Origin of the sequence: Ruegeria sediminis, assembly GCF_005938215.1 — a bacterium.
Lineage (GTDB): Bacteria > Pseudomonadota > Alphaproteobacteria > Rhodobacterales > Rhodobacteraceae > Ruegeria > Ruegeria sediminis.
In genome coordinates, this window is sequence record NZ_VCPD01000006.1 from 112266 (window position 1) to 227608 (window position 115343).

Annotated in this window: 97 protein-coding genes and 1 tRNA gene (1 of these 98 only partly in view); 43 read left to right on the forward strand and 55 right to left on the reverse strand. The window is 63.6% G+C overall.

Annotated elements, in window-relative coordinates; genetic code table 11:
• The 9 genes from FGK63_RS16195 to FGK63_RS16235 form a co-directional block, all read right to left on the reverse strand.
• On the reverse strand, window positions 1-328 hold the 5' end (the start) of the coding sequence (locus FGK63_RS16195) for an FHA domain-containing protein (RefSeq protein WP_138844157.1). 662 nt of this gene lie to the left of the window's left edge; only the first 328 of its 990 coding nucleotides appear in the window; its start codon is at window positions 326-328; the stop codon falls past the left edge of the window.
• 215 nt (window positions 329-543) lie between these two features.
• Window positions 544-2793 carry a serine/threonine-protein kinase gene (locus tag FGK63_RS16200; protein WP_138844159.1) on the reverse strand — a complete coding sequence of 750 codons (2250 nt, stop codon included), beginning with the start codon at window positions 2791-2793 and terminating at the stop codon, window positions 544-546.
• Between the two features lie 338 nt (window positions 2794-3131).
• A complete protein-coding gene (locus FGK63_RS16205; protein ID WP_138844161.1) occupies window positions 3132-4436 on the reverse strand; it encodes a dynamin family protein in 1305 nt (434 codons plus the stop codon).
• Window positions 4433-6475 carry a dynamin family protein gene (locus tag FGK63_RS16210; RefSeq protein WP_138844163.1) on the reverse strand — a complete coding sequence of 681 codons (2043 nt, stop codon included), beginning with the start codon at window positions 6473-6475 and terminating at the stop codon, window positions 4433-4435. Before FGK63_RS16210 ends, FGK63_RS16205 begins: the two co-directional genes overlap by 4 nt.
• Before the next feature lie 69 nt (window positions 6476-6544).
• Window positions 6545-7399: a hypothetical protein gene (locus FGK63_RS16215; protein WP_138844165.1), complete on the reverse strand. Its 855-nt coding sequence runs from the start codon at window positions 7397-7399 to the stop codon at window positions 6545-6547.
• 21 nt (window positions 7400-7420) lie between these two features.
• Window positions 7421-7822 carry a hypothetical protein gene (locus tag FGK63_RS16220; protein ID WP_138844167.1) on the reverse strand — a complete coding sequence of 134 codons (402 nt, stop codon included), beginning with the start codon at window positions 7820-7822 and terminating at the stop codon, window positions 7421-7423.
• Window positions 7823-7953: 131 nt separating this feature from the next.
• Window positions 7954-9600 (reverse strand): dynamin family protein, encoded by a 1647-nt coding sequence (locus FGK63_RS16225; protein ID WP_138844169.1) that lies wholly within the window; start codon window positions 9598-9600, stop codon window positions 7954-7956.
• Window positions 9601-9609: 9 nt separating this feature from the next.
• Window positions 9610-11622, reverse strand: coding sequence for a dynamin family protein (locus FGK63_RS16230; RefSeq protein WP_138844171.1), 2013 nt, complete (start codon window positions 11620-11622; stop codon window positions 9610-9612).
• A 4-nt stretch (window positions 11623-11626) separates the two neighbouring features.
• Window positions 11627-12055 carry a hypothetical protein gene (locus tag FGK63_RS16235; protein WP_246044059.1) on the reverse strand — a complete coding sequence of 143 codons (429 nt, stop codon included), beginning with the start codon at window positions 12053-12055 and terminating at the stop codon, window positions 11627-11629.
• 792 nt (window positions 12056-12847) lie between these two features.
• Between FGK63_RS16235 and FGK63_RS16240 the strand changes: the two genes are divergently transcribed.
• From FGK63_RS16240 to FGK63_RS16250, 3 genes are all read left to right on the forward strand, one after another.
• Window positions 12848-12932: transfer RNA gene (locus FGK63_RS16240), tRNA-Leu, on the forward strand.
• Between the two features lie 344 nt (window positions 12933-13276).
• The gene (locus FGK63_RS16245; protein WP_218961149.1) at window positions 13277-14596 is read left to right on the forward strand and encodes an NfeD family protein; all 1320 of its coding nucleotides are present in this window, start codon (window positions 13277-13279) and stop codon (window positions 14594-14596) included.
• A gap of 2 nt (window positions 14597-14598) precedes the next feature.
• The gene (locus FGK63_RS16250) at window positions 14599-15363 is read left to right on the forward strand and encodes a slipin family protein (protein ID WP_138844175.1); all 765 of its coding nucleotides are present in this window, start codon (window positions 14599-14601) and stop codon (window positions 15361-15363) included.
• Window positions 15364-15388: 25 nt separating this feature from the next.
• Here the strand turns inward: FGK63_RS16250 and FGK63_RS16255 are convergent, their stop codons facing one another.
• A complete protein-coding gene (locus FGK63_RS16255) occupies window positions 15389-16294 on the reverse strand; it encodes a LysR family transcriptional regulator (RefSeq protein WP_171052676.1) in 906 nt (301 codons plus the stop codon).
• Between the two features lie 117 nt (window positions 16295-16411).
• Between FGK63_RS16255 and FGK63_RS20815 the strand changes: the two genes are divergently transcribed.
• The 4 genes from FGK63_RS20815 (at window position 16412) to FGK63_RS16275 (ending at window position 19443) form a co-directional block, all read left to right on the forward strand.
• Window positions 16412-17071 carry a hemerythrin domain-containing protein gene (locus FGK63_RS20815; protein ID WP_171052677.1) on the forward strand — a complete coding sequence of 220 codons (660 nt, stop codon included), beginning with the start codon at window positions 16412-16414 and terminating at the stop codon, window positions 17069-17071.
• Between the two features lie 349 nt (window positions 17072-17420).
• Entirely contained in the window at window positions 17421-17723 is a 303-nt protein-coding gene (locus FGK63_RS16265) for a hypothetical protein (protein WP_138844180.1), read from the forward strand.
• Between the two features lie 104 nt (window positions 17724-17827).
• Window positions 17828-18097, forward strand: a complete 270-nt coding sequence (locus tag FGK63_RS16270) for a spike base protein, RCAP_Rcc01079 family (protein WP_138844182.1) — start codon at window positions 17828-17830, stop codon at window positions 18095-18097.
• Window positions 18097-19443, forward strand: a complete 1347-nt coding sequence (locus FGK63_RS16275) for a hypothetical protein (RefSeq protein ID WP_138844184.1) — start codon at window positions 18097-18099, stop codon at window positions 19441-19443. The genes FGK63_RS16270 and FGK63_RS16275 overlap by 1 nt, the downstream gene beginning before the upstream one ends.
• Here the strand turns inward: FGK63_RS16275 and FGK63_RS16280 are convergent.
• From FGK63_RS16280 to FGK63_RS16300, 5 genes are read right to left on the reverse strand one after another with little or no spacing between them, the layout of a single operon-like run.
• Window positions 19383-20501, reverse strand: coding sequence for a GumK N-terminal domain-containing glycosyltransferase (locus FGK63_RS16280; RefSeq protein ID WP_138844186.1), 1119 nt, complete (start codon window positions 20499-20501; stop codon window positions 19383-19385). The two genes, FGK63_RS16275 and FGK63_RS16280, sit on opposite strands and share 61 nt — an antisense overlap.
• Entirely contained in the window at window positions 20498-21688 is a 1191-nt protein-coding gene (locus tag FGK63_RS16285) for an oligosaccharide flippase family protein (RefSeq protein ID WP_171052678.1), read from the reverse strand. The genes FGK63_RS16280 and FGK63_RS16285 overlap by 4 nt, the downstream gene beginning before the upstream one ends.
• Window positions 21685-22689 carry an acyltransferase family protein gene (locus FGK63_RS16290; protein ID WP_138844190.1) on the reverse strand — a complete coding sequence of 335 codons (1005 nt, stop codon included), beginning with the start codon at window positions 22687-22689 and terminating at the stop codon, window positions 21685-21687. Before FGK63_RS16290 ends, FGK63_RS16285 begins: the two co-directional genes overlap by 4 nt.
• Window positions 22682-23962: a hypothetical protein gene (locus tag FGK63_RS16295; protein WP_138844192.1), complete on the reverse strand. Its 1281-nt coding sequence runs from the start codon at window positions 23960-23962 to the stop codon at window positions 22682-22684. The genes FGK63_RS16290 and FGK63_RS16295 overlap by 8 nt, the downstream gene beginning before the upstream one ends.
• On the reverse strand, window positions 23959-24675 hold the full coding sequence (locus FGK63_RS16300) for a sulfotransferase family 2 domain-containing protein (RefSeq protein WP_171052679.1): 717 nt from the start codon (window positions 24673-24675) through the stop codon (window positions 23959-23961). The genes FGK63_RS16295 and FGK63_RS16300 overlap by 4 nt, the downstream gene beginning before the upstream one ends.
• Window positions 24676-24798: 123 nt before the next feature.
• Here FGK63_RS16300 and FGK63_RS16305 point away from each other — a divergent pair, with 123 nt between their 5' ends.
• Together FGK63_RS16305 and FGK63_RS16310 are read left to right on the forward strand one after the other, a co-directional pair.
• Window positions 24799-25944, forward strand: coding sequence for a glycosyltransferase (locus FGK63_RS16305; protein WP_138844197.1), 1146 nt, complete (start codon window positions 24799-24801; stop codon window positions 25942-25944).
• Window positions 25941-27098 carry a glycosyltransferase family 4 protein gene (locus tag FGK63_RS16310; RefSeq protein WP_138844199.1) on the forward strand — a complete coding sequence of 386 codons (1158 nt, stop codon included), beginning with the start codon at window positions 25941-25943 and terminating at the stop codon, window positions 27096-27098. The genes FGK63_RS16305 and FGK63_RS16310 overlap by 4 nt, the downstream gene beginning before the upstream one ends.
• On the opposite strand, the gene FGK63_RS16315 is transcribed toward FGK63_RS16310, so the two are convergent.
• Both FGK63_RS16315 and FGK63_RS16320 read right to left on the reverse strand, forming a co-directional pair.
• On the reverse strand, window positions 27014-27673 hold the full coding sequence (locus tag FGK63_RS16315; RefSeq protein WP_246044060.1) for a sugar transferase: 660 nt from the start codon (window positions 27671-27673) through the stop codon (window positions 27014-27016). The two genes, FGK63_RS16310 and FGK63_RS16315, sit on opposite strands and share 85 nt — an antisense overlap.
• Before the next feature lie 312 nt (window positions 27674-27985).
• Window positions 27986-28717, reverse strand: coding sequence for a metallophosphoesterase family protein (locus FGK63_RS16320; RefSeq protein WP_138844203.1), 732 nt, complete (start codon window positions 28715-28717; stop codon window positions 27986-27988).
• Between the two features lie 150 nt (window positions 28718-28867).
• On the opposite strand from FGK63_RS16320, the gene FGK63_RS16325 reads away from it, so the two are divergent.
• Both FGK63_RS16325 and FGK63_RS16330 read left to right on the forward strand, forming a co-directional pair.
• Entirely contained in the window at window positions 28868-30967 is a 2100-nt protein-coding gene (locus FGK63_RS16325) for a YjbH domain-containing protein (protein WP_138844205.1), read from the forward strand.
• Window positions 30964-31596 (forward strand): YjbF family lipoprotein, encoded by a 633-nt coding sequence (locus tag FGK63_RS16330; protein WP_171052680.1) that lies wholly within the window; start codon window positions 30964-30966, stop codon window positions 31594-31596. The genes FGK63_RS16325 and FGK63_RS16330 overlap by 4 nt, the downstream gene beginning before the upstream one ends.
• Window positions 31597-31669: 73 nt before the next feature.
• Here FGK63_RS16330 and FGK63_RS16335 read toward each other — a convergent pair whose 3' ends face one another.
• Together FGK63_RS16335 and FGK63_RS16340 are read right to left on the reverse strand one after the other, a co-directional pair.
• A complete protein-coding gene (locus tag FGK63_RS16335) occupies window positions 31670-34975 on the reverse strand; it encodes an AAA family ATPase (RefSeq protein WP_171052681.1) in 3306 nt (1101 codons plus the stop codon).
• A 153-nt stretch (window positions 34976-35128) separates the two neighbouring features.
• A complete protein-coding gene (locus tag FGK63_RS16340; protein ID WP_138844210.1) occupies window positions 35129-35578 on the reverse strand; it encodes a hypothetical protein in 450 nt (149 codons plus the stop codon).
• A 400-nt stretch (window positions 35579-35978) separates the two neighbouring features.
• On the opposite strand from FGK63_RS16340, the gene napF reads away from it, so the two are divergent.
• The 8 genes from napF to FGK63_RS16380 are packed head-to-tail and all read left to right on the forward strand — an operon-like array spanning window position 35979 to window position 42478.
• A complete protein-coding gene (gene napF / locus FGK63_RS16345; RefSeq protein ID WP_138844212.1) occupies window positions 35979-36491 on the forward strand; it encodes a ferredoxin-type protein NapF in 513 nt (170 codons plus the stop codon).
• Window positions 36488-36790 (forward strand): chaperone NapD, encoded by a 303-nt coding sequence (locus tag FGK63_RS16350; RefSeq protein WP_138844214.1) that lies wholly within the window; start codon window positions 36488-36490, stop codon window positions 36788-36790. Before napF ends, FGK63_RS16350 begins: the two co-directional genes overlap by 4 nt.
• Window positions 36777-39269 carry a nitrate reductase catalytic subunit NapA gene (gene napA / locus FGK63_RS16355; protein ID WP_138844216.1) on the forward strand — a complete coding sequence of 831 codons (2493 nt, stop codon included), beginning with the start codon at window positions 36777-36779 and terminating at the stop codon, window positions 39267-39269. The genes FGK63_RS16350 and napA overlap by 14 nt, the downstream gene beginning before the upstream one ends.
• A 25-nt stretch (window positions 39270-39294) precedes the next feature.
• Entirely contained in the window at window positions 39295-40107 is an 813-nt protein-coding gene (gene napG, locus FGK63_RS16360) for a ferredoxin-type protein NapG (protein ID WP_138844218.1), read from the forward strand.
• The gene (gene napH / locus FGK63_RS16365) at window positions 40104-41006 is read left to right on the forward strand and encodes a quinol dehydrogenase ferredoxin subunit NapH (protein ID WP_138844220.1); all 903 of its coding nucleotides are present in this window, start codon (window positions 40104-40106) and stop codon (window positions 41004-41006) included. Before napG ends, napH begins: the two co-directional genes overlap by 4 nt.
• Window positions 41007-41029: 23 nt before the next feature.
• Window positions 41030-41467 carry a nitrate reductase cytochrome c-type subunit gene (locus tag FGK63_RS16370; protein WP_138844222.1) on the forward strand — a complete coding sequence of 146 codons (438 nt, stop codon included), beginning with the start codon at window positions 41030-41032 and terminating at the stop codon, window positions 41465-41467.
• A gap of 32 nt (window positions 41468-41499) precedes the next feature.
• On the forward strand, window positions 41500-42216 hold the full coding sequence (locus tag FGK63_RS16375) for a NapC/NirT family cytochrome c (RefSeq protein ID WP_138844224.1): 717 nt from the start codon (window positions 41500-41502) through the stop codon (window positions 42214-42216).
• Between the two features lie 4 nt (window positions 42217-42220).
• The gene (locus FGK63_RS16380) at window positions 42221-42478 is read left to right on the forward strand and encodes a hypothetical protein (RefSeq protein ID WP_138844226.1); all 258 of its coding nucleotides are present in this window, start codon (window positions 42221-42223) and stop codon (window positions 42476-42478) included.
• A 57-nt stretch (window positions 42479-42535) separates the two neighbouring features.
• Here the strand turns inward: FGK63_RS16380 and FGK63_RS16385 are convergent, their stop codons facing one another.
• The 4 genes from FGK63_RS16385 to FGK63_RS16400 form a co-directional block, all read right to left on the reverse strand.
• The gene (locus tag FGK63_RS16385) at window positions 42536-43645 is read right to left on the reverse strand and encodes an adenylate/guanylate cyclase domain-containing protein (RefSeq protein WP_138844228.1); all 1110 of its coding nucleotides are present in this window, start codon (window positions 43643-43645) and stop codon (window positions 42536-42538) included.
• Between the two features lie 6 nt (window positions 43646-43651).
• Window positions 43652-44026, reverse strand: coding sequence for a response regulator (locus FGK63_RS16390; RefSeq protein ID WP_138844230.1), 375 nt, complete (start codon window positions 44024-44026; stop codon window positions 43652-43654).
• Window positions 44023-45618, reverse strand: a complete 1596-nt coding sequence (locus FGK63_RS16395; protein ID WP_171052682.1) for a sensor histidine kinase — start codon at window positions 45616-45618, stop codon at window positions 44023-44025. The genes FGK63_RS16390 and FGK63_RS16395 overlap by 4 nt, the downstream gene beginning before the upstream one ends.
• Window positions 45619-45905: 287 nt before the next feature.
• Window positions 45906-46133, reverse strand: coding sequence for a hypothetical protein (locus FGK63_RS16400; protein ID WP_138844234.1), 228 nt, complete (start codon window positions 46131-46133; stop codon window positions 45906-45908).
• Between the two features lie 117 nt (window positions 46134-46250).
• Between FGK63_RS16400 and FGK63_RS16405 the strand changes: the two genes are divergently transcribed.
• The 6 genes from FGK63_RS16405 (at window position 46251) to FGK63_RS16430 (ending at window position 56299) form a co-directional block, all read left to right on the forward strand.
• Window positions 46251-47438 (forward strand): KamA family radical SAM protein, encoded by a 1188-nt coding sequence (locus tag FGK63_RS16405; protein ID WP_246044062.1) that lies wholly within the window; start codon window positions 46251-46253, stop codon window positions 47436-47438.
• Complete coding sequence (locus tag FGK63_RS16410; RefSeq protein ID WP_138844238.1) at window positions 47432-48436, forward strand: D-alanine--D-alanine ligase family protein; 1005 nt, start codon at window positions 47432-47434, stop codon at window positions 48434-48436. The genes FGK63_RS16405 and FGK63_RS16410 overlap by 7 nt, the downstream gene beginning before the upstream one ends.
• The gene (locus FGK63_RS16415) at window positions 48433-49413 is read left to right on the forward strand and encodes a D-alanine--D-alanine ligase family protein (protein WP_138844240.1); all 981 of its coding nucleotides are present in this window, start codon (window positions 48433-48435) and stop codon (window positions 49411-49413) included. Before FGK63_RS16410 ends, FGK63_RS16415 begins: the two co-directional genes overlap by 4 nt.
• Window position 49414: 1 nt before the next feature.
• Window positions 49415-51673 carry a GNAT family N-acetyltransferase gene (locus FGK63_RS16420; RefSeq protein WP_138844242.1) on the forward strand — a complete coding sequence of 753 codons (2259 nt, stop codon included), beginning with the start codon at window positions 49415-49417 and terminating at the stop codon, window positions 51671-51673.
• Between the two features lie 136 nt (window positions 51674-51809).
• Window positions 51810-55097, forward strand: a complete 3288-nt coding sequence (locus tag FGK63_RS16425; RefSeq protein WP_138844245.1) for an adenylate/guanylate cyclase domain-containing protein — start codon at window positions 51810-51812, stop codon at window positions 55095-55097.
• 62 nt (window positions 55098-55159) lie between these two features.
• Window positions 55160-56299 carry a hypothetical protein gene (locus FGK63_RS16430; RefSeq protein WP_138844247.1) on the forward strand — a complete coding sequence of 380 codons (1140 nt, stop codon included), beginning with the start codon at window positions 55160-55162 and terminating at the stop codon, window positions 56297-56299.
• Window positions 56300-56358: 59 nt separating this feature from the next.
• Here the strand turns inward: FGK63_RS16430 and FGK63_RS16435 are convergent, their stop codons facing one another.
• Window positions 56359-59952, reverse strand: a complete 3594-nt coding sequence (locus FGK63_RS16435; RefSeq protein ID WP_138844249.1) for a flavoprotein — start codon at window positions 59950-59952, stop codon at window positions 56359-56361.
• 343 nt (window positions 59953-60295) lie between these two features.
• Between FGK63_RS16435 and FGK63_RS16440 the strand changes: the two genes are divergently transcribed.
• Window positions 60296-62218, forward strand: coding sequence for an FAD-binding monooxygenase (locus FGK63_RS16440; RefSeq protein ID WP_138844251.1), 1923 nt, complete (start codon window positions 60296-60298; stop codon window positions 62216-62218).
• 5 nt (window positions 62219-62223) lie between these two features.
• On the opposite strand, the gene FGK63_RS16445 is transcribed toward FGK63_RS16440, so the two are convergent.
• Complete coding sequence (locus FGK63_RS16445; protein ID WP_138844253.1) at window positions 62224-63084, reverse strand: LysR family transcriptional regulator; 861 nt, start codon at window positions 63082-63084, stop codon at window positions 62224-62226.
• 91 nt (window positions 63085-63175) lie between these two features.
• Here FGK63_RS16445 and FGK63_RS16450 point away from each other — a divergent pair, with 91 nt between their 5' ends.
• The 7 genes from FGK63_RS16450 (at window position 63176) to FGK63_RS16480 (ending at window position 71088) form a co-directional block, all read left to right on the forward strand.
• The gene (locus FGK63_RS16450) at window positions 63176-64627 is read left to right on the forward strand and encodes an aldehyde dehydrogenase family protein (RefSeq protein ID WP_138844255.1); all 1452 of its coding nucleotides are present in this window, start codon (window positions 63176-63178) and stop codon (window positions 64625-64627) included.
• On the forward strand, window positions 64624-65637 hold the full coding sequence (locus tag FGK63_RS16455; protein ID WP_138844257.1) for a membrane dipeptidase: 1014 nt from the start codon (window positions 64624-64626) through the stop codon (window positions 65635-65637). Before FGK63_RS16450 ends, FGK63_RS16455 begins: the two co-directional genes overlap by 4 nt.
• Window positions 65638-65684: 47 nt before the next feature.
• The gene (locus tag FGK63_RS16460; RefSeq protein WP_138844259.1) at window positions 65685-67232 is read left to right on the forward strand and encodes a BCCT family transporter; all 1548 of its coding nucleotides are present in this window, start codon (window positions 65685-65687) and stop codon (window positions 67230-67232) included.
• A gap of 50 nt (window positions 67233-67282) precedes the next feature.
• The gene (locus FGK63_RS16465; protein WP_138844261.1) at window positions 67283-68953 is read left to right on the forward strand and encodes a hypothetical protein; all 1671 of its coding nucleotides are present in this window, start codon (window positions 67283-67285) and stop codon (window positions 68951-68953) included.
• The gene (locus FGK63_RS16470; RefSeq protein ID WP_171052683.1) at window positions 68947-69651 is read left to right on the forward strand and encodes a DUF3726 domain-containing protein; all 705 of its coding nucleotides are present in this window, start codon (window positions 68947-68949) and stop codon (window positions 69649-69651) included. Before FGK63_RS16465 ends, FGK63_RS16470 begins: the two co-directional genes overlap by 7 nt.
• 12 nt (window positions 69652-69663) lie before the next feature.
• The gene (locus tag FGK63_RS16475; RefSeq protein WP_138844265.1) at window positions 69664-70026 is read left to right on the forward strand and encodes a RidA family protein; all 363 of its coding nucleotides are present in this window, start codon (window positions 69664-69666) and stop codon (window positions 70024-70026) included.
• Window positions 70027-70098: 72 nt separating this feature from the next.
• Complete coding sequence (locus FGK63_RS16480; protein WP_171052684.1) at window positions 70099-71088, forward strand: Ldh family oxidoreductase; 990 nt, start codon at window positions 70099-70101, stop codon at window positions 71086-71088.
• A 5-nt stretch (window positions 71089-71093) separates the two neighbouring features.
• Here the strand turns inward: FGK63_RS16480 and FGK63_RS16485 are convergent, their stop codons facing one another.
• On the reverse strand, window positions 71094-72473 hold the full coding sequence (locus FGK63_RS16485) for an aspartate aminotransferase family protein (protein WP_138844269.1): 1380 nt from the start codon (window positions 72471-72473) through the stop codon (window positions 71094-71096).
• Window positions 72474-72619: 146 nt separating this feature from the next.
• On the opposite strand from FGK63_RS16485, the gene FGK63_RS16490 reads away from it, so the two are divergent.
• The 3 genes from FGK63_RS16490 to FGK63_RS16500 are packed head-to-tail and all read left to right on the forward strand — an operon-like array spanning window position 72620 to window position 75647.
• Window positions 72620-73804, forward strand: a complete 1185-nt coding sequence (locus tag FGK63_RS16490) for a M24 family metallopeptidase (protein ID WP_138844271.1) — start codon at window positions 72620-72622, stop codon at window positions 73802-73804.
• A 3-nt stretch (window positions 73805-73807) separates the two neighbouring features.
• Window positions 73808-74968 carry an acetylornithine deacetylase gene (argE, locus tag FGK63_RS16495; protein WP_138844274.1) on the forward strand — a complete coding sequence of 387 codons (1161 nt, stop codon included), beginning with the start codon at window positions 73808-73810 and terminating at the stop codon, window positions 74966-74968.
• Window positions 74961-75647, forward strand: coding sequence for a GntR family transcriptional regulator (locus tag FGK63_RS16500; protein WP_138844276.1), 687 nt, complete (start codon window positions 74961-74963; stop codon window positions 75645-75647). Before argE ends, FGK63_RS16500 begins: the two co-directional genes overlap by 8 nt.
• 69 nt (window positions 75648-75716) lie before the next feature.
• Here FGK63_RS16500 and FGK63_RS16505 read toward each other — a convergent pair whose 3' ends face one another.
• The 4 genes from FGK63_RS16505 to FGK63_RS16520 form a co-directional block, all read right to left on the reverse strand.
• Complete coding sequence (locus FGK63_RS16505) at window positions 75717-77894, reverse strand: polysaccharide biosynthesis tyrosine autokinase (protein WP_246044064.1); 2178 nt, start codon at window positions 77892-77894, stop codon at window positions 75717-75719.
• 55 nt (window positions 77895-77949) lie between these two features.
• Window positions 77950-79314 (reverse strand): polysaccharide biosynthesis/export family protein, encoded by a 1365-nt coding sequence (locus FGK63_RS16510; RefSeq protein ID WP_246044065.1) that lies wholly within the window; start codon window positions 79312-79314, stop codon window positions 77950-77952.
• A 122-nt stretch (window positions 79315-79436) separates the two neighbouring features.
• Complete coding sequence (gene nusG / locus FGK63_RS16515) at window positions 79437-79979, reverse strand: transcription termination/antitermination protein NusG (protein ID WP_138844278.1); 543 nt, start codon at window positions 79977-79979, stop codon at window positions 79437-79439.
• A 111-nt stretch (window positions 79980-80090) separates the two neighbouring features.
• A complete protein-coding gene (locus tag FGK63_RS16520) occupies window positions 80091-81194 on the reverse strand; it encodes an MraY family glycosyltransferase (RefSeq protein WP_138844280.1) in 1104 nt (367 codons plus the stop codon).
• 331 nt (window positions 81195-81525) lie between these two features.
• On the opposite strand from FGK63_RS16520, the gene FGK63_RS16525 reads away from it, so the two are divergent.
• The gene (locus FGK63_RS16525) at window positions 81526-81810 is read left to right on the forward strand and encodes a hypothetical protein (RefSeq protein ID WP_138844282.1); all 285 of its coding nucleotides are present in this window, start codon (window positions 81526-81528) and stop codon (window positions 81808-81810) included.
• Window positions 81811-82028: 218 nt separating this feature from the next.
• Window positions 82029-82553, forward strand: coding sequence for a hypothetical protein (locus FGK63_RS16530; protein WP_138844290.1), 525 nt, complete (start codon window positions 82029-82031; stop codon window positions 82551-82553).
• A gap of 74 nt (window positions 82554-82627) precedes the next feature.
• On the opposite strand, the gene gcvP is transcribed toward FGK63_RS16530, so the two are convergent.
• The 3 genes from gcvP to gcvT all read right to left on the reverse strand — a co-directional run bounded on the left by gcvP (window position 82628) and on the right by gcvT (window position 87046).
• Window positions 82628-85486, reverse strand: a complete 2859-nt coding sequence (gcvP, locus tag FGK63_RS16535) for an aminomethyl-transferring glycine dehydrogenase (protein ID WP_138844292.1) — start codon at window positions 85484-85486, stop codon at window positions 82628-82630.
• 82 nt (window positions 85487-85568) lie between these two features.
• Window positions 85569-85934 carry a glycine cleavage system protein GcvH gene (gcvH, locus tag FGK63_RS16540; protein ID WP_138844294.1) on the reverse strand — a complete coding sequence of 122 codons (366 nt, stop codon included), beginning with the start codon at window positions 85932-85934 and terminating at the stop codon, window positions 85569-85571.
• A gap of 14 nt (window positions 85935-85948) precedes the next feature.
• Window positions 85949-87046: a glycine cleavage system aminomethyltransferase GcvT gene (gene gcvT / locus FGK63_RS16545; RefSeq protein WP_138844296.1), complete on the reverse strand. Its 1098-nt coding sequence runs from the start codon at window positions 87044-87046 to the stop codon at window positions 85949-85951.
• Between the two features lie 328 nt (window positions 87047-87374).
• Here gcvT and FGK63_RS16550 point away from each other — a divergent pair, with 328 nt between their 5' ends.
• A complete protein-coding gene (locus tag FGK63_RS16550; RefSeq protein WP_138844298.1) occupies window positions 87375-87989 on the forward strand; it encodes a helix-turn-helix domain-containing protein in 615 nt (204 codons plus the stop codon).
• An 11-nt stretch (window positions 87990-88000) separates the two neighbouring features.
• Here FGK63_RS16550 and FGK63_RS16555 read toward each other — a convergent pair whose 3' ends face one another.
• The 4 genes from FGK63_RS16555 to FGK63_RS16570 form a co-directional block, all read right to left on the reverse strand.
• A complete protein-coding gene (locus FGK63_RS16555) occupies window positions 88001-89674 on the reverse strand; it encodes a sulfatase-like hydrolase/transferase (RefSeq protein ID WP_138844300.1) in 1674 nt (557 codons plus the stop codon).
• A 117-nt stretch (window positions 89675-89791) separates the two neighbouring features.
• The gene (nqrM, locus tag FGK63_RS16560; RefSeq protein WP_138844302.1) at window positions 89792-90034 is read right to left on the reverse strand and encodes a (Na+)-NQR maturation NqrM; all 243 of its coding nucleotides are present in this window, start codon (window positions 90032-90034) and stop codon (window positions 89792-89794) included.
• A 16-nt stretch (window positions 90035-90050) separates the two neighbouring features.
• Window positions 90051-91076, reverse strand: coding sequence for an FAD:protein FMN transferase (locus FGK63_RS16565; RefSeq protein WP_138844304.1), 1026 nt, complete (start codon window positions 91074-91076; stop codon window positions 90051-90053).
• Between the two features lie 65 nt (window positions 91077-91141).
• Complete coding sequence (locus FGK63_RS16570; RefSeq protein ID WP_138844306.1) at window positions 91142-91327, reverse strand: hypothetical protein; 186 nt, start codon at window positions 91325-91327, stop codon at window positions 91142-91144.
• 124 nt (window positions 91328-91451) lie between these two features.
• Here FGK63_RS16570 and FGK63_RS16575 point away from each other — a divergent pair, with 124 nt between their 5' ends.
• Window positions 91452-91976 carry a CBS domain-containing protein gene (locus FGK63_RS16575; RefSeq protein WP_138844308.1) on the forward strand — a complete coding sequence of 175 codons (525 nt, stop codon included), beginning with the start codon at window positions 91452-91454 and terminating at the stop codon, window positions 91974-91976.
• A gap of 28 nt (window positions 91977-92004) precedes the next feature.
• On the opposite strand, the gene FGK63_RS16580 is transcribed toward FGK63_RS16575, so the two are convergent.
• The 13 genes from FGK63_RS16580 to ectA all read right to left on the reverse strand — a co-directional run bounded on the left by FGK63_RS16580 (window position 92005) and on the right by ectA (window position 104935).
• Window positions 92005-92670 (reverse strand): ABC-type transport auxiliary lipoprotein family protein, encoded by a 666-nt coding sequence (locus FGK63_RS16580; protein WP_246044066.1) that lies wholly within the window; start codon window positions 92668-92670, stop codon window positions 92005-92007.
• Window positions 92667-94382, reverse strand: a complete 1716-nt coding sequence (locus FGK63_RS16585) for an MlaD family protein (protein WP_138844311.1) — start codon at window positions 94380-94382, stop codon at window positions 92667-92669. Before FGK63_RS16585 ends, FGK63_RS16580 begins: the two co-directional genes overlap by 4 nt.
• An 8-nt stretch (window positions 94383-94390) precedes the next feature.
• Window positions 94391-95206 (reverse strand): ABC transporter ATP-binding protein, encoded by an 816-nt coding sequence (locus FGK63_RS16590; RefSeq protein ID WP_138844313.1) that lies wholly within the window; start codon window positions 95204-95206, stop codon window positions 94391-94393.
• Between the two features lies 1 nt (window position 95207).
• Window positions 95208-96332 carry an ABC transporter permease gene (locus tag FGK63_RS16595; RefSeq protein ID WP_138844315.1) on the reverse strand — a complete coding sequence of 375 codons (1125 nt, stop codon included), beginning with the start codon at window positions 96330-96332 and terminating at the stop codon, window positions 95208-95210.
• 160 nt (window positions 96333-96492) lie between these two features.
• Entirely contained in the window at window positions 96493-96687 is a 195-nt protein-coding gene (locus FGK63_RS16600) for an argininosuccinate lyase (protein ID WP_138844317.1), read from the reverse strand.
• Window positions 96688-96815: 128 nt separating this feature from the next.
• The gene (locus FGK63_RS16605; RefSeq protein WP_138844320.1) at window positions 96816-98594 is read right to left on the reverse strand and encodes an ABC transporter ATP-binding protein; all 1779 of its coding nucleotides are present in this window, start codon (window positions 98592-98594) and stop codon (window positions 96816-96818) included.
• 126 nt (window positions 98595-98720) lie between these two features.
• Window positions 98721-99620, reverse strand: a complete 900-nt coding sequence (locus tag FGK63_RS16610; protein ID WP_138844322.1) for a hypothetical protein — start codon at window positions 99618-99620, stop codon at window positions 98721-98723.
• 19 nt (window positions 99621-99639) lie between these two features.
• Window positions 99640-100410 carry a glycosyltransferase family 25 protein gene (locus FGK63_RS16615; RefSeq protein WP_138844323.1) on the reverse strand — a complete coding sequence of 257 codons (771 nt, stop codon included), beginning with the start codon at window positions 100408-100410 and terminating at the stop codon, window positions 99640-99642.
• A 333-nt stretch (window positions 100411-100743) separates the two neighbouring features.
• Window positions 100744-101130, reverse strand: a complete 387-nt coding sequence (locus FGK63_RS16620) for a metallopeptidase family protein (RefSeq protein WP_138844446.1) — start codon at window positions 101128-101130, stop codon at window positions 100744-100746.
• Between the two features lie 101 nt (window positions 101131-101231).
• A complete protein-coding gene (locus FGK63_RS16625) occupies window positions 101232-102650 on the reverse strand; it encodes an aspartate kinase (RefSeq protein WP_138844325.1) in 1419 nt (472 codons plus the stop codon).
• Window positions 102651-102653: 3 nt separating this feature from the next.
• Window positions 102654-103055, reverse strand: coding sequence for an ectoine synthase (locus FGK63_RS16630; protein ID WP_138844327.1), 402 nt, complete (start codon window positions 103053-103055; stop codon window positions 102654-102656).
• Between the two features lie 5 nt (window positions 103056-103060).
• Window positions 103061-104347: a diaminobutyrate--2-oxoglutarate transaminase gene (gene ectB, locus FGK63_RS16635; RefSeq protein WP_138844329.1), complete on the reverse strand. Its 1287-nt coding sequence runs from the start codon at window positions 104345-104347 to the stop codon at window positions 103061-103063.
• A 57-nt stretch (window positions 104348-104404) separates the two neighbouring features.
• The gene (gene ectA / locus FGK63_RS16640; protein WP_138844331.1) at window positions 104405-104935 is read right to left on the reverse strand and encodes a diaminobutyrate acetyltransferase; all 531 of its coding nucleotides are present in this window, start codon (window positions 104933-104935) and stop codon (window positions 104405-104407) included.
• A 209-nt stretch (window positions 104936-105144) separates the two neighbouring features.
• Between ectA and FGK63_RS16645 the strand changes: the two genes are divergently transcribed.
• Window positions 105145-105627 (forward strand): MarR family winged helix-turn-helix transcriptional regulator, encoded by a 483-nt coding sequence (locus FGK63_RS16645; protein ID WP_138844332.1) that lies wholly within the window; start codon window positions 105145-105147, stop codon window positions 105625-105627.
• A gap of 90 nt (window positions 105628-105717) precedes the next feature.
• Here FGK63_RS16645 and FGK63_RS20820 read toward each other — a convergent pair whose 3' ends face one another.
• On the reverse strand, window positions 105718-105864 hold the full coding sequence (locus FGK63_RS20820; protein WP_171052686.1) for a hypothetical protein: 147 nt from the start codon (window positions 105862-105864) through the stop codon (window positions 105718-105720).
• Between the two features lie 494 nt (window positions 105865-106358).
• Between FGK63_RS20820 and FGK63_RS16650 the strand changes: the two genes are divergently transcribed.
• Window positions 106359-108272, forward strand: a complete 1914-nt coding sequence (locus FGK63_RS16650; protein ID WP_138844335.1) for a DUF3604 domain-containing protein — start codon at window positions 106359-106361, stop codon at window positions 108270-108272.
• 525 nt (window positions 108273-108797) lie between these two features.
• Here the strand turns inward: FGK63_RS16650 and FGK63_RS16655 are convergent.
• The 4 genes from FGK63_RS16655 to FGK63_RS16670 are packed head-to-tail and all read right to left on the reverse strand — an operon-like array spanning window position 108798 to window position 114100.
• Entirely contained in the window at window positions 108798-110615 is a 1818-nt protein-coding gene (locus tag FGK63_RS16655; protein ID WP_171052687.1) for a TniQ family protein, read from the reverse strand.
• On the reverse strand, window positions 110612-111598 hold the full coding sequence (locus tag FGK63_RS16660) for a TniB family NTP-binding protein (protein ID WP_138844339.1): 987 nt from the start codon (window positions 111596-111598) through the stop codon (window positions 110612-110614). Before FGK63_RS16660 ends, FGK63_RS16655 begins: the two co-directional genes overlap by 4 nt.
• A 4-nt stretch (window positions 111599-111602) precedes the next feature.
• Window positions 111603-113585 (reverse strand): Mu transposase C-terminal domain-containing protein, encoded by a 1983-nt coding sequence (locus FGK63_RS16665; RefSeq protein WP_138844341.1) that lies wholly within the window; start codon window positions 113583-113585, stop codon window positions 111603-111605.
• Window positions 113582-114100, reverse strand: coding sequence for a hypothetical protein (locus tag FGK63_RS16670; protein WP_218961151.1), 519 nt, complete (start codon window positions 114098-114100; stop codon window positions 113582-113584). Before FGK63_RS16670 ends, FGK63_RS16665 begins: the two co-directional genes overlap by 4 nt.
• 276 nt (window positions 114101-114376) lie before the next feature.
• Between FGK63_RS16670 and FGK63_RS16675 the strand changes: the two genes are divergently transcribed.
• Window positions 114377-115195 (forward strand): hypothetical protein, encoded by an 819-nt coding sequence (locus tag FGK63_RS16675; RefSeq protein ID WP_138844344.1) that lies wholly within the window; start codon window positions 114377-114379, stop codon window positions 115193-115195.
• Window positions 115196-115343: the final 148 nt, after the last annotated feature.

The window sequence follows — 115343 nt, forward strand, 5'->3', positions numbered from 1 at the left end:
CTTCCTCGGCCTCGTCCGTTTCGGCCGTTTCGGGTTCTTCCGCCTCGGGCTCTTCCGTCTCGGACGTTTCCGAAATCTCTTCGCCCTCAAGTTCGTCGGCCTCGTCCTCGGCGAATTCGGGCATGCTGTCCTCGGGGATCAGCTCGTCGGTATCGTCATAGGCGTCCTGCGAGGTGTTTCCGCCGGACAGGGCCTGCCGCAGCGCGTTGAAATCGGCGATCGGCTCGGGCTTGTCGGCCTCGGGCGCGGCGGAGGTTGCGTCCGCGGTTTCCCTGGATTTCCCGGCACCTTCGAGAAGCCGGCTGAGAGGGCTTTTGTATTTGAACATGGTGTCGATACCTTCCGATTTCTGGCCACGAAACTTGCGTCGCGTGGGACTGCTACCTGTCCGCCGAGCCTTGTCGCACACACGGATACGAACCTGTTACGGGATACCCAACGAACCTTTACTCTCCGCGCCGGGGCCGGCTCCCCGTCCGGGTGGCGCCTTTGGCGCGACCCGCAGCAACAACACGCTGGCGGCTTTCGTTCACACCGGTCTGTTCACTCCTCGGCCAGCCGCATCGTCGCTTCGACTGCGGAGCCATTGCGCCTGACGGTCAGCCGGGCCTCGGGCTGGCCGTCGGCGACAAGGGTTTCCAGGATCTTGTCGAGGCTGTCCGTGCCGTCGATCGGTTGTCCCGTCACGCTTTCGCTGACCAGCACGTCGCCCTGTCTGAGCGAGCCCGCCGCCTTGGCCCCGACCCGCGTGACCTGGGTGTTCCAGCCGCCGTCGCCATCGCTGCGGGCGGTGAAGTCGAAGCCGTTCGCCAGCCCGAAGACGCGAACCGCCGGCAGCGCCATCAGGCCGTTGACGACCCGCGTCTCGCCCATCGGGCGGTAGCGGGCGACCACGCGGATGAACCCGTCGGGATCCACCTCGAGGTTGCTGAGAACCTGGGTCGCGAAGGTGGCGCCGTCCTGGATCGGTTCGCCGTTCAGCGTGTAGATGAGCGCGCCGCGCTCGATCCAGTCGCCGGTCACCGACATGTCGCGGGTCTGGTCGACGGCGGTGATGGCCACGACGTTGGCCGTGGACATGCGGCGGATGGTGGTCGAGAACGGCACGTCCACGTCCCAATGGGCGAAGGCCACCTGTTTCTCGCGCAGGATGACGGGCTCGGACGTTGCCGGTGCCGCTTCGGTCGCCTGTGCGGCGGTTTCCTCGGTGGCCGGCTCTTCGACGGCCTTGGGCGCGGTGGAGGTCTGCTCGACGGTTTCCTGCCCGGTTTCCGTTTCTGCGACGGCTGCTGTCTGGGTTTCTGCCTGTGGTTCTGCCTCACCGAGGGTTGGTGCCGGTTCCGGCTCGGTCACGACCGGATCCGGTTCGGATTCTGCGACGGCTGGCGCGGGGGGTTCCGCGACGGCTGGTTCGGGGGTCTCCGCGACAACCGGCTCGACCGGGGCCGTCGCGATATCCAGGGCGACCGGCGCCGCCAGCGGATCGGTTGCCGCGACCAGGTCGGGGGATTTTTCCGCGTCGCCGCCGGACAGGGCGAAGATGCCGCCGGCCGCAAAGGCGACCGCCACGGCGGCGAGACCGGCAAAGACCTTGCCGCTGCCGCGCGAACTGCTCTGGACCACCTTGTCCACGGCGACCGGCGCTTCCTGTTTCGCGGTGAATTCCGTGCGGCCCAGCGCGGTCTTCGCCTCGGCCTTGGTGGCGATGTCGGGATTGCCCGCCAGCAGCGCCGTCACCACGGCCTCGGCGTTTTCGGTCTCGGCGCGAATACGCTGCTTTTCCGTTTCGCTCAGTTCCTCCGGCACCTCGCGGTCCACCCCGACGATCACTGAAACGGGGCGGTAGCCGAAGGTCTCGAACACCACGCCGGGGCCGCGGAACATGCGCAGCCAGTCCAGCGCCGTTTGCAGCCGGTCGGTGGCGTGCACCTCCATGGCCTTGTCGATCGCCTCGAGGAACCCCTTGGGATAGCCCTTGAAGCGGCCAGCGAGAGGTTCGTAGGGATCGGGCTGGCTGTTGTTGAAGGCGGTCAGGCGCGACTGGCCATCGACCGGGCGCTCGCCGCTGATGGCGTGATAGAGCGTGGCGGCCAGGACGTAGAGATCGCTGCTGGGCCCCTGTTCCGAACCGCGGACGTAGAATTCGTGAGGCGAATAGCCGTCCTTGATCACCCGCAGCGTCAGCAGGGCGGCGTTCTTGTTCGCCGCCTGTTCGCGCGCCGCGCCGAAATCGATCAGGATCGGTTCGCCGTTTTCGTCGATCAGGATGTTGTCCGGCGATATGTCGCGATGCAGCATCCCGCTTTCGTGGATGAAGGACACCGCCGAAAGCATCTTTTCCGTCACCTGGACGATGAAGTCCGGCGACGTCTTTTTCATCGGGTCCTGCACGTAATCCAGCAGGTCGCAGCCGCGGATCAGGTCCATCGCGATATAGGCGGTCTGGTTGTCCTCGAAGACCTGGTGCACGTCCACGATGTTGGGATGCACCAGGCGCGCATGGTTGCGGGCTTCCTGGATGAACAGGTCGATGATCGCGCGCAGGTCGTCCTGATGGGCCGGGTCTATCGCCTGGACCGTGTCGCCGTCGCGGCAGCACAGCGCGCCCGGATAGCATTCCTTGATGACCACGTCGCGGTCCAGGCTGTCGCGCGCCAGATAGGTGATGCCGAAGCCGCCATTGCTGAGATAGCGGAGGATTTCATACTGACCCCGCAGGAGCTTTGCCCCCGGTCGCAGCCCTTCGATCTGGTGTGCGTCGTGCGTTTGTCCGACCGCTTGGTTGTGGCTCATCGCTTTCTGCCCATAGTGATCTTTTCCGCGGTCAGGATAACGGGGCAAATGGCCCGGAACTCACAACCAAACTCAACCGCAGTGCTTCCGAGACTCGGTTAGACTGTTCAAATGCGTCGTAAATTGGGCCGCCTCATGGCGTCAGTAAGGATCACCATATTGGCGACGCAATATATGGTGCGATTGTGCTGATGACGCCCTAAATATTGACTTCTTTGTGTAAAAAAATGGGGGGCAGGCGCGTTGATGCGGAGATTGGTGGGCGATTTCGAAACAATGAAACGGCGATTCTTGCAGCCTCGAATCAACGTCGCCCAGCTCAATCTTAACGGGAAGTTTCAGGTTCCCGTCTTCGTCTGGGGACCGGCGACGGTCGTGCCCGCCCAGGCGAGGTTGTCGCTGAGCTGCGCAAGGATGCTGACGGCGTCCCTGAGCGGCGCCTTGCCGCTTTCGAATTGCAGCAGCAGCAGCAGGTCGGTCGCCTTTTCGAACTCGACCGGAATCCAGTCCGCTTCGGGGTCGATTTCGGAGCCGTCATTCAGGCGTTCGGCAAAGTCCTCGACGATTTCCTGGCAGCTGCGCAGAAAATCCGCCGGGGCGATGTCCGAGGATTGACGCAGATCCTCGTAGATGCCGGTGATCGCCTCGAGCCAGTCCTCGAGGATCGGGTTCGACAGGGGCGGCAGGGCCGCGGACAGGCTGTCCTTGAGGGCGTTTCCGGGTTTCGCCGGAGCCGGATCCGCCAGTTTGACCGGCAAGTCCGCTTCTTCGAGTTTTGCCAATGCGGGCAGGAACAGGGCGTCCAGATCCGCGCGGGCGGCGTCGATGTCCTTCTGGCGGCGGTTCGACGCGGCCTGCAGGACCTCTTCGGCCAGGCGCTGGCCGCCGCAGGTTTCCCACAGGGCGAAATCGGGCTCGGGTTCCTGCGACATGGCCCGGACGGCGACGGGGGTGCCGATCGGAACGATCGAGCGGAACATGCCGGCCTTTTCCTTTTCCAGGCGCCCCAGAACCCGGTCCAGCGCGTCCCGCACCGGGGGCAGGTCGGTATGGGTGACCGCCAGCACGCTGTTGGCGCGCAGCTCTTCGGGCACTTGCGACCACAGGCGGCGCTCGGTTTCGCGCCAGGCGCTGGTGCCGTTGGTGCACCAGATGGCGCAATCGACGAACTTCAGCAGATCGAGGGTCTGCTTGTACGAATCGTCCAGGGCGCCGGAACCGGGCAGGTCGAACAGCGAAATTTCGCGCAGCGCCGGCGTGTTCAATCCGACCGAGATGAAATCGGGCTTGTCGGCGGCGGCCTTTTCAAGGGCGATCCCGGCATAGGTCCGGGTCCGCTGGTCCCACCACCCCACCGTGGTCTCTGGTTCCTCCGCATAGGCCACGATGACCAGCGGCAAGGCCAGGTGCTGAGGCCCGGTCGGCAGGATGTCGGCGCCCGCGAGCATGTTCGCCAGGCTCGATTTCCCCGCCCCGAATTCACCGGCGAAGCCGATCGATACGGCGCTCGACAGGCGCTCGGCATGTGCCGCGGCCCGTTCGCGCAGCGAATCGAGTTCGTCCGTTGCTGGCGCCTTTTCGGTTGCGGACAGAAACCGTTCCAGTTGCCGCACTTCCTGATCCGTCCGGGGGAATTCGATCACTCCGCCGCCTCCGTCTGTCTGTGTTCCGCGGGCATGGGCCCGAGTGCGGAACCGATTTCCTCAACGATCCTGCGGGCCTGGTCGAAGGCGGATTGCGCTTCGGTCCGGGCGCAGGTCTGGCCTTGTTCCGGCCGGTTCTCGAGATGCCCCGCCAGCAGGGCGACATGGTGGTCGAGAACCGTCTCCATCCGTTCCAGCAGGTCGGTGCGCGCGGTGTCCACCAGGTCGTCGCCGATCATCTCGAATTCCTGGATGATCATCCTTTCGGCGCGGGTCACCACGCTTTTGCGCGAGATCAGGCGGGACAGCCACGAGACGCGCAGTTCGACGGTGATGCCGCGGGTCAGGGCCGTGGTGTCGGGCCGGAACCAGCGCACGGCGCTGGTGTTCATCCGGTTGTCCGAAGTGTCCTTCCAGCCGGGAATGGTGCGCAGCATCGCGTTGCTCTGCATGTCGATGGCGTAAAACTCGCTGAGCATCCGCTGGCGCACGACCTGAGTGGCGTTCTGGACCAGTTCGCGCATCCTTTCGCGCAGGCCGGTGAAGTTCAGCTCGGTCGCGCCGCTCTTGGCGAGCAGGGGCGAATTGCCGTCGGGTCCGCGCACGACCGCGCTTACGGATTCGGTGACGGTGTCGTCCATCACGCCGCGCAGGTTGGCGAAGATGTCGTCCATGCTGTTGGTCAGTTCGGCGGATTTCGTGGCCACCAGGTTGCGCAGATTGGCAAGCGTCTGGTTGTTGCCGTCGCGCGCGGCGACGGTGTCGCCGGATTGGGTCTTGAGGGCGCGCAGCCGCGCCTCGCTGCGCTCGAGCTCGCCCTGGGCAAAGCTGTTCAGGTGCTGCCAGGCCATCTGCAACTGTTCCCCGCGCGGCCCGGCGGCAAGGGCCTGGGTCACGTGGGCGCGCAGATCCGGAAGGCCCGAGGCGGTCATGGCGGCCAGTCGCAGAACCGCTTCGCGGCTGACCGGGCCGGCGCCCTGTTTCAGCTCTTGCACGCCGTCCAGATATTGCCGCATCTGCGCCGGATGCGCCTGCAGCCAGGCGAGGACCTGGTTGTGATTGACGCCGGCATCGTCGCCGGTCAGCGCGTAATGCGCCCATTGCGCGCTGCCCATCAGAACGTCGATATCCGACTTGCCCAGCGCCTTTTCCAGCCCCGCTTCGACGCCCGCGCGCACCTTGGCCGCGTCCTCGGGTCCGCCGCCCAGCTCGTCCACGCGGTTGATGAACACGACGATCTGGCCAAGCTCCAGCGCCTGCATCAGGCGGAACAGTTTCAGATCCGCCTGCGACAGCGCCTGGTGCGCCGACAGGACGACGACGAAGAAATCCGCCTCTTTCAGGTATTGGCGCGAGATCTCCTCGCGGATCAGCAGCGGGTCGTTGACGCCGGGCGTGTCGGTCACGGTCAGCGGGAACGGGAAATGACCGAGGTCGAAATAGACCTCGGCCTTGCGGGTGATGTCGCTGTAGAGCCCGCGATCCGATCCGGGGTCGTGCTCGTCGGTTTCGTCGGGGTCGTCTCCGGCGCAGACATAGCGGGCGAGATCGTCCGAGGTCACGGCGTCGAAATCGTGGGTCTGGCCCAGCAGGTCCTCGTACTGGTCGCCCAGACGCAGGCGGGCGCGGGTCTTCATCGCCTCGACCTGCTCCTCGATCATCTCGCGCTTGTAGCTATCCTCGTCATCCGGGAACATGTTGCGCAGCTCTTCACCCTCGGCGATCAGCGCCTGCCACTGGCGGTTGTCGAAGAAATGGAACTCGGCCCCGTTGGTGCGCCCGGAGGGGTGGCCGAAATGCATGTCGGTGATGACGGTCGTCCACGGGTTGACGTCCGAGGGAAGGTATTCCGCCTGGCCGGTAAAGCCGTTGATCAGGCGTGATTTTCCGGCCTTGATTTGACCGACGAAGGCGATGCCCGGCTTCAGGTCGGACAGGTCCCTGATGATGCGCGATATGAACTGACGGGTTTCACTGTTGGCCGTCTGGTTCATCTCCTCGGCTATCCGGATCAACTCCCGGCGACTGGTCTCACTCATGTCACTACCTTTTTCACTGGTATCTACGGGTTACTCTTGAAGAACAAATTTTAACGATCGGGGAGAGGCTCATTGTCCTTCCCCTGCAAGTGACTTCCACAGGTTGACGACGGCCCCCAGCTTACGGGCCTCGTGCACCGCGGCGGCGGTGAGGTCGCCGTCGCGCAGGACGGCCAGGGCGGTGGCCTTGCCGCCGGACGGGCGCAGCACGATCAGCTGAGGCTGCGACAGGGTCGCGGCGCTGTCGGCATCCCAACCGGCAAGGTCGCGGGCGAATTGCGCCAGCACGCCGGCGTCGGGGCAAAGCGGCTGTCCCTGGGCGCAGAGGCCGTCGGCCTCGACCCGGTCCAATGTCCTGGCGTCGATCAGAACCCGGCCGGTCGCAAAGCGGTCGGCGCCGTCGAAGAACGCCCGCGCCAGCGTGTCGGACGCTGGCTCTTCGGCGGCTTCGGGTTCGGCATTGTCGGCGACCACGGCCACGTGCGGTTCCGCGGGCAGGGGAAGGGCCGCGCAGGCCCTTTCGATCTCGCCCAGCGTGATGCCGACGTCGTCGGCGTCGGGGCTGGCGTCGGGGTGCTGCGAAACCAGCTGCAGCGGCGCCGGAGCGGCGCTGATCGCGGACACGAGTTCGGCAAGTTTCACGATGATGTCTTCGCGCGCTTCGGTCTCGAAGTCGGGCAAGGCGCCCACGCTGGCCTCGAACACGTCCGTCACCCGGGAACTGCCGACCTCGAGCGCGAGGACGTCGCCGTTGCCGGCGGTGAATTCCAGCCTGCGGGGCAGAACGGTGCCGCGGATCGCGCGCAGGATGCCGCGACGGCGGATTTCGGCGGACTCGCCCGGCAGCGTCACGACCGGCGACAGCCGCGCCGTTGCCGACTGGCTGATCTCGGCAAGCATGTCGAGAATGTCCGTTTCCACCATCCCTTTACCCCTCAACCCCCTCTAGACCGCCGCTGCGACCGGCCCGAGGCTCAAATGTGATTTTGTCAGGGCAAGCCCGACATTCGCGCTGTCCCGGCAGATGTAGCAGATGACATGGTCCGGATACTTCGCGGTGCGCAGGAACACGTGCAGGCGTCCGCCGGAAAACACCGCGATCTCGCCGAAGCCCGGCGCGTCCGGATCCTGGACACCGGCGTCGCGCAGCATGTCCTCGAAGGCCCGCACGCCCTTGCCCTGAAACAGGTTGCTCACCGCGACCGCGAGGTTTTCCAGCGCCTCGGCGCTGTCCGGGTCTTCGCCTTGAACGCTCAGCAACATGCCGGTTCCCATGTCGATATACCCGGCCGCGAAGCAGTCGGGGATCGTTTCCATCGCGGATTTCAAAGCGGTTTCAATGGACATGCGAAGGCGCGGCTTTCCGGTCTGGTCGTTTCCGAACGCGGCGGGCCACAGGCGCGCCGCATCCGATCGTTAACATGGCCGGACTCGGGGCGGAACGGCCATTCGGTCCGCCGCCGTCTTTTGTTGTCCGGTCACAGCACATGCCATTCGGCCCCTTTCGGCCTGTCCGCGTGCGGCAGGTTCCGCGGGGCGTCTTCGGACTGGCGGGCGTGATGCTCGGCGGCGATCTGGTCGAATTCCTCGAGAAACACGCGGAACACGTCCAGAAGCTGATCCGGCGTTTCCGGCAGTTCCTCGGACTCGAGGATCGCGGTCCACATCGTCGCGGCACTCAGGAGCGCCCCGTCCGGCACGTCCAGGGCTTCGTCCAGCGCGGTCCTCTGGCCCTCCGGGGATTCCGGAGCGGCGTTTCGGATCAGGCTCGAAATCGAAAGGATCTCGGCCCCGGCCTGCGGCTGCGGTTCTTCCTCGACCCCGGCCTCGGGCGGGGTGTCCGCCATGACCGACGTGATCGACGAGAGCGTGTCCGCGTCGGCGCCGTCCTCGGCGCCCTCCAGCTCGTCGTCGTACGGATCCGCATCGTCTTCGGCCAGTTCGAGGTCCTCGTCCGTTCCGTGAGTGGGGGCTACGGACAATTCGGCCAGGTCGAGCGGATCATTCGCGGAGTCGCGGAAGAAGGCGCGCAGGCTGTCCTCGGTCACGCCGGCATTGTCGGCCACGATCGGTTCGGGGACGATGCTTGCGCGCAGTTTTTCGGCCTCGTCCGCGTCGATCCGGGCGCGGGCCGCGCGCTCGGTTTCATCCTCGTCGCGCCGGGAAACCCGCGAGGGGCGTACCGGAAAGCTGGCGACGGATCCCGGCTCTGGCGGGGCGGCCTCGTCCCCCAAGAGCGGGTTCATCAGCTTGAGCGGCGCGGCCGCGCGTTCGGCCATTTCCTCGTCCGCAGTTTGCGCGAAGGTGGCCTCCAGGTTCTCGGATGCAGCGGCGGCCTGCGGGGTCGAAAGGCTGCGGTCCACCTGGTAGCGGGCCAACTGGTCCGCCCGCCTGTCCATGATGCTTTCGGTGATCTCGAGGAAGCTGTCGATCATCTTGCCGCCACCGCTGCGCACCCAGAGGTCGGCATCGCCGGTCTTGTCGCGGGCGGTGATCGCGTCGCGCGCCGAAAACAGGATCGACCGGTTGAACAGCGGCCCGGTTTCGCGGTTGACGCGCCGCAGAACCTTTTGCCGGTCCTTCACGCTGAGCGCGTCGGCGCGGGTGACCAGCAGCAGCGAGTTCTGGTGCAGGCGGTCCGGCAGGGAGACCCACATGGCGCGTTCGGTTTCCCGCCACGCCTGCGTCGCGTGGGTACACCACAGAACTCCGTTGGCCTGGCCGACCGCGCGCTGCCACACATTCGACGAGATGTTCGGGTCCGAGATGCCGGGCGTGTCGATCAGGTCGACCGCTTCGAGAATGTCGGCCTCGAGGTAGATGCGGATGAACTGCGCGTCGTTGACGCCGACCACGTTCAGATCAGAGATTTCGATCGGCTGCCGGCTGCCGTCATGGCGCTGCACATAGGCCGGCTGGTCCCCCCAGGTGAACCAGACCGGCGGCAGTTGCGTCGCCGTGACCTGGGTCGGCAGGGCGTGTTTCCTCAGCAGGAAGTTCATCAGCGTCGATTTGCCGGCGCTGAATTCTCCCATCAGGGCAAACACGGGTTTGCGGCGGGACCACTGCTCGATACGTTCCCATTGCCGAGGAGAGACGAAGCGGATGTTGTGTTCTTTTGCCATTGGTTCTTCTTACGCTGCTTCGGTGCTTAGATCTTTGAGGATGTCGCCGAGGATTTCTTCCCGGGACTTTTCGGATTGTTTTGTGGCCGCCAGCGCCGCGCTCTGCCCCGAGCCCTGACCGGCGGATTGCGAGATGTTCAGCAGGGTTTCCTTCTGCTCGCGCATGAATTCGGTCAGCGTCGCCCGCACGTTCTCGAGAACCGCGGCCACCTGGTTCTCTTCGAGATCCTTGGTGATCGAGTTGGCCTCGGAGGCGATCAGGCGCGTGTAGTCGGCGGCATAGGCCTCGAAGCCCTTGCGCCGCTGCCACCATCGCCGCCACCAGGTGCTTTGCAGGTCAAGCGCGATGGTGCGCCCGATGCCGAGCGGCGGCGGCACGCGCGGCACGATCGGCGCTTCGATGCTGAATTCGCCAAGATGGTTGCCGAGCAGCTGGTGGTAGACCGCCTCGATATCGGCGGCCGCTGCTGCGTAGAGCGCGCTCACGTCCTTGCGCATGTTGCGGGCAAAACTGAAATACGCCGCCTTCTGCAGCGTCCGCAGGCCCGCCGGGTCATATTGCCAGGTGCCCTGTTCTCCGTTCTCCTCGAGATGCGCGATCAGCGAATCCGTCGCGCGCTTGACAAAGTTGGCCTCGGCTCCGGCCAGGCGTTCTGTGACTTTTTTCCGCAGCGAAGCGGTCAGGTCCGACGCCTTTTTCTCGTAGCCGGAGAGGATGGTCGAAATCGCCTCTTCCGGGGACACGCCGTCGAGATCGCGCAGGATGCTGTCGGAGCCGGACAGGTTCTTCGCCACGCTGGTGGCGCGGATCTGGCTGGCGACGTTGCGCGCCCGGTGGCGGATGCGTTCGACCATGCGCGAACCGGCGCCTTCGGCGATCCGCTCGTTGATCGCCAGCAGCAGGTCCGGGAAACCGGACAGGGCCCAGATCTTGTCCAGCGACGCGCTTTCCGAGCCGAATCCGGCGGCAAGGTAGAACTTGTTCAGCACCTTGCGCGATTCGTCGGTCAGGATGTCCGGATTGCCGGTCAGGGCCGCCTCGGCCCAGATGGCGCTGCCGAAGACGATGCTGGTGTCGGTCGCGATGTTGTTCTGCTTGAGGGTTTCGGTGATTCGGTCGCGGATTTCGGGGACCTGGGTGTTCGGGTCCTCGAGCTCGTCGATGCGGTTCACGAACAGGATGATCTGGCGGTTCTCGAACTGGGCGATGATCCGCATCAGTGCCATGTCCATCGTGGTCAGGGCCTGGCTGGCGGCCAGGACCACCACGCAGACCTCGGAGCCGCGCAGGCTGCGCAGGGTGATCTGCTCGCGCACCATGAAGGTGTCGTTGACCCCGGGCGTGTCGCAGAGCTTCATCGCGATCGGGTATTGCGGAATGTCCATGTAGAGCTCGGCGGCCTTGGTCACGTCGGCAAAGCGGCCGGTCTTGGGATTGATGTCGGGATCGTCCTCGTCGCCAAGGCAGACGTAACGCTGGACCAGTTCCTCGTCGAAATAGTCGTATTGGTGGCTTTGGCCCAGGATCAGGTCGAAGTGCTTGCCCAGCCTTTCCTCGGACTTGGCCTTCATGTCGGCGATCTGGCGGCGGATGTCCTCCATCTCGTCATCGGCCCCGGCGCGGTTGGCCAGTTCGCCGAGCCGGCCGCCCCCGACCATCAGGTTGTCCCATTCTTCCTGCTCGAAAAAGGTGAAGCGCGATTTCACGCCGCCCGGCGGTTTCGCGTTGATGTTGAGCGTGGTCACGACGGAGGTCCACGGGTTCACGTCCGAGGGCAGCAGGCCCGGACGCCCGGCCATGATGTTCACGACCGAGGATTTCCCGGCCTTGACCTGGCCGACGAAAGTGACGCTGGCGACGAAATTCTCCATCCGGGTCTTGAGCGTTGCAAGCCGCGCGGAAGAGCGCGCATCGGCCACCTCGGTCAGTTGGTCGATCTGCGAGGTCAACGCAGACATGGCGGTGGTCATCGGCGCAAGCGCCTCGTTCCCGACCGACAGCAGATGGTCATTGCGCGCCATTTATTCAGCCTCCGGTTCCTGTAGCGATTTGGGTGCGATCGACCCGGGCGCCCGCCAATCTTGCCGGCTGGCAGGACGGGGTTTCGATCTTGGCGATCAGATCGAGCACGTCGCACAGGATCGCCGCTTCGGTCTGAGGGTTGAGAGTGTCGTAGGTGCGGGCGTCGGCCAGAACCTCGATCGAGCTGAACCGCTCGCCGTTTTCCAGGCAGGCGACGCGGCGACCGGTAGGGAAACCCTGCGACTTGTCGGTCGGCAGCGGCATCCGCGAATTGGCCAGCAGATAGTGTTCACCGGAATGGGTGCGCAGCGACAGGCCGAAGCCGGTGCTGGGGTATTGCCGGTTGAGGGTCTTCAACTCTCCGATGAAGCTCTCGCGGGCGAGAAGAATCGTTTCGTGCTCTCGTTCGGCGTCTATGAGTTGGTCGTTCACGGCAGGAGCCCCTTGTTTGGGAGTGTGAGTGAAAACTGGCAACTTCGCTGATCCGGCGAGAAAAGACTCATTAACTCCTTGTGATAAGAAGCCCCCCTCAAGGCGGTGTTATTTTGACCCGAATCGGATATTTTGGCGTCTGGAATGCGGCGGAAATGTGATTGGCAGTCTGTTCTTTGAATGCAACCTATGGATGTTGATGGGCGGATCTCCATCCTTGTCTCGCCGCGCGCCGCAAGGGGTCTGACGGGCTGTCGGGAGGAGGTGCGCCTGGCGCCGGGCGCGGGATGGTTGGGATGGTGTGCCTTGGGGTGCTTTGCAGTTTTGTCATTATAAAATAATGTTTTGATGCGGTATCGTCAGCCCCCGCTCCGGTTTCCGGGCGTTTCGCCGGAGTGCCGTCTTGACCGCCTGAAGGCGTGTATTCGTACCGGCGCAGCCGTGCCGATCTGACGGCCGCCTTCGAGGGCTGGCGTCGATGCGCAATCGGCGATCAACGTTCGCGGGAGTAAATATTCGAAATTGATTGCAACAGATTGTTTCCATATCCGACCTAATTGAAATATTGGCCGCGCGCCGGGAAAATGGAAATTCCCGGGCAATTCGATCTTCCATAGTCGCAAAGCCGTCATATTCAGGTCGGGGCGGATTCGGGCGGTTGCCGGCAAGCCCGCCGCACTTAGAACTGGCCGGCAACCGGTTGCAGCATTCCCCGGCCAGCCGAGATTCCCCCTCGCACTCCACGGAAAGCTTTGATATTGAGCGCGCCATGCAGGGCCGTGCCCTCGCAGTGCGGGTGTGGCGGAATTGGTAGACGCACCAGATTTAGGTTCTGGCGCCGCAAGGCGTGGGGGTTCAAGTCCCTTCACCCGCACCAGCGATACATCGGAATATTCTGGCGTCAGGCCGGTTTTCTGGTGACGCGAAATGCCAAACTTCCTTTTTCGTGACCGTGTTCCCGCTCTGCCGGTGTGTGGGGCGGTCAGGTTCTCCCGAGCGGAGTCGCCTCCGTCAAACCAGGCAACGCGGTCCGTGTGATCCGACTAGCGCGGTGCGCCGCGATTTGAGGAACAGGCCTGGCGTGCTAAGTTGTTCATCAGGGAAGAAAACATGCAGATTGCGAAACTGGGGTTGCAACTCCTCTGTCTCGTCAGCTTGTGTTTCTTGTCCGCGGACCGGTTGGACGGCCAGGTTGACAGGACGGAAGGAAGCGGAAAGCGGGTGCTGCTTACGGTACTCGAGGGTCCGATTGGGCCTGCAACCGTGCATCATGTCGAACGCGTGCTGCGGTATTCCAAGGACCAACCCACCGAAGCCGTGGTTCTGAAGCTCAACACGCCGGGCGGTCTGGCGGATGCGATGCGCGAGATCATCTCGGAGATCCTGGTGTCGCCGGTCCCGGTGATCACCTATGTCGCGCCGCCCGGCGCCCATGCCGCCAGCGCGGGAACCTATATCCTTTATGCCAGCCATGTCGCGGCGATGGCGCCGGGAACGAATCTGGGTGCGGCCACTCCGGTCGCGATCGGCGGTTTGCCCGAGGGATTCCCCGGCCAGCCGCCCAAGGACCCCGAAAAAGACGGGGAGGAAGCCGCCGAGGAAACGCCCGCCGATCCGCTGGCGCCGAAGGATGCGATGACCGCCAAGGCGACCAATGACGCGGTGGCGCTGATCCGCAGCCTGGCCGAGATCCACGGCCGCAACGCCGACTGGGCCGAAAGCGCGGTGCGGCAGGCCAAGAGCCTGTCGGCGGTGCAGGCGCTGGAACTGGACGTCATCGACCTGATCGCCGCGGATCTCGATGCCCTGATGCGCGACGTGGACGGGCGCAGCGTGGTGATGGGAGAGACCACCGAGCGGCTTGCCACCAAGGGGCTTCCTGTCGAATTGGTCGAGATGGACGTGGTGACGCGAATCCTCAGTGTGCTCTCGAACCCGAACGTGGCCCTGGTTCTGATGATGATGGGCATTTACGGGCTGATCTTCGAGTTCTGGAACCCGGGTGCGGTGGTGCCCGGCGTTGTCGGCGCGATCTGCCTGACGCTGGGGCTTTATGCCCTGAACCAGTTGCCGCTGAACTATGCCGGGCTGGCGCTGCTGGGGCTAGGGGTCGCCTTCATGGTGGCCGAGGCCTTTTCGCCCAGTTTCGGGGTGCTGGGCGTGGGCGGGATCGTCGCCTTTTCGATCGGCGCGGCGATGCTGGTGGACACCGATGTTCCGGCCTACCGCATCTCGTGGTGGCTGATCGCGACCATGGCGCTGCTCAGCGCCTCGGTGCTGGCGGTGCTGCTGGGCTACACGATCCGCACCTACCGGCGGCAGCCGGTTTCGGGGTCGGCGCGGATGCTCGGGGCCGAGGCCAGGGTGCTCGATTGGTCCGGCGGTGCCGGCTTCGTCTGGGTCGAGGGCGAACGCTGGCAGGCGCAGGGTCCGCCGGGCCTGCAGCCGGGTGGAAACGTGCGGGTCCGGGGGATCGACGGTCTCACGCTGATTGTCGAGGCCGATGTTCGGGATGGTCCGGAGCCAACCGGAGGAGGATGACGATGGATGTCTTCATATTCGACTGGATTGCCTATCTTGTGGTGCTGGCGCTGCTGATCCTGTTCCTGCAGGCGGCGATCTACATCTTCCGGGAATACGAGCGCGGCGTTCTGTTCACGCTGGGGCGGTTCACGCGCGTGTCGGGGCCGGGGTTCGTTCTGATCATCCCGGTGGTGCAACAGCTTGTGCGCACGGATCTGCGGATGTTCGTCGAAGACGTGCCGAGCCAGGACGTGATCAGCCGGGACAACGTCTCGGTCAAGGTCAACGCGGTGATCTATTTCCGCATCGTGGATCCGCAGCGCGCCATCATCAACGTGGCCGATTTCCGCGCCGCGGTCAGCCAGCTGGCGCAGACCACCCTGCGCTCGGTCCTGGGCAAGCACGAGTTGGACGAGATGCTGGCCGAGCGGGACAAGCTGAACGCGGATATTCAGGAAATACTGGACCGGCAGACCGATGCCTGGGGTATCAAGGTGGCGAATGTCGAGATCAAACACGTGGATATCGACGAGAGCATGGTCCGCGCAATCGCCAAGCAGGCCGAGGCCGAACGGCTGCGCCGCGCCCGGGTCATCAACGCGCAGGGCGAGTTCCAGGCGGCGTCCAAGCTGGTCGAGGCGGGCAAGCTGCTGGCGACGCAGCCCAATGCCATGCAACTGCGCTATTTCAATGCGCTCAGCGACATCGCGACGGATGGCACGTCGACGGTGGTTTTCCCGTTGCCCATCGACCTGTTGCCCAAGCCGAAACCGAAGGACGAATGACGCGAGTGGCCGGAACGGTTCCCGGTCACGGCGTCTGCGCCGCCTCGCGGAAACAAGTGACGACAAAACTCTCCAGCACGCGGAGCCGGCGCGGTCTGCGCGTGTGGCGTGGATGGATGAAAGCGATCTCGGCGCCGGGATAAAGCCAGTCGTTCAGGATCGGGACCAGCCGGCCGGACAGGATTTCCGGCGCAACAAGGTAGTTGATCATCTGCAGGATCCCGCCCCCGGAGGCGGCCATTTCCACGGCGGGCTCGCTGGCTTCGAAGGTGGCGCGGCATTGCATCGGCATTCGCGACACCTCTCCGCCCCTTGAGAAACGCCAGTCCAGTGACGCGCCGGTTTCAGAGGACCGGATGCCGATGGTGTGATGCGACGCGAGGTCCTGTGGCGTCGCCGGAGTGCCGTGCCGGGCGAGATAGTCGGGCGCGGCGCAGGTCACGAACGGGCTGCGGCCCATCACGCGGGCCACGAGATCCCGTTCGGGGATTTCGCCGATGAACACGGCCGCATCCAGTGACTCGCCGACGAAATCGGGCAGGCCGTTGCGCGCCAGCAGTTCGATGCTGAGGCCCGGGTATTCGCCGAGCAGCGCGGGCAGCCGCGGGGCGACGATCTGATGCGCGAACCCCACCGGCGTTTGCAGCCGCATGAGGCCGGCGACCTTGCGGCCGGCATCCTTGACCTCTTCCTCGATGTCGTCGATCTCCGACAGGATCACCCGGATCCGTTCGAGGTAGCGGTTTCCTTCGCCGGTCACCTTGACGCTGCGGGTGGTGCGGCGCAGCAGCTGCACGCCCAGATGCGCCTCGAGATCCTTGATCGCGTTGCTCGCGACGCTGCTGGAAATGCCGAGCTCCTGACCGGCCCGGGAGAAGCTGCCGATCTCGGCCACCCGCTGAAACAGCTGCATCGCACGCAATCGGTCCATCGTAATTATCCTGAAATTCGGGATATGGAATTGCATTATTCTGTAATGATCATCAATTTCAAGCGGTCCATCTTGCCTCTGCCGGGAGACACCGGCAGACACTCGATGGAGACACACATGAACAATCCTACCCGGCACGATCCTTACGCGCCTGTCCACAAGGGGATCCGCGCGGCGCACATGCGATGCCTGACGGCGATCGGCGCCATTGACGTCGAAAGCGATCCGGCGGTCGCGGCCCTTGCAGCGGATCTGACGGACCACCTTGCGATGTGCGCAGCGCATCTTGCGCATGAGAACGCGGTGATCCACGCCGCACTGCAAGCGCGACGCCCCGGCGCCGCCGCTGATGCGGAGGAGGACCACGACGACCATCTAGGGAGTTTCCAGGAGTTGCGCCGACTGGTCGAGCGCCTGGTTGCCGCGCCCGCCGGGCGGCGGGGCGAACCGGTTGCGGCGCTTTATCGGCGCTTCGCCAGGTTCGTCGCGGACGACCTGATTCACATGGACCATGAAGAACACGACCTGCTTCGCGACTTGCAGGCGGTGTTCACGGATGCCGAGTTGCAGGAGATGGAAGGGTGCATCGTGGCGTCGATTCCACCGGCCGAGATGGTGCTGTTCATGGATGCCATCCTGGGCGCGTTGCCGCCTGCCGACCGCGATGGGCTGCTGGCCGCGATGCGCGCGGCGATGCCGCAGGACGCCTATTCCGAGCTGATGGCCGGCATCGAGCGGCGCCGGGCGTCGCGGCAGATCCTGCAGAACGGGGCCTGACGGGGACCGGACCTGAGCGGCTGGTTTTTGCGTCAACCGAACATATCCAATTTCAAAGAGAGGATCAGATGCTGATTTTCGATTCAAACTTGATGCGGTCGGTCTCGAGAATCGAGCCGCGCGACCCGGCGCCGCGTCCCGCATTTCGCGATACCGCGGGCGAGCGGAGGGAAGGCATGACGACCCCATGCCCGAAGGGGCCGTGCCCGGCCGGTTCCTGCGCGACGCGATGCCTTGCGCCCGTGCCGGCTGATCGATGACCGGCGTGATTTGACCGGCGGCGGGCGGTGGCGTTAGCCTGACGGGGACAAGATCACGGATTCGCGCATGTCCGGAACAGGAGGTACTGATGCACCCCGATCTTCGTATCCGCCGCTCGGTGATCGTCCGTGCGCGGCTGGCCTATGACGAAGCCGACGCGGCGTTCCGCGCCGAGGTGCAGCGGGCCGCCGAACTGGTGCCCGAGGCGCGCCGCCGGTCCTATTGGAGCATCGGCAATCCCGGCTCGCCGATCCGCCGCCTGTATGAACGGCGAGACCGCGCGCTGCAGCGGCTGACGGTGGCGCTGGTCAAGTTCGACACCGCGCGCGACCGATTGTCGGCGCGTCGCAGGCCCGAGAGGGCGACGCGGATCCTGCTGCTGCCGCGCTGAGGAAATACGGCTGTCCGCGGCCGCAACGCGTGCGTGCGCCCCGTTCCGAATTTGGAAACCCGTCTGTCTGATCCTTCGGTCGAAAATTGACCGGAGAATCGACCATGCCCATCGCTGATGCGTATCGCAGCTTTGCCCCCAACCTGACCGGCCCGGCCGTTGGCGGGTTCGACATCGTGCCGGATGACGGCACCGATCTGCCTGCGCTGCCGCGCGCGTTGATGGTGACGGTCGGCGGCGACGTTGCGGTGCAGTTCCGGGACGGCGCAACCCTGACCCTGCCGGGGCTGACGCCCGGCGTCATCTACCCGCTGCGCCCGGTTCGCGTTCTGGCGACCGGGACGACGGCAACCGGTCTCAAGGGGCTGGTCTGATGCTTGGCCTGTCTCTGGGCCTGAAGCCGGGGGGCGGTGCTGCGGCCTTGGTGCCGATGCCCGCGGGCATCGGCTGGGACCTTGCCCGGTTCCCGCTCGAGATCGTGAAGGCGGGCGGAAAATACCGGGCGCAGGTCGCGCCGCGCGATCTGGTCGATCCCGGTATCTGGACCGGCGCGGCGATCCACGTGGACGGCGTTTCGGGCGACGATGCGCGTTCGGGACTGGGGGCGGCGGATGGCGATTTCACCCAGGCCAAGCGCAGCATCCATGCGGCGTTCGTCGCCGGCAACGCAACCGGCGCAGCTTACCGGGTGATCGTGAAGGCGGGCCAGTACGAGGAGAGCGCCTTCAGCCGCAACGGCAACGAGGAACCCACGCAACCGGTCGCGATCCTTGGCTGGGGCGGTTCGGTGCGCTATCGCACGGGGCCGTTCTCGGTCAGCTGGAGCGATGCGGGGGCCACCCATTCCGCGGGCATAGGTTCGGTGCGGCGGGTGTTTCGCACCGATCAGAGAACGGCGCAGGGGCTTTATGTGGAACTGGCGCAGGCCGCCGATCTGGCCGCCTGTCAGGGGACGGGCAACTGCTGGTTTGCCGATGGCGGTACCCTGCATGTCAACATCGGCCGCGCCCCGGGGAGCGGGGGCATCGCGGTGATCCGCAGTTTTCACGGCGCGCGGTTTCTGACCCATGCCCGTGACCTTTACCTTGAGGACATCCATTGCGAAGGCGGCATCACCGGGGCGCTGCATCTGGACGCGGTGGCGGATCGCAACGTGGTGGGCGTGAATTGCAGTTTCCGCTATTCTGCGCCGTCGAACGTCAACAGCCCGCTCGACGCGGTGCAGATCAGGCGGACCAACGGGCTGGTCGCGTTCTTCGGCTGCGACGGCTCGGGCGGGGCCGATGACGGCTGGTCCTTTCACGAGGACGGGCATGCGGGGATGCATGTGGTGATGCAGGGCTGCATCGGGTTCGGCAACGGCGCCTTTGCCGCCAGCAGCTGCAACGGCCTGACCACGCATGACGGCGTGCGGTTGATCGACCTGAACGGCGCCTATGGCTGGTCGCGCAACGGAACCGAAGTGCATTGCATCCAGACGACCCGGAGCTGGCTTGCCGGCACCCAGGCGACGGCGCGGGACATCGACGGTACCTGCGTGGCGTTCAAATGCTCGAACCAGGCGCGGATGTGGCTGCAGGACACGGTGGCGGATGCGGCGGGCGGCGCCGTGCAGAACTTTGCCATCGAGGCAAACGGCGGCTCGGTCTTCACGCGCGGTCACGTGGCGCTGGGCGGGGATGTCGGACTGAGTTCCGGCGGGACGGTCTCGTCGTTCTGAGCCAGGCTGCGGGCGAGGTCCGACCAGTCCGGCAGGATCTCGGGCTGGCGGATCCAGGTTTCGCAGCGGCCTAGGGCGTCACGTTGGCCGTAACCGATGATCGCGGGCACCGACGGATGGCACAACCGGTCCGGCCCGAGGATCGGCAACCCGAAATGGCGGTAGAGCAGGATCCGGTTCGAGTTCGTGGTCTGGTACTCGATGCCCGGCCGATCGACATAGGGCGCGAGGCCGATATCGGCATGGGCGACATGGGCCAGCGTGGTCTCGAAGCCCTGTTCGCCGTGAAAGATCAGGTTGGGGCGGTGGGGCGGGCTGGCCTTGAGCCGCCCCAGCACGTGGAGCCGCCAGTTGGGCCGCGCCTCGGCAATCCGCGCCAGCGCGGCGAGGTCGATCTGGGTGGTGCCGGCGCAGACCGCCTGGAACTCCGCCCGGTCGGGGAACGGATCGGGCCGGGACTGCGACAGCGCGGCGCGGGGAATGCCCATCGGGTCGAGCGTCACGTTCGGATGGCGGAATCGCTGGGCCAGGTGCGGCGAGGGCGTGCTGATGCGGTCGAAGACCCGGGCGTTTCGCGCTTCGGCCCGGAGCAGGACGCCGGGCGGGTTGAGCAGGCGGATGTCGTCGTTGACCCGGTAGATCAGCCGCGCCCGTGGTGCGAGGCGGCGGGCCAGCGGGGCCAGCATCACCGGCGCGCCGCTTTCGACCAGGACCAGATCGGCCGCGGCCAGCGGCACTTTCAGGCGTGGCGCCCAATAGGCCGGGAACAGGCCGTGCAACGGGTCGAGCAGCGGGTCGAGCGGGCTGCGCACCGGGTGGATCGGCGCATAGCCGAAAACCGTGGTGAGGCTTTTGCCGACATGGCGGGTGCCGGTTTCCGCCGGGGAATCCAGCGCCGCCAACCGCCTGTCCCCGGTCAGACGCGACAGCCAGCTGTAGCCCACGGTGACGAAGGTCACGTGCAAGCCCATCGCCTGCAGAGCGTCCGAGACCCATAGCAGGCTTGGCCGGCGTTTCTGCTGCGGAAAATGGCCGGTAAGCAGGACGGCGCGTTTCATTCCGCTGCAAGCTCTCTCGGGTCGGGTCGCAGCAGGCGGTGGGCGGTTTTCAGATACCAGATCAGAACCAGAGAAGACGCGCCGGGCAGCGCCCAGACGGTTGCGGTCAGCGAATGGCTCAGACCGGGCAAGGCGAGGGTCAGCGTCAGAACCAAGGTAGCGAGGTTGCGGTTGAGCGTCAGGCGGATGTGGCCGGAGGCGCTGAGCGCCTGGTTGAGCGGCATCGCAAGTGCGGCGAGCAGACCGGCAAGGCAAAAGGCCGGCATCAGCGGCGCGGCGGCTTCGGCATGTTCGGATCCAACCGCAACAACGAGGAGGTCCGGCGCGGCGACTGCAACGGCCGGGTAGACGATGCAGGCAATCCCGGCGCTCTGGCGCAAGTTTCGCGCCAGAGCGCCTCGCAGGGCGCGGGGCTGCAGGCCGGTGAAACGCGGAAGCGCCACGTAGCGCAGCGGCGCGATGGCGAGCGCATCGATCAGGCCCAGCACCCGCGAAGCGATCTGGAAAGCCCCCGCGGCAGGCAGACCGAGACAGGCGCCGACCGCGAGTTGCAGAAGCGGCAACGTGGCATTTCCGGCCAGATCCCGCAGCGACAGGCGCAACGCGTCGGGAAGGAGGGCGCGGATTTCGCCCCGCTTGGGACAGGTGCCCAGGCGGATCGGCGCCAGCCAGAGCGACAGCGCCGCCGTCAGGGCGGTATTGGCCAGCGCAAATACCGCAAGGCTCCACGGTCCGGCCCCTTGGGCGAGGGCCAGCAAGGCCACGGCAGCAGCCGCGGTTTGCGCGGCCAGCGTGCGCAGGGCCAGCGCGCGCAGGCGCAGGGTGCGGCGGAGATGTGCCTCGGACGGTTGCGCCAGCCCCTGGATCAACGGGATCGGAGACAGCACGGCCATCATGGTGCCGACGGAGGGCGGCAGCATCAGCCCCGTCACAGCAAGAGCAAGCCCGGCGATCAGTCCAACCGCCGCTGACAGGGCGATGAGCGCGTCCTGCGGCTCGGCCCGCAGGATGGCTATGTCCCCGAGGCCTGCGCGGAGCGTGCCCTGCACCAGGCGCACGGGCGCGAACGCGGTGGCGAAGGCGCCGATTTCGGCCAGCGAGAGATAGCGTGCGGCGACCAGGAAGAGGCCCGCATTCACGCCGAGGCGCGACCATTGCAATACGGCTGACCAGAAGGTTGTGCTCATGCCGGTAGGCCCCGCCGTGCCGGGCGATCGAAGGCGCGCATCAGCGGCGCTTCGACGGCGATGTGGGTGATCAGGGCGACGGCGATCGAGGCGGTACAAGCCAGTGCGACGTAGATCCATGCCGCTCCGGGCGGGAGGGCCGGCAGCAGGATCAGGGTCAGCAGCCGCAGGGCAAAGCGGTGCGAAAGGTATAGCGCATAGCTGGCATCGCCGATCCGCTGCAGCGGCAGACGCCCCGGTGGGCAGAACAGGGTGCCGGCAGCAACGAGCAGCGCGGCGGGCAGACCTGCGGCGACGAAGCGCGGTAGCGGCGTGCTGTCGAGCGCCGCCAGAAGAACGAGGCCGAGTGCGCCGGAAGCGAGCGCGAGCATGACCGAGGGGCGGCGATACCCGCGCTGCCAGAGGCGCGCCAGCGCGATGCCGAAAAGAAATTCCAGGATCAACGGGTTGGTCCAGAATACCAGGGCCGGATTGCCTGGACGCAGCAGCGACAGGGCGCTGAGAGTGACGAGCGCTGCCGCGAGCACCCGGAACGGCCGCGGCAGTGTCAGCGCGAGGGCGGCGAGCGCGTAGAAGAAGACCTCGTAATTCAGGGTCCAGCCCGGCGACAGCACCGGCGCGATGCGGCCATCGTGACGTTCGTAGGGCAGAAACAGATAGGAACTCAGAATCTGGACCGGATCGAGCTCGGTCTCCTTGGCGGCGGAGGGCGCAAGGACCAGCACGGCCACCATCAAAGTCGTGAACAGGTAGTAGAGCGGCGCCACCCGCAGCAGGCGCCGCCACAGAAATGCGCCGGGTCGGTCGGCGTGCCGGGCAGCCGACAGGGTGATTATGAAGCCCGAGATGACGAAGAAGATGTCGACGCCGCGGGTCCAGGGGATGCGGTCCCCTGCAAGATCGACCGTAAAGTAGTGCTCGGCCTCGGCAATGACATGGCCGGTCAGGACCATCAACGCCGCCAGAGCGCGCAGCAGTTGCAGACCGGCCAGCCTAGGCATGGGCGCGCCTTCCTTTCGACTCGTGACAAAGCGGAACCGCGGACTTTCGGGGCGAGGTCGCGCTACGGCGGCTGCGCGCCATCCGGCTGATCACGGCGATCACCAGCAGCGAAAACAGGCAGTTCTGGTGCGTCACGTAGAGCCCATGCGACGAGATCAGCAGCGCCACGCCGATCTGGGCATAGAGCGCCGCCCAGGGCAGACCTGCTTGCGCCCGGTGAAACACGAGCCGCAGGACGAAGCCCGCAATCAGCAGGACAAGCACGCCGCCCAACAGGCCGAAATCCACGTAAGGCGCGGCCAGCAGGGAGAATTCTCCGCCGCCGCGCAGGGCCTGCGCGGCCTGAACCCGGCTGGCCAGCATCGGTGCAAAGACGCCATCCGAAAAGGTCAGCACCATCAGCCCGTGCAGCGAATGTGCGCCAAGCGTTAGCGGCACCTCGGCCCCGAGCGGCGCGAAGGAATTCCACAGGTCGTTGACGAAGTAGAAGGCCAGCTTCTGCGCCGCGATCTCGAAGGCCGGCCGGTCGAAATGCGGGTTGGTGAGGCTTTCGCGCAGCGTCCAGACCGACAGGAACACGATCGTTCCCAACGCCAGCCAGCGAAGCCCGACGATGCGCCGGCGGATCAGGCAGGTGACGAGGTAGGCCGAGAGCACGAATTGCAGCAAGAGCAGCCGCTGGCTCATCACGACCGGCAGCAGGAACAGGGCGACGCTGTTCAGCAGCAGAACCATGGTGCAGCGCCGGCGGGCGCGGCGGGGCAGCGCGTGGCCGCCGGCGGCGAGGATGGCGGCGGCAAGGCAGCCGGTGGCGGGCAGCGCGGCATAGAACAGGCGCATGCCGGTAAAGAGCTTGTTGTCCAGCAGCAGATCGCGCGCGCCGAGGGTGTCCTGCGCGGCCAGAACCACGAGATTCGCCAGCCCTCCGAAACGCGCCGCGGTCAGCGCCACCCAGGCCAGCGTGGTGCCAAGGAACAGCGTGTTGGCGCGGGCGGTCAGACGGGCGGCGCGGGACAGGTCCAGCGAAGGCCTGACGGGGCGTGCGGGCGGCAGGGCGACGCGGGCGGCAAGATCCCCGGTCAGCAGCGCCGCCAGCGCGGTGATCAGCCAGAGCCCGCCCAGCCAGGAAAAGGCGTCGGGGGTCAGGCCCTCGCGCCAAAGGAAAACCGGCACCAGGTCGAAGGTTTCGGGCAGCGCGAGCGCAAGCCCGGCGACGGCGAAGGTCAACCCCCAGCAAATCGCGAGCAGGGAAGGCGGCGACAGCCAGCTCATGCCGCGGCGCGGTCCAGCCCGAGCGCGGCGCGGTAGATGGCGATGTCCGGCGCGCAAAGCTGCGTGATCCGCGGGCGCAGAGCGTCGGGTATCACCGTCGGGCTCGGCGCGCGGTTGCGCCTGAGCCGGGGCAGCGGGCCGGCGATTCGGCGCAGCCCTCGGGCAAAGGCGGCGGGGTCCGACAGGTCGCCCACCAGGGTGAAGCGAGCGAGCGAGGCGATGGCGGTTTCGATGGCGCGGGGCAGGTCGCAGCACCGGTTCTGAGAGCGGCCGCTGAAGTAGAAAAGGTATTGCGAGGCCAGGCGTGGTGCGTCCGGCGTGTCGAGAAAGCCCTCCAGCGTCGGCGCCCGGGCCGGATCAGGGTGATGCCGCTGCAGGTAGCGGTAGTGCGAGACGAAACGCTCCACCGGGTCTCGCAGCAGGGTTACGTGCGCATGGTCGCACGCGGCGGTGGCGTGCAGGCCGGGGTTGTAGCGCACATGGGCCGCGATGCAGCGAGTGCCGCGCGCCACCAGCCGGGCCAGCTCTGCGTCGCGCTGGGCGTAATCGGCCTCGATCCGGTCCTCGCCGGTCAGCGCGCCAAAGGTCCGGGGCAGATCGGGGCGCGGTCCGGGCCGGATCGTGGCCTGGCTGGTCAGATACCGCAGCCGCAGCGCCGCGCCAAAGCTCGACCCGCCGCATTTCGGCACATGGATGTAGATGATGCCCTGCATCTTGCGTTCCGTCCGCAAGGGCCGGCGAATTCTCCAGCCCGTTTCCGATTTGTTAAGGATCGCCGCTCAAGGTTAACGGGGCCTTAACCGACAAGGCCGGAGTGCGATGACCGGAGGGCAATCATGCACATCCTGCACCTGGTGACCCGGCTGCTGCGGGCGGGATCCGAGGAAAACACCGTGGCGACCTGCCGCTGGCAGGCGCGGGCCGGGCATCGCGTGACCCTGCTGCACGGCGCCGATTTCGACCGCGGGTGGTACGACGATCCGTCGCCGGGGCTGAAGCTTGTTCGGCTGCCGTCGCTGGTGCATCCGCTGGACCCGCTTTCGGACTGGCGGGCGCTGACGGCGCTGCGGCGGCTCTACCGCGACCTGCGCCCGGACGTGATCCACACGCATCAGAGCAAGGCCGGTATTCTCGGGCGCTGGGCGGCGGAGGGTGCCCCGTGGGCGCTGGTCGTGCATGGGATCCACATCGTGCCGTTCCACGGGGTCGATGCGGCGCGGCGGGCGCTTTACCTGGCGGCGGAGCGGCGGGCCGCGCCGCGGACGGATCTGTTCATGGCGGTCTCGAAGGCGGTCGGATCCGCCTATGTCGATGCCGGAATCGCGCGTCCCGATCAGGTTCACTGCGTGCGTTCGGGCATGGATCTGGACCGGTTCCGGAACGCCGCCTGGCCCGCGGACTGGCGCGCCTTGCTCGGCCTGCGGCCGGGCGAGGCCAAGCCGCCGGTTGCAGTGATGCTGGCGGCGTTCGAGCCGCGCAAGCGCCATCTGCAGTTCCTGCGCAGCTTCGCGCGGGTGGCGCGGGGCGACATGCGGTTGCTGCTGGCCGGGCACGGGCCGCTGCTGGAACCCGTGCGCGCCGAGGTGCGGGCGCTTGGCCTGCACGGACGGGTCATCCTGTGCGGCCACCGCCCGGACCCCGAGGCGCTGCTGGCGCTGGCGGATCTGTCGGTGCTGGCCTCGGAGCGCGAGGGGCTGCCGCGGGTCGTGGTGCAGTCGCTGGCGGTGGGGCGGCCGGTGGCGGTGAACGATCTGCCGGGGATCGACGAGCTTGTCCGCGACGGCGTCAACGGCGCGGTTCTGCCCCCTGGTGATCTGGACGGCTTGGCCGCGCGGACGGCTGCCTTGCTGACGGACCGGCCGGCGCTTGACCGGCTGCGGCAAGGCGCCCGAGGGACGGATATCAGCGACTGGACGCTGGAGACGCTGGGACGGCGGACGACCGAGCTTTATGATCTGCCTTCCGCGCGGCGGGCCGCATGACGATCTACGTCAACGCCCGCTTTCTGGCCCAGCCTCTGTCGGGGGTTCAGCGCTATGCGCGCGAACTGCTGACGGCGCTGGATCGCGGCCTGGCCGCCGATTCCGGTCTTCGGCGCAAGTTGGGGCCGGTGGTGGCGCTGCATCCGCTTGGGCCGGTTGCCGATCCCGGCTGGCAGGTGATCGAGCGACGGGCGTTGCGCGGCGGCCAGGGTCATTTCTGGGAACAGGTCGCGCTGGCGCGTGCGGCGCGGGGCGGCGTGCTGCTGAGCCTCGGCAACAGCGGGCCGTTGCTGCATCCGCGGCAGATCATCTGTTTCCACGACGTCAACGTCTGGGCGCTGCCCGAGGCGTTTTCGGGCCGTTACCGGGCGTGGCACCGGGCCTTGCGGCCGCTATTGGCGCGGCGGGCCGCGGCGTTGATCACGGTGAGCCGGTTTTCGGCCGGTGAACTGGCGGCGCGGCTGGGCGTCGGGGCCGAGCGCTTTGCGGTGATTGCCAACAGCGCGGGCCATATCCGGTCGGTGAAGCCGGATGCGACGGTGCTGCGGCGGCATGGGTTGGCTGCAGGGGAATACCTGCTGACTGTGGGCAACCGCAGCCCGAACAAGAACCTTGCCCGGCTGGTCGACGCGCATCGGTTGGCCGGTGCGGCCGTGCCGCCGCTTGTGGTCGTTGGCGGCGCGGTTCCCGGCTTGGCGCAGGATACCGGCGGCGCCGGCGCGAGGCTGCTGGGGCGCGTCACGGACGGCGAATTGCGTGCGCTCTACGAGGGGGCGGCGGGGTTCGTGTTCCCGTCGCTCTACGAAGGGTTCGGCATTCCGCCGCTGGAGGCGATGGAACTGGGCGTGCCGGTTCTGGCGGCGCGCGGCTCGGCCCTGCCCGAAGTGTTGGGCGAGGCGCCGGCCTGGTTCGATCCGCGTGACGTGGCCGACATGGCGCGGGCGCTGCGCGGTTTCGCCGGTTCAACCGCGGCAGAACGCGCGGCGATGGTTGACGCCGGACGGGCGCGGGCGGCGTCGTTCACGTGGGAGGCGAGCGCGGAACGCTTGGCCGCCCTGCTGGCGCGGGTTCAGCAGCCCGAAGGCCGGACCAGCGCCAGCGCCGTGCGCCCGATCAGGCCGAGATCGGTGGCAAGGCTCATTTCGCGCCGGTAGGCCCGGTCCAGGCGGACGCGGGTGCGGTAGCAGCCGTCGCGCCGCCCGCGCACCTGCCACAGCCCGGTGACGCCGGGCAATTGGTCAAGATAGGTCGAGGGCATCGGGGCATAGTATCCAAGTTCATCCTCGGTGACCGGTCGCGGGCCGACCAGCGACATCTCTCCACGCAGGACGTTGAGGATCTGCGGCAGTTCGTCCAGCGAGGTGCGCCGCAGGATGCGGCCCAGCGGGGTCACGCGCGGATCGTGCCGAAGCTTGCGGTTGCGCGCCCATTCCTCGGCCGCCAGCGGGTGGGTGCGCAGGTGTTCACGCAGAAGGCGGTCGGCGTCCGGATGCATGGTGCGGATCTTGTGGCAACGGAAGCTGCGGCCGTGGCGCCCGACGCGGACATGCGAATAGAAGCCGGGACCGCCCTGCGCCTTGGCCGCCGCCCAGGTCAGGGCAATGACCGGCGCCAGCAGGGGCAGCAGCAGCAGCGCCAGCCCCAGGTCGAGCAGTCGCTTGCCGGACCGGGCATAGAAGCCGGGCCGGATCGGCTTGGCGCGGGTTTCGATCAGGTCGAAATGCGTCATGGGGGCGAACTCCGTCGTGTTTCCCACCCACGCCATCGTTCACCCGCCATTAACCAAGGACGTGGTTAACGGGCTGTTAATGGGGGCGATGTTGAAGGGGCTCGGGCCGGGCGAGACAGCGGTGTGTCACGAAGGACGGGGGACGGGCTTCAAGTGCCGTTTTTCAGCGCAACATCCGTTTTTTTGGGGGAATTTAGAGAGAAGCGACTGCAAAGGTGACGGGATGCACATCGGCAACAGCCTCCGGATCCGGCGATATAGTTTCAAATCTGGAAACAATAATGGCTTATTGTTCTTGCCTGCGAGGCATCCTTACCGGATGTCCAGGAACTCCACCCCGCCTTCGCGGATTGCGGCGACGGAAAGTCGCCCGGTCGCGTAGGCGCCGGTGTCGACCGAAATGATGCCCCGTTCCGCCACGGGCTCGTCGACGATGGTGTGGCCGTGCGCGATCCAGAGGCCGTCCCGGCGCGGCACCCTGCCGAAGTCCTTGTGCCCCCAGATGAGGTTGCCGGAATCCTGACTGTCGGGGTCCAGCCGCGGGTCGGCGCCGGCATGAACGACGGCCACGTTGCCGCTGCGATAGGTCAGCGGCAGGGTACGCAGCCAGAATATCTGTTCGGGGCCCATCGCGCGCGTCAGCGCATCGCGCACGGCCTCGAGTTCCGGACCCTTGCTGGTCTCGGTCACGCCGGCGACTCCGTAGCTGGCCAGCGTCTGCAGCCCGCCATAGCGCAGCCAGCGGGGACCGTGGGTGATCGGATCCCCGAGGAACGACAGCAGCATTTCTTCGTGGTTGCCCTTCAGAAAATGGGCGTTGGGCCGGTCGATGAGGGCGCGCAGGACCCCGGCGCTGTCCTCGCCGCGGTCGATGTAGTCGCCCACGAAGACGACGGGATGGTCGGCTTCCAGCCGTTTCAGGGCGCGGTCCAGCAGGTCGGCCCTGCCGTGGATGTCGCCGATCAGGTAGAAAGGATGCTCGGGGGCCACCGGCGGAAAGGCCGGAGATCTGCCGGAAAGTCTGGCGAGCCAGGATTTCAGCATTTTGAGGCTCCGTTCCCCGTTTGTCGGGGTTGTGACATGTCCAACCCGGTTGTACAAGCGCCGGCGCGCGCAACTCCACGACATGTGCGGCGGCGCGGCCGGTTCTTCAGGACCGAAAAAAAACAACAAACTTTTTGGGTAGGCAGGTTCATGCGTCTTGCGCTGTGCACGGTTCTGGGGATCGGCTGCGTCCTGTTGGCCGAAGGCTCGGCCAAGGCGCAGAACCTTTCCACCTACGGCACCCCCGGCCTCGTCGACATGCCGACCGCCGAGATGCTGCCGGACGGCGATCTGGCAATGACGGGCGCGGTGTTCCGCGACACGGCCCGGGGAACGGTGACGTTCCAGATGCTGCCCTGGGTCTACGGCTCGTTCCGCTATTCCTATCTCAGGGGGTTCGACGGTGGCGGAACGGGCAGCCGGTATGACCGCAGCTTCGACATTCATTTCCGCCTTCGGGAAGAGACCAGGCACGGCCCCGCCATCGGCGTCGGGCTGCGCGATTTCGGCGGTACAGGTGTCTACAGCGGCGAATATGTCGTTCTGACCAAGACCTTCGCCGAACGCTGGAAACTGACCGGCGGCATGGGATGGGGGAGGCTGGGCGAGCGCAACAGTTTCAGGAACCCGCTGTCATACATTGATTCCCGGTTCGAGACGCGCCCACCGAACGATTTCGGCACCGGCGGCAAGTTTTCGACGGATCAGTGGTTCCGTGGACCGGCGGCGCTGTTCGGCGGCGTGGAATACAAGGTCAACGACCAGTTGTCGCTGCTGGCCGAGTATTCCTCGGACACCTATTCCACGGAAACCGCCCGCATGGGGTTCGACGCCGATTTTCCCGTGAATCTGGGCCTGACCTACCGGTTCGAGAACGGCGCCAACATCAACGCCTACTACATGTACGGCTCGACCCTCGGCCTGCAGTTCAGCTATGTGCTCGACCCGCGCAAGCCTGCCGTTCCCGGCGGACTCGACAAGGCGCCGCCGATGCTGCAACCGGTGGACCGGGTGGCGCTGGCCAGCTGGAACCTGCCTGGACGGGATGCCCGCGATCCGACCCTGCGGGAGGTGCTGCGGGCGCGGCTGGAGCAGCAGGGCCTGCGCATGGTGGGCTATGACATCGAAGGCGGCCGCGCCACGGTCGAAATCGAGAACGGCCGTTACAACGCCGCCGCCCAGGCCGTCGGCCGAACGGCGCGGATCATGGCGAACACGCTGCCGCCCGAAGTCGAGGCATTCGGGATCACGCTGCTGCGCAACGGCCTGCCGATCACGTCGGTCGAGACCCATCGCGATGCGCTCTACGAACTGGAGAACGACCTTGACGGCAGCTGGCGCACGCTGGCGCGGTCCGAGATCCGCGACGCGGACGAGCGTCCGGTCGGCATCATCGAGGACGCCTATCCCTACACCACCTACCGGTTCGGGCCCTATGCGCGGCTGTCCTTCTTCGACCCGGATGATCCGGTGCGCTACGAGATCGGCGCGGCCTTCGTGGGCGACTTGATCCTGCGTCCCGGGGTCCTGCTGTCGGGCCTCACACGACTGCCGTTCGTCAGCACCCTCGACGACACCACGCGGGTGTCGGATTCGGTGCTGCCGCACGTTCGGTCGGACTGGGCGCTGTATGCCCAGCAGTCGGATCTGCAGGTCAACTACCTGACCGCCAACTATCTGTGGAGGCCGGGTCCGGACCTGTTCGCGCGATTCACCGCCGGCTATCTGGAAGAGATGTATGGTGGGCTTTCGGCCGAACTGCTGTGGTATCCGGGGGACGAACGCCTCGCGCTTGGCGCCGAGGTCAACTATGCCAGACAGCGTGATTTCGACATGCTGTTCGGATTTCAGGACTACGACATCGTGACGGGCCATGCCTCGATGTACTACGACTTCGACGGCGATTATCACCTGCGGGTCGATGCGGGCCGCTACCTGGCCGGGGATTGGGGAGCGACGTTCACCATCGACCGCGAGTTCAACAACGGCTTCAAGGTCGGTGCATTCGCGACCTTCACGAATGTCTCTTCGGAGGAATTCGGCGAGGGCTCCTTCGACAAGGGCATCCGGTTCGAGATCCCGGTGGCCTGGCTGACCGGCCGCTCGACGCTGCCGAAGATCCGGCAGACGATCCGTCCGGTTTTGCGCGACGGCGGCGCCCGCCTGCAGGTCGAGAACAGGCTTTACGACTACGTGCGCGACGAACGCGCAGGCCGGCTGGTCGGACAATGGGGACGATTCTACAGATGAGACGGATTGCCGTTGCCGCCGCCCTGCTGACCCTGCTGGCCGCCTGTACCAAGACCAACTACGAATTCGACGTGGTGCGGAGCACGTTGCAGCCCGGAAAGGCGCCGCCCGACCCGCGGGTGCAGGCGTTGATCGCGGCGAACGCGCCGCGGTTGCAGATCGCGTTCCTGGAGAGCGGTCTCGCCGGAGCGATGGTGCTGGAGGGCGAGCGCGAGGGGGTGCGGACATGGCTGTCGGTCGATGGCGCGTCGCTGCTGACCCGCCAGGGCCTGATCGTCGGCGAGCGCGGTTTCGGCGGCGGCATGATGGCCTCGGACGTGTCGCAGCCGCTGGAGGCGCTGTTCGACGGGCGCGAGGGCCAGGTGTTGCGTTTCCACAGCTTCCTGAACGGCGACGACCGTATCGTGACGCGCAGCTACAAGTGCCACATCGAAGACCGCGGCACGCAGGAGATCCCGGTCCGGGGCCAGCCCGTCGCCACCCGCCTGATGCGCGAGACCTGCCGCAGCGCCGACCAGGAATTCCTGAACGTCTACTGGTTCAGCCAGGCTGACGGGCAACTGGTCCAGTCGCGCCAGTGGCTGGGCGATTTCCTGGGGGTCGTGACGCTTCGCGAAATCGCCGGGTAAGGCGTCTGGCCTTGAGCCGGTCCCGAACCGCGCGGTCACTCGCGACGAAGCATCGACGAGCTTGGCGCTTGCTTCATCGCAGGATTGCCCTGGCCGCGGCGATGTCTTCGGTCTCGAGTTCGGAGCTGATCGTGCCGAGAACGCGCGACACGGATCCTTCTGCATCGGCTGGCTGGCCAGCGGACGGGGACCGCAAGATCGAGACCGTAGCCCGGAGTTCCAGCAGATGCGCGCCCTGCTCGCGCGCCCGGGCCAGCGAGGCGCGGAAGGATTTTGCCGCCTTTTCTGGCTGCCCCATGGCGGCTTCGCCTTCGCCGCGCAGCCGCAGGGCTTCGGCGACCATGACGCCTGCCCGATATTGCCGCATGGTGTCCAGCGCCCGTTCGGCCGCCGAAATCGACAGGTCGAATTCGCCGTGGCGACCATGCAGTTCCGCCAGCATCATCTCGAAGAACGGGATGCGCATGACCGCACTGCGATCCTTGGATGTCCTGATGAGGTCGCGGAGAATTTCCACGCCGTCCCGATGCTCGCCGAGCATCTCGCCTGCCCAGGCTGAAATGCATCCCGCCAGAATCTTGAAATGCCAGGGGCCGTATTTCTCGGCCAGTTCCTCCGCGCTTTGGGCCAACTCGTTGGCGCCGGCAGCGTCACGCACCAGGTAGCGGCCGAGTGCGGCGAACGCGTGGGCTATCGTCAGGCTGTTTTCGTGGCCCAGCTTTTCGGCGAGACCGATCGCATCCTTCCCGCATCGGCCGGCGGCATCCAGGTTTCCGGTCAGCGACTGGACGAGGTTGCAATGGCTGTGGCCGCAGACTCCGGGATCATGGCCGCCGTAGTGGTACGCGCATTGATGAAACCGCTCGGGCGTGTAAAGCGGAAGCCCCGTTTCCAGGAAAGCCTGAGCGGCCCTGAGATCGCCTTCGGAGAATTTCGTGGTCCAGCCTGCATGGCTGAACTGCAACTGGTGTTCGTCGGACGGGTCGATCCGGGTGATCGGTTTCATCGCGTCGATCATCCGGCTTGCTTCGGGCAGGTTGGCGGACATCTGGTTGTTGAGCCAGAGGTTCCAGTAGATCTTGAAGCGCGTGTCGACGTCGGTGTCGTCCGGACAGATGGACAGCGCCTCTTGAAACACGTCGCCGGCCTCGCTGTCGGCATAGCCGCGCAGGGCCATGATGGCGGACCCCAGCGCGGTCAGATAGGGCAGACGCCAGGCCTGCACGGACTCTTCGGCGGTTCGGTCCCGAATGATCTCCAGCCCGGTACGGAGATGCGCGATCGCCTCTTTGTATGCGCAGTTGGTGCTGGCGCGGCGGGCGGCGGCGTGGAAATGGTGCAGCGCCTGTTCGGCGTCTCCCGCACGATGGAAGTGATGCGCCAACACCTCGGGTTCCGCGGCGGCGCGATCCGGTTCGTTTTCCGTCAACCAGTCGGCGACGCGGCGGTGACGCGCGGCCCGCGTTGACAGAAGCTGGGACTGATAGGCGGCCTCTTCGATCAACGCGTGTCGGAACACGATTTCGGCCCGATCGAACCGGCCGCGCTGCGTGAACAGGCCGGACGCTTCCAGTTCGGCGATCGCGGCATCCTCGACTTCCGCCGGCAACTCGCTCAGGGCGCGGATGATCCGCAGCGGGCATTCGCGGCCAAGGATCGAACCGATCTGGGCCATGCTGCGCGCAGAGGGCGAGAGTTGGTCGAGGCGGGATGCCAGAAGGGCCTGCAGGGTTGGCGGAAGTGCGAATTCGCCCGCCCGGGATGGCCCGCCTTCGATGGCCCGCGCCAGTTCCTCGGCAAAAAGGGGAATTCCGTCCGCCCTTTCGACGAACCGCTCGAGGATCGCATCGTCGACCCAGCGTTCGCCGAGCAGGCTGTGGATAAGTTCGCCGCACTGTTTCCTGGGCAACCGGGTCAACGACAACTCGGACACATGACCGCCGACCGGCCACGGAATCCTGAACTCAGGGCGCGAGGTGACGGGCAGCAGGATGGGTAGGCTCTCCGCGATCGCGACGATACGGCCAAAGGCCTCCAGGCTGGTCGGGTCGATCCAGTGCGCGTCCTCCAGCACCATGATCACCGGCGCCGTCGCGGCGAGGCCGGTCAACTGTTCGACCAGCGCGTCGAACACGGCTTCTTTCTGCCGTTGCGGCGACAGGGATGTCGCATCGTAACGCTCGGTGGGCAGCGACATCATCTCGGCCAGCAAGGGCGCGGTCTGCGAGACGTTTTCCGTGCTTTTCCGCAGCGCCCGCTCGAGCTTGTCCAGTTTCTGTTCGGCCGTGTCCGAAGGTTTGATCCCGGCCGCGAACGACAGTTGCCGGATGATGGGGTAGAGCGCCGAATGCACGTGATGCGGAGAACATTGATAGCGCAGCCTGACATGCGGCTGTGGCGAGATTTCCTCCAGAAGCCGCAGGCTCAGCCGGCTTTTGCCTATGCCGGGCTCACCGGAAAGATGGACGACCTGGCCTTCGCCGCCGGCTGCGACCGACCATCGGTCCTTGAGCAGGGCGAGTTCGTTTCGTCGCCCCAAGAATGGCGCCAGTCGTTTCGGATGCTGCGCGAAGAACCTGCTTTCCGACGGTCTTTCGCCGGCGACCTGAAACAGCATCACCGGCTTGGGCACTCCTTTCAGCTGCCTCCGCCCCAGCTCGACAAGGTCGAACTCTCCCTCGACCATCGACCGCGTCGCCGGGTCGATGACCACGCTGCCCGGTTCGGCCTCGGCCTGCAGGCGGGCTGCGAGGTTGGGGGTTTCACCGCTGATCGCCGCGACCTGTTTGGCGGTTTTGCCGACGATGTCGCCGACGACAACCTGGCCGGTCGCGATGCCGATCCTGGCGGACAGGCCGGAGCCGTCGGGCAGACTGATGCGCGCGACGGCGTCGACGGCGGTCGATGCGGCGCGAAGCGCCTGCGCCGTCTGATCCTCGGAGGCGCGCGGCCACCCGAAATAGGCGAGAACGCCATCGCCCAGGTAATTCGCCACGTAGCCGCCAAATCGCACGACGGTTGCCGCGACGGTATCCTGGTACCGGGTCAGCAAATCGCGCATCTCCTCGGGATCGTGCTCTGCGGATAGTTGGGTCGATCCGACCAGGTCGCAGAACAGGACCGTCAGCTGACGCCGTTCGGTATTGTCTGACCGGATCGGTTCCGGCTGGTCGGGTGCTTCTGCCGAGGTCGCGCCCTCGGACAGCGCCTTGATCGCGCGAAGCAGTTTCTTGCGCGGGCCGACCGGCAGCCCGATTTCCCGAAGATCATCGTCCGTCAGGTCGCGCGCCGCATCCAAGTCTATCTCATGCCTGGCAAAGACCTCGTCATATTTGCCGAGGCCAAGGGATTTCAGCCATTCCGATACTCTGTCGGCCACACCTCGCCTCCCCGCCTTTGGCAACAATAGCAGAGAGAGCGGATACAAGCACCACCGGGCCTTCCCGCCGGTTCGGCCTGGCGAGTCTAGTGTTCAGCCGAAAGACTTGCGGACCAGAGCGACCGGCCGGCTTCGCGTTTTGAACGCCCGGGCTCAGACGGGTTCGGACTTGGCCGACTTGGTTGATTTCTTAGCCAATTCCGCGGCTTCTTCGATGGTCTCTCCGACCGCCTCGGCTTCCGTTCTGGTCACGTAACTGGCGCAGCGCGACATGGTGTCGAGCCATTCCTGCGCGTCTTCGACCATCCGCTCCATCGACCGGCGCTGCCAGTCGAGCATGGTTTGCGTTGCCCTGGCCGGGTCCGACTGGTTGACCGCGGTCGCGGCGCGGGCCGCGTCCAACGCGGTGCGAATGGCCTCGTGGCGGCGTTCGAACCAGTGCCGCGTATAGAGTTCGGCCTCGTCCAGCATCTTTTCCTGCGCGTCCCAGAACTGTGCGATCTGCGGCTTCATCACCGGATTCATCGAGGCAGCGGTTTGAATTGATTTCAGAACATCCGAGAACGACTTGGGCGTTTCGGCCTTGGTTGATTTCGTGGTCATGAGAAGATCTCCTCGAAACAGGGTCGGCCTGCGGCCCTTTTATCGCAATTTTGGAGAGGCAAACTTAATCGAGATCAAATTCCGCACGATGTTATTCCGGTAAGACTGCGTCAAAGCAGATTCGTCGAATCTGCCCTGCGCCGTTTCGCCCTCCGGGGCGGGCGGAGTCATCAACCCGGTCGCACCTGTGAAACAAGCTGGAAAGCTGTTCCTGGGGCGGCATCAACGAACGTGGAGTGTAGCCTTTTGCAGTCTGACCGGTCCCGCTCAAGCGTCCCCGTTCCGCCGGCATCGGATCGGCGCGAAGAACTCGTCGGGCGCGAGGCGATGGACCGTTTGACAACTCGATTGGCGGCGTTAACCTGACATGGCGATGCGGAATGGCATGACGGATAGCCGGATGACGGGCGAAACCAGCCGTCGCGATTTTCTGCGCGGGCGTTATGGCCGGGCTGCACCCGAAGCGGTCCGTCCGCCGGGCGCCGATCCAGACGTTTTCACCAAAGCCTGCACCGATTGCCGGGCCTGCCTTGACGCCTGTCCGGAAGGCATCATCGTCGCCGACGGCAAGGGCAAGGCTTCGGTCGATTTCGCGCTCGGCGCCTGCACCTTCTGCGGCGACTGCGCCGAAGCCTGCCCGACAGGCGCGCTCAAGACGGATCTGATGTCGGACTGGCCCTGGCGTGCGCGGGTCGCGGAAACCTGTCTTTCCATGAACGGCGTGGTGTGCCGGTCGTGCCAGGATGCCTGCGATGCGCAAGCCATCCGGTTCCGGCTGCAGACCAGCGGACGGTCGACCCCCGAAATCGACATCGAATCCTGCACCGGATGCGGGGCCTGCGCAGGCAGTTGCCCGGCCGGCGCCGTCAGTTTCCGGAAAATCCCACCCCGTCAGATGGAGGCGGCCGAATGAACATTTGCGGATGTCTTGTCCACGTCCTGCCCGAAAGAACCGAGGCCGCAGCCGCCGAAATGGCGGCGATGGACGGTGTCGAAATCCATGCCAGATCCGAGGATGGCCGCTTTGTCGTCGTCGTCGAGGACACCGAGGCGCACCTGGCCTCGGACACGATCATGGCGCTGCACCAGGTCGCGGGCGTCGTGTCGCTGACCCTGACCTATCACCATTTCGAAGACCTCGCGGAGGCAGGCAAGCGGCCCGCCTCTCTCAGCCCCAGTCAAGCCGGAGCACAGACCAATGACCATTTCTGAATCCCGTCGGACGTTCCTCAAGGCCACGGCAGCCACGGCAACCGCCTCGGCGGCCGGCATTCCCCTTGCAACCGGCCTCGCGCAGGCGCAGGTGCAGACACCCGACATCCGCTGGGACAAGGCGGCCTGCCGGTTCTGCGGCACCGGCTGCTCGGTGCTGGTCGGCACCAAGGAGGGCCGCGTGGTCGCCACACAGGGCGACCCGGATGCGCCCGTCAATCGCGGGCTGAACTGCATCAAGGGCTATTTCCTGTCCAAGATCATGTACGGGCAGGACCGGCTGACCCAGCCGCTGCTGCGCAAGTCGAACGGCGTCTACGACAAGAACGGCGAATTCGAGCCGGTCTCGTGGGACGAGGCCTTCGACGTGATGGCGGAGAAGTGGAAAGAGGCGCTGGCCAAGAAAGGGCCGACCAGCGTGGGCATGTTCGGCTCGGGCCAGTGGACGGTCTGGGAGGGTTACGCGGCGGCCAAGCTGATGAAGGCCGGCCTGCGCTCGAACAACATCGACCCCAACGCGCGGCACTGCATGGCCTCGGCCGTGGTCGGCTTCATGCGCGCCTTCGGCATCGACGAGCCGATGGGTTGCTACGACGACTTCGAACACGCGGATACCTTCGTGCTCTGGGGCTCGAACATGGCCGAGATGCACCCGATCCTGTGGTCGCGCCTGACCGACACCCGCCTGACCAAGCCGGGTTCCGAGGTGCATGTGCTGTCCACCTTCGAGCACCGGTCGTTCGAGCTGGCCGACAACGGCATGATCTTTGCGCCGCAGACCGACCTGGCGATCCTCAACTACATCGCGAACTACATCATCCAGAATGGCGCGGTGAACGAGGACTTCATGTCCAAGCACGTCAACATCACCAAGACGGCGACGGACATCGGCTATGGCCTGCGCGAAACCAACCCGCTGCAGCAGGAAGCCGCAAACCCGGATTCCGGCAAGCTGGAACCGATGAGCTTTGACGAATACGCCGCCGCGGTGTCCGAATACACGCTGGACAAGGTTTCCGAAATGTCGGGCGTTCCGGCGGAGCAGCTTGAACGGCTGGCTGCGCAATACGCCGATCCGAACCGCAAGGTGATGTCGCTCTGGACCATGGGGTTCAACCAGCACACCCGCGGATCCTGGGTGAACGGCCTGATGTACAACGTGCACCTGCTGACCGGAAAGATCTCGGAGCCGGGCAACTCGCCCTTCTCGCTCACCGGGCAGCCTTCGGCCTGCGGCACCGCGCGCGAGGTGGGCACTTTCGCCCACCGCCTGCCCGCCGACATGGTTGTCGCGAATGACGAGCACCGGGCGATCTGCGAAAAGGCGTGGAACATCCCCGAGGGCACGATCCCGCCGAAACCCGGCTTCCATGCCGTGCTGCAGCACCGCAAGCTGAAGGACGGCGAACTCAACGCCTATTGGGTGCAGTGCACCAACAACATGCAGGCGGCGCCCAACATGAACGAGGAAGGGTTCCCGGGCTACCGGAACCCCGAGAACTTCATCACCGTGTCCGACCCCTATCCCACGGTCACCGCGATGTCGGCGGACCTGATCCTGCCCACCGCGATGTGGGTCGAGAAAGAAGGCGCCTATGGCAACGCCGAGCGGCGCACCCAGTTCTGGCGCCAGCAGGTGAAAGCGCCGGGCGAGGCCAAGTCGGATCTCTGGCAGTTGATGGAATTCTCCAAACGCTTCACGGTCGAAGAGGCCTGGGGCGACGAGTTGATCGCCAAGAAGCCGGAACTGGCGGGCAAGACGCTTTATGAGGTGCTTTTCGCCAACGGCGTCGTCGACATGTACCCGCTGTCGGATACGGCGGAAGGGTTCGACAACGATGACGCCCAGCATTTCGGCTACTACGTCCAGAAGGGCCTGTTCGAGGAATATGCCGCCTTCGGCCGCGGACATGCCCACGACCTGGCGCCCTTCGACATGTATCACCAGACGCGCGGCATGCGCTGGCCGGTCGTGGACGGCAAAGAGACGCTGTACCGCTTCCGCGAGGGCTACGACCCCTATGTCGGTGAAGGCGAAGAGGTGAAGTTCTATGGCCACAAGGACGGCAAGGCCAAAATCATCTTCGCGCCCTATGAAGCGCCGCCGGAGGTGCCGGACGCGGAATTCGACCTGTGGCTCTGCACCGGCCGGGTTCTGGAACACTGGCATTCGGGCTCGATGACCCGCCGCGTGCCGGAACTGCACCGCGCATTCCCGATCGCCGTCGTCTACATGCACCCCGAGGACGCCAAGGCGCGTGGTCTGCGCCGCGGGCAGGAGATCGTGATCTCCACCCGCCGGGGCGAGGTCCGCAGCCGACTCGAGACGCGCGGACGCAACAAGGTCCCGCAAGGGCTGGTGTTCATGCCGTGGTTCGACGAAGGCCAGTTGACCAACAAGCTGACGCTGGACGCGACCTGCCCGCTGTCGAAGGAAACCGACTTCAAGAAATGTGCCTGCAAGGTGGAGCGCGCCTGAGCGCTCCCGAAACCCGAGTAACGCCATGCCGGTCTCTTCCATATCTCCTGACCGCCGCCGGTTCCTAAAGGACACCGCGCGCATGGCGGGCGGCTGCGTGGTGGCCGGATCGGCATTGGCGTATCTCGTGCGCGACGCCCGCGCCCTGCCGGCAGAGGCGCTGCGCCCGCCCGGCGCGCTGGCGGAAGACGATTTCCTCGGGGCCTGCATCCGCTGCGGCCTGTGCGTCCGCGACTGCCCCTATGACACGCTGAAGCTGGCGGAACTTGGCGAGGACGGGCCGGCCACCGGCACGCCCTATTTCACGGCGCGCGACGTGCCCTGCGAGATGTGCGACGACATCCCCTGCGTCGCCGCCTGTCCCACCGGCGCGCTGGACCCGGCGCTGCAGAACATCGACGACGCGAGGATGGGCACCGCGGTGCTGGTCGATCAGGAGAACTGTCTGAATTTTCTCGGGCTGCGCTGCGACGTCTGTTATCGCGTCTGCCCGGTCATCGACGAGGCGATCACGCTGGAAACCTCGCACAACGCCCGCTCCGGCCATCACGCGATCTTTGCGCCGACCGTGCATGCCGATCACTGCACCGGTTGCGGCGTGTGCGAAAAAAGCTGTGTCCTGCCCGAAGCGGCGATCAAGGTGCTGCCGGTGCGGCTGGCGCGCGGCGAGGCCGCGGACCACTATCGCAAGGGCTGGGAGGAAAAGGCCGCCAAGGGGGCGCCTGTCGTCGAGGGGATCATCGATCTGCCGGACAGGTTGCCGGGACCAGGAACCGACAACCTCGCCGCGCCCGGCGGGTTCGAACCGTCGTTCAAGCCGATGGGGGGCAATCCATGAGCGCGCGGACCCATCTTCCGGTCGGCCAGGAGGCGCGCATGGCCAAGGGCTGGATCGGCGCGCACCGGTATCTGCTGCTGCGCCGCGCAAGCCAGGTCTTCTTTCTGGCCCTGTTCCTGATCGGCCCCTGGTTCTCGGTCTGGATCGTTCAGGGCACGATCGCCGGATCGCTGACGTTCGGGGTGCTGCCGCTCACCGATCCGTTCATCGCCCTGCAAAGCATCGTCGCGGGCCACTGGCCCGCCGCGACCGCGCTTGTCGGCGCATTGATCGTGCTTGCGATCTATGCCGTTGTCGGCGGGCGGGTCTATTGCTCGTGGGTCTGTCCGATCAACCCGGTGACAGATGCGGCGCACTGGCTTCATGCCCGGCTCGGGCTGCACAAGGGCTGGCAGCCGAAACGCTCGGCGCGGCTGTGGATTCTCGGAACGGTCCTGGTGGTCTCGGCCCTGACGGGCACCATCGCATGGGAGGTCGTGAACCCGATCACGATGCTTCACCGTGGCCTGATCTTCGGCATGGGCGCGGTCTGGGCCATGGTGGCCGCGATCTTCCTGTTCGACCTGCTTGTCGCGCGCCGGGGCTGGTGCGGGCATGCCTGCCCGGTCGGGGCGTTCTATGGTCTGTTGGGACGCACCAGTCTCATCCGCATCAGCGCGGCGAACCGGTCCGCCTGCGACGATTGCATGGACTGCTACGCCGTCTGCCCCGAACAACAGGTGATTTCACCGGCGCTGAAAGGCAAGGCGGGGTCCACACCGCTCATCCTCGCGCCGGATTGCACCAATTGCGGCCGTTGCATCGACGTCTGCGCCCAGGACGTTTTCAACTTCACCCACCGGTTCGACGATCACCTCGCCGAACCTTCATCCTCCGCCTCCGAACGGAGCGCCGCCTGAATGAGCCATAAGGAGAGCCTTTTATGAACAAGTCGGTCCTAGCGGGCATCCTTGCCCTCGTCACATCCTTCACCCTGGGCGGCCTGGCCATCGCGCAACAGGTCGATGCCCTGCGCGGCGCGCCTGTCGACGCGCCCACGCCGATAACCAAGGAGTTCCAGTGGAAGGAGAACGAGAAACGCGTGCAGCGCAACTATCGTCAGCAGCCGCCGCTGATCCCGCACTCGGTCGCACAGTACCAGATCGATCTGCGCACCAACCAGTGCCTGTCCTGCCACGACTGGTCCAACGCGGGCGAGCGCGGAGCGCCGACCCTGTCGATGACCCACTACCTCGACCGCGAAGGCAATGAACTCGACCACATCGCGGGCACCCGGTATTTCTGCAACCAATGCCACGTACCCCAGGCGGACACGCCTGCCCTGGTCGAGAACGAGTTCGTTCCCTCGTTTTCGAAGTAGAATTTCAATCCGCTTTCAGGAGTTTCCAAAAAATGTCCGACTCCAAAGACAATAGGGGCCGTCTCCGTCGCCTCTGGGACTGGTTCTGGAGGCCGACGGCGGTGCTCAGCGTCGGGTTCACGCTCATCGTGGGTTTCCTTGCCGGGATCCTGTTCTGGGGGGGCTTCCACTGGTCCCTCGAGGCGACCAACACCGAAGAGTTCTGCGTCTCGTGCCACACGATGGAGACCAATCTCGGGGAATACCGGGAAACCGTCCATTACAACAACCACTCCGGCGTGCGCGCGATCTGCTCGGACTGCCACGTGCCGAAGGAATGGTCGCACAAGGTGAAGGCCAAGATCATGGCCGTCAAGGACGTCTATCACGAGATGCTGGGCAGTATCGACACCGCCGAGAAGTACGAGGAACGCCGCCTGCACATGGCCGCGACGACCTGGAAGAAGATGAAACAGTCCGACAGCCGCGAATGCCGGAACTGCCACAACTTCGACTACATGGACTTCACCATCCAGGAGACCCGTGCCGCCGATGCGCATCAGAAGGCGATCGACACCGGCATGACCTGCATCGACTGCCATCAGGGCATCGCGCACAATCTCCCGTCCGGGTATCTCGAAGAATATGAGAAGGTCGTGAAGTCGCTCGGCGAGGAACCGGCCCCCGAACCCAAGCAAAGTTCAATTTTCGGCGTTTCGGCGCTCCGCGCATACATTGCCGGAAACCCCGACGCGGCCCCGGAGAGGTAATTCCATGCTCGAACTACTCGGTACCATCGGCGGCAACATCCTGAGCCTGCCGGGCATCCTCGGTCTCGCGCTGGGCATGATGACCAGGAACTTTGCCTTGGCCGGCGCGCTTGGGGGGCTGGTCGGCGTCCTCGAGACCCTGCTGTTCGCGAAGTTCAACTTCGGGAATATCGAGATGCTCGAACTGACCGTCGCGATCCTGGTCGGTATTGCCGCCGGAACCTTGGGTTGCGCCATCCGCATCAAGGGCACGACGGTCTGACGGAGCGATCCGAAAGGGGTCGTCTGTCCCGGCAAGTCGCCCAAGACCGGCTGGAGATCAGAGCACGAGTTCAAAGACCGCCGCCGGCTCGGCGATGCCTTTCAGGCTGCGCTCGCCAAGGTCTTTCAGCGCGTGGGATTGTCCCGCGCGCTGGGCGGTGGCGGCGCTTACAAGCACCTGGTTCTGTCCGGCGATGTCGGACAGACGCGCCGCCAGATTGGGAACCGAGCCGATGGCCGCATAGTCCTGCCGGCCGTGAAATCCGATCTGACCCACAGTCGCCGTTCCGTAGGCGATCCCGATCCCGAGACCCAGACCGAAGTCGGCGGTCTGGTGCCTGCCGATGGCTGGCCCGAAGCCTTGCTGCATGTCGCGGGCCAAGTTCAAGGCCCGGTCGACCGGGTCCGGGCAGGGGATCGGCGCGTTGAACAGAACCACGAGGCCATCCCCGAGATAGCGTTCCAAGGTGCCCCCGTGGCGGTCGATCAGCGGACCGGCAAACCGATGAAACGCATTCAGGGCCGCCATCACCGTCTCGGGCGGGTACTGGTCGGAATAGGCCGTGTAGCCGCGCAGATCCGCGAACAGGACCGCAACCTCGGTTTGCCTGCCGCCGAGAATGTCTTCGCCGTCGCCCGCCGCCAGGATCTGTTCGGCGACCTGGCGGGGCAGGTACCGGCGCAGGCGGCCGGCGCGTTCGATTTCCCGCATCTGATCCGCGACCTTCGTTTCGAGCGCTGCATTCCAGCCCGCCAACTCGGCGCGCTGTTCCTCGACCGTGTCGTGCAACGCCTTGACGCGCAACGCGGACCGGACCCTTGCGGTAAGGGCGGCATGGTCCACGGGTTTCACCAGATAGTCATTCGCGCCCGCATCGAGCCCGGTGACCAGGTCCTCCAGGTCGGTACGCGCGGTGACCAGCACGATCGGGATGTAGGGCAGACCGGCATCGGCACGTATCCGGCGGCAAACCTCGAAACCGTCGAGTTCCGGCATCATGACGTCGAGCAGGATCAGATCCGGAAGAAGCTCGCGCGTTTTCCGCAGGGCCTCTGCGCCGTCGGCGGCTTCCGCCGTGGCGTAGCCCTGGCTTTCCAGGCGCGCCACAAGGATGCGCCGGTTGTCGGTCTGATCGTCGACCACGAGGATGAGGGGTTCGTCGCGCATCTCGGATCAATCGTCTTTCGGCAGTCTTTGCCGCACAAGTTCCAGCAGAAGGCGTGGGCTGAACGGTTTCGTCACGTAGTCGTCGCACCCGGCCTGCCGCGCCAGCGCCTCGTCACCGGACAGGGCATAGGAGGTGACCGCGATGATCGGAATGTCCCGGCCTTCGGCTGAGGACTTGATCCTCCGCGTAGCTTCGTACCCGTCCATTCGCGGCATCTGAATGTCCATCAGGATCAGGTCCGGCCGTTCGCGCAAGGCCGTCGCGACCCCGGTGACGCCATCCCTGGCTTCCAGAACCTCGATCCCGGCGCTGCCCAGCATGTCGCGCAGGATGCGTCGGTTGTCCTCTTGATCCTCGATGACCAGAACGCGATGCGTCATGGCGTTTCCACCTGGTCGGGAACGTGAACCGGCAACCGGATCACGAATTCGGCCCCCTTTCCCGGGGCGCTGTGAACGGCGATGGTTCCGCCGTGCAGTTCGGCCAGGCGGCGGGCGATCGCCAGACCCAGCCCCGTGCCGCCCGCGGCGCGGGTTGAGGTCGAATCCGCCTGATGAAATTCCTCGAAAATGGTTTCCTGATCCGCGGCCGGAATACCGGGTCCGGTATCCGTGACGGCGATCTCGAAGACACCTCCGGTTTCGCCGACCGACAGGGTGACGTTTCCCTTTTCGGTGAATTTCACCGCATTGCCGAGTACATTGAGGACGATCTGGCGGATGCGGCCCGCATCGCCGCGGGCGGCGGGCAGGTGATCGGGAATCCTGCTGGCCAGAATCAGACCCTTGTCGGACGCCATTGGTTCAACCGCCGATATGGTCGACTGCAGGACGTCGGCGAGGTCATAGGTGTCCAGTTGCAGATTGATGCGCCCGGCTTCGATCTTGGAAATGTCCAGAACGTCGTTGATCAGGTCGAGCAGGGCGCGGCCGTTGGCGTCGATCCTGTCCAGCGGCTCGGCGATCGTTTCGGGCACCTCGCCATAGATGCCGTCGCGGATCAGTTCGGTGTATCCCAGCACCGAGTTCATCGGGGTGCGGAATTCGTGGCTCATGTTCGCAAGGAACTGCGATTTGTGCCGGTTCGCGGCTTCCAGATCGTCATAGAGGACGCCTAAGCGGCGCGTGGTCTTGTTCACGCTTTCAGCCAGTTCCTGGAATTCGTCGCGGTTGGGTACCTCGAGGTTGACCGAGAAATCGCCCCTGGCGATGACCCGCAAGGTTTCCCTGATGCGGTCGATCGGCGCAACGATGGACCCCGAAAGCGAATACCCCAGAACCAGCGCAAGGCCGATCGCCGCGACCGAAACGGTGACGACCAGCCGTTGCGAGGCTAGGTAGGCTTGTGCGTTCGTGCCGGCCAATTGCCGCATGTGGGATTGAAGCGCGCTCTTGATGGTGACGACCTCGCGGTCCAGCGCCTGCGCTTTCTTCAGGAACTGGCTTTCGAAATAGGCTTTCGTGGCCGCGGTGTTGCCCTGCTCAGCAAGGTCGAGAAAGGTCTGACCTGCATCGTAGAGCTCGGCCACCGCCTGTCGCAACGCCAGCACCCGCTCGGGCGTAACCTCGCCTTCGGGCCAGTTCCTTTCTAGACCGCGCGTGGCGTTGGCCACTACGGTTTTCATCCACACCAGTTCGTCCTTCATCTGGGTAGCTGGGAATGTGGAGGTGGCGGTCAACGACGTGTCGGACAGGGTTCCCATGCCGGTCGTCATAACCTCCTGAACGCTTCTTTCGAATGCGTTCAGCGCCGAGATCCTGGTCTGGAAGGCAATGAGTTCATCGGTCCGCTCGTTCGCCTGCTGCAATGCCCGGACGCCGGTGAACGACAGGCCGACCATCAGCATGGCGATCAGCAGGAAGGCGAACAGCAGCTTCAGCCGGATCGGGGCCCGGATGCGCGCAATGGCGTCCGACACCCAGCGCCGACGGAGGCGCGGGGCGGACGGGATATCGGCTGTTTTCGTGACCATTTCTGCGCTCCGATTGGGGCGCAGGGTTCCGGCGGACATGCACCTTTCACGCGGGACACCGGCAAGTCTATCACAAAAGGGAGGAAATGGCAGAAACCACGGTTTTTTGAAGGATATTTGAACTGGCTAGGAAGGGCTTCGCGCCTCGTGCGCTTCACGCGCCCCTCGGCGCCAAACGGGCCCCGCGTGCGCCAACCGGAGCAGGTCGCCCGTGGCGGTGAATCGCGGGCGCTGTGCACTCGGCGGATCCCGCCAGCGCCCGGGCTGCGATCCGTGGCACGTGTATGTCACGAATTGGCAAGGGCGCGTGGGTGTTCTGGTTGACCGAAGGGGAAATATTTTCTTGTCATTTCAAGTGATTGCCGCGGTCGCGCGGAAATTCGCCCTCGCTTTTTTCCTGATTGACCAATATGCATTTCTTCCGCATAAATTCGATCGTCCGAGGACAGCGACAGCAACGACGATTGGCGCGCGACGGCTCCCTCGGCATTGGACCAAACGCGACGATGGACCATGAAATCGCTCCTGATATGGAGCCTCCCGAATACGGGTTTCTCACTTCCTCAATTCCCTCGATTTCTCCCATTTCCATACCAAATGCGCCCCCGCCGAGACCGGACTTCCGCAAGCCCGTGCGGCGCAGACCGGCTTTTCCGATCGGTCAGGACGCCGCAGCGTTCCGCAAGCGGTTTTTTCCGGACGCCGGCAAGGATGACTGGAACGACTGGCGCTGGCAGATGCGGGCGCGTATCCGATCCCTCTCCGAGCTTGAGCGTGTGTTTCGACTTAGCGACGATGAGCGTACCGCCGTGGGCCGTCATACGGGCGGGCTTCCGGTCGGCATAACGCCCTATTACGCAAGCGTGATGGGTCTCGACGATCCGTCCGAGCCGCTGCGCCGGACGCATATTCCCGTCAACGAGGAATATCTGCGGATGCCGGGCGAGGCCGACGATCCCCTTGGCGAGGATCACGACACCTCGGTTCCCGGCCTCGTGCATCGCTATCCCGACCGTGTGCTGTTCCTCACCACCGGCACCTGTTCGACCTATTGCCGCTATTGCACGCGGTCGAGGATGGTTGGGCAGGCAGGCGGCGAATACAATCTCTCGACCCGGCAGTGGGATCAGGCGCTGTCCTATATCGAGGCGCATCCGGAAATCCGGGACGTCCTGCTGTCAGGCGGCGACCCGCTGACGATCGCCGATGAAAAACTGGACTATCTTCTTGGGCGGCTCCGCCGGATCCCCCATGTCGAATTCATCCGGCTCGGCACCAAGGTTCCGACGGTTCTGCCGATGCGCATTACCCGCGACCTGACCAGGATCCTGAAAAAGCACCATCCGATCTGGATGTCGATACACGTGACGCATCCAAGCGAGCTGACCCCCGAAGCGACCGAGGCCTATTCCCGGCTTGCGGATGCCGGTGTTCCGCTCGGTTCGCAGACCGTGCTGCTGAAAGGGATCAACGACAGCGTCGACACGATGAAGGCGATGTATCACGGGCTGCTGAAGCGGCGCGTGAAGCCATATTACCTGTATCAGTGCGATCCGATCACGGGATCGGCCCATTTCCGGACGCCGGTTTCGAAAGGGATCGAGATCATCGAGGGCCTGCGCGGTCACACGACCGGCTACGCCATCCCCCAGTTCGTGATCGACGCGCCGGGCGGCGGCGGCAAGATCCCGCTTCTGCCGGATTATGTGGTCGGGCGCGACGGCGACGACCTGGTCCTCAGGAATTTCGAGGGCGGCCACTACCGCTACCCGGATCCGGGCGAGAGCTTTGGCGCGCGGCCCGAGGTTTCGCCATGCTGATCGGGCTGACCTACGATCTGCGCGACGATTACCGCGACCTCGGCCTGCCGGAAGAGGCGCTGGCCGAATTCGACAGCCCGGAAACGGTCGCGGCGCTGCAAGCCGCGCTCGAACGGGCCGGCCATGCCACCGACCGCATCGGCAACATCCGGGCGCTGGCCGAGCGGCTGGTCGCGGGCCACCGCTGGGATCTGGTCTTCAACATCGCCGAGGGTTTGTCCGGGCGCTCGCGCGAGGCGCAGGTGCCGGCCCTGCTCGAAGCCTTCGGCGTACCCTACACCTTTTCCGATCCGCTGACGCAGGCGCTGGGCCTCGACAAGGCGATGGCCAAGCAGGTGGTCCGGGATGCCGGCGTTCCGACTGCGCCCTTCGCCGTTTTCGAAACCGCGTCCGACGCGCTTGACTGCGGGCTGACGTTCCCGCTGTTTCTCAAGCCCGTCGCCGAGGGAACCGGCAAGGGATGCGAGCGCGCATCGAAGGTCATGGATCACGACGAGGCCGTGACCGCGACACTCGATCTGGTCGCCCGATTCCGTCAACCGGTTCTGGCCGAGGCTTTCCTGCCCGGACGCGAGTTCACGGTCGGGATTCTGGGCAACGGCAAAGGGGCATCGGTGATCGGCGTAGTGGAGATCACGCTGCTGGCGACGGCCGAAGCCGAAATCTACAGTTTCGAAAACAAGGAACTGTGCGAGGACCGCGTTCTTTACCAGATGGCCGCGGATGCCGAGGCGCAGGAAGCCGGACGGATCGCGCTTGCGGCATACCGTGCGCTGGGCTGCCGCGACGCCGCCCGGATCGACATTCGTTCTGACGCCCACGGCAATCCGCATTTCCTCGAAGTGAACACGCTTGCCGGGATGCATCCGAGCCATTCGGATCTGCCGATCCTCGCGGCCAAGACCGGGATGACCTACGACGCCCTGGTCGCGGGCATCGTCGAAGCGGCGGTGCTGCGGCAAGGTCTGGCCGAGGACGTCCGGCGCGCGGCATCATGACGGGCCTGTTCATCCCGGTCCTGCACGGCGCCACGGCCGAGCGCCCGGACGAGATCGACACGCTGCAGACCGCCGGGGTGATTTGCGACACGCTGCGCCAGCTTGGCCACCGGTCCGATCTTGTTCACATCGGTTCGGATTTCGCGGCAATCTCGAAGCTGTGCGCGACGCGTCCGGACCTGATCTTCAACCTGGTCGAAGCAATCGACGGCGACTGCGGCCTTGCCGCCGAAATTCCCGTCGAACTGGAGCGCCTGGGCATTCCCTTCACGGGTTGCGGCGCATTGGCCAGCGAGCTTTGCCTGACCAAGCCCGGCATGAAGCGCGCGCTGGAGGCGGCGGGGCTGCCGACGCCGGCCTGGTCGCTGACGGGCGCCGGTCTGATCGACGTGCCGCGGGTGATCGTGAAATCGGTCGACGAGCATGCCTCGTTCGGCATCGATGCGGACTCGGTCGTTGCCGGAGATCAGGCGGGCCGCGAGATTTCCTGGCGCCAATCCCGGTTCGGCGGAACTTTCTTTGCGGAAACCTTTGTCGAAGGCCGCGAGTTCAACATTTCGGTTCTCGAACAGGCGTCGGGTCCCGCGGTTCTTCCGCCGGCCGAGATCATGTTTGTGGGTTACGGCGAGGGCCGGCCGACGATCGTCGATTACGAGGCCAAGTGGGTCGCCGGCACGCATGGCTTCGAGAACACGCCGCGCAGGTTCGATTTCCCGGTTGAGGATACGGATCTGCTCGGGCGTTTGACCGACCTGACGCTGGATGCATGGCGGCTGTTCGGCCTTGCCGGTTATGCGCGGGTCGATTTCCGGGTGGATGCCCACGGCCGGCCTTGGATTCTGGAGGTCAACACCAACCCTTGCCTCGCCCCGGACGCGGGTTTCGTGGCGGCTGCAGCCAGGCAGGGGATCGGGTTCGGCGATCTGATCGCGCGCATCGTGGCCTGCGCCCTCGACCGCGTGAGAGAGGTGGCCTGAAGTGTTCCGCATCAGGAAAGTCCCGGATGCGCGGGCCCCGGCAAACAGGGTGGCCGTGGCCGAAGCACAAGAGATCCTGCGCGCCCAGTTCCCGGGCATGAACCCGGGCGAGATCGACGATCTGCCGGTCAAGCTCGAAGACCCGTTCGCACAGCGTTTCGTCGCCGAACTGTTCGTCGCCGAGGACGCGCGGGCCCATGTCCGCGCCGCGGCGGTTCTGCTCTACGATCCGGAACTGGCCTTCGCGTTCCTCGACATGCTGTCCGTCTCGCCCAAGGTGAAGGCCGGATCGGGCATCGGCGGCGCGGTCTACGAACGGCTGCGGCTGGAGGCATCGGAACTTGGCGCGCAGGGTCTGTATTTCGAGTGTCTGCCGGACGACCCGGAGCAGAGTCCGGACGACGACATCCGAAAGCAGAACATCGACCGCCTGCGGTTCTACGAGCAGTTCGGCGCGCGGCCCATCACGGGCACGGCCTATGAAACGCCGCTGAAACCCGGCGACACCGACGTGCCGCATCTGGTGTTTGACGGGCTCGACCGGCATGATCTGCCGGATGCCGGGCGGCTGGCCGCCATCGTGCGGGCGATACTGGAACGGAAGTACGGGGACCTGTGTCCGCCCGACTATGTCGAGGCGGTCGTGGCGTCGGTCCGGGATGGCGGCTATGCCCTGCGCCCGCCGCGATACCGCAAGGCGGGCGCTCCGAAGGCGCCCCTGGGCGGTCCGCGGCTGATCCCGCTGGTCGTCAACGATCGTCATGACATCCACCACGTGCGCGAGCGCGGATATGTCGAAAGTCCGGTGCGCATATCCGCCATCCTCGGCGAGCTTGACGCCTCGGGCCTGTTCGCGCGCCAGGAACCGCAGCATTACCCCGACCACTGGATCCGCGAGGTGCATGATCCCCGCCTGGTCGACTATCTCAAGACCGCCTGCGCCGAGGCGCCCGAGAACACCTCGGTCTATCCTTATGTCTTTCCGGTTCGCAACGCCACGCGGCGGCCAAAGGAGCGTTCGGTGCTGGCGGGGTACTGGTGCATCGACACGTTCACCCCCATCAACCGGAACGCCTGGCCCGCCGCCCGCCGGGCCGTCGATTGCGTGCTGACCGCCGCCGATGCGGTGATCGCGGGCGCATCCGGGGCCTATGCGCTTGTGCGACCGCCGGGGCATCACGCCGAATACCGGACGTTCGGCGGTTTCTGCTATGTCTGCAACTGCGCCGTTGCGGCCAATTACCTGTCGCGTTACGGCAGGGTCGCCATCCTCGACATCGACTATCACCACGGCAACGGGCAGCAGGACATCTTCTACGAGCGCCCGGACGTGCTGACCGTGTCGATCCACGGGCACCCGAGCTTTGCCTATCCCTACTTCACCGGGTTCAAGGACGAAACCGGCCGCGGGGCGGGCGCCGGGTTCAACCTGAACCTGCCGCTGCCCGAAAGCGTGACCCCGGACAAGTATCGCGACACGCTGGAAGTGGCGTTGAAGCGCATCGACGAGTTTGCGCCCGATTTCCTGGTCCTGTCGCTGGGCTTCGATACAGGACGCGGCGACCCGACCGGAACATGGTCGAACCGCGCCGAGGATTTCCGCAAGATCGGCGCGCGGATCGCAGAGGTCGGGTTGCCCACGGTCGTCGTTCAGGAAGGCGGCTACCGCATCCGCACGCTCGGAACCAACGCCCGCAATTTCTTCACCGGGTTCGCAGGCGCCGCCGGCCCCGTCCGCGACAAACGCAGGACGACGTCCGCCGCGCCGGCGCGGCGTGTCTGGCGCACGACCCTGCAGCCCGAAGACCCGGCGCAGATCCGCGCCCTGGTGGCGGCGACCGATCGGTTTTCGGCGGAAGAGATCGCCATCGCCGAGGAACTGGCGGTCGAGCGGATCGAGCGGGGACGCGCCTCGGGCTACGAGTTCGTCCTGGTTTCGGACGGCAATCGCCTTGCCGGGTACACCTGCTATGGCCGGATTCCGGGCTCCGAGACGAGCTGGGACCTGTATTGGATCGCTGTCGCACCCGCCCTGCAGGGCAAGGGGCTGGGCGCGCAACTGATGGCCAGGACCGAAGACGCGATAAGGCGCGCGGGCGGCATGAAGGTCTATATCGACACGTCGACGGGGCCGGCCTATGCCGCGACGCGGGTCTTCTATGCTAGACAGGGCTATCACCTTGCAGCCGAGTTTCCGAATTTCTACCGGGCCGGAGATGGCAAGGCGGTCTACACGAAGAACGTGACCGCGCCGGAATAAACCCCTCCGGGACGACCAAATTCCAGGCATTTCCACGCGTTGCCGTTCCCATTCCACCGCAACTCGGCACAATTCAGGCATTTTTCGTGTCATTGTGCTAGACTTTGACGCTGGTGGGGAAGCCCGGAGGATTCCGATGTCAGAAGACCTACGGGAGTGGTTGCGCGCGCTTGGATTGGCCGACTACACGGATGCGTTCCTGGAGAACCGAATTGACCTCGCGATCCTGCCGGATCTGAGCGACGAGGATCTGCGCGAAATCGGCGTGACGGCCCTGGGCGACCGCCGCAGGCTGATGCGGGCCATTGCTCAGCTCGAAGTCGTCGAAACGGTGCAGCCTTTCGAGCCTGGATCCCCGCATGAACCGGCACGGCGTCAGGTGACGGTGATGTTTGCCGACCTGTCCGGGTTCACCCAACTGTCGAGCGGGCTGGATGCCGAAGATACCCACGCCATCCTGAACGGATTCTTCGAAAAGGCGGACGTCATCGTCGAAAAATTCGGCGGCCGGATCGACAAGCACATCGGCGACGCTGTGATGGCGGTGTTCGGAGCGCCGGTTTCGCACACGAACGACTCGGAACGTGCCGCCCGCGCCGCTTTGGAAATCCAGTCGACCTTGCCGACACTGGATCCGCCCCTGTCCTGCCATATCGGCATCGCATCCGGGCAGGTCATCGCCAGCAATACCGGCAGCGAAGCGCATACCGAATACACGATCACGGGTGACGGCGTGAACCTGGCATCCCGTCTGACGGAAATCGCGTCGCCCGGCGAAACGCTGGTGTCGCACGATATCCAGCGGGCTTTGGGGCCGCTGTTTGTTGGCGAGTCGATCGGCGTTCAATCGATCAAGGGCCTGCACGACCGCGTCGAGGTCTGGCGCCTGTCCCGGCTGGCGCAGAACATGCGCACCCGGCGCCATCGTTTCATTGGAAGGGAACGGGAAATGTCCCTGTTCTCGGCCGCGTTCGAGAGGTGCCGGCAGCACGGCAAGGGCGAAGTCCACGTGTTGCTGGGCGAACCGGGCATCGGCAAGACCCACCTGTCGGAGGAAGTGGCTGAACTGGCCAAAAGCCTCACCTATTCGGTTCACAACGGCGTGGTGATGGACTTCGGCACGCGGGAGGGCCAGTCCGCGATCCAATCCGTCGTGCGGAGCTTGCTGGACCTAGACCACTCGGCCGATACCTCGGCCCGCGCAGTTGGGATCGAAGGCGCCCTGGACAAAGGCTGGATCAGCCCGGCAAACGGCGCGCATCTGAAGGCGCTGCTGGAAGTCGAGCAGGACGCCGGCATCTCGGAAGTCTATGCGGTGATGGACAATGAGACCCGCCTGCGCGGCCGCAGGATGGTCATCGACGAACTGATCCGGGCGCGTTGCCGCGAAACTCCGCTGCTAATCCAGATCGAGGACATACATTGGGCGCCTCCGGACGTTCTGACCGCCTGCGCCCATATGGCCGCGGCGACAAGGGACCTGCCTTGCGTGTTGATGATGACCAGCCGCGTGGATGGAGACCCGATATCGATGGACTGGCAGGCCGGGACGGACGGGGCGATGCTGTCCAAGCTCGAACTGTCCGCGCTGAAGGAGGACGACGCGCGTCAACTGATCAAGGAATTCACCGCCGTCGATACCGAGCTTCTTGAGACGTGCATCGAACGCGCCGGCGGCAACCCGCTGTTTCTGGAGCAATTGCTGAGAAACATGGACGTTCTGAAGCAGGATACCGTGCCCGGCAGCATTCAGGGCATCGTGCAATCCAGGCTGGATGCTCTGGACCACGCCAGCCGTACGGCCATTCAGGCGGCTTCGGTGCTGGGGCAACGGTTTTCGCCGGAGGCGCTGAAGTTCCTCTTGAACGAACAGCACCTGGATACGTCCCACCTGATCCGGTCCGCATTGGTCCGCGAAACCGGCGCCGACCTGATCTTTGCGCACGCGCTGATCAGGGACGGGTCCTACGAGACCCTCATCAAGTCCGAACGCAACCGCCTGCACGCCAGGGCGGCCGAGTGGTTCCAGGACCGCGACGCCACGCTTAGGGCGCGGCACCTGGACCGGGCCGGCGCGCCGGTCGCGGCCAAGGCCTATCTCGATGCGGCGGAGAACCTGATCCAGGCCTATCAGTTCGACGAGGCCGGCCCCCTGATCGAACGTGGGCTGGAACTGGCCACCACTCCTGATGTCCGGTTCGACCTGCTTTGCGCCCGGAGCGAGACCCTACGCCTGCAAGGGTTTTCGGCCGATGCCCTGAAGGAATTCGGCGCTGCCGCGGCATTGGCGGAAACCGACGAACAGCTGTGCCGCGCCCATATCGGCCTCGCCCAGGCGGCGCGCCAGGCGAGCCTGTACCAGGAGGCGCTGCAAAGCCTCGAACTGGCCGAGACCGCGGCGCAAAGAAGCGGTTCGGAACGCGATGTCGCGCAGATCAACTATGTCAGGGGCAACATCTATTTTCCGCTGGGGCGCTTCAAAGAGGCGCTGGACAGCAACGAGAACGCGCTGTCGATCGCCCGCAAGCTGGGATCGGCCCGTCTCGAGGTCGGCGCTCTGAGCGGGTTCGGGGATGCCAACTTCATGAACGGCACGATGCAGACGGCTGCCGAGTATTATACGCAGGCCGTCGAGCGCGCCCGGGAAAAGGGTTTGGTCCGGGATCTGGCGGCGAACCTGCACAACCTGAGCGTCGCCCGCAGCTATTCCGGTAACGTGGCGCAAGGCAAAAGCGACGCGCGCGAGGCGGTCGAGATCTCGCAGAAATACTTTGCCTTCGTGCCGGAATGCGTCGCCCAGACATGCCTTGGCGTCGCCTGCACGTTCCTGGGAGAACTGGACGAGGCGCTGGACGTGTTCGCGAAATCCGCCGAAATCGCCCGGCGGGTGGGGGCCAAGCGGCTGGAAGCGCAGGCGCTCGAACATCTGGCCCGCACGCAGGTCTATGCGGGTCTGAACGGAGAGGCCGAGAAAACCGGTCAGGAAGCCGTGCAGGTCGCCCTCGAGCATGGCCGGAATTTCGTCGGGCCCAAGGCCGTTTCGGCGCTGGCGATGGCGTTGGACGATCCGGGCGAGCAGGATCGGCTTTTGCAACTGGGTTCGGAAATCATCGCCGAAGGCTGCGTGGGGCACAGCCACCTGCATTTCTACGCCGACGGGATCGCCGTCAAACTGGATCGCGGGGAATGGGATGCCGCGCTTGAATTCGCCGCCGCGCTGGAAAATTTCACCGCGAAGGAGCCGCTGCCGATGGTGGATCTTTCCATCCGCCATGCCCGGTACATGGCGGAACGCGGCCGCAATGGGTCGGACCCGAATTCAGAATCCGAGTACAATTCGCTGCGGGACCAATTTCAGTCGATGGGCATAACTCAATCCTTGGTCGGGCGTCTGGAACCGGCGCCAACCGGGGCTGCGGCGTAGGAAGACGCGAAATAGCGACGGGCGAAAGAGGCGGGTTCGCACCGCCGGGAACAGGGGGCGGGATGAGCGTGGAAAAGGTGATCTGGAGTGTGTCGGGTGCGATCTCGCTGGTTCTGATGTTCATACTCTACATGCTTTGGGTCAAGATGAACCACTTCGAGGGCGATCCGACGCAACTGCCGGACGAGGCGGCCGTAGAAAACTACCTGCAATCCAATGGGCTCGATCCGGAATACCGGGTCCGGACGGGCATCTTCATCCAGTCGCTGAACTTCCTGGGCGCCAGCGATGTTCAGATCAGCGGGTATATCTGGCAGCACTACGAACACGGCAAGCACGACGCGATCAAGCCCGCGCCGGGCGAGATCGGTTTCCTGCTGCCCGAAGCCGTGGACGTGGCGGACGCGATACTGGAAGAAGCTTACCGGATCCAACAGTCCAGCGGTGAATTGATCGGGTGGTATTTCGAGCAGAGGCTGCGCCAGTCGTTCGACTACACCAACTACCCTTTCGACCACAAAACCGTTTGGGTCCGGTTCTGGCCCAAGGAATTCGACGCGGAAATCGTTCTGGTGCCCGATTTTTCGGCCTATCCCCATACCGGTCTCGGAGACATATTCGGCATCGACGAGCGTATCGTCATGGGAACCTGGGAGCGCGAGAACACCTTTTTCGACTACAAGCTGTCGGATCTCGACACGAACCTTGGGATCGAAAAGAACCGGGTTCGCGAGGAACTGCCGGAACTGCACTACAATTTCGTCATCAAGCGGAAGTTCGAGAACGCCTTCATCGTTCACATGGTGCCGCTATTCGTGGTCACGACACTGTTGTTCGGCGCGGTCATGACCGTGACGCGCAGGCAGACGCTGGTCGACCGGCACGATTTCAGCACGTCCACGGTCATCGGAACCTGCTCGGTCCTGTTCTTCGTCGTCCTGCTTGCGCATGTCCAGTTGCGCGAAGGTTTCGCGGGATCGCCGGTGATCTACATGGAGTATTTCTATTTCCTGATGTACATGCTCCTGCTCGGGGTCTCGGTGAACACCTATCTGTTCGTGGCCGAGGCCATGCCGTCGCTCTGGATCATCCACTACAAGGACAACCTGATCCCGAAGGCGGCATTCTGGCCAGTGGTGCTGGCCTGCATGGTGGCAATCACGGCCTACTGCCTGAGTTTGCAGCCGACGCAGCCGGCATGACATCCGGCGCGCGGCAGCGCCGCCGGACCTGATTCCGTGACCGGCCGGTCAATTGCCGGTCAATGCGTCGCCTCGTAACCGGGTTTCAGTTCCCCCTGCGCCATGTCCAGCGTGTATTCGGACACGATATCCGAGGTGCCGTCTTCCAGCTTGCGCAGGTGTTGCGCCGGATCTGCAATCACGTAGACGAAGGCTGGTTCGGTCGCGCCGTTGACCACGATGTTGATCTTCTTGCGCAAATACACGTTCTCGTCCGAGCCGGCGCCGTGATAGCCTTCGAGCTTGTCGAGCTCTTTCAGGCCAGAAGCCGTGACCCGATACGCCTCGCCCTTGACCGACCGCCCGCGGCCCTTGACATCGACCAGCACCGCCATCCGGTGAAGGTAGGCGCAGTTCGGGTTGTCGCAGAACGGTTCCTTCGGAACGATCAGCGGCATCGGTTGCCGCGTCACGGCGGTTCCGACGAAGTCGTCCAGCACCTTCTTGTGATCGTCGTGGTTGGGAAAGCCCTGCTTCAATGACCCGTAGGTGAAGTAGAGGTAGGTGGGCTCGACCTCGTCGATCAGTTCCCGCGCCTCGCCTTCACGCGGTTCCGGCGGGGCGACGTCGTGCGTCGCGCCCCATTCGGTCAGCATCGCCCGGATGTCGTCCGACACATCGACGGTTTCCATGAAATGGATGCAGGAGGTCGCGTCGATTCCATCCGCGTCGAGCAGCATTCTGACCATTTCGGCCGAGTTGTTCATCACCGCGACATGCAGGCTGGTGAAGCCGTGGTCGTTCACGGCGTTCACGTTGATGCCACGGTCGATCAGGTCCCTAGCGGCTTCCAGATCCGGCAGTCCGAGGTCGAGACCATTCTCGTTCATCTCGCCTTCGCCCCCCGCCGCGTAATGCAGCAAGGTGTCGCCGGTGTGGTCGTCAATGATGTTGATGCCGACGACCTCTTCGTCGATCGCCCGGAAAACCCGTTTCCACTGGCTGTATTCGTCCGAGGCCGCCGCCTCCTTTGCCCATTTGATGATGCGATGTTCCTGGTCGTCGAGTTCGTCGAAGGCTTCTTCCAGGGCCACCATGATCTGATCCGGCGTCGCCATCATGCCGACGCCCATCATGCCGTTGGACAACCTGCCCTCGCGCGGGCCGGCAAAGTCCACGCCCAGGGTCTTCAGCCTTTCCACGTTGTTCTGTGTTGTGATGTTGTTCCACATGTTGGTGTTGCAGGCGGGGCAGAGGATCACCGGCTTTTTCTGATACTGCCAGGCGACGAAGACCGAGGTCAGCAGGTTGTCCGCGATGCCGTTGGCGATCTTGCCCATGGTGTTGCAGGTCACCGGCGCCACGATCACGCAATCGGCCCAGTCGCACAGCGCCAGGTGCGAGGCGCGCAGGGGCATGCCGAACTCGATGTAGCGAAAGTTCCACTCGTCATCGTCGCGGTAATAGTCGCTGTGCTTGATCTTCTTGGCGATCCTTTCGGCGCCGAAATCCCTGAAGAATTTCTCGGCCGCGACCGACGGGATCAGTTTGACGTTGTGGCCCGCATCGGTGAGCCGTTCCACGAGTTCCGGTATCTTGTCGGCGGCGGAAGAGCCGCAGGCGCAAAGCAGGACGTTTCTTTTTCCGTTGCGCGGATCGGTCAATCCGCCTTTCGGATAGCCGAAGATGTTCTTGTCGAGACTGGGCGATTGATGCCGCAGCAGGACGGGCAACCCGGCCTCGTGGATCCTTTCCTGCAAGGTTCCGGACAGGATCATGTCGACGATGTCGGACCGCTTTCCCATGCACTCGCCCTGGAAGTAGAAATACGGGACCGTGTCCTTGCCGCTCAGGGCCATCAGCTGCTTGCGCATTTTCATCGCGGTGGCGCCGTGCCCGGCGACATCGACCAGACGCACGTCCGTCACGCCGATGTTCGACAGAATGCTCTTGAGCATGTAGGACCACGGGTCGTCATCCGAATAGAACAGAACGATCGGGTTTTCGGCGATCATCCGGGCGACGTTGCTGGGGTCTTCGGCAGGTTCGCGTTCCTCGAGCACCAGCATGGCCGGGTCTTCCAGATCGCGCAGGCCGTTGAATATGTTCTCGCGCGGCGCCTGCCAAACCTGGGAGGTGGCGGGGCTCATGTCCACCACGGTGACAAGGTCGGTGTCCTCGTCATAGGCGATGCAAAGGCACCAGAACTCTTCCAGAAGCGCGGTTTCGCGATATACGTTCGCCGGAGGGCGGATGACTTCGAAGCCGAGCACGCGGTTGAAGTCGATGTTGATCATCAGGTGACGGCCTTCGTGCACGTTCAGGCTCAGCAGTTGCGCCTTGAACCACTCTTCCGGCGTCATCGCGTCGTCGCCGGGACGGTCGGAATAGCCCCGATACTCGGCCTCAAGGTGCAGTTCGGTCGTTTGCGCCAGGTATTGCCGGGCAATCGTGTGCATTTCCCTGGCGGTGGACACTCGGCTCAGCGTTTCCGTGTAGGACGCCGTGGTGGCCAGCAAGAGCTTGTCTTCGTTGACCTGTGGATCGCCCAGGATGGCAAGGCTTTCCGCAAGCACGCCGAGGCTGTTCAGGTTGGGGGCAGCGCGCCTGAACAGATTGCGGCTCTTGTTGCGGCCGCTGGTCAGGTAGCGGGTGCTGTCGACATAGTTGCAGTCCTGTTTCAGGCTGTCCAACCGGGTGGTCACGGCCTGACGCGCCGAGAAGCGCAATATTCCGCGCGACCGCATCGACGTTCCGTCGCGGTCGGACATCGCGTCGTACAGCCGGTCGACCGTCGTCACCCACAGCTTGCCGTATTTCTCGGGATGCACGTCCATCATGTGAACCAGACCGGTGCTGGGATTGCACTTGGCGATGATCGCGAAATGCCCGCCCGGCATCGTCGGTTTCCCGTGCGCCATGCCGACCTGGAAATTCGCCACCAGAATATCGTTGTCGCCGCCCAGCCGGTTCGACTCGTCGATCGCGTTCAACAGATGTTCGACCGACGTGGTGGCTTCGTCCATGAAATAGGCCTGGACCTGCACCAGTTCGCGCAGGCCCTGCGAATGAATGTAAGTGCAGGCGACGTCGAACAGCTCGCCCAGCGATATCCCGTCATTCACGATATAGGCGGTCGGCAACTGGCATTCGCGGAAGATGTCGTTGACCTCGCAGGTGAAGCCAAGCGCCGACATGCTGAGCGCGGCCGCGGTCACGCTGCAGCAATTGATCGGTTGCTGGAAGTTCTGCATGTGTACGGCCACTAGGTCGCCGAACAGGGTCGCGAAACACTCCTGGCGCATTTCCATCGGCAGTTCGAACCATTGCTCGCTCGACAGGTAGGCAAGCTTGGTCCCGGGTTGCGCTACTGCGTCCAGGCTGACCGGGATGTCGAAGATTTCCAGATGCTCTTCGTAGAAATAGTCGCCTTCATCCGCTGTCGCGAGTTCGGTGTCGTTCTGCCGGAGGCGGACCTCGCCCTTCAGGACGACATACATCCCCTTCGCCGGCAGAACGGTTTCCTCGGCGATCTCCAGTACGGTGAAATGCGGCTTTATGTGCGAGGGGTCGCCCGTGGCCCGGTCGCTGTGAAAGGCCGACAGGACCATCGACCATTCGACTTCGGTGAGCGCAGGCGCGCTTTTCGTTGAGATCGGCTCCTTGGAAACCATGCTTTCCCCCCACTGGTTTTGCAGTTGTGCCTCTTGGACAGATGAGACTTTTGGAATCTGGAACTTGGCAGTCGGTCTTTGTCGGCTGACGACTGGGCCGGTCGGGACAAGCTTGCGCAACCGGGATCGGCGTCAAAACGGGCGCGCCAATCCGCGGTGCCGGAACGCGCATTGGCCAATACACTAGACGAAATGGTCGAAAAATTCACTTTTAATCTGAGCGTAGCGGCCTTTGGCTATCCGGCGCGGCCCGTGTTTCGCATGGGGCCACTGGATTTGTGGATGCTCTGCTTGGTATTTCTGAAACCGGGAAAGCCCGGCCTTCGGAAAATGGGGAGAAGCGATGCAATACCATCTGAACGGGTTCCGGCCCGGCGATCCGGACGTTTTCGAGGCTGCGCGGGATCGCAACCGCGCCGATGCCGCGAAGGGCCTGCCGGACAAGGTCGATGTGCTGATCGTCGGTTGCGGCCCCGCAGGGCTGTGCCTGGCGGCGCAACTTGCCAGGTTCCCGGAAATCGACACCCGGATCGTCGAACAGAAGCCGGGGCCGATGGAGAAGGGGCAGGCCGACGGCATCAACCTCCGTTCGATGGAGATGTTCCAGGCCTTCGGCTTTGCCGACAAGGTCAAACGCGAGGCCTATTGGGTCAACGAGACCACGTTCTGGAAACCCGATCCCGGAAACCCCAGGCACATCTTTCGGTGCGGGCGGGTGCAGGATGTCGAGGACGGCCTGTCCGAGATGCCGCATACGCTCATGAACCAGGCGCGGGTGCATGACATGTTTCTCGACATCATGCGGAACTCGCCGTCGCGGCTTGAACCGGACTATTCGCTGCAGGTGCAGGATCTGGTGGTGGACCCGGACGCCGGGGACTACCCGGTTACGGTGCGTCTGGTGCGAACCGATCCCGACCGGGACGGGCAAACCGGAACCATCCGCGCCAGATATGTCGTGGGCTGCGACGGCGCCCGCAGCAGCGTGCGCGAGGCGATCGGCGGTCGGCTGCACGGGGATTCGGCCCACCAGGCCTGGGGAGTGATGGACGTGCTGGCGGTTTCGGATTTCCCCGACATCCGCATGAAATCGATCATCCAGTCCAATCGCGAGGGCAATATCCTCGTTCTGCCGCGCGAGGGCGGCCACATGGTCCGGCTTTATGTCGAACTGGACAAGCTCAGCGAAGGCGAGCGTGTCGGCAGTCGCGACCTGACCGTCGATCACATGATCGCCGCGGCAAACCGGATTCTGGTGCCCTATTCGATCGACGTCAAAGAAGTTGTCTGGTGGTCGGTCTACGAGATCGGCCACAGGCTGACCGACAAGTTCGACGACGTGCCCGCCGAAGAGGTCGCAACCAGAACGCCCCGGGTCTTCACCGCCGGCGACGCCTGCCACACGCACAGCCCCAAGGCGGGGCAGGGCATGAACGTCTCGATGGGCGACACTTTCAATCTGGGCTGGAAGCTGATCTCGGTTCTGACCGGCCGATCCGCGCCCGACCTTCTGCATTCCTATTCTCGGGAACGCCGCGCCGCCGCGCAGGGGTTGATCGACTATGACCACAAATGGGCCCGGATCGTCAGCGCGCCGCCGGGCGAGACCGATCCGGAAGACGCGGACATGCCGCGGTTCCAGAGACAGTTCATCGAAGGCGGCCGTTTCACCGCGGGCCTCACGATCCGGTACGAACCTTCGGCACTGATCGGCGATGGCGCCTGGCAGGGTCTGGCGACGGGGTTTGAAATCGGCACCCGGTTCCACTCGGCCCCTGTGATCCGTCTTGCCGATGCAAAGCCGATGCATCTTGGCCATACGGTCGAGGCCGACGCCCGCTGGCGGCTTTACGCTTTCAATGGGGCTGGCGATCCCCACGCAAGGGATTCGGCGATGCACAGGCTATGCGACTTTCTTGAAAACGATCCGACTTCGCCCATCCTGACGCATACACCCCATGGCGGGGACGTGGACGCGGTCATCAGCCTTTTTGCCGTGTTTCAGCAGGGCTTCCGGGATCTGGCCTTCGAAAAGATGCCTGCGCTGCTGCGCCCGAACGTGGGCCGCTACGGTCTTGTCGAATACGAAAAGGTGTTCTGTGCGGATCTGAAAAGCGGCGACGACATTTTCGACATGCGCGGCATCGACCGTGACAAGGGTTGCCTGGTGATCGTCCGCCCGGATCAGCATGTCGCGAACGTCCTGCCGCTTGAGGCCCGCAAGGACCTTTCCAAGTTCTTCAGCGGGTTCCTGCTGCCCGCCTGACCGCCCTACAAGGCGGCCCAGAACGCGCCCACGGCCGGGCTGAACCTGCGCTCGGGGTTCGAGATTTTGCGCAGCGCCCGACGCGTTTGCGGGTCGTTCGGGGCCACGAAACTCAGTTCACCCGTCTCGGTGGCGACGGCGCTGCGCGGCAGCACCGAGGCGCCTAGACCCGCACGGATGAAGGACAGCAACGCGCTGGTGTTCCGGGCTTCGAGGTTGCAACTGGCCAGCGCCTCGGCCACGCCCGGATGCCTGACGAGTTGGCAGAGGGGGTTGGCGACCATCGGCTCGAGCCGCAGCAGATCCCATGACGCGGCGTCCCCCGACCGGACATGATGCGCGATCGGTCCGTCGGATCGGCAGGCGATGCCCAGATCGTCTTCGAGGATCGGAAGGCCATCCGCGTCATCGTCAATCGGCGACGATATGATGCCGATGTCGGCCTCGTCGAGCATGACCCGACGCCGCACCGCTTCGCTGTCGACATCGCTGATTTCCAGGCGCACGTCCGGGCGCTCGGCGCGAAACGCCGCGATGACGCCCGGCAGGACGGTCACAGTCGCCGAAGGGACCGCCGCGACCCTGACGGTTCCGGCGACCGAGGCGGCGTGGCGGCGGATCGCCCCGAGGCTGCGGGCGAAGGCGTCGGTGGCGCGGGCGCTTTCGTCAAGGACGAACTGTCCGAGAGGCGACAGGCGGTTCTTGCGGTCGGCTTCGAACAGCGGGGCGCCGATTTCGTCTTCCAGCTGCGCCAGCGTCATCGAAACCGCCGACGGCGTGCGCCCCAATGCATCCGCGGCGCCGGCCAGGTTTCCCTTTTCGGCCACGACGCGAAAGACCCGCAGCATCTCCAGTTTGATATTCATTTCAGATTTCCTGAAAGTTTATTCAATTCTTTCAGATTGCCTTAAGTTCGTCTTCGGGTCTAGCTATACCGCCATGAAAGACGAGACACCCATGACCGTATCCACAGGCATCTATATCGGCGGACGCTGGCAAGACGGCGCCGCGACGATCGAAAGCCGCAATCCCTCTGACATCTCCGATCTGATCGGACACTATGGCCAGGCCAGCGTGGCGCAACTGGACGAGGCGCTGGCTTCGGCGAAGTCCGCGCAGCCGCTCTGGTGGGCTGCGGGCGTGCAGAAACGGCACGACGTCCTGATGGCGATCGGAACCGAGCTGATGGCCCGCGCCGACGAGATCGGCCGGCTGTTGTCCCGCGAGGAAGGGAAGCCTTTGGCCGAAGGCAAGGGCGAAGTCTATCGCGCCGGTCAGTTCTTCACCTATTTCGCGGCCGAGGCGCTGCGGCTGCACGGCGATCTGGCCGAAAGCGTGCGCCCGGGCATCGAGATCGACGTCCGGCGCGAGCCGGTCGGCGTCGTCGCCATCGTCAGCCCCTGGAATTTCCCGATCGCCACGCCGGCCTGGAAGATCGCTCCGGCACTCGCCTTCGGCAATGCGGTGATCTGGAAACCGGCGAACCTGACGCCGGCGAGCGCGGTCGCCCTGACCGAGATCATCGCGCGGCAGGACATCCCGGCCGGCCTGTTCAACCTTGTGACGGGCGCCGGGCGCGACGTCGGCCAGCAGCTTGTCGAAAGCCCGCAAGTGGATGCTATCAGCTTTACCGGTTCCGTGCCGGTCGGCCGCCAGATCGCCGCCTCGGCCATCGCCAACATGCCCAAGCTGCAGATGGAGATGGGTTCGAAGAACCCGTTCGTCGTCATGGACGACGCCGATCTGGATCTGGCCGTTGCCCATGCCGCCAACGCCGCCTTCGGCGGCACCGGGCAGAAGTGCACCGCCGCCTCGCGGCTGATCGTGCACGAAAAGATCCACGACGCCTTTGTCGAAAAGCTCGCCGCGGCCGCACGGGCTCTGAAAGTGGGACATGCGCTTGAAGACGGCACGCAGATCGGGCCGGTGGTCAGCGAAGGTCAGCTGAAGCAGAACCTCGACTATGTCTCCATCGGCCGCGAAGAAGGCGCCGAACTGGTCTGCGGCGGCGAACGGCTTGAGCGCGCGACCGAGGGCTATTACATGGCGCCGGCGGTCTTTGCGGGCACCCGCAACGACATGCGCATCAACCGCGAAGAGATGTTCGCGCCCGTCACCTGCGTCATCAAGGCCGGCAGCTATGACGAGGCGCTGTCCATCGCCAACGACAGCGAATTCGGCCTGACGGGCGGCATCATGACCCGCTCGCTGGCCCGCGCCAACCACTTCCGCGCCAACATGCGCGCAGGTTGCGTGATGGTGAACCTGCCCACGGCGGGCACCGACTATCACGTGCCCTTCGGCGGGCGCGGCGCGTCCTCCTATGGTCCGCGCGAACAGGGGCGCTACGCCGCCGAGTTCTTCACCACGGTCAAGACGGCCTATGTCGCTGCAGGAGCGCCGGAATGAGCGTGCGGATCGATGGCCTGCAATACGCCAACTGGTCGGAGAAGATCTTCCGCCAGATGCGGGATGGCGGCGTCGATGCGGTGCATGTCACCATCACCTATCACGAGAATTTCCGCGAAACCGTCCTGAACATCGAGCGCTGGAACCGCTGGTTCGAGCAGTTCCCGGACCTCATCTTTCAAGGGCGCACCGCGGCGGACGTGGCGCTGGCCCGGGAAACCGGGCGCACGGCCATCTTCTTCGGCTCGCAGAACCCGTCCTGCATGGAAGACGACATCGGCCTTGTAGAGGTCCTGCACACGCTGGGTCTGCGGTTCATGCAGCTGACCTACAACAACCAGTCGCTGCTGGCGACGGGCTGCTACGAGGACGAAGACACCGGCCTGACGCGCATGGGGCGCGAAGTCGTGGCCGAGATGAACAGGGTCGGCCTGGTCGTCGACATGAGCCATTCCGGCGAGCGGTCCACGCTCGACGTCATCGAGTTTTCCAGCCGCCCGATCGCCATCACTCACGCGAATCCGGCCAACTGGCACCCGGCCCTGCGGAACAAGTCGGATCGGGTGCTGGCTGCGCTGGCGGCAAGCGGCGGCATGCTGGGGCTGTCGCTCTACCCGCATCATCTGCAGGGCGGAAGCGGCTGCACGCTGGAGGCGTTCTGCGCCATGGCGGCGCGCACGGTCGAGGTGATGGGCCCCGACCGTGTCGCGATCGGCAGCGACCTTTGCCAGGACCAGCCGGATTCGGTGGTCGAATGGATGCGGGTCGGCCGCTGGACCAAGCGGATCGACTATGGCGAGGGCAGCGCGGCCGCGCCCGGCTTTCCGCCCATGCCGTCCTGGTTCCGGGACAACCGTGATTTCAGCCGGATCGCCGAAGGACTGCGCGCGACCGGAATGAGCGAAAGCGAAGTTGCCGGGCTGATGGGCGGCAACTGGCTTCGCTTCTTCGAGGAGAGCTTCGGCGCACAGCCTGGCAAGGCCAAGCCTGCCAACCGCGCCGCGGAATGAGGGGCCCGGAAGGGCCTGGGGAGATATCGGTTCGGGGAGGAACTGACATGAGCGATATCACGAACGCACGCGGCCCGGCCGCCCGGCTCGGCCGGGTAGACAAGCCGCTCTTTGCCGTTACCGGCGGGTTCATCCTGCTGTTCTGCCTGTTGGCGCTTCTCGACATCGACCTGCTGTCGTCCATTGTCGACTGGGGCTTCAACTTTGCGGCCACCTATTTCGGCCTCTACTGGCAGGTTCTGCTGCTCGCCACCTTCGTGATCGGGCTGGTCCTTTGCATCCTGCCGGGCGGTGGCGTCCGGCTGGGCCAACTGGACCGTCCCGAGTTCACCACCTTCCAGTGGGGCGCGATGATCATGTGCACGCTGCTGGCGGGCGGCGGCGTCTTCTGGGCCGCCGGCGAGCCGATCGCGCATTACCTGTCGACCCCGCCGCTGTTCGGTGACCTGAGCGCGGATCCGCAGGCGATGGCGAATGCGGCGCTGGCGCAGAGTTTCCTGCACTGGGGTTTCCTGGCCTGGGCGATCCTCGGCTCGCTGACCACGGTCATGCTGATGCATTACCACTACGACAAGGGCCTGCCGCTGGCGCCGCGGACCCTGCTTTACCCCGTCTTCGGAGACAGGGCGATCAATGGCTGGATCGGCCTCGTCGCGGATGCAAGCTGCATCATCGCCGTGGTTGCAGGCACCGTCGGACCCATCGGCTTTCTCGGTCTGCAGATGTCCTACGGCCTGAGCGCGCTGTTCGGCATCCCGGACGGCTTCACCACCCAGGCGGTCGTGATCCTTGCGCTGGTCAGCCTTTACACCATCTCGGCGATCACCGGCCTGACGAAAGGCATCAAGATCCTGTCGCAGGTCAACGTGATCCTCGCCTTTGCGCTGCTGGCGTTCATGCTGGTCGCAGGTCCGACCGGCGCGATCTTTGGCGGCTTCTTCGGCGGCATGGGCGTGTACCTGTCGAATTTCGTCGACATGGCGATGTTCCGTGGTGAATCCGGCATGTTCGGCGCGCCCGGCTGGCTTGGCTGGTGGACGGTGTTCTTCTGGGGCTGGTTCCTGGGTTACGGGCCGCTGATGGCGATCTTCATCGCCCGCGTCAGCCGTGGCCGTTCGATCCGGTCGATCGTCCTGATGCTGTCGATCGCTGCGCCGATCATCACCAACTTCTGGTTCACGATCATCGGCGGCACCGGCATCGCGCTGGAGCAGGCGACGCCGGGCGTCATCTCGGGGCCGTTCGAGGGGTTCAACCTGCCGGCAGGGCTTCTGGCGATCACCCAGGCCATGCCGATGGGCTTCCTGCTGTCGCTGCTGTTCCTGGTGCTGACGATGATCTTCGTCGCCACGACCAGCGACTCGATGAGCTTCGTCATCGCCACGTCGATGTCCGACGACAACCCGTCGCCCGCACTGCGCGCCTTCTGGGGCATCGCGATGGGGGTCATGGCGCTGATCCTGATTTCGACCGGATCCGGCGGCATCGGCAAGCTGCAAAGCTTCATCGTCGTCACTGCGGTTCCCGTGTCGCTGGTGCTGCTGCCCTCGATCTGGGACGCGGTGCGGATTACCCTTGCGCTCGGACGCAAGTAACGAAACGCCCGGGGGGCCATGCTCCCCCGGGCCAACCGCCGGGTTGACCGATGACCAAGCTTACCGCCGAAATCTCAGATATCCGTACCTCGTGCCGGTCGCCGGACCAGGTGATGCGGCTGTCACGCATGGGCAGCGCCCATCCGACACGGCTGTCGTTCCTGCGCGTGCTGCTGCGGCGGATGCAGCAGGAGAACTGGACCTTCGACCGGCCCGTGTGGGAGATCGACGGCTCCGGCGTGGGCCGCGCAGTCTACTGCGCGCGCGGGCCGCACCGCACCTACAGCCTCGTCGCTTTCGCACATGATCTGCCCGATCACATGCGCTCGGATCGCGTGATCGCCACCGCGTGGGATGCGACCTTTGCCCTGTTCGACGGGGTCCCGACGACGGATGACCTGGACCGGCTGCAGGCGAATGTCCCGCTGCAGGAGGCCGGCCGGATCGGCCCGTCCGAACTGTCGCTCAGCCGTGCGAACCGCTCGGTCCGCCTGTTCGCGCATGTCGTCGACAGCCTTGCCGAAGGGCGCCAGCCCGACCGGGCGGAGGTCGAGGCGGTTGGATATCTCATGCGCACGACCGCGGTCTACGGCTCGGGCAAGTTCGGCGCGGCGGATCGTGACCGGATCGCGGACCGTCCGGAAATGGCCGCGCCGTTTCAGGCGGAAATGCTGTCGGTCTGGCTGACGCGGGAATTCACGGTCGACATCGTCGAGCACCTGGCGACGGCGAAAGGCGGCGCCAAGGCGGTTCGCCTGGATCCCGAGATCAAGCGTGGCCTGGGTGTCGGCAATTCGACCGGGCTTGGCATGGCGCCGTTCCTGGTGCGTCATCCGGTTCTTCTGAACAACTGGATGGCCGCCCGCGAAGAGGCGCTGGCCCGGGTGCGAGCGCTGCCGTCGGCCACGCCCTCGCAGACCGCTGCGCTGCGCGATGCGCTGGACGCCGCGCGAGACAACGCGAAACTCTGGCGTTCGGACCATCCGATCCAGGTGACCAAGCTGGCCGACCTGCGCCGCGATCTCGACCGCATCACCGCGCGGCTGCAATCCTGGCCGGGCGGCGAGGATCATCCGTGGGACGCGCTCTGGCGTTGGGGCGACGCCTTGTCGCTCGAAGGGCAGGAGGCGCTGATTTCGCTTCTGCTTGAACCGCATGGCGATCTGATCGACGACCTGGCCCGGTCGATGAGCGCGGATGAGGCCGACTGGTTCCGCATCGACGGGTCGATGGAGGTGGGCGCTCTCTGCGCCTTGCTCGAGCGCGACTACGCTTGGGCGCTGGAAACAGACTTCGCCGACCCCGAAAACCAGGCGCGGTTCTGGTACGTATCGGAAGAAAAGCTGGAACCACGGTTCGGCGATCGTTTCGCTGACGAAGGGGCCGAGCGTGAGCAGCCGCTCTGCATCGCGCGGCTGGCCTCCGAACTCCACGTCGCGCTGGCGGCCTGGCGGGACCAGAAGATGGTGGCAGAATTCCTGCTTGAGCATCCCGAGCACCGCTACATGGTGCGCCGCGCGCAGGTGCTGCACGCGAACCCCTATGCCGAGGTGCGCGACAATCTGATCGCCGCCGACACGCTGCCGATCGACTTGATGCGCTGCAAACTGGCCTTCTTCGGCGCCAGCCGATTTGATCCGCGTTCGGACAAATGGGTGCGGATCAGCCTGTTCCAGGGCGAACCATATCCGTCCGAGATGAACCCGGAGGGACCATGCTGACCGAACGCAACGATCCGACAACATCCGGCTTCACGCCGCCGGCGACAGGCGATGCCAGCCTCTCCGGCAACGAGGTCGAGGCGCTGTGCTTCAAGGCGGCCCGGGGTGCGGGCATGTCCTGGGGCCTTGCGGAAGAGGCCGGTCACGCGGCCCGCTGGCTGCACGCCAGGGGTCTGGACGGAGCTGCGGCTCTGCTGGCGCATCTCGATTGGGCCAAGGACAAGTCCTGGAGCAAGGTGCGCCCGGTCGCGCCGGACGACATTCGCGCGCCGGACGGCGGCCTCATGTGCCCCGTGGCGCTGGGCGCGATGATTTCGGACATGGCGATGCCGTTTCGGGACACCGGCGACGTGGCAACCGGGCCGGTTCACCGGCCGATTCTGATCCTGCCGTTCATCCACCATGTCTGCCGCGGCCAGAATGCCGGTGTTCGGGTGACTGCGGCGGGGCAGACCGTCCAGGTCGCGCCGGACGGCTCGATCCGGGGCGAAATCGCGGCATTTGCGGCGATGGAGCACGCGGAACTGCATCTGTCGGCGGCACAGGACTCTGGGAAGCTGCCGGTTTTCCAGGCGACCGCCTTCGCCTTGCCTGCGGATACGCTGACCCGTCTCAACGACTATGCCATGCAGACAACCGTTCCGGCTTCGGACGCCTCGCGCGCGGATGCGGGGTCGGCCGGTGATGACAACGACTGAAAGGACCAAAACGTGACATTTCAAAGACTCGATCCCGGCGCACGCATGAGCGAAGCCGTCCGCGTTGGGGAAATCGCATTCCTCGCCGGCCAGATCCCCGACGACCTGACCGGTGACATCACGGCGCAGACGCGCGAAGTGCTTGCCAACATCGACGACGTTCTCGTAAGGCTCGGCGGAAGCAAGGCGGACCTCGTTTCCGTGCAGGTCTGGCTGGCGGACATGAGCGATTTTGCCGGCATGAACGCAGTCTGGGATGCATGGGTGGATCGACAGAACCCGCCGGCGCGCGCGACCGGCGGCGTCGCGCTCGCCCGTCCCGGCATGCGCGTGGAGATGATCGCGGTCGCACGGTTGCCTCAGGCTGCGGGTTGAAGCGCCGCGTTTCGCTCTCGCAGTGAAACGCGGTTGAGCGTAACTCTGTTGCAGGTACCAGGAGTGAGAGCGATGCAGATATCGGTGGCGGACATCGAACGGGCGAGCAGGGCGGCTCTGATCGCCCATGGGGCCGGTGACTGGCAGGCGACCGAGGTCGCCCGCGCCGTCGCCCGGGCGGAAGAGGTCGGCAACGTCATCTGCGGGCTCTACTACCTGGAAAGCTATTGCCGCCAGCTGGTGTCGGGCCGGGTGAACGGCACGGTCGAACCCGAAGTCACGGCAAGCCGGCCGGGCGCGGTCACCGTCGATGCCCGGTTCGGTTTTGCCCAACCGGCCTTCACGCGCGGACTGCCCCGCGCGGTGGGGGCTGCGCGGGCCAACGGCATCGCGAGCCTGGCTGTCGCGCATTCGCACACCTGCACGTCGCTGGGCTTTTTCACCGAGCAGATCGCTGCCGAGGGTCTTATCGGCATCGGATTCACCAACGCGTCCGCCATCGTTTCCGGGCCGGGCGGCAAGACGCCGGTGCTGGGCACCAACCCCATCGCCTTCACCCTGCCGGGCCCGAACGGCCCGGCGATGCATGCGGACTTCTCGACTGCCGCCGTGGCGCTGGGCAAGATCACCATGGCGCAGGCCGCCGGCGAAGAGATCCCGCTGGGCTGGGCTGTCGACGCGGACGGACAGCCTACCACCGACCCCAACGAGGCTCTGAAAGGATCGCTGGTCAGCGCGGCGGGCTACAAGGGCTGGTCGCTGGGCCTGCTGGTGGAGTTCCTTGCCGCCGGGCTGACGGGATCGGTGAATTCGCTGGACGTGCGGGGATTGAAGGCCGAAACCGGCCCGCCGCACGATCTTGGCCAGTTCTATATCCTGATCGACCCCGGCCTGCATGGCGGAACGCTCGCCGACAGCATCGCGCGTGTCGCAGGGGCCATCGGCGATGATCCCAGCGTTCGCATCCCCGGCAGCCGCAGCAAGAACCGCGATCCGGTGGAGGTGCCGCCCGAGTTGTGGGCGAAGGTCACGGGGCTGACCGAAGCGACGAGCGCGCCCTAGGCGCGCTACCCGCGTCCCAGCACCGTTTCCACGGCCCGTACCGTCGCGGCGACGACGGTATCCGCTTCGTCGCGGCTCAGGCAGAAGGGCGGCGCGAAGCCAAGGATGTCGCCCTGAGGCATCGCACGGCCGATGACCTTGTCCTGCTCCAGCAGTGTGGCTGCGACCCGTGCGCCGATCTTGTCGGCCGGATCGAAGAACTGGCGCCCGTCGCGGTCCTTCACGAACTCGACCGCGCAGAGCATGCCTTCGCCACGGACTTCGCCCACGTTGCCGTGATCCGACAGCGCCTCGGCCATGGTCTTGTTGAGATAAGCGCCCACGTCGCCCGCGTTCTGCACCAGATTCAAGCCGTCCAGCAGTTTCAGGTTCGCGACCCCGGCCGCCGCGCCGATCGGGTGGGCCGAATAGGTCCAGCCATGGCCGATCGGGCCGTTCTCGTCCGTGCCCTGCTCCAGCACTTTCCACACCCGATCGCCGACGATCGAGCCCGACAGCGGCGCATAGGCCGAGGTCAGGCCCTTGGCGATGGTGATGATGTCCGGTTCGATGCCGTAGTGATCCGAACCGAACATGGTGCCGAGACGGCCGAAACCGGTCACGACCTCGTCCGCCACCAGCAGGATGTCGTGCTTTCTGAGGACCGTCTGGATGGCCGGCCAATAGCCGGCGGGGGGCGGCACGATGCCGCCGGTGCCCAGAACCGGCTCTCCGATGAATGCCGCGATGGTGTCGGCGCCTTCGCGTTCGATCAGCGCCTCAAGCTCGGCCACGCAATGGGCGACGAACTGCTCTTCGGTTTGTTCGAGATTGTCGCGGCGGAAATAGTACGGCGCTTCGGTATGGATCACCTGTTCGATCGGCAGATCGAACTTCTTGTGGAACAGATCCAGACCCGTCAGCGAGCCTGTCACCAGACCCGAGCCGTGATAGCCGCGCCAGCGGGAAATGATCTTCTTCTTCTCAGGCCGCCCGAGGATGTTGTTGTAGTACCAGATCAGCTTGACGTTGGTTTCATTGGCGTCGGATCCGCCCAGGCCGAAATAGACCTTGGACATATTCTTTGGCGCCCGGTCCAGAATCATCCTGGCCAGCGTGATCGACGCCTCGGTGCCGTGGCCGACATAGGCGTGGTAATAGGCCAGTTCGCGCGCCTGTTCGGCGATGGCCTCGGCGATCTCCTGGCGGCCATAGCCCACGTTCACGCAATAAAGGCCGGCGAAGGCGTCGAGCAGCCTGTTCCCGTCGCGGTCTTCGATGAAGACGCCGCTTGCGGTTTTCACCACGCGGTTCGGGCTTTCGCCCCGGGCGTGCTGGGCTAGATGGGTCGAGGGATGAAAGAAAGCTTCGCGGTCCCATTGGTCCAACGTGTCGTTCTTCAGCATAGCCGTCTCCATCTTTCCGTAGGTGCGTATTGTTGTGCACAACAACGTATATTTCGCTTGATTCTGTCAAGGCGATCGCGAAAGAGTTTCGGCATTCGCCGTCAGTTGTATACGACGCCGGCGAGAATCAGCATAGGACAGCAAGCATGGCGCGCGAGAACATACCTTTCAGCTCCGCCGAATATGCCCGCCGCATCGCCCTCACCCGGTCGGCGATGGAGCGGGCCGGGTTGGATGCGATCTTTGTCACCGACCCGTCCAACATGGCCTGGCTGACCGGCTATGACGGTTGGTCCTTCTACGTGCACCAGGGCGTGATCCTGACCCACTCCGGCGAGCCCGTCTGGTGGGGGCGCTACATGGACAGCATCGGGGCCGGGCGCACCTGCTGGATGGCGCCTGAGAACATCCATGGATACGCGGACCATTTCGTGCAATCCACCCTGCGCCATCCGATGCAGGATCTGGCCGGGCACATGCGGGCGCTGGGGCTGGAAAGGGCGCGCATCGGGGTCGAGATGGAGAACTACTACTACTCGGCCAAGGCCCATGCGGTTCTCACCGGTGAACTGCCCGATTCGCAGATCACCGATGCGACCGCCCTGGTCAACTGGCAGCGCATCGTGAAATCCGGCGAAGAGATCGCGTTTATCCGCAACGCCGCGCGGATCTCGGAGAAGGTGATCGCCACCGCAATCGCAAAGGCCGAACCGGGCCTGCGCAAGAACGAGTTGGTGGCCGAGATCTTTCACGCCGGCATCACCGGGGTGGAGGACATATGGGGCGATTACCCGGCCATCGTGCCGCTGACGCCGTCGGGGCTGGACGCGACCGCCGCGCACCTGACATGGAACGGCGATCCGATGCGTGTGAACGAGGCGACGTTCTTCGAACTGTCGGGTTGCTATCGCCGCTATCACGCTCCGCTGTGCCGGACCGTCTATCTGGGCAAGCCGCCACAGGAGATGCTGGACGCCGAACAGGCGCAACTCGAAGGGATCGCTGCCGGTCTGGATGCGGCGCGCGCAGGCAATCGCGCCTGCGACATCGCCAACGCCTTCATCGGGGTGCTCAAGAAACACGGCATCCACCGCGAGGGTCGCTGCGGCTACCCGATCGGCCTCAGCTATCCGCCCGATTGGGGCGAGCGCACGGCCTCGATCCGCGCCGAGGACGAGACGGTGCTGCAGCCGGGCATGACCTTCCATTTCATGCCGGCGCTCTGGATGGAAAGCTGGGGATTGGAGACCACGGAAACCATCCTGATCACCGAAAACGGCCCCGCGGAAACCCTCTGCAATGTCGAGCGCAAGCTTTTCGTCAAGGAGTGAACGATGGACCGGCTGGAGCGTACGAAACAGATCCTGGCCGACCTGATCGCCTTCCCCACCGTGTCGGCCGACAGCAATCTCGAGATGATCGCGTACATGGCCGATCTGCTCGGAGAGGCGGGCGCCCGGGTCGATCTGATGACCGCGCCTTGCGGCACCAAGGCGAACCTGTTCGCCACCCTCGGCCCCGAGGTGGATGGCGGCATCCTGCTGTCAGGGCATAGCGACGTGGTTCCGATTGCCGACCAGGATTGGACCAGCGACCCGTTCCAGATGGCAGAGCGGGACGGGCGGCTTTACGGTCGCGGAAGCTGCGACATGAAAGGGTTCATCGCCGCGACCCTGGCCATGGCCCCGGCATACGCGGCGCAGGTTAGAGAGAGGCCGCTGCACTTTGCCTTTACCTATGACGAAGAGGTCGGCTGTTTCGGCGCGCAGCACCTGGCGCAGGTTCTGCGCGACCGGAACCTGACGCCGGGCATCGCCATCATCGGCGAACCGACAGGGATGCGCATCATCGAGGGGCACAAGGGCTGCTACGAATACACCACCCGGTTTCACGGGCTGGAAGGGCACGGCTCGCTGCCCGATCAGGGGGTGAACGCCGTCGAATACGCGGTGCGCTATGTCAACAAGCTGCTGGGTCTGAAAGACCAGTTGCGCGGCATGGCGCCCGCATCCAGCCGCTTCGATCCGCCCTGGACCACGGTGAACGTGGGCGCGCTGACCGGCGGGGTCGCTCATAACGTGATCGCCTCGAAGGCGCAGATCGATTGGGAGATGCGGCCCGTGCAGGCCGCGGACGCCGATTTCGTCAAGGCCGAAATGGCGCGCTACTGCGACGAGGACCTGCTGCCGCGAATGCGCGCTGTGCATCCCGAGGCTGCGATCGAACTGAGCGTGATCGGCGAAGTGGCCGGGCTGATCCCGACGGACGAGAACGAGGCGCGCCGCATCGTGGCCGAACTGACTGGCGCCAACGGCGCGGATCTGGTCGCCTTTGGCACCGAGGCGGGCATTTTCCAGGCGCTCGGCACCGACGTGGTCGTCTGCGGCCCTGGTTCGATCGAACAGGCGCACAAGGCCGACGAGTTTCTGTCGCTGGACCAGCTGTCGCAATGTATCGGCATGCTCGAGCGGCTCGGGGGAAGGCTGAATGGCTGAAACCGGGGTCCGCGATCGGCATGACGCGATCCATCACGAGATCCGCCAGCGCATCTGCCTGCTTGACTATCCACCGGGCGAGAAACTGTCCGAAGCGGAACTGGCGGCGGAATTCGGCATCAGTCGCACGCCGTTGCGGCGCGTGCTCGCCCGGCTCGAGGACGAGGGGCTGGTGCAATCCCAGCACGGCGTCGGAACCTTCGTGACAAACGCCGATCTGGGCGAACTGGAACAGGTCTACCGCTTGCGGGTCGAACTGGTGGAATTGACCGGCCGCCTTGATCCCGTGCCGCCGGATGCGGCCTACCTAGCCCGCTTCGACGACCTGATCGGGCAGAGCCATCGCATCATGGCCTCCGGCACCCCGCGCGCGTTCACGCAATTCGACATGCTGGTGTTCCAGACCCTGCTGGACCTGACCGCGAACGAACCGCTCCGCGCGGTGCAGGAGCGGCTCTATTACCAGACCAAGCGCATCTGGCTGACATCTGCGATGGCCGCGCAACTGGATCTGAGTGACGAATTCCGCATCTTCCACCACGAGTTGGAAGCGATCCGGCTGGCCCTGCAGGCGGGGGATCTGGATGCCGTCGCCCATATCCAGCGCGCCCATATCTCGATGAGCTTCAACAGGCTGCTGAACCGCAGCGGCAGACCGGAAGCGACACGCGCGACATAGACGGAACGCGAATCGACATCAGGGGATGTCCGCGTTCCGGCGTCGGCCGGCGGCATCGCGAACTGCCGATCAGTTCGTGTAGTACTTCCGCCCGTATTGCGCATAGGCGCCGTATTGGCCGCCATATCCGTAGCGTTTCATGCCCTTCATGTCGATCTGGCTGAGCACCAGGCCGGAGGGGCGAAAATTGACGCTTTCCAACATGCGAAGACCTTCGGCAACCTGCGACTGGTCGGTCGAATCCCAGTGAACGGCGAACAGCAGCGCATCAACATGCTGGGCGATCGTGCGGGCGTCGGGAACGACCAGCACCGGCGGCGTGTCGATGATTACGACGTCGTATTGCGACCGGGCCTCGGTCATCAGTTGCGCGAACCGCTCGGACGAGAAGAGGTCGGCGACGTTGGCTTCGAATTTCTCGCCGAGCAGCACATCGACACCGACTTCGGGGATGTGGCGGACGACGTCCGAAAGGCCGGCGTCGCCGGCCAGAACGGCGATCAGGCCGCGTTTGTAGTCTTCGGCCGAGAAATACTCCGCGAAGACGAGGCGGCGCAGGTCGCCTTCGATCAACAGAACCCGCTTGTTCAGGCAGGCAAAGCTCTGGGCCAGCGCCAGCGACAGCGTGGTCTTGCCTTCGCCGGGGATCGAGGAGGTGAGCATGATCACCTGCGGCGGCTGGTCCACGTTCGACAGCGCGACCGAAGTGCGCAGGTTGCGGATGGCTTCGGCCGCGGCTGAAGTGGGCTTTTCGCGGAGGTACTGGATCACGTCCTTGCGCTGCTTCGCGGGCAGGCTGGGGATCTGGCCCATGACCGTGACGCCGGTCGATTGTTCCAGTTGCTGCGACGTGCGGAAGGTGTTGTTGAGGAATTCCCGCATCAGGACGAGACCCGCGCCGAGCATCAGGCCAAGAATGCCCGCCAGCGCAAGGACCCGCGTTTTCTTGGGCGCCGAGGGAATGGTGGGCAGCACCGCCATGGACAGAACCCGGCTGTCCGCCTGCTGGATGCCCTGCTGCACCGACGTTTCCTTGAGGCGGCCCAGGAAATATTCATAGATCGACCGCGCCGCCTCGGCCTCGCGCGTCAACTGTTGCAGCGTCACCAGATCCTTCGACTGGCGGTCGATCTGGGTTTCGATGTTGGTCAGCGACTGGGTCAGACCTTCGGTCTGGCTCTGCGCGCGCGCGCGCGCCACGGTTTCGTTCTGGATCAGCTGCTGGAACTGGGTGTCGAACAGGTCCGCCGGCATGGTGCCGGCCTCGACCCGCGCAAGGCTCTGGGTCAGGGTCGGATTGCTTGCGACCTGCGCCATGTTCTGCCGGTCGCCCGAGGCGGCGGCGGCTTCGAGTTGCGCGATGCGCGCCGAGATTTCCTCCACCCGGTCCGAGGTCGCCTTCAGTCGCTCGCGGGTGTCCTTGGCCTGCCGGTTCAGCGCCTCGAAGGCTTCGGGGCTGATCAGTTCGGTGCCGGCGTTGAATTCCTTGGCCTTGGCCTCGGCGGTTTCCAGTTCGATCTGCAGCGACGCGACCCGCTCCGAAAGCCATCCGGTCGCGCGCTGGGTTGCCTCGAACTTCACGTCCAGCTGGTTCAGGATGTAGAGATCGGCAAGCGTATCCGCGATCAGCTTGGACTTGGCGGGGTCCTCGGTCGTCGCCTTGATCGCAAAGACGTAGGTATTGCGGAGGTTCGAGACATCGAAGGCCTTGAGGACGTTGGTGGTGACCTCCTCGATGGTCTGGTCCGGCGTCTCGGGGGCGGGTTCATCTTGAGCGACGATCAGTCCCCGCACGAAATCCTTGACCTTGCCGATGGAAAATCCCGGGTCGTCGCGGAGGTCCGGGTTGAACTCGGGGTCGTTGACGAGGTCCAGCTCAACCACCAGCTTCTTGGCGAGTTCCCGGGATTTCAGCACCTCGACTTCGGTGTTGATGCTGGTCTGATCGCCCGACAGGCCCGAGACGACGTTTTCGAAATCGACCACCTGCCCCTGGCGGTTTTCCAGGGTCACGAAGGCAGTCGTCGAATAGACGGGAACTGCGATGAAGAACGCCCAATAGGCGGCTACGAAGATCGCCGCCGCCATGGAGCCTGCGATCCACCACTTGCCCCGCCAAAGCGTCCGGAACAGTTCCACCAGATCGATCTCGTCGTCATCGATCGGAGCGATCTCGGGCGGGTGCGCGCCGGAACCCTGATTCGCGGTTGTGACATTCTTGCGGTGGATCGGCTCGATTTTGGTCACTCGGAAGTTCCAGTTTTCATGTATCGACGGGTTCAGGCCAAGGCGGAACGGCGCATCAGTTCACGGCGCTTGCCACCGACGAGGTCACCAGGTTCGGCGCCAGCTGGGTCAGCACCCGGTTCCACTTGGTGATCGGCTGTTCGGCTATGAAAATGACGTCATTCGGACGCAGTTCCATCCGTGTCGCCAGAATGAAATTCGCGGCGTTCGTCGCGTCCAGATTCCAGGCGGTCACGCCCGAGAACTCGTTCGGGTTTTCATTGCCACGCAGGATGTAGATCTGGCGCGGGTTGCCCGTTCGCGAATGGAAACCGCTGCTTTCGCTGTAAAGCGCATCGGCCAGGGTTGCCCTACGCTCGAACGGCAGCGGGTAGCGGGCCTGTTTGAAGACCTCGCCGACCAGGTAGGCATAGTCGCGCTCCACCGCGTCGACGGCCAGACGGTCGCTGAAATTCTCGCGCTGCTCCTCAAGCTCGCTGCGGCGAAGATCGACCTCGAGTTCCAGTTCGTCCAGCGCGTTCTTGCGCGCCGTCTGTCGGAACGTGTTCAGCTGGATCTGCTGCGCGAAGTACTCGGACGCCTTGTCGAGCTCGAATTCGGTGTCGACAAAGACGCTGTCGCCGTTCTGCAGTACGACGTTCTGCAACTCGCCCTTCTTGAAATACTCGGTCACCGGAATCTGATAGAGCGTCCCGTCGCGGTAGATCCGCACCGAGGCATAATCCTGATCGGCCAGGTCGAAACCGCCCGCCGCGTTGATCGCCTGATTCAGGCGCAGCGGCGTCAGCGTCAACGGCACGACGGTGGCGTTCTGTACCGCGCCGCCGACGGTCACGCGTTGCGAGTTGAACTCGGCGATCTCCAGGCTGAAGGCGGGGTTGATGCCGGCCTCGACCAGTTTGTTGAAGACGGAATTCTCGGCCTCTTCCAGGGTCTTTCCGGCCACCACCACGCGGCCCACGTCCGGGATCGAGATCGCGCCGTCATCCTGGACCGTATAGCCCTGGCGGCGGTTCTCGGCCGCCAGCAGACCGCTCAGCTGTTCGACCGAGGTGGCGGCGCTGGGCGTGGCCAGCAGCAGCTTGTCCTCGATGCCGATGCGATAGGCGTCGCGCACGGCTTCCGGCGGCACGCGGGTCTCAAGCCGACCGGGGCGCGTCTCGGGTAGGAAGGCCGGTTCGATCGCGGTCGAAGGCATGTTGAACCCGCCAGATGTGCCCGCCGAAGCGAAAAAGGCTTCGGGCAATTGCTTGGGCACATAGCTCGACCGGTTCGCGGCCAGCACGGTCTCGGCGGTAAGCGGGATCACCCGCACCTTGGAGCCGGCATCGGTGACGCCTTCGGACACCGAGGAGGAGTGATAGGCGACACCACAACTCGCCAGCAGCAAGACGCCCAAAAGCGGCAAGACTTTCTTCACGGTCAACTCCACCTGAGATTTTCCTGAGATCATGGCTTCCTACTCAGTCCGCCGAATCTGCACAAGCTGCGATGCTGGATCCCGTGCCATGTGTTGCGATTCCGCAGTTGTTTCTCCGTTTCTCATGCGCGCATAACGCTGCGCTTGTCGGCCGACAACCGGGTTTCGCGCCCGAGGACATCAAGCAGCAGCCAGATGCGGTCATTCGCGGCGACCGACTCGACCTTGGCCGCGAAACCGGCGAAGGGGCCGTGGATGATCTGCACCTCGCTGCCGGCTGCAAGAGAGTCCTCTGGGGGCGTGTCCATCCCGGCTGAAAACCGGCTGCGCAGGTCGGTGATCAGATCCGCGGGAACGATGGCGGGGCGGTCCCTGGTGAAGCTGACCAACCGCGACACACCGTAGGTGCTGTTGATCTTGCGCCAGGGACCGGAGCTCAGGTCGGCCTGCACGAAAACGTAGCCGGGAAACAGGGGGCTGATCTTCTCGCTGAACCGGCCGCCGGAACGACGGGTCTCGCGGATCTGCGGTATGAACAACCGGAATCCCTGGTTTTCCAGATTGTGCTGGGCACGCGGCAGCATGTTGGGTTTGGCTTGCGCCAGCAGCCAGACCTTCGACGTGTCCGCGTCATCGAACTGCCTATGCGATAGAACCTGATTCACGTTGCACTGCCCTGTTTTTCCGGTGCTATAGCGCCGCGGCTTCCGAAAAAAAACCCATTACGCGGCTGGAATGTTTGTGCGGGATCTGGCCGGGCGACATCATCGTGATGCTCAACCAGCCGGAGAGACGTTTTGCGGAAAACGCAGGCGCGGCCGGCGCAGCCGCGCCTGAGCCGCCGCTATCCCCAGCGAATACGTCGCCACGAAGGCGACACCAAAGAACACCAGCGCGATGAAGGACATCAGCGGATCGTTCCAGAACACCACTCCCGCGATCATCGGCGTTGCGATGAAGGGCAGCATCACGCTGGTTGCGAGCGGGTTGGAGACCATGCGCCTGTTGCGGCCCAGGAAAAAGATCTCGAGCCCGCGCAGCACCAACTGGTGAAAATGCAGCCGGTCCGCGGTGTCGAGGCTGACACCCCTGCGCCGGCGCCTGTAGATCGCGAAAAGCGTGTCGGCCAGCGGCCAGAAGAACAGCAGGAACATCGCCCAGGTCGAGGTCGTCGGTTCGGCATGCAGGATCACCAGCGCGGTCCATGTCAGCATGTAGCCGATGATGTAAGCGCCCCCGTCGCCCAGAAAGATGCGCCCGAAGGGGAAGTTGAAGACGAAGAACCCCGCGATCGAAACCGCCGTGATCATGCTCATGGTCAGGATCTCGGGCTGGCCACTGCGAATGGCGATGGCGGCAAGGGCGACGGCGATCAGGATGCCGGTCCCCGACGCCAGCCCGTTGAGCCCGTCGATCAGGTTGAAGGCGTGGCAATAGCTGGCCACGACGAAAAGCGTCACGAGGATGGCCGCCGGAGTGAAATAGAAGGCCCATTCCAGAACGTAGGAATCGGCGGTCGTGATCCAGATGCCCAGAACCCAGACCGCGACCAGCGCCGACAGGGCGGATGCCGCGTAGCGGACCTTGGTCGAGATGTGGCGGAACAGATCTTCCGCCAGGCCTGTCGCGTACATCGGCAGAGAGGTCAGCAACAGAATCAGGTAGAGCGGCTGACCCTCGAAACTGGCGACCCCGGCGCCGGCCAGCATGCCGGCCATGACCGCCACGCCGCCGATCCGTGGGGTCGGCGCGGTGTGCGACGCCTGGATCGCGGCGGTATCGTCGCCGGAACCGGTCAGTCGAAGGTGCTTGTTCTTGGTGAGAACCAGGATGGTACAGGTCAGGAGGGACGCGGCAAAAGAGGCCCAGAAAACGGTCATGGGGTACACAACATCCAATGCAAGAGTAAAGCTTCCGGTTGTGCCGATAACTCAATTCGAGACCGGAGGTAAATACCGGACCATTGCGTAAGTAGAGTAGAAATTTCCCCACGCGAAATCGCGACTCCACCGGATCAAGACAATGACGTTCACGCCCTTGTTTTCTTGGCTTGCAGCCCGAATTGACGTCTGAATCTTACGAAAGGTAAACGCGCAACTCGATGCAAAATAGCCACAAATCGAAAAACCCGTATTGACCGCTGGCAAAAAAAGCGGTTCAAACTGAAATTGGCTCGTAGTGCCCCTTTAGAGATTTCCGAGGAGACTGTTTATGGCGATCCGACAAACCCTGATTGCTGCCGCGGCCTTGGCCGTGACAGCGGCGCCCGTATTCGCGCAGAATACCGTGCAGCCGCAGCCGCAGACCGTTCAACTCACCCGGGAGTTGTGCCTGAAGCCGGAAAACGCCGAACGCGCGGAATGCGCGGCCCTCCTCGAAAACGCAACGAATCTCGTGCCGCTGATCGGCGCCGGCGCCGGCCTTCTTGCTGTTGCTGCCGCTGCGGGCGGCGGCGGTGGCGGTTCGACCATCAGCACCACCGGCACCATCAACTGAATCGCGCCCAGTTGGCGTGATCACAGGCCCGCCCCTTTGGCGGGCCTTTTGCTTTTGGCTCCCCAAACTCGACTTTTTCGGGCGATCCTGATAGGATTGACGCCTTGTTACTCGATTAATTGAAGCTCCTATTGAGCGCCCGTCCGCGGTTCCTTTGGCGCCGGCGCGGCGCGTGACCCTGTCCTTGCTTCGGACAGGCAGAACCAGGGGGCGGTTCCATGAACAATGCCGACCAGGCCGCATCGCGGCCCCGGGAAAGCTGTGCCCGGTCACCAGAAAAAGCACACCGCCTTGCGTCAGCCATCGCGGCGGTGGTGCTGGCACTCGGTATCGGCGGGACAGGGCAGGTGTCGGCCGAGAACACGTCACCAGCGCCTCACGTTGTCGGCAATGACCGGGGCGGTTCGATCAAGGCGCGGCTCTTTCAGATCCGCAGGCTGCGCGCCAGCGGTCAGCGGGTCGAGATCCGCGGCAAGTTCTGTTTTTCGACCTGCACGATGCTGTTGGGTCTGCCGAACACCTGCATCCTGCCCGAAACCCAGTTCGGGTTTCACGGCCCATCGCTGAACGGGCGGCGTCTTGCGCCGGACCGGTTCGAATATTTCTCGCGCGTCATCTCGCAGTACTATCCTCAGCCTTTGCGGGACTGGTACATGAAGACCGGAAGAAACCGGTTGAACCCGATCTATCGGATCTCGGGGGCCAGGATCATTGCGATGGGTATCGCTGCCTGCGACGCATGAAGTAGAAACGGGCCGGTTCAACCGGCCCGCTGATTGTACTCAACGTTCTCGACGGAATCAGGCGCTTGCGGCCGTCAGGCCGCGTCTTCCTCGTAATCCGACATCGGCGGGCAGGTGCAGACCAGGTGCCGGTCGCCATAGGCGTTGTCCACACGGTTCACCGGCGACCAGTACTTGTCGACGCCCAGGGATCCTGCCGGGAAGCAGGCCTGTTTGCGGGTATAAGGACGATCCCATTCGCCCACCAGGTCGCGCACCGTGTGGGGCGCGTTCTTGAGCGGGTTGTTCTCGGGGTCGATCTTGCCGTCGATGATGTCCTGCGCTTCCTGTCGGATCGACAGCATGGCGTCGCAGAAACGGTCCAACTCGTCCTTGGGTTCGGATTCGGTCGGCTCCACCATCAGGGTGCCGGCGACCGGCCAGGACATGGTCGGCGCATGGAAGCCCGAGTCGACCAGGCGCTTGGCGATATCATCGACGTTGACGTTTCCGTCTTCCGCCAGCGGCCGGGTGTCGAGGATGCATTCATGCGCCACGCGGCCGGATTTCGAGGTGTAGAGGATCTTGTACGCATCCTTGAGCCGCGCGGCGATGTAGTTCGCATTCAGGATCGCCACCTTGGTCGCCTGCGTCAGACCCGCACCGCCCATCAGCAGCACGTAGGCCCAACTGACCGGCAGGATCGAGGGCGAGCCGAAAGGCGCCGCCGACACCGGCCCCACGGCCGAGCCGTATTCCGGGTGGCCCGGCAAATGCTCGGCCAAGTGCGCCTTGACGCCGATCGGGCCCATGCCGGGGCCGCCGCCGCCATGCGGAATGCAGAAGGTCTTGTGCAGGTTCAGGTGGCTCACGTCGCCGCCGATATCGCCGGGTCGCGAGAGGCCGACCATCGCGTTCATGTTGGCTCCGTCGATATAGACCTGACCTCCATGTTCGTGGGTGATCTGGCAGACCTCCTGCACCGTTTCCTCGAACACGCCGTGAGTGGAGGGATAGGTGATCATGCAGGCCGCCAGTTGGTCCGTGTGCTTCTCGGCCTTTTCGCGGAAATCGGCGACGTCGATGTTGCCATGCGCGTCCGATTTCACCGGCACCACCTGATAGCCGACCATCTGCGCCGAGGCCGGGTTGGTGCCATGCGCCGAGGTCGGGATTAGGCAGACGTTCCGATGCCCCTCGCTGCGCGCGATGTGATAGTTGCGGATGGTCAACAGCCCGGCATATTCGCCCTGCGCGCCCGAGTTCGGCTGCTGGCTGATCGCGTCATAGCCGGTGATCTGGCACAGCTTGTCATTCAGGTCCGCGATCATCTCGTGATAGCCCTGCGCCTGGTCCTCGGGCACGAAAGGGTGCAGGTTCGAGAATTCCGGCCAGGTGACGGGGATCATCTCGATCGTCGCATTCAGCTTCATGGTGCAGGAACCCAGCGGAATCATCGCCCGGTCCAGCGCCAGGTCGCGGTCTGCCAGACGGCGCATGTAGCGGGTCATCTCGGCCTCGGCCCGGTTCTTGTGAAAGATCGGGTGGGTGAGATAGGGCGTTTCGCGAAGCGCATAGTCCGGCAGCCGGTAGGCGCGGTTCCTGACGCTGTCGTCCTTCTTGTCGATGCCGAAGGCGCCCCACACCGCTTCGATGGTCTCGGCGCGGGTCTGTTCGTCAAGGCTGATGCCGACCCTGGTCTCGCCCACCTTGCGCAGGTTGACGCCGCGGGCGACGGCCGCCTCCATGACGGTTTTCTGCAGCGGGCCGACCTCGACCGTGATGGTGTCGAAGAACACTTCGGGTTCGACCTTGAAACCGTGCTCCTCCAGCCCGGCAGCCAGGCGCGAGGTCTTGCGGTGCACCGACTGGGCGATGGCCTTGATGCCGTCCGGCCCGTGGTAAACCGCGTACATCGAGGCCATCACCGCCAACAGAGCCTGTGCGGTACAGACGTTCGAGTTGGCCTTCTCGCGGCGGATGTGCTGCTCGCGGGTCTGCAGCGCCAGGCGGTAGGCCTTGTTGCCGCGGCTGTCGATCGACACGCCGATGATCCGCCCCGGCATCGCCCGCTTGAGCTTGTCGGTCGTGGCCATGTAGGCGGCGTGTGGGCCGCCGAAGCCCATGGGAACGCCGAAACGCTGCGTCGAGCCGACGGCGATGTCCGCGCCCATCTCTCCCGGCGATTTCAGCAGCGCCAGCGACAGGATGTCGGCGGCGACGATGGCGATGGCGTTATGTTCGTGCAGGGCCGCGATTTCGGCGGTGAAGTCGCGCACATGGCCGTAGGTGCCCGGATACTGGAAGATCGCGCCAAAGACCGCGCCGGGATCCAGATCGTCGGGATCGGCAACCGTGACATCGATGCCCAGTGGTTCGGCGCGGGTCCTGATCACCGCGATGGTCTGCGGGTGGCAATTCCTGTCGACGAAGAAAGCGGCGTTGTTCGCCTTGGACCGTCCACCGCGCTTGGCCATCGCCATCGCCTCGGCCGCCGCGGTCGCCTCGTCCAGCAGCGAGGCGTTGGCCACGTCCAGACCGGTGAAATCGCTGACCATGGTCTGATAGTTCAACAGCGCCTCGAGCCGCCCCTGTGAGATTTCGGGCTGGTAGGGCGTGTAGGCGGTGTACCAGGCCGGGTTTTCCAGGATGTTGCGCAGGATCGGCGCCGGTGTCGTGGTGCCGTAGTAGCCCTGCCCGATCAGCGATGTCAGCACCTTGTTCTTCGAGGCGACCTGTTTCATGTGATAGAGCGCGTCGCGCTCGGTCATGGCCGGACCCCAGTCCAGCGGCTCTTCCTGCCGAATGGCGGGCGGAACGGTCGCGTCGATCAGTTCGTCGAGTGTCTTGAACCCGATCACCTTGAGCATGTCGGCCATCTCGCGGGGGCTGGGTCCGATGTGGCGGCGGTTGGCGAAGTCGTAGGCTTCGTAATCGGTCAGTTTGAAGGCCATGTCTGCGCTCCTGTGTCGAAACTGGCGCCCCGTGGAGGTTGCGGATGCCTCCGGCGGGAGTATTTGGGAAAAGATGAAGCGGTCAGCCGATAAAGGCCTTGTAGCCGTCCAGATCCATCAGCTCCTCAAGCTGCGATGCGTCGGCAAGCTTGATCTTGTAGATCCAGGCGTCGCCTTCGGGGCTGTCGTTCAGCGCGCCCGGGTTGTCGGCCAGTTCCTCGTTCACCTCGACCACCTCGCCATCCACGGGCGCGTAGATCTCCGAGGCGGCCTTGACCGACTCGATCACGCCGATCTCGTCGCCCTTGCCGAATTCGTCGCCGGTTTCCTTCTGCTCGACGAAGACGACGTCGCCCAGCTGATCGGCGGCGTGCTGGGTGATGCCGAGGGTGGCGATGTCACCTTCGACGGTGATCCACTCATGTTCTTCCGAGTAATAGGTCGCCATGTTTTTCTCCTGACTTATCGCTTGTAATTTTGGGTGACGAAGGGCAGCGCCACAACCTCGGCCGGTTGCGCCTTGCCGCGGATGATGAGGTTCACCTTTTCGCCCGGCCGGTCATGGCCGGCCGAAACATAGCCCATTGCGACCGGACCGCCGACGGTGGGGCCGAAGCCGCCCGAGGTGATCTGGCCGATGGTGTCTCCGCCAAGGTTCTGGATCTCGACGCCCTGGCGTGCCGGAGCGCGGCCTTCGGGCCGGATGCCGACCAGCTTGCGCATCGTGCCTTCGGCCAGTTCCTTCTGGATGCGGGCCGAGCCGGGAAAGCCGCCCTCTTCCCTGCGGCGTTTCTGGATCGCCCAGGACAGGTTCGCCTCGACGGGCGATGTCGTCTGGTCGATGTCATTCCCGTAAAGACAAAGGCCCGCCTCAAGCCGCAGGCTGTCACGCGCGCCAAGGCCGGCCGGTTCGCAGTCTTCATGCGCCAGGAATGCTCGGGCGATGCCGATCGCCTTGTCTTTGGGGATCGAGATTTCGAAGCCGTCCTCGCCGGTGTACCCAAGACGCGAAATGCGGCAGGCGACGCCGTCGATGTCGCCGATGGCGGTTTCCATGAACTTCAGGTCGCGCGCCGCGGGGCACAGCCCGCCCACCACGTCCTCGGCGCTTGGACCCTGCACGGCGATCAGCGCGCGGTCGAAGATCTCGGTCACTTCGACGCCTTCCAGGCTGGCTTTCATGTGCGGGATGTCCTGGTGGCGCAGCGCGGCGTTCACCACGACGAAAAAGTGATCGCCGGCGTTCGACACGATCAGATCGTCCATGATCCCGCCGGCGTCGTTGGTGAAGAAGCCGTAGCGCGCCTTGCCTTCCTTCAGGCTGGAGAAGACCTGCGGGCAGATCGCCTCGAGCTTTTCGCCCACGTTCTCGCCCTTCAGCATCACCTGTCCCATGTGCGAGACGTCGAAAAGCGCAGCCTTTTCACGGCACTGGTTGTGTTCGCCCATGATGCCCATCGGATATTGCACCGGCATTTCCCAGCCGGCGAAGTCAACCATCTTGCCGCCAAGCTCGACATGCAAATCAAAGAGCGGGGTGCGTTTGGGCGCGTCAGTCATGACGTGTGCCTTTCTCGTGAATGTTCTGCGCGGCCGCGGAATACCTTGGCGGCGCAATCTGCAACGTGAACGACAGGGGCGAGGTTAGGGCCGAATCCGGTACAGGGAAAGCCACCATCAGCTGCGGACAAGGTGATCGGGTCAATTGCACTCATGGGCTGTCCCTTCGGAGTAGCGTGTTCCACAACAGATATGCGGCCGCCGTATACCATGGTATGTCTCCAATAGGAAACTTTTTCCCTATAATCAACAAAAGATATGTTGGGGAAATTTTGACTAAATGATGCATCAAACATAAGCTGTGTGAGAAACAGGGGATTTCGTGCGCATGGAACCGGTTCAATCAGAAGATACAGGACCCGCCGCCGAGGCGATGGAGGCTCCGGACGGGGAAACCCTGGGCAAAATGATTCGGGATGCCCGCAAGGAAAAGGGGCTGACGCTGGAGGAAGCAGCCAGAGCGGCGGCCATAGGCCGCTCGACGCTGTCGAAGATCGAAAACAACCAGACGCGGCCCAGCTTCGAGATCATCCGCCGCCTGATGCAGACCCTGGAACTGGAAACGCCACAGCTGTTCCTGCAATCGGCGCAAAGCGACATTTCCGGGCGCCGCGACCATACCCGGTCGGGCGAGGGCGAGCATCAGGTGACGCGCACCTACGACCACGAGCTTCTTTGCAATGAACTGACCACAAAGCGCATGCTGCCCTATATCAGCACGATCAAGGCGCGGGACATGTCCGAGTTCGAGACCTGGGTGCGCCACCGGGGCGAAGAGTTCATGTTCGTGATCAGCGGCGAGGTCATTCTCTACACCGAACACTATCGCCCGCTGCACATGAAGGCGGGTGACTCGGTCTATTACGACAGCGGCATGGGGCATGGCTGCGTTTCGACCAGCGAAGAGGATGCCCGGGTCCTGTGGGTTTCTCTCGCTGACTGAACGCGAACGGCCTATTTCTTGGCAAGATACTCTCTGTACGGTTTCGCCTTGCGGCCACGGTATTTGACGGTCAGTTCCAGCGGCGTGTCATTCTCGTCATAGACGCCGATGACGACGCCGCGGCCACGGCTTTCGGTCCGCATGTCCATCAATTGCCGATGCGATCGCGTAGTCCGCTGCGACGGTCGGCGCGCCCAGCGGAACAGGTGATCGTACATTTCGTCGATCACCTCGGAATGATCGGCGCTGGCGCCCAGATCGACCAGTTCGCCCGGATCGTTTTCCAGGTCGAACAGGATCGGGCGGTGACCGCCTTCGCAATGGACCAGCTTCCATTCCTTGGTTGCCACCATGAAAGTCACCGCGTCGCGCACGCCTGCGTCCAGCATGTTCGCCACCGGCGAGCCGGAATAGTCGTATTCGCTGATGACGAAACTCCGTCCGGTCTCATCGGCTTCGCCATGCAGGATCGGCAGCAGCGAGTGTCCTTCGAGAACGTGGCCCGCGATCTCGCCGCCCGCGACCTCGACGAAGGTCGGGACAAGGTCGATCGACTCGACCAGGGCGTCGCAGACGGTTCCGCGCGTCGCGTCCGCTTGTGGGGACGGATCGTAGATGATCAGCGGCACCCTGGTCGAGGCGTCGTGATAGAAGGTCTTTTCGCCCATCCAGTGATCGCCCAGGAAATCGCCGTGATCCGAAGTCAGCACGATCATCGTGTCCTGCATCCGGCCGGTCCGTTCCATCCAGTCGAACAGGCGGCCCATCTGGTCGTCGGCCTGTTTGATCAGGCCCATGTAGGCGGGGATCACTGCCTCGCGCACGTCCTGGCGGGAAAAGGTCTGACCGACTTTCGTGTCCATGAACGCCTTGAGCACCGAATGCGCATTCTGACGCTCGGCCTCGGACCGGTTGACCGGCAGCACGTGTTCGGGGCCGTACATCGACGCATAGGGCTCCGGCACGATGTAGGGCCAATGCGGCTTGATGTAGCTCAGGTGACAGCACCACGGGCCTTCATGCGTCTCCATGAACTCGATGCCGCGCCTGGTGAGGTACGGCGTCTCGCTGTCCTCTTCCGCGATGTTGGCGGCTTCGGGAGAGTGCTTCAGGAACCAGCCAGACAGCACGTTGCCTTCCGCGTCCAGGCCGGAATTCGCGAAATCGTGCCAGGGATTGTCGCTCTCGTATCCCTTGAACTGCAGGTACTTGTTGTATTCTCTGGCCCCGTCGGGATCGTAGTATCCGTCCGGCCCCTCGGGCAGCATGCCGTCATCGCGTTCGAACACGTCGAAACCGCATTCCGCCACCCGCGCGCCGATCAGGCTGTCGGGCTCCAGCCCGAGGCGCGCCATGCCTTCGGCATCGGCGCGCATGTGGGTCTTGCCGACCAGCCAGCAGTCCATCCCGGCCTTACGCAAGTGATCGCCCATGGTCAGTTCGCCGACCTTCAACGGGATGCCGTTCCAGGACGCGCCGTGGGAATGCACGTATCGCCCGGTATAGGTGGACATGCGGGAACTGCCGCAGATCGGAGACTGGATATAGGCGCGGGCAAAGCGGACACCCTGCGCCGCCAGCCGGTCGATATTCGGCGTGTGCAGATGCGGATGGCCGTAGCAGCTGAGGTAATCCCATCGCAGCTGGTCGAACATGATGAAAAGGATGTTCTTCGCTTCGGCCATGCGCCCCGCCGCTCCCGCAATTCGTTCACTTGCTAACGTATCGGGAAATCTGCGGCCCGCGAAGGAGGTTCTGACGCTATGCGGGTCCGGCCCGGAGACGCCGGAACCGATCCGGGCTCAGGCGTCCGCCTTGCTGTCCATCTGGTTCAGCATCTTGCGGGCGCGCTTGCACTGCAGCTTGTCCCGCAACGGGCTGTCCGGGTCGATGTCCTTTTGGCAGACGACGCATTTGTCGGCCCCCGAGATCGCGTTCAGGCCGCCGCAACTGCCCTTGATCGTCTTGCCCATCAGCATGACGCCCAGCGACATGCCGACGACAACGATCACCAGAAGCACGAAAGCCAGAATGAATGTCGTCATGTCGGTCTCCGTCCCGTCAGTTCCGCGCCAGCGCGTCCTTGAACGCGTTGCTGTGCACCGTGATATAGGCTTCGTCGCCGCCTGTCACATCCCGAGCGATGAAGAACACAGCGATATCGTTGGCCTCGGCGACTTTCAGGCCCTCTTCCTGGCCCAGCGCGAGCATCGCGGTCGCCCAGGCGTCGGCCATCATCGCCGTGTCCGCCAGCACCGTGACCGAGGTCGTCCGGTGCGTGATCGGCCGCCCGGTTGTCGGGTCGATGATGTGCGAATACCGGACGCCGTCCTGTTCGAAGAAATTCCGGTAGTCGCCCGAGGTCGCCATGCCCAGGTCGCTCACCTGCACCACCAGTTGCACCGTCTGCGAACCGGGTTCGGGTTTTTCGATGCCGATCCGCCAGGCCTCGCCCTTGTCGTTCTTGCCGCGTGTCACCAGATCGCCGCCGATCTCGACCATGTAGTTCTCGATGCCGGCCGCCGTCAGCGCCGCAGCAACCGCGTCGATGCCGTAGCCCTTGGCGATTGCGGACAGGTTGATGCCGACGCTGCCGTCCGCCTTGGCCAGCTTTCCCGCGGACTGGTCCAGCGACAGAAGCTCCGACTGCCCCACCTTTTCCAGGGCGGCGGCGATGTCCTCGTCCGACGGTACCGGGTCTTCGGGTTTGCGCGGGCCGAAGCCCCACAGTTCGATCAAGGGTCCAAGGGTCACGTCGAATTTGCCGCCGCTCTTGGCGTGGACCTCGTTGGCGGCTGCGATCACGGTCGCGAACTCGGCCGAGACCGGGATCGGGGCGGTGCTGTCCGAGGCGGAAAAGGTCGACACTTCGGACGCCTCGTCCCAATTCGACATCTTGGCATTGACGGCGGCCAGGGTTTCCTCGACCGACCGGCCCAGCGCCGCTTCGTCCAGATCCTCGCCGATGGCGGTCACGTTGTAGGTCGTTCCCATGGTTTCGCCGGACAGGCGGACCACTTCGGGCTCCTTGTCGAACAGGCAGCCGGAAACGAGCAGGACCAGGGTCAGGACAGACCATCGGCGCATCAAGGAACCTCCAGTAGAAACGCACCCGGCGTATGACAGCGCCCCCTAGCGGAGTCAAACCGCCATCAGTACTTCAGGGGAAGAAACGCCAGCACCAGCAGGCCGATTGCCGCCGGTATCCCGAACGCCCATGCGCGCCGCTGCCAGCCCGGGGTCTGTTCCTTCCACGCCAGACGGAAGCGGTGGCCGCAGACGACCACGATGAAGACGATCAGGGCGCCGGTGAGCGGGGTCAGGTGAAGATCGGGCAAGACGTTGAAAACCCCTTGTTCTGCGGCATTTGGCGGCGGTCGACGTATTTGTACTCTATACAGGTCGCGCGCCTGCGGTAAGGTGGGGGTGAAAACCTCGACCGACACAGGAGGATACCCATCCATGGCCCCGACCTCTTACCAGGCACCGATGCGCGGCGACAAGGAGGACCAGCACACCTACAGCCAGACGCCCGAGTCGAATTTGTCGCACGCGCAATCGACCGTGGCCAAGCTGCTGGAAGGCAAGGGGGACGTGATCGTTGCGGTGCGGCCGGCCGACACGATCCACCACGTCGTCGAACTGATGAAGGAGAAACGCATCGGCGCCGTGTTGGTGACCGACCAGAATGGCGATCTGCAGGGCATCCTGTCCGAGCGCGACATCGTGCGACGGCTTGCCGAAACGCCGGGCCACACCCTGCCGCAGACCGTCGAGGAACTGATGACCCGCGACGTGCATACCTGCACGCCCGACGACTATCTGATGGACATTCTCAAGCGCATGACCGAAGGGCGCTTCCGGCACATGCCCGTGATGAAGGACGGCCACCTGTGCGGCGTGATCTCGATCGGCGACGTCATCCATTTCCGGTTGAACGAACTGGAATACGAGGCGCTGCGGATGAAGCAGATGATCGTCGGCTAGAGCGGCCGCGATCTCGGCGCACGACCGATCAGTTCAGCGACGGTCTCGGATTCCGCGAGGCGTGGGAATGCATGGTGCGGATGCTCCATTCGACGGCATCGCGCATCGCATCGCCCAGCGCCTCGTCAAAGGCCGCCGCCAGTTCCGGCGCCTTGTCGCTTGCCGAGATCTGGTACTCCTGGAACGAGCGCGATCCGATGATGTGGTCTTCGTAGGTGTCGATGATCTTGATGTTCATCCGCACATCGACCTGCAGCGTCGGGGGCTGGCCTGATCCGGGCACCACGTGGGCCTGGAATTCGCGCAGTTCCGTGACGATCTGGTAATCCGCGCGCAGCCCGACCGTGGAACGGCCCACCGCGGCGACCTTGCCGGAGTTTTCAAAGCTTTCGATCAGCAGCGCCTGCACGATCAGCGGGGCCCGGTCGACCCAGCGCGCCTGCGGAAGGTACTGAACCTGCAGCGGGGTCGGCTGCACCGCGATGCGGTCCGTGTCCACCGCGGCGGTGGCGGTAAGCTCCTCGACCACGACCTGCTGGTCGATGCGCGGCAGCGATTGGGAGAACGTGCTTTTCGGCGTTAGCACATACAGATCGTTCGGTTGCTTGACCGCCTTGGTGAGCGACCCAAGGCCGGCGCAACCGGTCAGAAGAAGGATCGTGCTCAATGCGACCATGTGGGCGTGCCATCTCATTGGCGAAACTCCGAGCTTTGGGTTCCAAGCAGGAAGCGCGCCGGGTCGCGCTCCACCCGGTCGACCAGGCGGTCGACATTGCTGACAAGACGCCGGGATTCCTCGACGAAGCGTTCCAGTTGCGGCAATCCGAAGCGCAGGAACTCGGAAATCGGACGACGGTTCTCCTGCACGATCGTGTCGATGGTGCCGACCAGTTCCGAGGCCGATTTCGACGCGCTCATGATCTCGGCGGAAATCGTGTCGAAATTGTCCGCCACCCGGTGAGCCGTGGTCGAGAGCGCGTCGACCGCCCCGCGCACGTCGGACACGATGGTTTCCACATCCTCGTTCACCACCTTGTTGACCGAGGAAAACGTCTGTTCCGCCACTCCCAGCGTGTCCTGCGCGGTGTCCATCGCCTTGGTGATCGCGGTCAAGGTTTCGTTGGCATTGGAGAAGGTTTCCGTCGCCACGGCAAGCGCGACGCTGCCCTCGTCGGACAGCAGCTTCAGGCGGTCCGAGACCTCGGACACGTCCGTGCCCACTTCACCGACCACGCGGTTGGCGGTCTGCGCGGCGCTGCGCAGATCCTCCATCATCCCCGGCAGGTCCTGCTGAACCGCCGCGTTGATGGTGGCGATCGCTTCCTTGGCATCGTTGGTTGCGATCTCGAAGGCGGTGATCGCGCTGGCGGTCTGGTCGAGCCGGGCCTGCGCGGTCTTGCCGACCTCGTCATAGCGGGTGATCAGCTTGGCGGCGTCCGCGCCGACGATGTTGATCTGTTCTTCCAGCACCTGGGCGGTTTCCAGCACCTGGTCCGCCAATTGCGGCAGCCGCTGTTCGATCAGGGTCTGCGCCGACTCGATCGTCGCGACGACCGTGGGTTCCAGCGTCTTCACCGTCGTATCCAGCGTCCTTGCGGCATCGGTGCCGTGCTTGAGGAATTCCGTCAACTCGTTCTGCATCAGGCCCTCGGCGGTGGCGAAGGCCTGGTTTGCGGTGTCGAGCGTTCCGACGGCGGTATCCGCGGCCTGCTTGGCCGACGACAGGGTTTCCTCGGCGGTGGTCAGCGTCTTTTCGGCGGTATCGGACAGTTGCCCCAGCTTGCCGCTGAAGGCCGAGATCTCCTGCGAGGCCTTGCCGAGATCGTCCGACAGGGTTTCGAAATCGGTCAGGGCGCGGTCCAGCTTGCCCGATGCGGATGAGAGGTTTTCCAGCAACTCGCTGACCGCGGCGCGGTTCTTGTCGTCCACGATGGATTGCAGGTCCTCCATCAAGGTGATGGCCTTGCTCAGCAGTTCCGGCGCCCCTTCAAAGATTGACTGCAGCGCGCTGCGCCGGCTTTTGATCACGCCGCCCGATGGCAGTAGGGCGGCGCTGGCCGATCCCCCCGACAGCGCGACGGTGCTGACCCCGGTTACGCCCAGCGACTGCAGTTCCGCGATCGTGTCGGTCTTGATCGGCGTATCGGCATCCACTTCCAGCCGGACGCGGACCTTGGACGGATCGTCGTCGTCAAGCTGCAGCGAGATCACCTGCCCGACCGGAAGGCCGTTGAACAGAACGGTTCCCGCGGTCGAAAGACCGGACACGTTGTCGAAGAGTACGTCGTAATAGTCGTACTGGCGGGTCACCTCGAACTTGGCGAGCCACAGCAGGAACCCGAACAGGCCAAGAATACCTGCCAGCGTGAATGCCCCGATCAGTATGTAGTTCGCCTTGGTTTCCATCGCCGTTCCTAGGTGCTCCGACCTTTCTCGCTTGCAGCGCGTGCCCGAGGCCCGGTGAAGTATTCGCGGACCCACGGATGGTCCACCGAAGCCATGTCCTCTATCGGACCCTCAACCAAGACGCGCTTCTCTGCAAGTACCGCAACCCGGTCACAGATGGCGTAAAGGCTGTCGAGGTCATGCGTCACCATGAAAACCGTCAGTCCAAGGGCCCGCTGAAGCTCGCCGATGAGATCGTCGTAGGCCGCCGCTCCGATCGGGTCCAGCCCCGCTGTCGGCTCGTCCAGGAACACGATCTCGGGATCCAACGCCAAGGCGCGGGCCAGCGCCGCCCGCTTGCGCATGCCGCCCGAAAGCTCGGACGGGAACTTGCTGCAACTGGTCAGGGGCAGGCCGACGAGGCTGATCTTCAATTCGCCTAGCTCCTGCATCAGCCGTTCGCTGATCTTCAGATGCTCGCGCATCGGCGCCAAGACGTTCTGCAGCACGGTAAGCGACGAAAACAGCGCCCCATACTGGAACGCAACGCCCCAGCTTTTCTCGATGCGCCTCCGGTCGGCTTCGGTGCCGTTCAGCACATCGACCCCGAGAACCTCGATGCTGCCGGCCGCGGGTTTGTTCAGGCCCACGATGCTCCGCATCAGCACCGATTTGCCGGTGCCCGAGCCGCCGACGACGCCCAGAACCTCGCCCCGCCAGACGTCGAGGTCGAGGTTTTCATGCACCACCTGCGGTCCGAACCGGTTGGTCAGGCCGCGCACACGGATCACCGCCTCGCGCTCGGCGTCGGCCTGGGTCGTACGCGGGGCTGGCGTGCCGTCCATGTCAGATCCCCATTTCCGAGAAAAAGATCGAAAACAGCGCGTCGAGCGTGATGACCATGAAAATGGACTGAACGACCGAGGCCGTCGTCCTGCGTCCCAGGCTTTCGGACGACCCCTGCACCTGCATGGCTTGCCAGCAGGCGATCACGCCGATGACCAGCGCAAAGAAAGGCGCCTTGATCATGCCGACGGCGAAATGCCAGACATCGGTGTTTTCCTTCAGCCGCGTGACGAACATGCCCGGACTGACGCCCAGGTCGATCCAGCTCATCAGCGCGCCGCCGATCAGGCCGGATATGTCGGCGATGAACCCCAGAACCGGCAGAACGATCAGCAGCGCGAGGATGCGCGGCACGACGAGAACCTCGATCGGGTCCAGCGCCAGTGTGCGCATCGCGTCGAGCTCTTCCTGCACCTTCATCGAACCGATAGAGGCGGTAAAGGCCGAACCCGACCTGCCCGCGACGATGATCGCCGTCAGCAGTATCCCCAATTCTCTCAGAACCGAGATCGAGATCAGTTCGACCACGAACACTTCGGCGCCGAATTGCTGCAATTGGGTGGCGCCCTGAAAGGCCAGCACGACACCGATCAGAAACCCCATGAGGGCGACGATGGGCACGGCCTTGAAACCGGTTTCTTCCATCTGCGTCACCAGCGACGCGCCGCGAAGCCGCCAGGGCATGATAAGACACCGAAGCAGGCGGTGCAGCGTCAGACCGAGGAATCCAAGGACCGACAGGGTGTCGGTCCAGGCGCCGACAACTCCTTTTCCCAACCGCTCAAGCCAAGCCACGAACCCGCCGGGCGGACCCTCGGGAACCAGTTCCTCGGGCATGTTCCGGGATACGGTTTCGATCAGGGCAGCCCGCGCGGGATCCGCACCCGTGATCTGCACGCTCACACCCTCGGCTTCCAGCCTGCGCCTGAGATCGGCAATCATCCAGGCGCCGCCGGTATCCAGCGCCTCCACGTCGGAGAGATCGAGGATCACGTCACCGCTTTCGGCGCGGAACCGGGCCAGCGGCGCCTCGATGCTGCCGAGGCTTCGCGTCAGAAGCTGGCCCGCGAACCGGACCAGCTGGCCACCAGCCGATTGTTCCGATGTTAGCGATGGGCTGGTCATGAACGGAATGAGATAGCGAGGCTTGGCATGCTGCAACGAGTTTGTGCCAAAAGGAGAAATTTTCCTAGGGAAGAGTGTAGGCGGGCTACAGTTCGGTCATGCGACCCGAGGTCGGAGCGCATGTACAGCAAACGCAAAGGCTGACCGGGCGCAGTCCGGATCACCAATCGAAGTGATAGTAGTTGCCGGCCCCGACATTGATATTCACCGGGCCGCATTGCCGCCCGACCGACACGCCGCCATGGACCCCGCCGGTTCCGACACCGACATTCACCCCGGTATAGGGGTTGGGGCTGCATTTCTCGCAACCGGAGACGACGGCTCCGGATAGTGCCAAAACAAGAAATAGTCGCATCTGCCTCCATCCGGGCAAGTGATCGTGCGGGGTCGCCACAGCCTAGCAAGTGGCGCAACCGTATCGCAAGCGGCGCAAGGCGACTTCCCTTCGCGGCGGTGCGACGCCCTTGCGCCCGGGCTGTCGGCTCACTTGTTTTGCAGCGCGTTCTTGTACTGGTGTTCGTAAAGGGTCCGGAACGGACCCTGCTGGTCGAGCAATTCCGTGGCGCTGCCCGTCTCGGCGACCTTGCCGCCCTCGATCACCACGATCCGGTCGGCGTGCAGGATCGTCGACAGGCGGTGCGCGATGATGATGGTCGTCCGCCCGGCGGTCAGCCGCTGCAGCGCCTCCTGGACCAGGTGTTCGGACTGCGAATCCAGCGCGCTCGTCGGTTCGTCCAGCAACAGGATCGGACTGTCCCGCAACAGCGCCCGCGCGATCGCGATCCGCTGTTTCTGGCCGCCGGACAGGAACGCCCCGTTCTCGCCGACGCGGGTATCGAATCCCCGGCCGAGCTTCATGATGAAATCGTAGGCGTTGGCGTCCCTGGCCGCCTTCTCGACCTCGGCGTCAGTCGCGCCCTCGCGGCCCAGCCGGATGTTGTCGGCGACCGAGGCCGAGAACAGGAACGTGTCCTGCCCCACGAAGGACATTTTCCGGCGCAGGGTCTCGAAGGAGGCCTGCCTGATGTCCTGCCCGTCCACCGAAACCGTGCCGGATTGCGGATCGTAAAGGCGAAGCGCCAGGTTGACGATGGTCGACTTGCCGCCGCCCGACGGGCCGACCAGAGCGGTCGTCTTGCCGGCGTCGAAGGTCAGCGAGAACTCCGACAGGATCGGCTTGTCCCGTTCGTAACCGAAAGAGACCTCGTCGAAGGTGATCTTGCCGGGACCGTCGGGCAGGCGCTGCGGGTTGTCCTTTTCGGCCAGGGTCTCGGGCTGGTCCAGCAGGCTGAACATCATTTCGACCAGGCGCAGGCCCACCTCGACCTTGACCCGCACACGGGAGAGTCGCTTGGCCGGTTCGTAGGCCATCATCAGCGCGGTGACGAAGGACATCAGCTGACCCGGCGTGGATGCCGCCGATCCGAATAGCTGTGCGGCGCTCAGCGCGATGACCGAGGCCACCGCGAAACCGGCAAGGATGTCCATCAGCGGGCTTGTCACCGCTTCTAGCCGGGCGATCGAATTGGCGCGTTTTTCGACCTGTTTGACGGCGTTGAACATGCGCTCCGCCATTCTCTCCTCAAGCGCGAATGCCTTGACGACGCGGATGCCGCGAGAGGTCTCCTGGATCACCTTCATGATTTCGGCCAGGGATTTCGTCTCCATCTGGACGATGTCCCGAACCTTCTTGACCAGCCGTCGAATTCCGATCAGGGCGAGAGGCCCGATCACCAGGGTGAACAACGACAATACCGGCTGCTGATAGAACATCACCGCCAGCAGGCCGATCAGGCTCAGCGTATCGCGCACGGCGCTGGTGACGATGATCTCGATCACCGTTCGCGCCGCCTGCGCGGATTGCGTGACCCGCATCAGCAGGTCCGAGCTTTCCGTCAGGTTGAAGAAGGAAACGCCCTGCCGCAGCAGTTTGTCATAAAGCTTGATCTGCTGCCGCGCCACGATCCGGTTTCCCGCCCGGCTGAGGGAGACGACCTGGACATAGGTGGCGATGCCCTTGATGAAGAAGATGCCGAACACGGCCATAGCCACGCTGAACACCCTGGACGCGTTGTCGGTTTCGAACAGTGAATCCACCACGTCCCGCATGATCCAGGCAATGCCGGCGGTCGTGCCCGCAACCAGGACCATCGCGACCGACGCCACGATGTAGTAGACGCGCTGCGACTTGATGTTCTCGCGCAAGAGCCGCCACAGAATGGACTTGTCCAGGCTGGCCCTGATCTTCTGCTTGGTATTCATCAAGGAATTTCCCGTGTCATCCATCCGTGCCGGCCGGTTTACGCCGCCCTCCCGGGCAACATGCAATTCCGCCCGCTTGATAGTGCCCGCCCCGACGCAGTGCAAGCAAAGTGGTCCGGCGCGGGGTCATGCCCCTGCTTCCGTCTGCAACGGCTGCTCAATGCCGGACCAGTCGATGTTCCGGATGATCTGGCGCTTGAAGACCTGCAGCGCCTTCGATCTGGCCAGGCGTGCGTCGGCAAAGCTCGGCAGATCGCTGGTCCAGTCGCGATACATCCGGTAGCCCATCCGAACCATTCCGGTCACCGCCTCGCCGTCCGTGGTGAGGCCGGCATAGGCAAGGGGTACGATCCGCCGGGTTATTCCGAACTGCTTCTTGATCTCCACTTCCTCCAGCTGGCTCGTGGTTCCGGTCGAGCCGATGGCCTTTCTCAGCTGGCTGCCGATGGGGCGAGTATGGTGGACCGAGACCTCGTCGAGGATGCCGCATTTGAAGGCGCCGCTTTCAGGAAACCTGCACCAGATGTAGTCAAGGCCGTAGCCGCTCATGGTCGACTTGAACTGCGGCAGGGCGCGTTTCAGCAGGGCCCGGTCGAGGCAGGGCACCATGATCTCGACATGGTTGGTGAACCGGACCCTGAAACTCTGGCACCTGCTGAACAGCATGTGGGTGAAGTAGCTGTCGCGGGCCAGCGACGGCTGACACACGGACAACCCGAAATGCCTGGACAGGTCGAACATCCGGTTGATCGTGTCGCAATCCGTCGCGATGTCGTCATCCGGCAGCCAAACTCGGTCATAGGCATCAAGGCCGTCAAGTGAAACCAGCGTCTTGTACAGACCGTCCCACTTGCCACCCTTGACCAGAACCGCCTGCACGCCTTCGGCCGGCTCGTGCGCGTCAAATGCGACTTCCGAAAAGAAACTGATCAGAAGATCGAAGTTCCTCTCGGCGTAAGGCCGCGCTATCCATCCGGGATGCAGGGAGTTTTCCCCCGCCCGAACCACCACAAGATTATTCTTCATTGCACACCGATCGTCACGGTCAGCCGGTCTTGCCGTTCTTGCTCAGGAACGGACTTTGCGCTTCGTTGCAGCTGTTCCGAAGCAGCCCGTAGCGAAACGCCAGCTGATATTTCAGGTTTTTCAGGAACCGCAGGAACTGTGACGCAGGTTTCAGGGTCTTCCGGTCGGTCGACAGAAGGCTGGCGCAATCATCCCTTTCGCACACCACCGCCGGTTTCAGAAGGAAAATCGGAACGCCGTGTTCCCAGAAATGCTTGAGATCCAGGTCGATCGGCCGATAGAACCGCTCGCTGGAGGCAAGCAGGGATTTCGCGGCGTCTCTTCCGATGAGATACCCGGTGGTGCGCGCGGTCAGCACCTTGCGCTGCACCAGCGCCGCCTTTCCCATCTTGCCGATCGTCGTACCCTCGATTTCGGACCCGCCGTCCAGCTTGATCATGACGCCGCGCAGGTTCTTCGACGCGCTGGCAGCGAGCATCGGCCGCGGATCGGCGACGAACCTGAAATCGTCCTCCAGCACCATCGCCACGTCTTCGTCCGAGTCCGCCAGATGTTGCCAGATCGCCCGGTGCCCGAGGTAGCAATAGCCCTCCGGCGACGACATCGGACGTTTGAAGTGCTTTCGGTTCATCTCCGAATCGTAATGATTGTGCAGCAGCGTCGCATCGGCGGCCGCGTCGCCCAAGGCATCGAAGAACTGAAAGGGCAGCCCGTACCTGTCGAATTGCGACTGCACCGCCAGCCTGCGATCCCGGCTGGATTTCAGAGATAATACGTAGGTTTGCACCATCAGATCCTCGAGAATCCGTCTTTCCGAGCCGACCTTGCGTCTTGTGCAAGAACGCCGATGAAAATTTCTTTTGAACTCAGCAACAAGCAGGGTTTTCCTTGTTTCAACTAGATAGCGCGGTTGGCCCCTATAGTAAATCTGAGCGAGACCCAAGCGCTTGCCGCTTATCGCCGCAGATGAAAAGGAAAATCGGCCGGAACCGCGGAATGTCGCTTATGGATGCCCTGCGCAATCCGAGGAATCCGGCCAAAGCCGATGCGGAGCCCGCCATGTGAAGCCACGGCGATCCACGAAGCGTCCGCCGAGGTCGGGGTGCGAATACTTCTCAGCCGCTCAGGTCCACCACTGGTCGATTTCGGCGATTTCCTCGTCGGTCCAGCCGAAATGATGGGCGAATTCGTGAACGACCACATGTGCGATCAGATCGTCCAAGTCGACGTCGCCGCGATCCCGCCACTCGGCCAGTATGGGCTGGCGAAAAAGCCAGACGACGTCCGGCTGCGGGGCCATGTCCTCGACGGATTTCTCGGTCATGGGAATCCCCTCGTAGAGCCCCGTCAGTTCCAGCGGGTCCGCGACGCCGAGATCTTCCAGCATGTCGGGCTCAGGCCACTCGGCAATGCGAAGAAGCACACCCTTGGCGGCGGGGCGGAAAGCCACGGGCAACGCGGCGACCGTCTTGCGGGCAATCCGTTCGAAATGGTCAAGATCATGGCGCATGTGACGGGTATGGCTTTTTGGGCCGTCCGAGGGAAGCGCGAAGTCGCGCCATGTCCGATCCAAAGCCCGATCCGCACCCCGCCGGAGACCGGCGCCACCGGTCAAGCCGCAAGCGCCGCCTTGGCGTCGGTACGCCCGAAAAAACCCTCATGCAGGGCCTGGATTGCGGGGGAACGGTCCGAACGGGGCAGGATGAACTGCGTGTCCACGTTGCGCGGCCCTTGCATTGCCCCAAGGGGTTCCAGCCCGGCTACGTCGAGGACCTGCATGCCGCGGGCAAGGACCCGGAGACCGTGCAAATCGCGGCCCACGACCGAGACGAGCGCCAGTTTGCGCGCCGTTATCACGGCCTGCGGGTAAAGCGCAGCCAGATCTGCCTCGACGCGGCGCATGGATTTCAGCGACGCGTCCACGTAATGCGTGATGGTGTTGGCGTTGGAAACCTTGGACACGATCCGCACCTTGTGGCGCTTCAGCGCCTCGAGGATCGCCGCGTCATACCCTTTCACACCGACCATGTCCTGCTCGAACAACTCCAGCGCGATGATGTCGAGACCGGTGACGATCTCTACCGCCGGTGTTTCTGCGGGCTGGTCGTCGATGATGGTGCCCGGGTCGTCCGGTTCGAATGCGTTGACCACCCGCAGCGGCACCCCGGCCTGGCGGAGCGTCTTGGCGGCCGAGGGATGAATCGCCTCCATCCCAAGGTTGGCCATCTGGTCGGCCACGTCGTAATTCGTGTGCCCCAGCTTCCGTGCATTCCCGGTCCCGACCAGTTTCGGGTCGGCGGAGGAAAGGTGAAACTCCTTGTGGATGATCGCTTCCCGGGCGCCGGTCAGAGCCGCAAGTTGTGAAAAGGTCACCTCGGAATAACCCCGGTCGTATTCTCGCATCAGCCCTTCGCTGCATTGCGCATAACCGGTGACGATGGGCATTTCCTGCGCGGGGTCGATCCCTTCCATCGCCTGGGAAATGCGCGCGTCCAACGACAGTTCCGACTCGTCGCGCCACCCGGAGAGGTCCACGAGCCGCGCGTTCAGCCCGGCGCGCTGCAGCATCAGGGTGGCGACCAGCGCCGAATGCGCCTCGCCCAGCCCCGACAGCAGTTCGCGGATCTGCAGCAGATGCGCGTTCAGCCGGAAATGCCCGTAAGAGCACAGGCGCTGCAGATCGATCAGGCAGTTCCGCGCCCCTTCGATGCGCTCCTGCACAAAGGCCGAGGCCTGTTCGACATCGGCGGGATGGTCAAGCACCGCCTGATGCGCCGCGATCATGGCCGAGGCGGTGCGGCTGAGGCCGTCATGCCAGCCGTGATCGTCATCGGCGTTGGCGAAGCGGGCATAGACCCCGGCCTCGCCGGTCTTCTTGTGTTCGAGCAGCAGATCCGTGATGCCGCCGAAGGCCGAGACGACGAAGATCCGGCCATAGCGTGGCACGCCGTTCTCGATGAAAAGCGTATCGCGCAACTCGTCGAGGCGGGACATGGACGTCCCGCCGATCTTTTCAACCGTGTGCGACATGGGTCAGGCCTCGACACTCTCGGGGGCGGCGTAGGAACCGTCTTGGCGGTGAACCTCGGTTCCGGTCACCGGCGGGTTGAAGCAGCAGGCCATGACCAGCTCGTCCTTGGCCCGCAGGATGTGGCGGTCATGCTTGTCGAGCGCGTACATCACGCCCGGCCGGATATCGTGCGTGTCGCCCGTGGCCAGGTCGGTGATCGACCCGGTGCCCTGCAGGCAGTAGACGCTTTCGAAATGGTTCTTGTATTCGAACGTGTGTTCGGATCCGGCGTCGAGAAAGGTGATGTGAAACGAAAATCCCATCCCGTCTTCGGCCAGCAGCATCCGCACGCTGGTCCATTGCGCATCGGACACGACTCGGTTCCGTTGGTTTTTCACGATGTCTTCGAAATCTCTGACGATCACTGTTCTTACTCCGCTGCGAATTTGGTTCCGCCGATCACGTCGTTTGCGGCGCCGATGAGAATGTCAAATCCCTTGCGCAGCGTCGCATCCGGCGTCGTGAGGGGCGCGAGGATCTTGACGACCTCGTCCTCCGGTCCCGAGGTCTCGATGATCAGGCCGTTCCGGAAGGCGCGGGCGCAAATCTCGCCTGCCAACTCGCCGGATCCCACGTCAACGCCGCGCATCATGCCGCGGCCCTTGAGCTTTGCGCCCGGTACCATGTCTGCGATGGTTTCAAGCCCGTTCCGGATCATCTCCGCTCGGCGGGCGACGTCCGTTTGCAGGCAATCATCCGACCAGAATTTCTCGATCGCCACCCGGGCGGTGACGAAGGCATGGGTGTTGCCGCGAAAGGTGCCGTTGTGTTCGGCCGGTCCCATCACGTCATGTTCCGGCCTTACTAGAACCAGCCCCATCGGCAGTCCGAAGCCGGAGATTGACTTCGCCAAGGTGACGATATCAGGGGTGATGCCCGCCTCTTCGAATGAAAAGAAGTCGCCCGTCCGGCCGCACCCTGCCTGAATGTCGTCGACGATGAGCAGCGCGCCGTGTTCCCTGGCCAGGTCCGCCACGCGGCGCAGCCATTCGGGCCGGGCGGCGTTGAGTCCACCTTCGCCCTGCACGGTTTCCAGCAGGATCGCCGCAGGCGCGTCGAGGCCCGAGGACCGGTCCTTCAGCATTGCTTCGAGAAAATCGGCCGTATCGCAGCCCTGACCCATGTAGCCGTCATAGGGCATGCGGGTCACATCGTTCAGCGTGATGCCGGCGCCGCCCCGGTGATAACCGTTTCCGGTCGCCGCCAGCGCCCCCTGCGTCACTCCGTGAAACCCGTTGGTGAATGCGATGATATTGGTGCGGCCGGTTGCCTTGCGGGCAATTTTCATCGCCGCTTCGACGGCATTCGCGCCGGTCGGTCCGGTGAACATCACCCGGTGGTCCATGCCGCGCGGGGTCAGGATGTGGGTTTCGAACGTCTCGAGGAACGCGCCCTTGGCCCCGGTATGCAGGTCCAGACCGTGGGCGATGCCATCGGCGTCGAGATGGTTGATCAGGGCGGCCTTCATGTCCGGGTCGTTGTGCCCGTAGTTCAGCGACGAACAGCCCGCGAGGAAATCGATGTAACGCCGCCCCGACGCATCGACCATTTCGGCGCCCTGCGCCCTGGTGAAGACCGTGTCGAAGCCGCGGCAGTAACTGCGCGCTTCGGATTCGCGGCGTTTGAATACAGCTTTGCTGGAGGTGTTCGTAGACATACGACCTCATAGAATGATTGGAAGATTGAGAAGGGGAGTAAACCGGCGGCGGCGCCGTCAGGCCGCGCGGGCCACGCGTTCGGCCAGCCGTATCGTGACAAGGTTTTCCGTCTTGTGCCGGTTCCTGAAGTGCAGGGCCTGCGTGTAGTAGGGCTGGATGTCCAGCCTTGCGTCCTGGAGGCGGGCGAATTTCCGGAACAGCGCCCAGGAGGCGTCATTGTCCGAGGTAATGGTCGTTTGCAGGCGCTTCACGTCCCGGCAGACCGGGCGGTTGAGTATCGTCTGCAGCATCACCGCGCCCAATCCCTTGCCCCTTGCGCGTTCGGACACGGCGACCTGCCAGACGAAAAGCGTCTCGGGGTCGTTGGGCATGACATAGGCCGACACCCATCCGGCGATCTCGCCCGAGAGTTCGGCCACGACGCAGGTGTCGGCAAAATGGTCGCACTGGATCAGGTTGCAGTACATCGAGTTTTCGTCGAGCGGTTCGCAATCGCGCACAAGCTCCCAGATCGCGGCGCCGTCCTTGGCTTGCGGCATGCGCAGGCTTGGCAGGCTGGGACGGGAAAAATCATGGCTGTGCTGCATCGAAACTCGCTCCTCTATTACTTTGCCAAGCTAACTAACAAGGCAGGCGAGAAACTTCAACACCCTAAGTAAAAATGTGCTTATTCGCGCAAAATCGACTATTTTATGACACATTACCGGTCAAAACTGTTTTGAAATGCAAAGCAAATCCACCTTTTCGCGTGATGCTTCCGGCCCTATGCTTTGCCAGTCAAAGCAATGGAGCCGAAATGGATCGCATCGACAGCAGCCTGATCGCTCTGCGCCGCATCTTGCGGGCGACGGAGCTGTATGGGCGAAGGATCAAGCAGACGACGGGCGTGACGGCGGCCCAGTTCCGCGCGCTTCAGATCATCGCCGAGAAAGACGATGCCACGGCCAAGGAAATCGCCCTGCGCATGCGCGTGTCGCAGGCGACCGTCACCTCTTTGGTCGACAAACTGGTGGCCGAAGGCCTGGTCCTGCGGGAAAAATCCGAACAGGACAGGCGCCAGATCAACATTCATCTGACCGGAAAAGGCCGGCGGACGGTGGCGGAAGCGCCGGATCCGTTGCAGCAGCGCTTCGTGCGCAAGTTCTCGGCAATGGAAGATTGGGAGCAGGCCATGCTCGTCTCCAGCCTTGAAAGGGTCGCGGCCATGCTGGACGCCGAGGACATGGATGCATCGCCGGTGCTGGATACGGGCGATATCAAGCATGCTCCGGATCAATGAGTTTCGGGTGGACGCCGGGTTGTTCGGGCCGGATTGACGGCGCGGAACGGCTTGAGGTTTCGGACCGCGGCATGTCAGTCGGATGCGCTGTCAGACGCCGCCACGTCTCCGTGCCTTCCACGCCCGCCGGTCGGTCACTGGCTTCACCAGTATTGCAAGGACCGGCGCGCAAAGCTTGACCTTGGACATGGTCTCCAAGGTTCCCTCGATCAACGCGGCATGGACAATGCTTCCCACGACCGTGATTCCCACTAGGGTCGCGTGGCCAAGCCGCCATGTTCGCGGCCTCAGACGCAACCACTTGCGAAAGGCGGCAATTGTAGCGGCATAGGTTGAACCAGAAAAGAGCCGGATCCTCCGATACAGGTCATCTCTCTTGTTCCAAATCACTTGATGACGGACAGGGGCACCCAGGCGGGTGATTTCTTCGCCCGCCTAGAAACAATGCAATGCGCAGATCGAGAGCAGGTCATCCAGAAATTCATGCAGTGTTTCCGTCTGTCTTTCGAGATCCTGCGTCAAGAAAACAGACTCGCAAAGCCGAATATCGTACAATCTCGAGAGAAATCCGTGTCAAGCCACGCGCTTCTGCAAGCCCGGCAGGCAGTTCGACGATACGGCTGGCATCGTGACGTTTTCCGGGCCGGTTTCCACGGGAAACCGTTTCTTTTGGCCGGCTGCAAGAGAAGTCCGGCGATGCCTGTGAAGATGCCTATCGAGGAGAGGAAGAGATGAAGCAAGCAGTTCTGTCACTATTGGCGACAACAATCCTGTCCGGTGCGGCCTTCGCCAACGCCTCGCTTGGCTATGCCGTTGACGAAAACGAAGTGACCATAGGCAAGGACGTCCAGTATTCGCCCTATCTTCACCAGAGCTACCCGGACCGCGTCTTCTGGGGTGACACCCATCTGCACACTTCCTACTCCACCGATGCGGGCATGATCGGCAACCGGCTCGGGCCGGATGAGGCGTTGCGCTTCGCGAAGGGCCAAGCGGTGATCTCGTCGACGGGCATCCGGGGCCGGCTGATCCGGCCTCTTGATTTCCTGGTGATCGCGGATCACGCCGAGAACCTCGGATTGTCGCCGATGATCGAGGAGTCGAATCCCGAACTCCTGAAGGATCCGGCGGGCAAGGAATTCCATGACCTTGTGAAGTCCGGACAGGGCTGGGAAGCCTATCAGATCTGGAAGAAGGCCGGTGGCGAACTCAGGGATCCGATGCCAAACCCCGAGTTGCAGGCGATGGCGTGGAACCAGATCATCGATTATGTCGATCAGCACAACCAGCCCGGTGTCTTCACCGCCTTCCACGGCTTCGAATGGACCTCGACCCCCGACCTTCGCAATATGCACCGGGTGGTCATTTTCCGGGACGATGCCGAGGCCGCTCGCAAGGTCGTGCCGATGACCATCTTCGATTCCATCGATCCCGAAAAGCTGTGGGATTACATGGAGATGTATGAACAGACGACTGGCGGCAAGGCACTGGCGATCCCACACGGAGGAAACCTGTCGCAGGGTTTGATGTTCGCGGTCGAAACCTTCGAGGGCGAACCGCTGACGGCCGAATATGCGGAACGCCGCATGCGTTGGGAGCCGATCTACGAGGCCACGCAAATGAAGGGTGACGGCGAGGCGCACCCGGCGTTATCGACCGATGACGAGTTCGCCGACTACTACACCTGGGACAAGGGGGACTTCGGCCTGAACCCGAAATTGCCCGAGATGTTGCCGCACGAATACGCGCGCAGCGCACTGAAGCTGGGGTTGGAACAGCATGCCAAGCTCGGGGCGAACCCGTTCAAGTTCGGGATGATCGGCGCCACCGACAGCCACACATCCCTGGCCGGCACCCGCGAAGAGAACTACTTCGGGAAGTTCTCGGGAACCGAGCCGGGCTCCGAAGCTCGTTTCCACGATCTCGTGTCGCAGGACCTGAGGGAAGGCGGCGATGGCAGCCTGGACGTCTACCACTGGGAAACCCTCGCCTCCGGCCTCGCCGGGGTCTGGGCGAAGGAGAATACCCGCGCAGCACTGTGGGACGCCATGAAGCGCAAGGAGGTTTATGCAACGACCGGAACGCGGATGCTGGTTCGGGTCTTTGCAGGATGGGACTTCGAGGCAGACGAGGTGCACAGGCCGGACTTCGCCCGGCAGGGCTATGCCCGCGGCGTGCCCATGGGCGGCGACCTGTCGTCGGCCCCGGAAGGTTCCGCGCCCAGGTTCATGGTCCGTGCCCTGCGCGATCCGGACGGCGCCAACCTTGACCGTGTCCAAATCGTCAAGGGCTGGCTCGACGCGGATGGCGCATCGAAAGAGAGGATTTACGACATCGCCGTGTCCGACGGCCGTGAGATCGGTCCCGACGGCCGCGCGACGGAACCGGTCGGCGATACGGTGGACATAGAGAATGCGTCCTACACCAACACGGTCGGCAATGCCGTTCTCGGCGCGTATTGGGAAGACCCGGATTTCGACCCGTCGCAGATGGCGTTCTACTACGTGCGTGTTCTGGAGATCCCGACGCCAACCTGGATCGCCTATGACGAGAAAGTCTTCGGCAAGGGGGATGCCCCGGAGGAGGCCCTGCGCAAACATCAGGAACGCGCCTACACATCGCCGATCTGGTTCACACCCGGGTAAACCTTTCGGCCAGACCGGGCACTGGCACGGGTAGGACGTGGGCCGGACAAAGGCCCAGGGCGGAGACCTTGGGTCAGTATGGGAATGTGTTCACATCCTGTAGGGATACGCATAACTTTGCACTTAACTGTTGATTTCTATTTTGGAATTTCCTGCCTCATATTGCTAACTTTGCACTCTGTCTCGATCATAACTTTGCACTACAAATGGAAAGTCCATCTCAAACAAAAAAACCCAACTTCACCGAGTGAAGTTGGGTTGCCAAATTCAAAAGCGTTTCGAGCAATCTGAACGAATTGCAGTCGACCGGCTCCAAAGGGATACTTTCGTCGCTCACCTCCATTTTTTCCACAGCGGATCAAGGATTTGATTGAGCTGCTCGCAAGGGGCTGTCTCGCGTAGCCGTTTAACGAGTTTGGGGTCGTTTATTCGGTCCTGCCACCGGCCCGAAAAGTCAAACGATGAAGACCAATGCACTAACGATAACCGATGTAGTGACGGCCAGAAATGCAACTTCAAGGCGGTTCATTTTGATTTCCCGGCGACAGGAGTGACCAATGATCGATCGAGCCCCTTTGCAATTTCCGACATTGCGACAAGTAGACCGCGGGTCGCCTTGCCGTCTTGAAATGCGCCGACGGTTTCAATTCCATTCTCCTCGAACTTTTTGAGCAACGAACGGGAGGTTGTATTGAGATGCTTCGCAAGGGAAGAAACCTGCACAAATGTGCCTTGAAAGGCAGCAAGCGCTTCCGGGTAGATAATTCTGGATACACCACGCGAATGTGAATTGAGTTCATGCTCGATCAATCCGGCGTCGCACCAATGCGCGATGCATTGTTCTTTCCAACCTGTGATCCGAGCAAGTTCCTGAACCGTCCAGCCACCTCCGCTACGAAAATTTTCCAAAAATTGCCGAACCTGCTCTTCGGGGAAGGCGAAATCTGCAAACGCTCCGGAAGTGCTGTTGGCGGCGGGCGAAATCTCCCCGGAGGCCACCGCCTGATAGAAGGCAATCACACCAGTCTTGTCGGTGGTAAAACGCAAGTTGACTTTTCGAAATTCGACAGCTTCGCCTTCGAATACGCGGGCGCGTGAAGCAATTCCTTGGACGAGCTTCTCAAGCTCGTGCTGAGAGTATTTACCGTCGACAAGCGGTCCACGGTTTTCAGGTTGGGTTTTCTCGAGAACACCTGCCTCTTCCAGCAGGCTGAATTGGTTCTTTGATATCCCCAGAAACTCCCGTGTCTTGGTCTTGTCGAGTAGGCTTTCTCTTTCGGCCTTGGTGCTCTCGGCGACGTGTCTGGGAAGCATTGTATGCCGGTGACCAAAACCGCTATGGTCGATCTTTCCTTCAATGAGGCCAGCCGAAACAGCATCTACGATCCGTTCAGCACGCACTCCAATCAGTCGAGCAGCTTCTGCGGCCGAAATCCATGATCGCTTGTGTCTGTCAGACGCGGTTCCTCCAAAATAGGGTCCAGTGAAGTGATTGGCGACAACGTGTTTCAGTGTTTCATGAAAGCTGGTGTAGGCGGGATCCTGGAATGCCATCAGCCTTTGGTACCATTTGCCAAGGCGGGCGGGCGCGGTGTTTCTTTCCGTTCTTAAAAGGCGTTGCTCGACTTCGGCGACAAAGCCGTCAGGCCAGGAACACAAAACTTTTTCGAGGGGTGCCAGGAACTCTCGAGCATCATGCGCTGTTTTCGGATATGGAGCCTTTCCTGGTTTTCCGGTCTTTTGATCCAGCGCATCACCGGCCAGAAACATCAGGAGGCGGGCAATATCGTTGGGGGAAGTAAAGGCCAGAGAAGGAGGCAACTTTGATCTTGCGGGATGCACCTCCCCGGAAATCAGCGCAGAGATTGCCAAATCAAACTGATCCGCCTTCTTGATTGGGAAGTTCTCAAAGGGGAGACCGCAGCCGCAGGAACGGTACCCGCCTTTGTTTGGATCAATCGCGTTTTGGCACAGAGGGCATTTACTTACCAGTTGGACATCATGCCGGGTGCATGCCGTCACGAGAGCGTGCTGCCAAGACTGTTGGTGAGGTATGCTTTCACGCACGCAGACTGGGCAGATCGTCGCGCAATGGTTGCGTTGAAACTGCCAAGATAGCAGAGGCGCATCGGAAGCAGCTCGTGGAGAAATGCGGGACAGGGCACCTTCAGGGGCGCCGAGGCATTTCTCGACCTCTTCGATTTCTTCGATCATTGGACGTCCATATCGCCATCCGAACCCAGCGAGAAACTCACCGACATCGGAATAGCCTTGGGTTTCAGACATACGTCGCAAAAATCCCAGCAAGCTTTCTTTTTCGTAAGGAAGAATTGGCGCGTTCAAGATGCCAACCTCATGTCCCAAGAGACCCGAAGTCCGTCCGGGCATTCTGCATCAAAATGGAGGCCCGCTTCCGCCATAACTGTCGCGTAGGACCGGATGAGCAATACATCATCGGGGCAATCACCCTGGAAGAAGGCGAATGGAGGAATCGGGTATTGCTGCATCCTCCGCGCGCTTTCGGCGAAGCTGTCCGCATCGAGACGCCGGCGCTCTGTTGCACCCATAAGGGCCGACTTGATCATCCTAAGTGCGACAGGAATTCTCCCGGCTGATGCGCCGTAAAGCCGGGGGACCAAATCATCAAATTCAAAATCAATCGCAAAACCACCCTTTTCGATGGCATCAAGGACGGCATAAATGACCCCACAGAACGCGTCGCGGTCTTCTTCCTTTTGCCAATCATAAGGCAGGAAGTAGATTGAGTTGGTGGAGCGATCGCGAAGTTGTTCGTTTCCTTCAATGATGCTTTGAAACCGGGGGAGACCCAGCAAAAGCAGCGTCACTCCGGTCTCGTCCACGATGGTCTTGAGATGGTCAGCCGCTGCCCGTGCAGACAGGTTGGCACCACGCTCAGCACAATGGCTGCACTCATCGAGAGCGATCACTCGCACTTTTGTTTGTTGAATCGTGTGGATCAGCCGTTTTCGCACCGTGGCAGTGTTCTCCCTTTCCCTGCAGAGCAGCCCGAAGGCTTCAAGCGCAGCGCGGTAAATGTCCCGATCATTCGGTTTCGGGGGAATCCTGCCAAACACGAAATCACTGACAGGCAAAAGGCTGGCGTTGGTTTCCACTTCTCGGCCGGTTTTGGTTTTCAGAAGGTTGGCAACCGCGGATTTCCCAATTCGTGTCGGTCCCAGTAAGGGAATGATTGTTCCGTTTCGAGGATCTTTGACAGCAAGGTGTTGTTCAACCTCGTTATAAACGCTTTCAAAAAAATCGTGACGAACCAGCTGCGAGATGATGGGCAGATCGAATTTTGACATTGGTTCACTCCATGTCGATGAGAGTTGGGATTTTCGCGGGTTTCCGGACCGGATTTTTTGCGATGGCCCTATTGGCTGCGCGTTTGCTGCCGGCAGCTACCGCAGTTGGTTGCTTGGAACGATCAAGGATTCTCTGGTGTTGCACACGCGTGGCTTCGATTTCACGGGCTGCTTTCATCGGTGTTTTCACCTTGTTCCCCCGAGATTTGGCATTGCGGTTTCTCGTGATCCGATCAGCTTCTTCAGCCAGTGCAAATGCGGTAGCTCGTGCGGCCAAGTCTTCGTCCATTTGTTTCTGCGTTTTCTTTCTTCGAAGGCGAGCTTCCTGAAACCCGACAGCAAGGACCTCGGTCTCCTTCGCTGGAACAGGAAAATGTTGGTTTGTTAGCGGATTCAGGACTGCGATTTCCCGGATGTCCGCAGGGTCATACTGGACCTCGACCCTTTGCTTTGGCCCGATGCCAGCCAGCAGTGCCATGAGTTCGTCGGAATTGTATTGGATGCCTCCTACTTCAATCCCGTATTTCTGAAGAACCCGCGTTTCCCCGGAAACCATGAACATCGCTCGCATTTCTTCGGGCGTTGGGGGATCGGGAAGCAATGCCTGCGCTGCCAAACGGTTCCAGCAATCGATTGGTGATTCATTCGACCGCAAGGGCGACTGAATTTTTCGCCGGGCCTTCTTGCCGTAGACGTCAAAACGCCATTTCTGGAGTATGGTCTCGAAATCCTCGATGGTCAGGCTGGCTTCGTTCATTGCCTTTTTCGTGCGGGTTCGGTTCTGCATCAATGGTGATGCTGTAGATCCCGGTAGCGTTTCAATGAACTGGTTCAACTCACGGAAGAAACGCTCCACAAACGGCTTGTCTTCTGGATGGCCAGGGATGTTTTGGAACCATTCGATGCCCCCATTCCTGAGGACAGGTTCCACAAAGTCACCGCCATTTTCACTACCCTGGTCAACGCTGACGGTTTTCGGGCGCCCGCACATTTTTTTGCGGTTCTGAATACCTGCTCGGTCGAAGATGTCGTCCGACGTCGGCGACATGACTCCGCGGAGCGTTTGAGAAACAAGTTCCGAGTGAGGCGCTCGAAGGGATACCACCAGGGACAATGGCCATCCGGTAGCGGCATCCACAGCAGCACAAATGGTTGGTCTTCCGATGGCTTGTCCCAGCGGATCTGAAAGTATGATGTTTCCTGGCGTGCAGTCGATTTCAACCAAGTCGAGGGGGAGTTCGACATGGTGAAAATAGCGAGCCTTCAAGATCCGCTGGCGTGCATCCTGCGAATCCAGTCGCATTTTTATCAAATCGTTGTACGGCAGCGAATTCAGTACAGCTAAGGTGGAAGCACGCCCGCATGCGTTAGGTTCTTTCTTATCCTTCGCGCATTTTTCAAGATATTCGTACTTGGCGCGGTCAGAAAGTGCAGTGACCGTGAGCCGGTCGTTGGTGCCGTAGAACCGGTCGAGGATGTCGAGCACGGTATCTTCGAAGACCATGTCATGGCGTGCGGTTCGATTTCCCCGATCTTTCACACGGGGCAACAATCCGTCGCGCCCCTCCTGTGCAAAGGCTTTCCGCCAATAAAATACTGTCCGTCGCTTCGGTCGGTCATTCAGGAACGTCTTGTAGGCAGGCTTGGTTGTGACACGAGCATGGGCCAGCCCAATTGCTTCGTCCATCTTGCAACGACCGGGAGCGGTTTGCAGGGTTTCGTTAATCTCCCGCAATATCTCGATGCGGTATTGCTGCTCTCTACGCGCCGCTTCATCTGGGATGCGGGGGATGTGTGTTGGAGATCCGGAAGCGGGTTTTACTCGCCCCTGAGCCCGACATTGTCTGTATTCCTGGTCAGAAAGCTCAATCCGCTTGCCTTCGCTCGATTGGCCGATGACGAAGGCTGGGGACCGTACAACCACTTCATAGACGGCGCCATCCAAGTCGATGAGGTCGCCAAGGCTTTGGGCATTTTCGACAATCATAGCGGCAACCTCTCAAGTGAAGAGTTGCTGCTCGCTTGGGTCGATATACAAGTTGAACACGCAAGGCGACGTGTATGAAGATCCGCATGCAGGAAGCCATTGGCCACCGCTGTCAAAACGAGCTTTTGTGGAATCTTTTGTTTCTCGATCAGGTCACCAATGGTCGCAGCCGACGCGGAGGCCGAAATGATCCTTGTCTTCTCCGCGTTGGACAAGCGGAGGCTTTGATACGGATGAAGTAGACGAATGTTCTGGCTGAAGACTTCTGGGAAGTATGCTTCATCGACCAGTACAAGCCGTACGCCGAAGCGCTGAAGGATACTTGGGTAGCCCAAGATCTCAGGTGACTTCTCGATCAGCCAAGAATGCTTGGACTCAATGAGCACTGTCCCCGTTTCCAGGGTGGCCTCAAAGTCAGGAGTGTAAGGGCGCGGTTTGCAACGCAACCCCTCGAACGAGCTGTCGAGGTGTTCCTTCGATCGGAAAAAACGTCCTGTGTTCATCTCGATCGTCATGGGTTGCGGTCGAAAGCTCTTCACCCTCCGATCAAGCGACAGAGCTATCGCGGTGCTTGTTTCCAGGCGGCTCTCGAGTTTGATGATCCCCGGGCTCTTTTTCAGTGAAATGTTGTGAGCTTTCTTCATTTGGCCGCGTTTGTGAGTAGGCCTCGCTACCGGGGCGGCTTGTTTGTCCACTCGCATGCTTAACCCTTTCCTGATTCTGTTAGTAATACTAACATCAACGTCGGATCGTTCTGAGAATCCGAAACAAACCGGTTTGGGAGCCCGAAAATGCCTGCACATCGGACCCTTGAGGAGATTGCCGCCGAGAAAAACTGGATCGCATTTGCGAAGAAACTTCGTGCCGCAGTAAAGGTGCGCGAGCACTATGGTTTCAGTGACATAGACAGCATTTTGGACAAGGTTGCTGAGCTTCGCGGACAGGATCGCGCCAGCTTGAGAAACCCTGTGTATGCCGAAAAATGGCTCGAGAAGAACGCTCCTGAAATCCATGCCTCGGAACCTGAATACGTCGCTATGACTTCCGTCCTGAGCTTGATCCAACTCGAGCGCATAAGTGAGGCTGGGGTCCTGGAGTTAGCGCCAAGGGTGTTTGATGGGACCGCTACCCGCACCGAACTCAAGCTAAGAATTGAGAACGCAAAGCACGAAACCCACCAGTCGGCAGGCGTTGGATATGACCGCTGGCATAGAAAGCGGAAATATGAGGACTTCGTCAAACGGTACCTAAGAAACAACATTGGTGCGTTGACCAAAGGCATGAATGCAGAGCTACGCCCCCGGGACAAATCGAAGCCAGTTCCTTGTGACTTGGAGCTCTGGCGTGGTGGAAAGCCCCTTGCGGCAGTGGAGCTCAAAAGTCATCGGCAAAAAATCACGCATAAGTTTCAAATAGAAACTTTGTCGGTAGCATCGTTGCTGCTTCGCGAGTTCCCAAAGGCATTCATAATTACCCCAACGAGCTGGGAACGCACGATACCATCCCTGTTGGATCTTCGTGATCGGTTGAGTTTGCAGAAAGTCAAAATTGCTGTCTTTGATTCAGAACTTGCCGATAGCCACCCTGATAGAGCATTGAGAGTACGATAGGGAATTGGCCCTCGAAGAGGGTATGGCGCTGCTGGCCGTACGCGCTGTTGTGGCGCGGTTGCAAAGTGAAGGCGCCCGCCATACCAAATCAACTGGGAAATATTGATCCGGGTTGGAGGGGGAGTTGTTTGAACCGCGCCCGGAAGAG

Coding starts and splice junctions, on each gene's coding strand:
- FGK63_RS16200 (WP_138844159.1), bottom strand. CDS start 2,793: ATGAGCCACAACCAAGCGGTCGGACAAACGCACGACGCACACCAGATC.
- FGK63_RS16210 (WP_138844163.1), bottom strand. CDS start 6,475: ATGAGTGAGACCAGTCGCCGGGAGTTGATCCGGATAGCCGAGGAGATG.
- FGK63_RS16215 (WP_138844165.1), bottom strand. CDS start 7,399: ATGGTGGAAACGGACATTCTCGACATGCTTGCCGAGATCAGCCAGTCG.
- FGK63_RS16220 (WP_138844167.1), bottom strand. CDS start 7,822: ATGTCCATTGAAACCGCTTTGAAATCCGCGATGGAAACGATCCCCGAC.
- FGK63_RS16225 (WP_138844169.1), bottom strand. CDS start 9,600: ATGGCAAAAGAACACAACATCCGCTTCGTCTCTCCTCGGCAATGGGAA.
- FGK63_RS16230 (WP_138844171.1), bottom strand. CDS start 11,622: ATGGCGCGCAATGACCATCTGCTGTCGGTCGGGAACGAGGCGCTTGCG.
- FGK63_RS16250 (WP_138844175.1), top strand. CDS start 14,599: ATGGATGTCTTCATATTCGACTGGATTGCCTATCTTGTGGTGCTGGCG.
- FGK63_RS16255 (WP_171052676.1), bottom strand. CDS start 16,294: ATGGACCGATTGCGTGCGATGCAGCTGTTTCAGCGGGTGGCCGAGATC.
- FGK63_RS20815 (WP_171052677.1), top strand. CDS start 16,412: ATGAACAATCCTACCCGGCACGATCCTTACGCGCCTGTCCACAAGGGG.
- FGK63_RS16265 (WP_138844180.1), top strand. CDS start 17,421: ATGCACCCCGATCTTCGTATCCGCCGCTCGGTGATCGTCCGTGCGCGG.
- FGK63_RS16270 (WP_138844182.1), top strand. CDS start 17,828: ATGCCCATCGCTGATGCGTATCGCAGCTTTGCCCCCAACCTGACCGGC.
- FGK63_RS16275 (WP_138844184.1), top strand. CDS start 18,097: ATGCTTGGCCTGTCTCTGGGCCTGAAGCCGGGGGGCGGTGCTGCGGCC.
- FGK63_RS16280 (WP_138844186.1), bottom strand. CDS start 20,501: ATGAAACGCGCCGTCCTGCTTACCGGCCATTTTCCGCAGCAGAAACGC.
- FGK63_RS16285 (WP_171052678.1), bottom strand. CDS start 21,688: ATGAGCACAACCTTCTGGTCAGCCGTATTGCAATGGTCGCGCCTCGGC.
- FGK63_RS16290 (WP_138844190.1), bottom strand. CDS start 22,689: ATGCCTAGGCTGGCCGGTCTGCAACTGCTGCGCGCTCTGGCGGCGTTG.
- FGK63_RS16295 (WP_138844192.1), bottom strand. CDS start 23,962: ATGAGCTGGCTGTCGCCGCCTTCCCTGCTCGCGATTTGCTGGGGGTTG.
- FGK63_RS16300 (WP_171052679.1), bottom strand. CDS start 24,675: ATGCAGGGCATCATCTACATCCATGTGCCGAAATGCGGCGGGTCGAGC.
- FGK63_RS16305 (WP_138844197.1), top strand. CDS start 24,799: ATGCACATCCTGCACCTGGTGACCCGGCTGCTGCGGGCGGGATCCGAG.
- FGK63_RS16310 (WP_138844199.1), top strand. CDS start 25,941: ATGACGATCTACGTCAACGCCCGCTTTCTGGCCCAGCCTCTGTCGGGG.
- FGK63_RS16315 (WP_246044060.1), bottom strand. CDS start 27,673: ATGACGCATTTCGACCTGATCGAAACCCGCGCCAAGCCGATCCGGCCC.
- FGK63_RS16320 (WP_138844203.1), bottom strand. CDS start 28,717: ATGCTGAAATCCTGGCTCGCCAGACTTTCCGGCAGATCTCCGGCCTTT.
- FGK63_RS16325 (WP_138844205.1), top strand. CDS start 28,868: ATGCGTCTTGCGCTGTGCACGGTTCTGGGGATCGGCTGCGTCCTGTTG.
- FGK63_RS16330 (WP_171052680.1), top strand. CDS start 30,964: ATGAGACGGATTGCCGTTGCCGCCGCCCTGCTGACCCTGCTGGCCGCC.
- FGK63_RS16340 (WP_138844210.1), bottom strand. CDS start 35,578: ATGACCACGAAATCAACCAAGGCCGAAACGCCCAAGTCGTTCTCGGAT.
- napF (WP_138844212.1), top strand. CDS start 35,979: ATGACGGGCGAAACCAGCCGTCGCGATTTTCTGCGCGGGCGTTATGGC.
- FGK63_RS16350 (WP_138844214.1), top strand. CDS start 36,488: ATGAACATTTGCGGATGTCTTGTCCACGTCCTGCCCGAAAGAACCGAG.
- napA (WP_138844216.1), top strand. CDS start 36,777: ATGACCATTTCTGAATCCCGTCGGACGTTCCTCAAGGCCACGGCAGCC.
- napG (WP_138844218.1), top strand. CDS start 39,295: ATGCCGGTCTCTTCCATATCTCCTGACCGCCGCCGGTTCCTAAAGGAC.
- napH (WP_138844220.1), top strand. CDS start 40,104: ATGAGCGCGCGGACCCATCTTCCGGTCGGCCAGGAGGCGCGCATGGCC.
- FGK63_RS16370 (WP_138844222.1), top strand. CDS start 41,030: ATGAACAAGTCGGTCCTAGCGGGCATCCTTGCCCTCGTCACATCCTTC.
- FGK63_RS16375 (WP_138844224.1), top strand. CDS start 41,500: ATGTCCGACTCCAAAGACAATAGGGGCCGTCTCCGTCGCCTCTGGGAC.
- FGK63_RS16380 (WP_138844226.1), top strand. CDS start 42,221: ATGCTCGAACTACTCGGTACCATCGGCGGCAACATCCTGAGCCTGCCG.
- FGK63_RS16385 (WP_138844228.1), bottom strand. CDS start 43,645: ATGCGCGACGAACCCCTCATCCTCGTGGTCGACGATCAGACCGACAAC.
- FGK63_RS16390 (WP_138844230.1), bottom strand. CDS start 44,026: ATGACGCATCGCGTTCTGGTCATCGAGGATCAAGAGGACAACCGACGC.
- FGK63_RS16395 (WP_171052682.1), bottom strand. CDS start 45,618: ATGGTCACGAAAACAGCCGATATCCCGTCCGCCCCGCGCCTCCGTCGG.
- FGK63_RS16400 (WP_138844234.1), bottom strand. CDS start 46,133: ATGGTCCATCGTCGCGTTTGGTCCAATGCCGAGGGAGCCGTCGCGCGC.
- FGK63_RS16410 (WP_138844238.1), top strand. CDS start 47,432: ATGCTGATCGGGCTGACCTACGATCTGCGCGACGATTACCGCGACCTC.
- FGK63_RS16415 (WP_138844240.1), top strand. CDS start 48,433: ATGACGGGCCTGTTCATCCCGGTCCTGCACGGCGCCACGGCCGAGCGC.
- FGK63_RS16425 (WP_138844245.1), top strand. CDS start 51,810: ATGTCAGAAGACCTACGGGAGTGGTTGCGCGCGCTTGGATTGGCCGAC.
- FGK63_RS16430 (WP_138844247.1), top strand. CDS start 55,160: ATGAGCGTGGAAAAGGTGATCTGGAGTGTGTCGGGTGCGATCTCGCTG.
- FGK63_RS16435 (WP_138844249.1), bottom strand. CDS start 59,952: ATGGTTTCCAAGGAGCCGATCTCAACGAAAAGCGCGCCTGCGCTCACC.
- FGK63_RS16440 (WP_138844251.1), top strand. CDS start 60,296: ATGCAATACCATCTGAACGGGTTCCGGCCCGGCGATCCGGACGTTTTC.
- FGK63_RS16445 (WP_138844253.1), bottom strand. CDS start 63,084: ATGAATATCAAACTGGAGATGCTGCGGGTCTTTCGCGTCGTGGCCGAA.
- FGK63_RS16450 (WP_138844255.1), top strand. CDS start 63,176: ATGACCGTATCCACAGGCATCTATATCGGCGGACGCTGGCAAGACGGC.
- FGK63_RS16455 (WP_138844257.1), top strand. CDS start 64,624: ATGAGCGTGCGGATCGATGGCCTGCAATACGCCAACTGGTCGGAGAAG.
- FGK63_RS16460 (WP_138844259.1), top strand. CDS start 65,685: ATGAGCGATATCACGAACGCACGCGGCCCGGCCGCCCGGCTCGGCCGG.
- FGK63_RS16465 (WP_138844261.1), top strand. CDS start 67,283: ATGACCAAGCTTACCGCCGAAATCTCAGATATCCGTACCTCGTGCCGG.
- FGK63_RS16470 (WP_171052683.1), top strand. CDS start 68,947: ATGCTGACCGAACGCAACGATCCGACAACATCCGGCTTCACGCCGCCG.
- FGK63_RS16480 (WP_171052684.1), top strand. CDS start 70,099: ATGCAGATATCGGTGGCGGACATCGAACGGGCGAGCAGGGCGGCTCTG.
- FGK63_RS16485 (WP_138844269.1), bottom strand. CDS start 72,473: ATGCTGAAGAACGACACGTTGGACCAATGGGACCGCGAAGCTTTCTTT.
- FGK63_RS16490 (WP_138844271.1), top strand. CDS start 72,620: ATGGCGCGCGAGAACATACCTTTCAGCTCCGCCGAATATGCCCGCCGC.
- argE (WP_138844274.1), top strand. CDS start 73,808: ATGGACCGGCTGGAGCGTACGAAACAGATCCTGGCCGACCTGATCGCC.
- FGK63_RS16500 (WP_138844276.1), top strand. CDS start 74,961: ATGGCTGAAACCGGGGTCCGCGATCGGCATGACGCGATCCATCACGAG.
- FGK63_RS16520 (WP_138844280.1), bottom strand. CDS start 81,194: ATGACCGTTTTCTGGGCCTCTTTTGCCGCGTCCCTCCTGACCTGTACC.
- FGK63_RS16525 (WP_138844282.1), top strand. CDS start 81,526: ATGGCGATCCGACAAACCCTGATTGCTGCCGCGGCCTTGGCCGTGACA.
- FGK63_RS16530 (WP_138844290.1), top strand. CDS start 82,029: ATGAACAATGCCGACCAGGCCGCATCGCGGCCCCGGGAAAGCTGTGCC.
- gcvP (WP_138844292.1), bottom strand. CDS start 85,486: ATGGCCTTCAAACTGACCGATTACGAAGCCTACGACTTCGCCAACCGC.
- gcvH (WP_138844294.1), bottom strand. CDS start 85,934: ATGGCGACCTATTACTCGGAAGAACATGAGTGGATCACCGTCGAAGGT.
- gcvT (WP_138844296.1), bottom strand. CDS start 87,046: ATGACTGACGCGCCCAAACGCACCCCGCTCTTTGATTTGCATGTCGAG.
- FGK63_RS16550 (WP_138844298.1), top strand. CDS start 87,375: ATGGAACCGGTTCAATCAGAAGATACAGGACCCGCCGCCGAGGCGATG.
- FGK63_RS16555 (WP_138844300.1), bottom strand. CDS start 89,674: ATGGCCGAAGCGAAGAACATCCTTTTCATCATGTTCGACCAGCTGCGA.
- nqrM (WP_138844302.1), bottom strand. CDS start 90,034: ATGACGACATTCATTCTGGCTTTCGTGCTTCTGGTGATCGTTGTCGTC.
- FGK63_RS16565 (WP_138844304.1), bottom strand. CDS start 91,076: ATGCGCCGATGGTCTGTCCTGACCCTGGTCCTGCTCGTTTCCGGCTGC.
- FGK63_RS16575 (WP_138844308.1), top strand. CDS start 91,452: ATGGCCCCGACCTCTTACCAGGCACCGATGCGCGGCGACAAGGAGGAC.
- FGK63_RS16580 (WP_246044066.1), bottom strand. CDS start 92,670: ATGAGATGGCACGCCCACATGGTCGCATTGAGCACGATCCTTCTTCTG.
- FGK63_RS16585 (WP_138844311.1), bottom strand. CDS start 94,382: ATGGAAACCAAGGCGAACTACATACTGATCGGGGCATTCACGCTGGCA.
- FGK63_RS16590 (WP_138844313.1), bottom strand. CDS start 95,206: ATGGACGGCACGCCAGCCCCGCGTACGACCCAGGCCGACGCCGAGCGC.
- FGK63_RS16595 (WP_138844315.1), bottom strand. CDS start 96,332: ATGACCAGCCCATCGCTAACATCGGAACAATCGGCTGGTGGCCAGCTG.
- FGK63_RS16600 (WP_138844317.1), bottom strand. CDS start 96,687: ATGCGACTATTTCTTGTTTTGGCACTATCCGGAGCCGTCGTCTCCGGT.
- FGK63_RS16605 (WP_138844320.1), bottom strand. CDS start 98,594: ATGAATACCAAGCAGAAGATCAGGGCCAGCCTGGACAAGTCCATTCTG.
- FGK63_RS16610 (WP_138844322.1), bottom strand. CDS start 99,620: ATGAAGAATAATCTTGTGGTGGTTCGGGCGGGGGAAAACTCCCTGCAT.
- FGK63_RS16615 (WP_138844323.1), bottom strand. CDS start 100,410: ATGGTGCAAACCTACGTATTATCTCTGAAATCCAGCCGGGATCGCAGG.
- FGK63_RS16620 (WP_138844446.1), bottom strand. CDS start 101,130: ATGCGCCATGATCTTGACCATTTCGAACGGATTGCCCGCAAGACGGTC.
- FGK63_RS16625 (WP_138844325.1), bottom strand. CDS start 102,650: ATGTCGCACACGGTTGAAAAGATCGGCGGGACGTCCATGTCCCGCCTC.
- ectB (WP_138844329.1), bottom strand. CDS start 104,347: ATGTCTACGAACACCTCCAGCAAAGCTGTATTCAAACGCCGCGAATCC.
- ectA (WP_138844331.1), bottom strand. CDS start 104,935: ATGCAGCACAGCCATGATTTTTCCCGTCCCAGCCTGCCAAGCCTGCGC.
- FGK63_RS16645 (WP_138844332.1), top strand. CDS start 105,145: ATGGATCGCATCGACAGCAGCCTGATCGCTCTGCGCCGCATCTTGCGG.
- FGK63_RS16650 (WP_138844335.1), top strand. CDS start 106,359: ATGAAGCAAGCAGTTCTGTCACTATTGGCGACAACAATCCTGTCCGGT.
- FGK63_RS16660 (WP_138844339.1), bottom strand. CDS start 111,598: ATGTCAAAATTCGATCTGCCCATCATCTCGCAGCTGGTTCGTCACGAT.
- FGK63_RS16665 (WP_138844341.1), bottom strand. CDS start 113,585: ATGATTGTCGAAAATGCCCAAAGCCTTGGCGACCTCATCGACTTGGAT.
- FGK63_RS16670 (WP_218961151.1), bottom strand. CDS start 114,100: ATGACGATCGAGATGAACACAGGACGTTTTTTCCGATCGAAGGAACAC.
- FGK63_RS16675 (WP_138844344.1), top strand. CDS start 114,377: ATGCCTGCACATCGGACCCTTGAGGAGATTGCCGCCGAGAAAAACTGG.